This window comes from Paenibacillus sp. 79R4 (assembly GCF_013393165.1).
Taxonomy (GTDB): domain Bacteria; phylum Bacillota; class Bacilli; order Paenibacillales; family Paenibacillaceae; genus Fontibacillus.
The window spans coordinates 115,344-230,686 of record NZ_QJOT01000004.1 but is presented as its reverse complement, the minus strand read 5'-3'; the positions used below and the strand labels follow the sequence as shown (position 1 = coordinate 230,686).

Annotated in this window: 126 protein-coding genes, 1 pseudogene, 1 riboswitch and 1 other annotated feature (1 of these 129 only partly in view); of the genes and pseudogenes, 118 read left to right on the top strand and 9 right to left on the bottom strand. The window is 48.3% G+C overall.

What is annotated here, in order from left to right; translation table 11 throughout:
• The 7 genes from spoIIAB to DMN77_RS06985 all read left to right on the top strand — a co-directional run.
• Positions 1–59, top strand: partial view of an anti-sigma F factor gene (gene spoIIAB / locus DMN77_RS07015; RefSeq protein ID WP_068781791.1) — the end only. 394 nt of this gene lie to the left of the window's left edge; only the last 59 of its 453 coding nucleotides appear in the window; its start codon lies off the left edge, out of view; it ends in the stop codon at positions 57–59.
• A gap of 11 nt (positions 60–70) precedes the next feature.
• Positions 71–826: an RNA polymerase sporulation sigma factor SigF gene (sigF, locus tag DMN77_RS07010; RefSeq protein ID WP_068781790.1), complete on the top strand. Its 756-nt coding sequence runs from the start codon at positions 71–73 to the stop codon at positions 824–826.
• Between the two features lie 453 nt (positions 827–1,279).
• Positions 1,280–1,930: a stage V sporulation protein AA gene (locus tag DMN77_RS07005; RefSeq protein ID WP_068781789.1), complete on the top strand. Its 651-nt coding sequence runs from the start codon at positions 1,280–1,282 to the stop codon at positions 1,928–1,930.
• A gap of 26 nt (positions 1,931–1,956) precedes the next feature.
• The gene (locus tag DMN77_RS07000; protein ID WP_068781835.1) at positions 1,957–2,352 is read left to right on the top strand and encodes a stage V sporulation protein AB; all 396 of its coding nucleotides are present in this window, start codon (positions 1,957–1,959) and stop codon (positions 2,350–2,352) included.
• A gap of 886 nt (positions 2,353–3,238) precedes the next feature.
• Positions 3,239–4,873 (top strand): spore germination protein, encoded by a 1,635-nt coding sequence (locus DMN77_RS06995; protein WP_082790158.1) that lies wholly within the window; start codon positions 3,239–3,241, stop codon positions 4,871–4,873.
• Positions 4,874–4,986: 113 nt separating this feature from the next.
• On the top strand, positions 4,987–6,318 hold the full coding sequence (gene lysA, locus DMN77_RS06990) for a diaminopimelate decarboxylase (protein WP_068781787.1): 1,332 nt from the start codon (positions 4,987–4,989) through the stop codon (positions 6,316–6,318).
• Between the two features lie 186 nt (positions 6,319–6,504).
• Positions 6,505–6,939 (top strand): peptidylprolyl isomerase, encoded by a 435-nt coding sequence (locus DMN77_RS06985; protein WP_068781786.1) that lies wholly within the window; start codon positions 6,505–6,507, stop codon positions 6,937–6,939.
• Positions 6,940–7,004: 65 nt separating this feature from the next.
• Here the strand turns inward: DMN77_RS06985 and tlp are convergent, their stop codons facing one another.
• A complete protein-coding gene (gene tlp, locus DMN77_RS06980) occupies positions 7,005–7,226 on the bottom strand; it encodes a small acid-soluble spore protein Tlp (RefSeq protein ID WP_068781785.1) in 222 nt (73 codons plus the stop codon).
• A 185-nt stretch (positions 7,227–7,411) separates the two neighbouring features.
• Positions 7,412–7,605: riboswitch (FMN riboswitch) on the top strand.
• Positions 7,606–7,867: 262 nt separating this feature from the next.
• Here tlp and ribD point away from each other — a divergent pair.
• From ribD to DMN77_RS06895, 17 genes are all read left to right on the top strand, one after another.
• The gene (gene ribD, locus DMN77_RS06975; RefSeq protein ID WP_179014151.1) at positions 7,868–8,971 is read left to right on the top strand and encodes a bifunctional diaminohydroxyphosphoribosylaminopyrimidine deaminase/5-amino-6-(5-phosphoribosylamino)uracil reductase RibD; all 1,104 of its coding nucleotides are present in this window, start codon (positions 7,868–7,870) and stop codon (positions 8,969–8,971) included.
• 30 nt (positions 8,972–9,001) lie between these two features.
• Entirely contained in the window at positions 9,002–9,673 is a 672-nt protein-coding gene (ribE, locus tag DMN77_RS06970; RefSeq protein ID WP_179014149.1) for a riboflavin synthase, read from the top strand.
• A 99-nt stretch (positions 9,674–9,772) separates the two neighbouring features.
• Complete coding sequence (locus DMN77_RS06965) at positions 9,773–11,005, top strand: bifunctional 3,4-dihydroxy-2-butanone-4-phosphate synthase/GTP cyclohydrolase II (RefSeq protein ID WP_068781782.1); 1,233 nt, start codon at positions 9,773–9,775, stop codon at positions 11,003–11,005.
• Between the two features lie 58 nt (positions 11,006–11,063).
• Positions 11,064–11,531, top strand: a complete 468-nt coding sequence (gene ribH / locus DMN77_RS06960) for a 6,7-dimethyl-8-ribityllumazine synthase (RefSeq protein ID WP_068781781.1) — start codon at positions 11,064–11,066, stop codon at positions 11,529–11,531.
• Between the two features lie 79 nt (positions 11,532–11,610).
• A complete protein-coding gene (locus tag DMN77_RS06955) occupies positions 11,611–12,423 on the top strand; it encodes a segregation and condensation protein A (protein ID WP_068781780.1) in 813 nt (270 codons plus the stop codon).
• Entirely contained in the window at positions 12,392–13,024 is a 633-nt protein-coding gene (scpB, locus tag DMN77_RS06950; RefSeq protein WP_068781779.1) for an SMC-Scp complex subunit ScpB, read from the top strand. Before DMN77_RS06955 ends, scpB begins: the two co-directional genes overlap by 32 nt.
• Positions 13,025–13,168: 144 nt before the next feature.
• Positions 13,169–13,879: a DUF2953 domain-containing protein gene (locus DMN77_RS06945; protein WP_179014148.1), complete on the top strand. Its 711-nt coding sequence runs from the start codon at positions 13,169–13,171 to the stop codon at positions 13,877–13,879.
• A 114-nt stretch (positions 13,880–13,993) separates the two neighbouring features.
• Positions 13,994–14,443, top strand: a complete 450-nt coding sequence (ytfJ, locus tag DMN77_RS06940) for a GerW family sporulation protein (RefSeq protein WP_068781777.1) — start codon at positions 13,994–13,996, stop codon at positions 14,441–14,443.
• 274 nt (positions 14,444–14,717) lie between these two features.
• A complete protein-coding gene (locus DMN77_RS06935) occupies positions 14,718–15,881 on the top strand; it encodes a D-alanyl-D-alanine carboxypeptidase family protein (RefSeq protein WP_179014312.1) in 1,164 nt (387 codons plus the stop codon).
• 42 nt (positions 15,882–15,923) lie between these two features.
• Positions 15,924–16,550, top strand: coding sequence for a nucleoside recognition domain-containing protein (locus DMN77_RS06930; RefSeq protein WP_179014146.1), 627 nt, complete (start codon positions 15,924–15,926; stop codon positions 16,548–16,550).
• A 16-nt stretch (positions 16,551–16,566) separates the two neighbouring features.
• The gene (locus tag DMN77_RS06925; protein WP_068781775.1) at positions 16,567–17,100 is read left to right on the top strand and encodes a spore maturation protein; all 534 of its coding nucleotides are present in this window, start codon (positions 16,567–16,569) and stop codon (positions 17,098–17,100) included.
• A 154-nt stretch (positions 17,101–17,254) separates the two neighbouring features.
• Positions 17,255–18,091: a pseudouridine synthase gene (locus tag DMN77_RS06920; protein WP_082790153.1), complete on the top strand. Its 837-nt coding sequence runs from the start codon at positions 17,255–17,257 to the stop codon at positions 18,089–18,091.
• Positions 18,092–18,218: 127 nt separating this feature from the next.
• Complete coding sequence (locus DMN77_RS06915; protein WP_068781774.1) at positions 18,219–18,752, top strand: redoxin domain-containing protein; 534 nt, start codon at positions 18,219–18,221, stop codon at positions 18,750–18,752.
• 5 nt (positions 18,753–18,757) lie between these two features.
• The gene (resB, locus tag DMN77_RS06910; protein ID WP_179014145.1) at positions 18,758–20,428 is read left to right on the top strand and encodes a cytochrome c biogenesis protein ResB; all 1,671 of its coding nucleotides are present in this window, start codon (positions 18,758–18,760) and stop codon (positions 20,426–20,428) included.
• Between the two features lie 2 nt (positions 20,429–20,430).
• Positions 20,431–21,696: a c-type cytochrome biogenesis protein CcsB gene (ccsB, locus tag DMN77_RS06905; RefSeq protein WP_179014143.1), complete on the top strand. Its 1,266-nt coding sequence runs from the start codon at positions 20,431–20,433 to the stop codon at positions 21,694–21,696.
• A gap of 63 nt (positions 21,697–21,759) precedes the next feature.
• The gene (locus DMN77_RS06900) at positions 21,760–22,476 is read left to right on the top strand and encodes a response regulator transcription factor (RefSeq protein ID WP_068781771.1); all 717 of its coding nucleotides are present in this window, start codon (positions 21,760–21,762) and stop codon (positions 22,474–22,476) included.
• Entirely contained in the window at positions 22,477–23,916 is a 1,440-nt protein-coding gene (locus DMN77_RS06895) for a HAMP domain-containing sensor histidine kinase (protein WP_068781770.1), read from the top strand.
• 163 nt (positions 23,917–24,079) lie between these two features.
• Here the strand turns inward: DMN77_RS06895 and serA are convergent, their stop codons facing one another.
• Both serA and DMN77_RS06885 read right to left on the bottom strand, forming a co-directional pair.
• Entirely contained in the window at positions 24,080–25,669 is a 1,590-nt protein-coding gene (gene serA, locus DMN77_RS06890) for a phosphoglycerate dehydrogenase (protein ID WP_179014141.1), read from the bottom strand.
• A gap of 223 nt (positions 25,670–25,892) precedes the next feature.
• Positions 25,893–26,119 (bottom strand) — a binding site (T-box leader).
• A gap of 155 nt (positions 26,120–26,274) precedes the next feature.
• Positions 26,275–27,210: a hypothetical protein gene (locus DMN77_RS06885; protein WP_179014140.1), complete on the bottom strand. Its 936-nt coding sequence runs from the start codon at positions 27,208–27,210 to the stop codon at positions 26,275–26,277.
• Positions 27,211–27,305: 95 nt separating this feature from the next.
• Between DMN77_RS06885 and DMN77_RS06880 the strand changes: the two genes are divergently transcribed.
• The 44 genes and pseudogenes from DMN77_RS06880 (at position 27,306) to DMN77_RS06670 (ending at position 65,581) form a co-directional block, all read left to right on the top strand.
• Positions 27,306–27,899, top strand: coding sequence for a CPBP family intramembrane glutamic endopeptidase (locus DMN77_RS06880; protein WP_068781832.1), 594 nt, complete (start codon positions 27,306–27,308; stop codon positions 27,897–27,899).
• Positions 27,896–28,288 carry a hypothetical protein gene (locus DMN77_RS06875; RefSeq protein ID WP_068781767.1) on the top strand — a complete coding sequence of 131 codons (393 nt, stop codon included), beginning with the start codon at positions 27,896–27,898 and terminating at the stop codon, positions 28,286–28,288. The genes DMN77_RS06880 and DMN77_RS06875 overlap by 4 nt, the downstream gene beginning before the upstream one ends.
• Before the next feature lie 389 nt (positions 28,289–28,677).
• Positions 28,678–29,961, top strand: coding sequence for a serine--tRNA ligase (serS, locus tag DMN77_RS06870; RefSeq protein WP_179014138.1), 1,284 nt, complete (start codon positions 28,678–28,680; stop codon positions 29,959–29,961).
• 106 nt (positions 29,962–30,067) lie between these two features.
• The gene (locus tag DMN77_RS06865) at positions 30,068–30,421 is read left to right on the top strand and encodes a hypothetical protein (protein ID WP_068781764.1); all 354 of its coding nucleotides are present in this window, start codon (positions 30,068–30,070) and stop codon (positions 30,419–30,421) included.
• A gap of 217 nt (positions 30,422–30,638) precedes the next feature.
• Positions 30,639–31,259 (top strand): genetic competence negative regulator, encoded by a 621-nt coding sequence (locus tag DMN77_RS06860; protein ID WP_068781763.1) that lies wholly within the window; start codon positions 30,639–30,641, stop codon positions 31,257–31,259.
• Between the two features lie 58 nt (positions 31,260–31,317).
• On the top strand, positions 31,318–32,007 hold the full coding sequence (prsW, locus tag DMN77_RS06855) for a glutamic-type intramembrane protease PrsW (RefSeq protein WP_068781762.1): 690 nt from the start codon (positions 31,318–31,320) through the stop codon (positions 32,005–32,007).
• Positions 32,008–32,336: 329 nt separating this feature from the next.
• A complete protein-coding gene (ypeB, locus tag DMN77_RS06850) occupies positions 32,337–33,734 on the top strand; it encodes a germination protein YpeB (RefSeq protein WP_179014136.1) in 1,398 nt (465 codons plus the stop codon).
• A gap of 157 nt (positions 33,735–33,891) precedes the next feature.
• Positions 33,892–34,545 (top strand): flagellar brake protein, encoded by a 654-nt coding sequence (locus DMN77_RS06845; protein WP_179014135.1) that lies wholly within the window; start codon positions 33,892–33,894, stop codon positions 34,543–34,545.
• Positions 34,546–34,667: 122 nt separating this feature from the next.
• Positions 34,668–34,874 (top strand): hypothetical protein, encoded by a 207-nt coding sequence (locus DMN77_RS06840; protein ID WP_218652900.1) that lies wholly within the window; start codon positions 34,668–34,670, stop codon positions 34,872–34,874.
• Positions 34,875–34,991: 117 nt separating this feature from the next.
• Positions 34,992–35,699, top strand: a complete 708-nt coding sequence (gene cmk, locus DMN77_RS06835) for a (d)CMP kinase (protein ID WP_068781758.1) — start codon at positions 34,992–34,994, stop codon at positions 35,697–35,699.
• A complete protein-coding gene (locus tag DMN77_RS06830; protein WP_068781757.1) occupies positions 35,700–36,281 on the top strand; it encodes a lysophospholipid acyltransferase family protein in 582 nt (193 codons plus the stop codon). It begins immediately after the preceding gene.
• 132 nt (positions 36,282–36,413) lie between these two features.
• Positions 36,414–37,646, top strand: a complete 1,233-nt coding sequence (rpsA, locus tag DMN77_RS06825; RefSeq protein ID WP_179014134.1) for a 30S ribosomal protein S1 — start codon at positions 36,414–36,416, stop codon at positions 37,644–37,646.
• A gap of 175 nt (positions 37,647–37,821) precedes the next feature.
• Positions 37,822–39,144 (top strand): ribosome biogenesis GTPase Der, encoded by a 1,323-nt coding sequence (gene der, locus DMN77_RS06820; RefSeq protein ID WP_068781755.1) that lies wholly within the window; start codon positions 37,822–37,824, stop codon positions 39,142–39,144.
• A 14-nt stretch (positions 39,145–39,158) separates the two neighbouring features.
• Positions 39,159–39,770, top strand: a complete 612-nt coding sequence (gene plsY, locus DMN77_RS06815) for a glycerol-3-phosphate 1-O-acyltransferase PlsY (RefSeq protein ID WP_068781754.1) — start codon at positions 39,159–39,161, stop codon at positions 39,768–39,770.
• Entirely contained in the window at positions 39,763–40,803 is a 1,041-nt protein-coding gene (locus tag DMN77_RS06810; RefSeq protein ID WP_179014133.1) for an NAD(P)H-dependent glycerol-3-phosphate dehydrogenase, read from the top strand. The genes plsY and DMN77_RS06810 overlap by 8 nt, the downstream gene beginning before the upstream one ends.
• 142 nt (positions 40,804–40,945) lie before the next feature.
• Entirely contained in the window at positions 40,946–41,218 is a 273-nt protein-coding gene (locus DMN77_RS06805; RefSeq protein WP_068781752.1) for a stage VI sporulation protein F, read from the top strand.
• Between the two features lie 273 nt (positions 41,219–41,491).
• Positions 41,492–41,671 carry a DUF2768 family protein gene (locus DMN77_RS06800; RefSeq protein ID WP_068781831.1) on the top strand — a complete coding sequence of 60 codons (180 nt, stop codon included), beginning with the start codon at positions 41,492–41,494 and terminating at the stop codon, positions 41,669–41,671.
• A gap of 36 nt (positions 41,672–41,707) precedes the next feature.
• A complete protein-coding gene (locus DMN77_RS06795; RefSeq protein WP_256872271.1) occupies positions 41,708–42,346 on the top strand; it encodes a nucleotidyltransferase family protein in 639 nt (212 codons plus the stop codon).
• Positions 42,347–42,380: 34 nt separating this feature from the next.
• Positions 42,381–42,728 (top strand): 2Fe-2S iron-sulfur cluster-binding protein, encoded by a 348-nt coding sequence (locus DMN77_RS06790; RefSeq protein WP_068781751.1) that lies wholly within the window; start codon positions 42,381–42,383, stop codon positions 42,726–42,728.
• A gap of 17 nt (positions 42,729–42,745) precedes the next feature.
• The gene (locus DMN77_RS06785) at positions 42,746–43,516 is read left to right on the top strand and encodes a DUF3939 domain-containing protein (RefSeq protein ID WP_229521067.1); all 771 of its coding nucleotides are present in this window, start codon (positions 42,746–42,748) and stop codon (positions 43,514–43,516) included.
• A gap of 421 nt (positions 43,517–43,937) precedes the next feature.
• Positions 43,938–45,416 carry a stage IV sporulation protein A gene (gene spoIVA / locus DMN77_RS06780; RefSeq protein ID WP_068781828.1) on the top strand — a complete coding sequence of 493 codons (1,479 nt, stop codon included), beginning with the start codon at positions 43,938–43,940 and terminating at the stop codon, positions 45,414–45,416.
• 392 nt (positions 45,417–45,808) lie between these two features.
• On the top strand, positions 45,809–46,081 hold the full coding sequence (locus DMN77_RS06775; RefSeq protein WP_068781750.1) for an HU family DNA-binding protein: 273 nt from the start codon (positions 45,809–45,811) through the stop codon (positions 46,079–46,081).
• A 96-nt stretch (positions 46,082–46,177) separates the two neighbouring features.
• A complete protein-coding gene (gene mtrB, locus DMN77_RS06770) occupies positions 46,178–46,426 on the top strand; it encodes a trp RNA-binding attenuation protein MtrB (protein ID WP_068781749.1) in 249 nt (82 codons plus the stop codon).
• Positions 46,427–46,595: 169 nt separating this feature from the next.
• Complete coding sequence (locus DMN77_RS06765; RefSeq protein WP_179014131.1) at positions 46,596–47,123, top strand: hypothetical protein; 528 nt, start codon at positions 46,596–46,598, stop codon at positions 47,121–47,123.
• A 113-nt stretch (positions 47,124–47,236) separates the two neighbouring features.
• Positions 47,237–48,106, top strand: a complete 870-nt coding sequence (locus DMN77_RS06760) for a heptaprenyl diphosphate synthase component 1 (RefSeq protein ID WP_179014130.1) — start codon at positions 47,237–47,239, stop codon at positions 48,104–48,106.
• A 15-nt stretch (positions 48,107–48,121) separates the two neighbouring features.
• Positions 48,122–48,841 (top strand): demethylmenaquinone methyltransferase, encoded by a 720-nt coding sequence (locus tag DMN77_RS06755; protein WP_068781746.1) that lies wholly within the window; start codon positions 48,122–48,124, stop codon positions 48,839–48,841.
• Entirely contained in the window at positions 48,841–49,713 is an 873-nt protein-coding gene (locus DMN77_RS06750) for a UbiA-like polyprenyltransferase (protein ID WP_068781745.1), read from the top strand. The genes DMN77_RS06755 and DMN77_RS06750 overlap by 1 nt, the downstream gene beginning before the upstream one ends.
• A complete protein-coding gene (locus DMN77_RS06745) occupies positions 49,713–50,336 on the top strand; it encodes a UbiX family flavin prenyltransferase (RefSeq protein WP_068781744.1) in 624 nt (207 codons plus the stop codon). The genes DMN77_RS06750 and DMN77_RS06745 overlap by 1 nt, the downstream gene beginning before the upstream one ends.
• On the top strand, positions 50,317–51,183 hold the full coding sequence (locus DMN77_RS06740; RefSeq protein ID WP_179014128.1) for a menaquinone biosynthesis protein: 867 nt from the start codon (positions 50,317–50,319) through the stop codon (positions 51,181–51,183). The genes DMN77_RS06745 and DMN77_RS06740 overlap by 20 nt, the downstream gene beginning before the upstream one ends.
• Positions 51,180–52,154, top strand: coding sequence for a polyprenyl synthetase family protein (locus DMN77_RS06735; RefSeq protein WP_179014127.1), 975 nt, complete (start codon positions 51,180–51,182; stop codon positions 52,152–52,154). The genes DMN77_RS06740 and DMN77_RS06735 overlap by 4 nt, the downstream gene beginning before the upstream one ends.
• Before the next feature lie 104 nt (positions 52,155–52,258).
• Positions 52,259–52,702, top strand: a complete 444-nt coding sequence (gene ndk / locus DMN77_RS06730) for a nucleoside-diphosphate kinase (RefSeq protein ID WP_068781741.1) — start codon at positions 52,259–52,261, stop codon at positions 52,700–52,702.
• The gene (locus DMN77_RS06725; protein ID WP_179014125.1) at positions 52,693–53,523 is read left to right on the top strand and encodes a CheR family methyltransferase; all 831 of its coding nucleotides are present in this window, start codon (positions 52,693–52,695) and stop codon (positions 53,521–53,523) included. The genes ndk and DMN77_RS06725 overlap by 10 nt, the downstream gene beginning before the upstream one ends.
• A gap of 111 nt (positions 53,524–53,634) precedes the next feature.
• Complete coding sequence (locus DMN77_RS06720; RefSeq protein ID WP_179014124.1) at positions 53,635–53,811, top strand: hypothetical protein; 177 nt, start codon at positions 53,635–53,637, stop codon at positions 53,809–53,811.
• A gap of 243 nt (positions 53,812–54,054) precedes the next feature.
• Complete coding sequence (gene aroC, locus DMN77_RS06715) at positions 54,055–55,224, top strand: chorismate synthase (RefSeq protein ID WP_068781740.1); 1,170 nt, start codon at positions 54,055–54,057, stop codon at positions 55,222–55,224.
• Positions 55,224–56,327 (top strand): 3-dehydroquinate synthase, encoded by a 1,104-nt coding sequence (gene aroB, locus DMN77_RS06710; RefSeq protein ID WP_179014122.1) that lies wholly within the window; start codon positions 55,224–55,226, stop codon positions 56,325–56,327. Before aroC ends, aroB begins: the two co-directional genes overlap by 1 nt.
• A complete protein-coding gene (aroH, locus tag DMN77_RS06705) occupies positions 56,320–56,691 on the top strand; it encodes a chorismate mutase (RefSeq protein ID WP_068781738.1) in 372 nt (123 codons plus the stop codon). Before aroB ends, aroH begins: the two co-directional genes overlap by 8 nt.
• A 441-nt stretch (positions 56,692–57,132) precedes the next feature.
• Positions 57,133–58,707 (top strand): anthranilate synthase component I, encoded by a 1,575-nt coding sequence (gene trpE, locus DMN77_RS06700; RefSeq protein WP_068781737.1) that lies wholly within the window; start codon positions 57,133–57,135, stop codon positions 58,705–58,707.
• Between the two features lie 5 nt (positions 58,708–58,712).
• The gene (gene trpD / locus DMN77_RS06695) at positions 58,713–59,753 is read left to right on the top strand and encodes an anthranilate phosphoribosyltransferase (protein ID WP_068781736.1); all 1,041 of its coding nucleotides are present in this window, start codon (positions 58,713–58,715) and stop codon (positions 59,751–59,753) included.
• Positions 59,743–60,573: an indole-3-glycerol phosphate synthase TrpC gene (trpC, locus tag DMN77_RS06690; RefSeq protein ID WP_068781735.1), complete on the top strand. Its 831-nt coding sequence runs from the start codon at positions 59,743–59,745 to the stop codon at positions 60,571–60,573. Before trpD ends, trpC begins: the two co-directional genes overlap by 11 nt.
• Positions 60,574–60,575: 2 nt before the next feature.
• A pseudogene (locus DMN77_RS23790) lies at positions 60,576–61,214 on the top strand (phosphoribosylanthranilate isomerase); the annotation flags it as partial.
• A gap of 27 nt (positions 61,215–61,241) precedes the next feature.
• The gene (gene trpB, locus DMN77_RS23785) at positions 61,242–62,441 is read left to right on the top strand and encodes a tryptophan synthase subunit beta (RefSeq protein WP_256872291.1); all 1,200 of its coding nucleotides are present in this window, start codon (positions 61,242–61,244) and stop codon (positions 62,439–62,441) included.
• 11 nt (positions 62,442–62,452) lie between these two features.
• Positions 62,453–63,259 carry a tryptophan synthase subunit alpha gene (trpA, locus tag DMN77_RS06680; protein ID WP_068781825.1) on the top strand — a complete coding sequence of 269 codons (807 nt, stop codon included), beginning with the start codon at positions 62,453–62,455 and terminating at the stop codon, positions 63,257–63,259.
• A gap of 30 nt (positions 63,260–63,289) precedes the next feature.
• The gene (gene hisC, locus DMN77_RS06675; protein ID WP_179014119.1) at positions 63,290–64,387 is read left to right on the top strand and encodes a histidinol-phosphate transaminase; all 1,098 of its coding nucleotides are present in this window, start codon (positions 63,290–63,292) and stop codon (positions 64,385–64,387) included.
• Positions 64,388–64,486: 99 nt separating this feature from the next.
• A complete protein-coding gene (locus DMN77_RS06670; RefSeq protein ID WP_179014118.1) occupies positions 64,487–65,581 on the top strand; it encodes a prephenate dehydrogenase in 1,095 nt (364 codons plus the stop codon).
• Between the two features lie 284 nt (positions 65,582–65,865).
• Here DMN77_RS06670 and DMN77_RS06665 read toward each other — a convergent pair whose 3' ends face one another.
• The gene (locus DMN77_RS06665; protein ID WP_179014116.1) at positions 65,866–66,519 is read right to left on the bottom strand and encodes a class F sortase; all 654 of its coding nucleotides are present in this window, start codon (positions 66,517–66,519) and stop codon (positions 65,866–65,868) included.
• A 59-nt stretch (positions 66,520–66,578) separates the two neighbouring features.
• Entirely contained in the window at positions 66,579–66,824 is a 246-nt protein-coding gene (locus tag DMN77_RS06660) for a hypothetical protein (RefSeq protein WP_068781732.1), read from the bottom strand.
• 175 nt (positions 66,825–66,999) lie between these two features.
• Here DMN77_RS06660 and DMN77_RS06655 point away from each other — a divergent pair, with 175 nt between their 5' ends.
• Positions 67,000–67,509, top strand: coding sequence for a DUF3189 family protein (locus DMN77_RS06655; RefSeq protein WP_179014115.1), 510 nt, complete (start codon positions 67,000–67,002; stop codon positions 67,507–67,509).
• 182 nt (positions 67,510–67,691) lie between these two features.
• On the opposite strand, the gene DMN77_RS06650 is transcribed toward DMN77_RS06655, so the two are convergent.
• The gene (locus DMN77_RS06650) at positions 67,692–68,027 is read right to left on the bottom strand and encodes a hypothetical protein (protein WP_069188393.1); all 336 of its coding nucleotides are present in this window, start codon (positions 68,025–68,027) and stop codon (positions 67,692–67,694) included.
• A gap of 306 nt (positions 68,028–68,333) precedes the next feature.
• On the opposite strand from DMN77_RS06650, the gene DMN77_RS06645 reads away from it, so the two are divergent.
• The 15 genes from DMN77_RS06645 (at position 68,334) to DMN77_RS06575 (ending at position 79,490) form a co-directional block, all read left to right on the top strand.
• A complete protein-coding gene (locus tag DMN77_RS06645; protein WP_068781731.1) occupies positions 68,334–68,927 on the top strand; it encodes an RNA polymerase sigma factor in 594 nt (197 codons plus the stop codon).
• A complete protein-coding gene (locus tag DMN77_RS06640; protein WP_068781730.1) occupies positions 68,924–69,523 on the top strand; it encodes an anti-sigma factor in 600 nt (199 codons plus the stop codon). Before DMN77_RS06645 ends, DMN77_RS06640 begins: the two co-directional genes overlap by 4 nt.
• 107 nt (positions 69,524–69,630) lie before the next feature.
• Positions 69,631–70,215 carry a histidine phosphatase family protein gene (locus DMN77_RS06635; protein WP_068781729.1) on the top strand — a complete coding sequence of 195 codons (585 nt, stop codon included), beginning with the start codon at positions 69,631–69,633 and terminating at the stop codon, positions 70,213–70,215.
• A 118-nt stretch (positions 70,216–70,333) separates the two neighbouring features.
• Entirely contained in the window at positions 70,334–71,434 is a 1,101-nt protein-coding gene (locus DMN77_RS06630) for a hypothetical protein (RefSeq protein ID WP_179014113.1), read from the top strand.
• 82 nt (positions 71,435–71,516) lie between these two features.
• The gene (locus tag DMN77_RS06625) at positions 71,517–72,023 is read left to right on the top strand and encodes a gamma carbonic anhydrase family protein (RefSeq protein WP_068781727.1); all 507 of its coding nucleotides are present in this window, start codon (positions 71,517–71,519) and stop codon (positions 72,021–72,023) included.
• Between the two features lie 22 nt (positions 72,024–72,045).
• Positions 72,046–72,228, top strand: coding sequence for an IDEAL domain-containing protein (locus tag DMN77_RS06620; protein WP_068781726.1), 183 nt, complete (start codon positions 72,046–72,048; stop codon positions 72,226–72,228).
• A 160-nt stretch (positions 72,229–72,388) separates the two neighbouring features.
• Positions 72,389–72,994 carry a TetR/AcrR family transcriptional regulator gene (locus DMN77_RS06615; protein WP_179014112.1) on the top strand — a complete coding sequence of 202 codons (606 nt, stop codon included), beginning with the start codon at positions 72,389–72,391 and terminating at the stop codon, positions 72,992–72,994.
• Between the two features lie 7 nt (positions 72,995–73,001).
• Complete coding sequence (locus DMN77_RS06610; RefSeq protein WP_179014110.1) at positions 73,002–73,856, top strand: hypothetical protein; 855 nt, start codon at positions 73,002–73,004, stop codon at positions 73,854–73,856.
• Between the two features lie 8 nt (positions 73,857–73,864).
• Positions 73,865–74,389 (top strand): flavodoxin domain-containing protein, encoded by a 525-nt coding sequence (locus DMN77_RS06605; protein ID WP_179014108.1) that lies wholly within the window; start codon positions 73,865–73,867, stop codon positions 74,387–74,389.
• 162 nt (positions 74,390–74,551) lie between these two features.
• Positions 74,552–74,983: a DUF2487 family protein gene (locus DMN77_RS06600; protein WP_068781723.1), complete on the top strand. Its 432-nt coding sequence runs from the start codon at positions 74,552–74,554 to the stop codon at positions 74,981–74,983.
• 187 nt (positions 74,984–75,170) lie between these two features.
• A complete protein-coding gene (locus DMN77_RS06595) occupies positions 75,171–75,713 on the top strand; it encodes a Rieske (2Fe-2S) protein (RefSeq protein ID WP_179014107.1) in 543 nt (180 codons plus the stop codon).
• A 16-nt stretch (positions 75,714–75,729) separates the two neighbouring features.
• Complete coding sequence (gene qcrB / locus DMN77_RS06590) at positions 75,730–76,401, top strand: menaquinol-cytochrome c reductase cytochrome b subunit (protein WP_068781722.1); 672 nt, start codon at positions 75,730–75,732, stop codon at positions 76,399–76,401.
• Positions 76,402–76,442: 41 nt separating this feature from the next.
• Positions 76,443–77,324 (top strand): menaquinol-cytochrome c reductase cytochrome b/c subunit, encoded by an 882-nt coding sequence (locus tag DMN77_RS06585; RefSeq protein WP_068781721.1) that lies wholly within the window; start codon positions 76,443–76,445, stop codon positions 77,322–77,324.
• An 89-nt stretch (positions 77,325–77,413) separates the two neighbouring features.
• Positions 77,414–78,040, top strand: a complete 627-nt coding sequence (locus DMN77_RS06580) for a DUF1405 domain-containing protein (protein WP_179014105.1) — start codon at positions 77,414–77,416, stop codon at positions 78,038–78,040.
• A 562-nt stretch (positions 78,041–78,602) separates the two neighbouring features.
• Entirely contained in the window at positions 78,603–79,490 is an 888-nt protein-coding gene (locus DMN77_RS06575) for a sporulation protein YpjB (RefSeq protein ID WP_372775494.1), read from the top strand.
• Between the two features lie 46 nt (positions 79,491–79,536).
• Here DMN77_RS06575 and DMN77_RS06570 read toward each other — a convergent pair whose 3' ends face one another.
• The gene (locus DMN77_RS06570) at positions 79,537–80,394 is read right to left on the bottom strand and encodes a YitT family protein (protein ID WP_068781718.1); all 858 of its coding nucleotides are present in this window, start codon (positions 80,392–80,394) and stop codon (positions 79,537–79,539) included.
• A gap of 319 nt (positions 80,395–80,713) precedes the next feature.
• Between DMN77_RS06570 and DMN77_RS06565 the strand changes: the two genes are divergently transcribed.
• The 22 genes from DMN77_RS06565 to DMN77_RS06460 all read left to right on the top strand — a co-directional run bounded on the left by DMN77_RS06565 (position 80,714) and on the right by DMN77_RS06460 (position 102,689).
• Positions 80,714–81,046: a nucleotide pyrophosphohydrolase gene (locus tag DMN77_RS06565; protein WP_179014102.1), complete on the top strand. Its 333-nt coding sequence runs from the start codon at positions 80,714–80,716 to the stop codon at positions 81,044–81,046.
• A gap of 57 nt (positions 81,047–81,103) precedes the next feature.
• Positions 81,104–81,637, top strand: a complete 534-nt coding sequence (locus tag DMN77_RS06560; RefSeq protein WP_179014100.1) for a tetratricopeptide repeat protein — start codon at positions 81,104–81,106, stop codon at positions 81,635–81,637.
• Between the two features lie 22 nt (positions 81,638–81,659).
• Positions 81,660–82,466: a 4-hydroxy-tetrahydrodipicolinate reductase gene (dapB, locus tag DMN77_RS06555; RefSeq protein WP_179014098.1), complete on the top strand. Its 807-nt coding sequence runs from the start codon at positions 81,660–81,662 to the stop codon at positions 82,464–82,466.
• Between the two features lie 13 nt (positions 82,467–82,479).
• The gene (gene mgsA, locus DMN77_RS06550; protein ID WP_179014096.1) at positions 82,480–82,899 is read left to right on the top strand and encodes a methylglyoxal synthase; all 420 of its coding nucleotides are present in this window, start codon (positions 82,480–82,482) and stop codon (positions 82,897–82,899) included.
• Positions 82,899–83,612, top strand: a complete 714-nt coding sequence (bshB1, locus tag DMN77_RS06545) for a bacillithiol biosynthesis deacetylase BshB1 (protein WP_179014094.1) — start codon at positions 82,899–82,901, stop codon at positions 83,610–83,612. The genes mgsA and bshB1 overlap by 1 nt, the downstream gene beginning before the upstream one ends.
• Positions 83,613–83,657: 45 nt before the next feature.
• Complete coding sequence (bshA, locus tag DMN77_RS06540) at positions 83,658–84,815, top strand: N-acetyl-alpha-D-glucosaminyl L-malate synthase BshA (protein WP_179014092.1); 1,158 nt, start codon at positions 83,658–83,660, stop codon at positions 84,813–84,815.
• A 150-nt stretch (positions 84,816–84,965) separates the two neighbouring features.
• Positions 84,966–86,294 (top strand): CCA tRNA nucleotidyltransferase, encoded by a 1,329-nt coding sequence (locus tag DMN77_RS06535; RefSeq protein ID WP_179014090.1) that lies wholly within the window; start codon positions 84,966–84,968, stop codon positions 86,292–86,294.
• Between the two features lies 1 nt (position 86,295).
• On the top strand, positions 86,296–87,273 hold the full coding sequence (locus tag DMN77_RS06530) for a biotin--[acetyl-CoA-carboxylase] ligase (RefSeq protein ID WP_179014088.1): 978 nt from the start codon (positions 86,296–86,298) through the stop codon (positions 87,271–87,273).
• Between the two features lie 369 nt (positions 87,274–87,642).
• Positions 87,643–88,512 (top strand): 3-methyl-2-oxobutanoate hydroxymethyltransferase, encoded by an 870-nt coding sequence (gene panB, locus DMN77_RS06525; RefSeq protein ID WP_179014086.1) that lies wholly within the window; start codon positions 87,643–87,645, stop codon positions 88,510–88,512.
• Positions 88,509–89,423 (top strand): pantoate--beta-alanine ligase, encoded by a 915-nt coding sequence (panC, locus tag DMN77_RS06520; RefSeq protein ID WP_179014085.1) that lies wholly within the window; start codon positions 88,509–88,511, stop codon positions 89,421–89,423. The genes panB and panC overlap by 4 nt, the downstream gene beginning before the upstream one ends.
• Positions 89,416–89,799 (top strand): aspartate 1-decarboxylase, encoded by a 384-nt coding sequence (gene panD, locus DMN77_RS06515; protein WP_068781707.1) that lies wholly within the window; start codon positions 89,416–89,418, stop codon positions 89,797–89,799. The genes panC and panD overlap by 8 nt, the downstream gene beginning before the upstream one ends.
• A gap of 130 nt (positions 89,800–89,929) precedes the next feature.
• Positions 89,930–90,559, top strand: a complete 630-nt coding sequence (locus tag DMN77_RS06510) for a tetratricopeptide repeat protein (protein ID WP_068781706.1) — start codon at positions 89,930–89,932, stop codon at positions 90,557–90,559.
• A gap of 210 nt (positions 90,560–90,769) precedes the next feature.
• Complete coding sequence (dinG, locus tag DMN77_RS06505) at positions 90,770–93,634, top strand: ATP-dependent DNA helicase DinG (RefSeq protein ID WP_179014083.1); 2,865 nt, start codon at positions 90,770–90,772, stop codon at positions 93,632–93,634.
• Between the two features lie 33 nt (positions 93,635–93,667).
• Positions 93,668–94,318: a redox-sensing transcriptional repressor Rex gene (locus DMN77_RS06500; protein ID WP_068781704.1), complete on the top strand. Its 651-nt coding sequence runs from the start codon at positions 93,668–93,670 to the stop codon at positions 94,316–94,318.
• Positions 94,308–95,606: an amidohydrolase gene (locus DMN77_RS06495; protein WP_179014082.1), complete on the top strand. Its 1,299-nt coding sequence runs from the start codon at positions 94,308–94,310 to the stop codon at positions 95,604–95,606. The genes DMN77_RS06500 and DMN77_RS06495 overlap by 11 nt, the downstream gene beginning before the upstream one ends.
• 38 nt (positions 95,607–95,644) lie before the next feature.
• Complete coding sequence (locus DMN77_RS06490) at positions 95,645–96,130, top strand: cell wall elongation regulator TseB-like domain-containing protein (protein WP_179014080.1); 486 nt, start codon at positions 95,645–95,647, stop codon at positions 96,128–96,130.
• Positions 96,131–96,402: 272 nt separating this feature from the next.
• A complete protein-coding gene (locus tag DMN77_RS06485; RefSeq protein WP_179014078.1) occupies positions 96,403–96,936 on the top strand; it encodes a hypothetical protein in 534 nt (177 codons plus the stop codon).
• Entirely contained in the window at positions 96,929–98,431 is a 1,503-nt protein-coding gene (locus tag DMN77_RS06480; RefSeq protein ID WP_068781700.1) for an AAA family ATPase, read from the top strand. Before DMN77_RS06485 ends, DMN77_RS06480 begins: the two co-directional genes overlap by 8 nt.
• Positions 98,432–98,567: 136 nt before the next feature.
• Positions 98,568–99,440, top strand: a complete 873-nt coding sequence (locus DMN77_RS06475; RefSeq protein ID WP_068781699.1) for a 3-hydroxyacyl-CoA dehydrogenase family protein — start codon at positions 98,568–98,570, stop codon at positions 99,438–99,440.
• Positions 99,437–100,642, top strand: a complete 1,206-nt coding sequence (locus DMN77_RS06470; RefSeq protein ID WP_068781698.1) for an acetate/propionate family kinase — start codon at positions 99,437–99,439, stop codon at positions 100,640–100,642. The genes DMN77_RS06475 and DMN77_RS06470 overlap by 4 nt, the downstream gene beginning before the upstream one ends.
• 47 nt (positions 100,643–100,689) lie before the next feature.
• Entirely contained in the window at positions 100,690–101,985 is a 1,296-nt protein-coding gene (asnS, locus tag DMN77_RS06465; RefSeq protein WP_179014076.1) for an asparagine--tRNA ligase, read from the top strand.
• A gap of 14 nt (positions 101,986–101,999) precedes the next feature.
• The gene (locus DMN77_RS06460) at positions 102,000–102,689 is read left to right on the top strand and encodes a DnaD domain-containing protein (protein ID WP_082790148.1); all 690 of its coding nucleotides are present in this window, start codon (positions 102,000–102,002) and stop codon (positions 102,687–102,689) included.
• Between the two features lie 85 nt (positions 102,690–102,774).
• On the opposite strand, the gene DMN77_RS06455 is transcribed toward DMN77_RS06460, so the two are convergent.
• Complete coding sequence (locus DMN77_RS06455) at positions 102,775–103,608, bottom strand: lytic polysaccharide monooxygenase (protein ID WP_068781696.1); 834 nt, start codon at positions 103,606–103,608, stop codon at positions 102,775–102,777.
• A gap of 622 nt (positions 103,609–104,230) precedes the next feature.
• On the opposite strand from DMN77_RS06455, the gene DMN77_RS06450 reads away from it, so the two are divergent.
• The 12 genes from DMN77_RS06450 (at position 104,231) to DMN77_RS06395 (ending at position 114,228) form a co-directional block, all read left to right on the top strand.
• The gene (locus tag DMN77_RS06450) at positions 104,231–104,767 is read left to right on the top strand and encodes an RNA polymerase sigma factor (protein WP_229521066.1); all 537 of its coding nucleotides are present in this window, start codon (positions 104,231–104,233) and stop codon (positions 104,765–104,767) included.
• Entirely contained in the window at positions 104,767–105,222 is a 456-nt protein-coding gene (locus DMN77_RS06445; RefSeq protein WP_068781695.1) for a hypothetical protein, read from the top strand. Before DMN77_RS06450 ends, DMN77_RS06445 begins: the two co-directional genes overlap by 1 nt.
• Before the next feature lie 40 nt (positions 105,223–105,262).
• Complete coding sequence (locus DMN77_RS06440) at positions 105,263–106,372, top strand: DUF6677 family protein (RefSeq protein WP_068781694.1); 1,110 nt, start codon at positions 105,263–105,265, stop codon at positions 106,370–106,372.
• A 161-nt stretch (positions 106,373–106,533) separates the two neighbouring features.
• Positions 106,534–107,235 carry a response regulator transcription factor gene (locus tag DMN77_RS06435; RefSeq protein ID WP_179014074.1) on the top strand — a complete coding sequence of 234 codons (702 nt, stop codon included), beginning with the start codon at positions 106,534–106,536 and terminating at the stop codon, positions 107,233–107,235.
• Positions 107,232–108,212 (top strand): sensor histidine kinase, encoded by a 981-nt coding sequence (locus DMN77_RS06430; RefSeq protein ID WP_179014072.1) that lies wholly within the window; start codon positions 107,232–107,234, stop codon positions 108,210–108,212. The genes DMN77_RS06435 and DMN77_RS06430 overlap by 4 nt, the downstream gene beginning before the upstream one ends.
• Positions 108,213–108,335: 123 nt before the next feature.
• On the top strand, positions 108,336–109,109 hold the full coding sequence (locus DMN77_RS06425) for an ABC transporter ATP-binding protein (RefSeq protein ID WP_068781691.1): 774 nt from the start codon (positions 108,336–108,338) through the stop codon (positions 109,107–109,109).
• Between the two features lie 4 nt (positions 109,110–109,113).
• Positions 109,114–111,039 carry an ABC transporter permease gene (locus DMN77_RS06420; RefSeq protein ID WP_229521065.1) on the top strand — a complete coding sequence of 642 codons (1,926 nt, stop codon included), beginning with the start codon at positions 109,114–109,116 and terminating at the stop codon, positions 111,037–111,039.
• 69 nt (positions 111,040–111,108) lie between these two features.
• Positions 111,109–111,723, top strand: coding sequence for a DedA family protein (locus tag DMN77_RS06415; protein WP_179014071.1), 615 nt, complete (start codon positions 111,109–111,111; stop codon positions 111,721–111,723).
• A gap of 51 nt (positions 111,724–111,774) precedes the next feature.
• A complete protein-coding gene (locus DMN77_RS06410) occupies positions 111,775–112,641 on the top strand; it encodes an undecaprenyl-diphosphate phosphatase (protein WP_068781688.1) in 867 nt (288 codons plus the stop codon).
• A gap of 231 nt (positions 112,642–112,872) precedes the next feature.
• Positions 112,873–113,286: a YciI family protein gene (locus DMN77_RS06405; RefSeq protein ID WP_068781687.1), complete on the top strand. Its 414-nt coding sequence runs from the start codon at positions 112,873–112,875 to the stop codon at positions 113,284–113,286.
• Positions 113,287–113,443: 157 nt separating this feature from the next.
• Complete coding sequence (locus tag DMN77_RS06400) at positions 113,444–113,848, top strand: VOC family protein (protein WP_179014069.1); 405 nt, start codon at positions 113,444–113,446, stop codon at positions 113,846–113,848.
• Between the two features lie 41 nt (positions 113,849–113,889).
• The gene (locus DMN77_RS06395) at positions 113,890–114,228 is read left to right on the top strand and encodes a DUF1801 domain-containing protein (RefSeq protein WP_179014067.1); all 339 of its coding nucleotides are present in this window, start codon (positions 113,890–113,892) and stop codon (positions 114,226–114,228) included.
• Between the two features lie 42 nt (positions 114,229–114,270).
• On the opposite strand, the gene DMN77_RS06390 is transcribed toward DMN77_RS06395, so the two are convergent.
• Positions 114,271–115,323, bottom strand: a complete 1,053-nt coding sequence (locus DMN77_RS06390; protein ID WP_068781684.1) for a PocR ligand-binding domain-containing protein — start codon at positions 115,321–115,323, stop codon at positions 114,271–114,273.
• Between the last annotated feature and the right edge of the window lie 20 nt (positions 115,324–115,343).

Genomic DNA, 115,343 nt, shown 5'->3' with positions numbered 1-115,343 from the left:
GCGGCACTTCGATTCGGATGAAGAAGAGGATCGTATCAAAGAAAGCTTTATACAATTAGGGGTTGGAGATATGGATGCCGAAGTGAAGCAAGCCTCGAGAGAGTATTTGGACGATGCGGAAGTGAAAAGGCTGATCGCCTTGAGCCAGGCCGGAGATAATGTGGCCAGGGACAGGCTCGTAAGCTGCAACACAAGGCTGGTCTGGTCGGTCGTGCAGCGGTTTATGAATCGCGGCTACGAGCCGGAGGATTTGTTCCAAATCGGCTGCATCGGACTGTTAAAGTCGGTGGATAAATTCGATCTAAGCTATGACGTCAAATTCTCAACCTATGCGGTTCCGATGATTATCGGGGAAATTCAGCGCTTCCTGCGTGATGATGGAACGCTGAAGGTTAGCCGTTCGTTGAAGGAAATGGCGAATAAGGTACGCAAGAAGAAGGACGAGCTGTCCAAGGTGCTGAACCGGCTGCCGACGGTGAAGGAAGTGGCGGAGGAGCTCGGGGTAACGCCGGAGGATGTCGTATTCGCCCAGGAGGCCAATAAACCGCCAGCCTCTATCCATGAGACGGTGTTCGAGAATGATGGCGACCCGATTACACTGATGGATCAGATCGCCGATGAGTCCCAGGAACGCTGGTTCGACAAGCTGGCTCTGCATGAGGCGATCGACGGCTTGTCAGAGCGGGAGCGGCTGATTGTGTATTTGCGCTATTATCGCGATCAGACGCAATCCGAGGTTGCGGCCAGGCTTGGCATTTCCCAGGTTCAGGTGTCCAGGCTGGAGAAGAAAATTCTACAGAGCATTCGCGATCAGATTGCTCAATAGCTGTTCCAGTGGATGACGTTGGATCGCTGCTCTAAGATTTAGGTCTGTGATAAGCTCGATGCGATTGAAAGACAGGGGTTGTCTCAAGGGTTGAATTTTTGACCCTTAGACAACCCCTTTTGCATGCCCATAGATGCTGCTGATCCTCATGTGCTTTGGTGCAGTCCGGAGTAGTAGCCGGACATTTTGGACCGTTAGCGTCCAATTTTTAGTTCGTCCTGCTTGTAACGGTCAATTTTGTCCATTATAGAGGAAAGGAGCGCGGGAAACTGCTGATTTTTGCTTCTAAAGGTCAAAAGTGTCCGTTAGGGTACAAGATTGTGTTGTTCTTGTTCTAACGGACTTTTTTGACCGTCTTATTAGCGCCTTAAACCGCGAATGTCATAACTTTCGAGTAAATGTAAGTCTCCCTTGGCATACTATGGACATTACGAAAAAAAGGGGTGGCTATCATTGAATCCAATACCTCATCCCTGCATTTATGTTCGGCTGCGCAAGCAGGTCAGGCTTCCGGTTGGCTCACCCATTCATCTCCGCGACATCGCTCGCGTACTCGCCGAGCCTCATCAAGAAGAAGTCCTGCTAAATTTGGAGCTGGAACGTCCGGAGAAGAGCGATGGCAATCTGATCGTGATTGATACCCTGCAAGTGATTTCTGTGATCAAGCAGCGCTTTCCGACGGCTCAGGTGGAAGTAATCGGCGAGTCGCATGTGCTGATCGAAATGATCGTGAAGGAGAAGAAGCCTTCACTTCTGCTATTTGCGGCTGTCTGGCTCCTGCTGTTCTTTGGAGCCGCATTGACGATCATGAACTTCCATGCTGATGTAAGCATGCCGGAGGTTCAGGTGCGAATCGTGGAGATGATTACGGGTCACCGGGACGAGCACCCTTATCTTTTTCAAGGCGCGTACTCCCTTGGCATCGGCTTTGGGATGATCATCTTCTTCAATCATCTATTCAAGAAGAAATGGAATGAGGAGCCTACCCCGCTTGAGGTCGAGATGTTCCTGTACCAGGAAAATCTGAATCAATATGTGGTTGCTGAGGAATATAAACGGATGAGCGAACAAGAGGCTAAGCAGAAGGGGGAGAAGCCCCTTTGAGCGTTGCGGTGATATACGGTGGTCTTATGTTTCTCGGATTTGCTGGAGGAGTCGCCGTCGGTGCCGGGGTTATCGCTTTATTTATCGTGCTGGATATGATTCCACGTCTGGCTCAGATTACACGAACCTTCGATAAAGTTCACTGGTATGAAGGCGCGATGGTCAGCGGCTCCTTTCTCGGTACGATCGCTGATTTCTGGAATTGGAAAATAGCCGGACCTTGGGCGTTCAGCGGTGTTGTCGGCCTGTTTAATGGTATTTTTATCGGCATGCTGGCGGCCGCATTAACCGAGGTGCTGAACGTTCTGCCGATCATTGCCAAACGGCTTCATATGCAGCGGTACTTATTTGGCTTGCTGCTGGCGATGGTGTTTGGGAAGGTAGCTGGCTCGCTATTCGAATGGTTCATTTACAATCCGTAAGGAAATTCAAAAATCCGCTTTTGACCACGAGGTAGACCAGGGGAGCGGATTCGGCATCGAATCTTGAATTCAGCCGGGCCCTCCGGTGCTCACGTACCCAAACCGTACGTTCCGCTCCTCGGCCCCTAAGCTTCATCCAACCTTCTCGGTGTTGAAAACCGGATTTTTGAATCTTTACTGAAATGAGGAAATTCAAAAATCCGCTTTTGACCACGAGGTAGACCGGGGGAGCGGATTCGGCATCGAATCTTGAATTCAGCCGGGCCCTCCGGTGCTCACGTACCCAAACCGTACGTTCCGCTCCTCGGCCCCTAAGCTTCATCCAACCTTCTCGGTGTTGAAAACCGGATTTTTGAATCTTTACTGAAATGAGGAAATTCAAAAATCCGCTTTTGACCACGAGGTAGATCAGGGGAGCGGATTCGGCATCGAATCTTGAATTCAGCCGGGCCCTCCGGTGCTCACGTACCCAAACCGTACGTTCCGCTCCTCGACCCCTAAGCTTCATCCAACCTTCTCGGTGTTGAAAACCGGATTTTTGAATCTTTACTGAAATGAGGAAATTCAAAAATCCGCTTTTGACCACGAGGTAGACCGGGGGAGCGGATTCGGCATCGAATCTTGAATTCAGCCGGGCCCTCCGGTGCTCACGTACCCAAACCGTACGTTCCGTCCTCGGCCCCTAAGCTTCATCCAACCTTCTCGGTGTTGAAAACCGGATTTTTGAATCTTATTGAATTAAGGTGAGGAATTGTAACCGAAGGCCGCTTTAGCCCTGTTGCCCATTAATGAATTTCAAGAATATCGCAGCCATATTTTCGAAGGGAGCTATTATACGATGGACCAAGAAAATGATCATATCCGGGAACATGCTGATGGCGAGAATATGCCTGGCTTTATTCAAGAATCGGATCAGGAAAAACAGGCGGAGCAGGATACCGATAAGAAGACTCCTGCAGAGGAGCCTCATATAGGCATTTGGACCAAAAAAGAGGTTCAGCAAAAAAGGGACGCAGAAAAGTCTGACTCCCTCGAGGATTCCATCATATATTGGCAGCAGAGCGATAGAATCAGCAGAAGTCTAGCCACAACGAAACGAACGCTTGAAGAAGTGATCGGTCTTGGCAAGAGCTTTGATGTCGTCTTCCGCGAAATGAGCTTCGCTGGCAAGAAGACGGGCATGCTCTTCATTAATGGCTTCGCAGACAGCGAGATTATGCTGGAGATTATTAAACGGCTCACTTATTTAACGCCGGACAATTTGTCCGGGGGGGCAATGCGATCCTTTTTCGAAATGTATATCCCGCATATTCAGGTGGAGAAGGCTGAGGAATTAAGCGTTGTGATTGATAACATCCTGATCGGGATGAGCGCTTTCTTCATAGAGGGCGAACAAACGGCGATTATTATGGATACGCGTCAATATCCGGTGCGTAGTCCGGAAGAACCGTCGCTTGAACGGGTCGTTCGCGGAGCCAGGGATGGCTTTACGGAGACGATGCTGACAAATGTGTCTCTGGTGCGGCGGCGGCTTCGTGACCCTGGGTTGAAGTTCGAGGCCTTTCAGGTGGGCAGGCGGACAAAGACAGATGTAAGTCTGGCCTATATTGATGATATCGCCGATAAGCTGGAGATTGGAGCAGTCCGGAAGAAACTAACCAGCTTAGACATAGACGGAATTCCGCTGGCCGACAAACAGCTGGAAGAAGCTATTTTGCACAGAGGCTGGAGCCCGTACCCTCATGTCCGATATTCCGAGCGCCCGGATGTCGTCGCTTCCCATTTACTCGAAGGAAGGATTGTATTATTCGTTGATACTTCGCCCAGTGTCATTATTTTGCCTACGACCTTCTTTGATTTATGCCAACACGCCGAAGAGAACAGGCAAACTGCTTTCATGGGCACTTATCTAAGATGGGTCCGCTTTTTTGGTATTTTTGCGTCGCTATTTCTACTGCCATTATGGCTGTTGATTGTGATGCATCCGGAATTCAAGCCGGCTATACTAGACTTTGTCGGTCCGCATGATAAAGCGAAAATTCCTCTAATCGCCCAATTCCTGCTTGTAGAGTTTGGCGTGGATTTGATGCGCATGGCCGCAGTGCATACTCCAACGCCGCTGGCCTCCGCAATGGGCTTGATCGCGGCGATTATGATCGGTGATATTGCCGTTAAAACGGGCTTGTTCATCAACGAGGTCATTTTGTATATGGCGATCGCAGCGATCGGGATGTTCGCAACGCCAAGTTATGAATTGGGGCTGGCCAATCGGATGGTCCGGTTGTTCCTGCTCGTCGCGGTGGCTATATTTGGCGGGCCTGGCCTTGTTGTCGGAACAACGTTGTATATTCTGTTCCTAACTTTTCAACGTTCCTATAACTCGCCTTATTTGTGGCCATTTATCCCGTTTAATGCCAAAGCAATGGCTGCGATATTGTTCCGGGTTCCGGTTATGACATCCAAGCAAAGACCGTCTTTCAACAAGCCGCGTGACCGCACGCGGATGCCGCAGAACGAATAGATGGTGGGCGTGTCTACCAAATAACACAAATCATGTTCACAATAATCCATTTTTCAGTTCACCGTTTGTTTGCTATACTGGTGTAAAATTGAAAACAGTGGAGGATTGCATAGATGTATTTACACGGTACGAGCAAAATTAATACGAAAGGCCATCTGGAAATCGGCGGCTGTGATACAGTAGAGCTCAAAGAGACCTACGGCACACCGCTCTATATTGTAGATGAAGACCTTATACGGCAACGGAGCCGTGAATATATGGATGCCTTCCGGGCATCCGGTTTGTCCTTCCAGGTTGCATATGCAAGTAAAGCCTTTTGTGTTATGGCTATGTGCCGGCTGGTTGAAGAGGAAGGCCTGTCCCTGGACGTAGTATCAGAAGGCGAATTGTATACTGCACTGCAAGCAGGCTTTCCTGCGCAGAGAATTCACTTCCACGGCAACAACAAGACGCCATTTGAGCTGGGGATGGCTATTGACGCGGGCATCGGCTGCTTTGTAGTCGATAATTTGGTGGAGCTGCATATGCTGCAGGCCATTGCGTCTGAGAAGAACGCTGTGGTAAATATTTTGCTTCGCGTGACTCCTGGAGTCGAAGCGCATACGCATGAGTATATTTCAACCGGACAGATCGATTCCAAATTTGGTTTTGATATCGGAAACGGAGCTGCCTTCGAAGCAGTTAAGGCGGCGGGCTTGTGCAATCATCTGAATCTGCTCGGGGTGCATTCACATATCGGTTCGCAGATTTTTGAGGTTGAGGGGTTCCAGTTAGCGGTTGAGCGAGTTGCTGATTTTGCGGCTCATGTCAAGGAACAGCTTGGTGTTCTGTTTAAAGTAGTTAATCTTGGCGGGGGCTTTGGGATAAGATATACGGAAGAGGATAAGCCGCTGAAGGTTGCTGATTATGTCAAAGCAATTACGGACGCTGTTAAGCAGCACTTTAGCCTTAGCTATCCTGAGCTTCCGGAAATTTGGGTGGAGCCTGGTCGCAGTATTGTAGGCGATGCCGGTACTACGCTCTATACGGTTGGAACGAATAAAGACATTCCCGGCGTACGCAAATATGTAGCTGTCGATGGGGGCATGACCGACAATCCGCGTCCGGCTCTTTATGAGTCCAAATATGAGGCATTGCTGGCGAACCGTGCTTTCGATTCCAATGAAGAGACGGTATCGATTGCCGGTAAATGCTGTGAAACAGGCGATATGCTGATCTGGGATATTGAGCTGCCAACGGTAAACACCGGAGATCTATTAGCAGTGGCTTGTACGGGAGCTTACAATTATGCGATGGCAAGCAACTACAACCGGATTCCGCGTCCAGCTGTTGTATTTGTTAAGGATGGACACAGCGATATCGTAGTAAGGCGCGAGACGCTCGATGACATCGTTGCTTATGATACGATTCCTGAGCGGATTTCAAAGCAGCCCTCCTACAAATGAGAGTCTGAGGATTAAGAGCGGGCTTTTGTGTCAATAATGATTAGAACCGTGAGGAGAACGCATGAATGGCGCATTCTTCACGGTTTTTCATTTTGTATAATTGGCTTCCTCTTTGCTCTACCGGAGATTTCATAGTACACTGGAATAGGTTTTTGACTAACGATTAAATAAGAGGAAGTGACCGATATGAAAAAAGGGAAGATCGTATTGGAAAATGGCGGAGTGGTTGAAATTCAATTTCTGCCTGAAGAAGCACCAGGTACGGTAGCAAACTTTGAGAAGCTGGCTAATTCCGGTTTCTACAACGGACTTACGTTCCATCGCGTAATTCCGGGCTTTGTAGCCCAAGGGGGATGCCCGACCGGAAATGGTACAGGTGGCCCTGGCTACACCATCAAATGCGAGACAGCAACGAACGTAACAAAGCATGAACGCGGTGTTTTGTCCATGGCCCATGCGGGTAAAGATACTGGCGGCAGCCAATTCTTTATCGTATACGAACAACAACCACATCTTAACGGGGTACATACCGTATTTGGCAAAGTAACCTCCGGTATGGATCTTGTGGATCAAGTACGTCCTGGCGACAAGATGCAAGAAGTAACAGTTTGGGACGAATAGTACAAATGTATGCAATAAGAGCCTGCGAACTCGCAGGCTCTTTCTTGTAGTGCTATTTTCTAGAACTATTGCTGATCGGACTTTTCATCCTTGATTTCTTCGCGGAATCCTTCAATGCTTCTTAGACGTTTCTTGTTCTTGTCCTCGATTTGCTGCTTTTCCGTACCGGAGATTTCATCGGCATGCTCGCTCAGGTAGTCCTGACCTTCACGAAAATTTTGGATGGTATTACTTATATGTTTGCTTAATTTTTGCGCGTTGTCCGAACGATCGTCGGGCTTAGCCATGGAATTGCCTCCTTTAAGTCTTGATTGTAAAATCGACGCTGGACGTCAGTGATTATCATCTGCTCAGCAAGAGATTTTATTCACAGAATGCTTGCCTTATCTGCGGAGAGTTTGTTCGATCCTTGATTTTTTAGGGGGATAGTGATAACATTCGTTATGCAACAAAGTTTTGCACAATCGAATAATTTTTCCTTCGGGGTCGGGTGCAATTCCCAACCGACGGTGATGGCATGCGTTATTTGATGGGGCTTCTTAAGCCTGATGAGATGCATGCACGAGTCCGTGACCTGTATATCACTTGATTTCTAATCATGAGATATATGGCTGAGCCGGTGAGATTCCGGGACCGACAGTATAGTCTGGATGGGAGAAGGAAGACGCAGCAGAGCTTTTGGCTAACATTATGCGCTGGGACATACTTAAATATGTCGCATATTTGCAGCCGTTAAGTTCTTATTTTCACAAAGTTAATGTGCATAATGTACATAGCTTCTGTTACAGCATAGCCATGATGGCTTTGTCTGTTCAGCGATGTGATTTTTTTGCGTACTCACTCTCATAATAACCCTGATGGATTAGAATCCGTCGGGGTTTTATTTTTGGGTTCTACAACAGATTAGATAGTGAGGGAGGTGGGAAAAGTGCAGCTGCTGAACGATGAGTTTTATATGGGTCTTGCTCTGGATATGGCTGAGCGTGCTTTGGGCCAGACTGGAATTAATCCTGTGGTCGGCGCGGTTGTCGTCAAGAACGGGGCTGTCATAGGTATGGGTACACATTTGAAAAGAGGAACCGCCCATGCGGAGGTTCACGCTCTAAACATGGCGGGTGCTGAGGCCGAGGATAGTACGGTCTATGTCTCCTTGGAACCTTGCAGTCATTACGGAATGACGCCTCCATGCTCGCAGCGACTCATTCGGGAGAAGGTAAAGCGTGTCGTTGTAGCTTGTGAAGATCCAAATCCAAGTGTAGCAGGCAGAGGGATCGAGATGTTGCGCGAGAGTGGCATTGAGGTGGAAGTCGGAGTGCTGCGTGAGCGGGCGATTAAGCTCAATAGAAAATTCAACAAGTATATTACCACGAAGTTGCCCTATATCACTCTTAAGACAGCGAGTACTCTGGACGGCAAGATCGCCTCGAAGAGCGGAGACAGCAAATGGATCTCCAATGAGGCTGCCCGCGAAATCGTGCACACCTTGCGTCATCAGCATCAGTCGATTCTGGTGGGGGTCGGAACGGTCATCGCCGATGATCCACTGCTTACAACAAGGTTGTCGGTTCCGGGGTTATCTCCTGTTCGAATTATCGTGGATTCAGCCTTAAGGGTTCCCGGGAATAGCCAAGTCCTAACGGATGGCAAGGCACCGACCATTCTATTGACAACAAGCCATGCGGCTCAAGACAGAATAGATGCACTGCGCGAGCAAGGCATTGAAATCATCATATGTGGAGACGGGCCAGAGGTTGATCTGGAACTTGCCATGCGCCTGCTTGGCGAACGTGAGATGGCCTCGATTCTGGTCGAGGGTGGAGGAAGGATCAACGGGTCGATGCTGCAGCATCATTTGGTTGATGAATTGATGATATTTATGGCTCCCAAACTCATTGGCGGCCTTGAGTCTCCAGGGAGCTTTATCTTTGACGGCTATGAACGAATGCAAGATAGCATAGTGTTAAAGGATATGGAAGTGGAGCTCATTGGTGATAATATTTGTGTCAAAGGACAGCCGATGTATTCCGTATAACCTGATACAGGGCAACAAGGAGGCAAGATCATGTTCACTGGAATTGTTGAAGAGATCGGTACGATGAAATCGATCAGCCATAAAGGGGAAGCGATGGTTCTCGGTATTCTGGCCAGCCGCATTATGGACGATGTGAAGCTGGGGGATAGCATCTCAGTAAATGGTGTATGCCTGACCGCCACTTCCCTGGAAGCTTCCGGCTTTACGGTAGATGTCATGCCACAAACTTATCGACATACGAATCTGAGCCGTTTGAAGCCTGGCAGCAAGGTGAATCTGGAACGAGCTATGGCTGCTGGCGGACGATTCGGCGGACATATCGTACAAGGCCATGTGGACGGAACCGGCACGATTGCAAGCATGCGTCAAGATCAAAATGCGGTCTTCGTTGAAATTGAACCCTCGGAGCCAGCTCTTTTTAAATACATTATCCCGCAAGGCTCGATTACGATTGATGGCATCAGCCTGACGGTCGTCAGCGTTGAAGGAGGAAGGTTCAGGGTATCCATCATTCCACATACCTGGAGCGAGACAGTGCTAGCGTTAAAACGTGCGGGGGACACGGTCAATCTGGAGACGGATGTGCTAGGCAAGTATGTGGAGCATCTGCTGAAATTTAACCATGACCCATCAGGCCAATCGCAAAGCGGCAATCCTTCAAATGTAAATTTATCATTTCTAGTTGAGAATGGATTCGCCTGACATCATCAGGTCTTATAGGGAAATGAATGAACGCAAAGTTTGAAGTTACGGTTCCTTAGATTCATTTGAAATTTGCAGCAATAGCAGGAGGGGATTCATATGAAAGATATTCAATTGGATCGAATTGAAGATGCGATTTATGACTTAATGCGCGGCAAAGTCATTATCGTGGTTGATGATGAGGATCGGGAGAATGAGGGAGACTTTGTAGCGCTAGCTGAGAAAGCCACTCCGGAAGTGATCAATTTTATGATTACGGAGGGTCGCGGACTCGTCTGCCTGCCGATTACGCAAGAGCGAGCAGAGGAGCTGGAGCTGCAGCCGATGGTGGCGCAAAATACGGATAATCACGGGACAGCCTTTACGGTATCGATTGATCACCAGGCTACTTCAACTGGCATATCCGCTCATGAGCGTTCATTGACCGTTCAGAAGCTCATGGACCCGGCGGCCAAGCCAAGCGATTTCCGCCGCCCGGGACATATGTTCCCACTGATTGCCAAGAAGGGCGGTGTATTGCGCCGCGCCGGGCATACGGAGGCCGCTGTGGATCTGGCTCGGATGTGCGGGGCATACCCGGCAGGAGTGATCTGCGAAGTGGTTAAGGAAGATGGGACGATGGCGAGATTGCCGGACCTGGCTGAAATGGCCAGAACCTTCGACCTGAAGCTGATCAGTGTCAAGGATCTGATCCATTATCGCAATGAGAAAGAAAAGTTGGTCAATCGCGAGGTAGAAGTGAATATGCCAACTGATTTCGGTGATTTCAGGGTCGTTGCCTACACCAATGATGTTGACTCCAAGGAGCATGTGGCGCTTGTAAAAGGCGATATCGGTGGTGATGCACCCACACTGGTGCGCGTGCATTCCGAATGTCTCACCGGCGATGTCTTCCATTCGCATCGTTGCGACTGTGGCCCGCAATTTGCGGCAGCACTGAGTCAGATCGAGAAGGAAGGCAGAGGTGTACTGCTCTATATGCGTCAAGAAGGACGCGGTATTGGGCTGATCAATAAATTAAAAGCCTATAAGCTGCAAGAGCAAGGCTTCGATACGGTGGATGCCAATCTGAAGCTGGGGTTCCCGCCAGATCTGCGCGATTACGGGATTGGCGCGCAAATTTTGAAGGATTTGGGAATTCGCGAGATTCGTCTCATGACCAATAATCCGCGTAAAATCACGGGCCTTGAGGGTTATGGCCTGAAAGTGGTTGAGCGGGTGCCGATTCAAATGGAAGCCAATGAAGACAACACCAGGTACTTGCATACCAAGCAGTTAAGAATGGGGCATCTGCTGCAATTTGATGATATCGAGCAGGATGAGTCCTTATAATATTAACTTTACTGTCTAGAAACTAATACAACAAACAATTTGAGGGGAATGGATAAATATGGCACATGTATTCGAAGGACATTTAGTATCTGAGGGTTTAAAGTACGCGATCGTTGTTGGACGGTTTAATGAGTTTATCACGAGCAAGCTGCTGAGTGGAGCGTTAGACGCATTGAAGCGGCATGGTGTCAAGGAAGAGGAAATATATGTAGCCTGGGTTCCCGGGGCGTTCGAAATTCCTTTCGCGGCACAGAAATTAGCGGAAAGCGGCAAATACGATGCAGTCATTACGCTGGGAACCGTCATTCGCGGTTCAACAACACATTATGATTATGTCTGCAACGAAGTCGCTAAAGGCGTGGCAGCCATCGGCCTGAAGACAGGGGTACCAACCATCTTCGGAGTGGTAACAACCGAGAATATTGAGCAAGCGATTGAACGTGCTGGAACGAAGGCAGGCAACAAAGGCTGGGATTCGGCGATGGCGGCGATTGAAATGGCGAACTTGACGAAACAGCTAAAATAGTGCTTATTTAATGTAGTACCCTTTTTAGGGTACTGCATTTTCATTTTATTCGAGATGTTTATGTTACGTAGGCATTTTTATGGGTGGAGGAAGTTCATTGACGACGGTATTATATAAACTGGAAGCGTTCGAGGGGCCACTTGATCTCCTCTTGCATTTGATTGATAAAGCGGAGATCGATATTAATCAGGTCTCGATTAGCGAGATAACCGACCAGTATCTTGAATATTTACATAACATGCAGGAGCTGGAGCTGGAGGTTACCAGTGAATTTCTCGTCATGGCGGCCACACTACTATCGATTAAGAGCAAACAGTTGCTTCCCAAGCCGCCTGTTATCGAGCTGGATGAAGATTACGGCTATTATGAAGAGGAAGAGGACCCGCAAGAAGAACTGATTCGCCAACTGATTGAGTACCGGAAGTATAAAGGAATCGCCGAACAGCTGCATGAAATGGAGTGGGAGCGAAGCCTTATTTTTACGAAGGAACCTGAAGACTTAACTCCATTTTTGCCTGAAATTCAAGAGAATCCGGTGAAGGGGCTGCATACCCAGGATTTAATAGAAGCCTTTCAGAGGGCGATCCGTAAAGCGGTTAAACGCAACTCGGTAGCGCGAATCCATCGCGATGAGATCTCTGTGAAGGACAGGATCCAAGAAGTGGTCTCCGTGCTCGAAGGAAGCGGTAGAGGAGGCCGGTTGCTATTCTCCAAGCTGCTGCATGAGGAGATGTATCGTCATGAGATTGTCGTTACGTTTCTGGCTATCTTGGAATTGATGAAGATGAAGCAAGTGGTTTGTTATCAGAACAAACTGTTTGATGATATAGTTATTGAGTGGAGAGGTGAAGGTTCGGCCGATGAATTTTCAGGAATTGAAATCGATTATTGAAGGTTTGCTATTTCTTGCCGGGGAGGAAGGAATCAGCGTTGCACAGCTGGCGGAAGTAACCGAGCAGCGTAAGGAGATCATTAATGATGCTCTCTTGGATTTAAAGAGCTCTTTCGAACGGGCGGAACGGGGGCTGCAGGTCGTCCAAATTGCCGGCAATTATCAATTAGCGACTTTGCCTCAGCATGCGCCTTATTTTGAGAGACTGGCATATTCACCTTCCCGGTCCTCCTTATCCCAAGCGGCGCTTGAGACATTATCGATTATCGCTTACCGTCAGCCGATAACGCGGATTGAAGTAGAAGAGATTCGTGGTGTCAAATCGGAGCGGGCTATTCATACTTTGGTGAACAAAGATCTGATTGAAGAAGTAGGACGGGCTGAAGCGATTGGCCGACCGATTCTTTATGGGACAACCAAAGCATTTCTCGACTATTTTGGGCTTGCCAATCTGAAGGACCTGCCGGCTATGGAGGATATCCAGCCCTCAGATCAGCTTGAGGAGGAGACACAGCTCTTGTTCAGGAAGCTGGAAGAGCAGCAGCTGACCTTTGATGATGTGGCGCGTGACAAAGTGGAATTAACGAATAACGACGAATAGCCGTTCGAATAGCCTTTTTTTGTTTTTTGCAGTAATTGACCTTTACCGTAATAGGTAGAGGTTTTTTTACGTTGCGAATGTTTCTTATAGTGAACAGCCATACTATTAAGAGCTTATTATCTGAATAGCATGGAGGGCGTTCTCGTGTGGATTTGGCTCGGAAGCAGCCTGTTCCTGCTGTGTCTCATCATTGTGTTACTCCTATTATCGCATATCAAGCTTCAGTTCTTTGCCAAGAAGAGCAATAAGAATGACATGGTTACGATCGATGTTACATTGCTCTTTGGCCTGATCTCGCTTCACTATAAAATACCGGAGATTGAACTGAAGAATTTGCAGGAAGGATTAATTTTCCGGGGAGAAAACAGCAATAATTTGAACGAGGGACAGACGGCAAATCACGAGCAGGCAATTAATAAACATAAGATTGAGCAATGGGCGGATGATTTTAGAACAATGCTGGAAGCTATCCTTGGACTTCGCGGCTGGATGAAAGCCACATTGAAGCATATTAAGGTTACCCAATTGGATTGGTCCACTAATATTGCCCTATCCAATGCGGCGCATACTGCAACGTTAACCGGTTTCGCTTGGGCGCTCAAATCGACCCTTATCGGATTTTTATCTTATCGCATTTCACTGCAACAACGTCCCAAGCTATTCGTGGTACCTAAATTTGGATCTCCTCCTTTATTTGTCAGCCAATTAAAATGCAAAGCGCGTATTCGCCTAGGTTATGCCTTATATGCATCGTTTGTATTGATCTTTCGGGTATTGCGTGAGAATAAAGGGCTGCGCAAATGGCTTAAGATATTGTCCAAAGCCAAATCAGCAAAATCATCAGAGCGCGAATGAGACTTCAAGGACCTTGAGGACTTAAATCCCATACATACAACATGCGCGGTATGAGCAGACTACGAAAAGCGTAGGAAGTCCTTATTCAACCCAATTCTTAAGGAGGAAGTTACAATGGCTGAACATCCAATTCAAGGGCTAATGCAAACGGCGATGGAGAACATTAAAGAAATGGTTGATGTGAATACCATTGTCGGTGAACCTGTTCAAACACCTGACGGTAGTGTGATTCTTCCAATCAGCCGTGTTGGTTTTGGCTTTGCTGCCGGAGGCAGTGATTTCTGTGTTGAGAATGATCATAATTATGAAAAGAGCAGCTCCAGCGGTTCTGATGACCATGCTAAAAGACCTTTCGGCGGTGGTAGTGGGGGCGGTGTCTCCATCAATCCGATTGCTTTTCTTGTTGTAGGTACTCAGGGAGTACACATTGTTCCACTCGATAATCAGACTCATTTGGCTGAGAAGATGATCGATGCGCTGCCGAATGTAATTGACAGAATTCAATCGATGATTCCAAGTCGCAAAGAAGATGAGCCTAAAATCGAAGTTCATACAGAATTATAAAAAGGAAATCTAAAAAGTCCACTTTTGATAAGTGCAAGCCTGGCTTCACCCAAGGGGCAATAAACGATCCTTTCCGGAAGCTCCGGGAGGGTTCTTTTTTTGAAAAAAACCATCCTTTGAATCGCGGTTGCTCCTCCCTGAATGACTTCGATCTGGTTTTCTTATCAAAAGTGGTCTTTTTGACTACCCTAAGTTGGGACATACTATCTTGGTGAAATGCATATAATGATACAAGTTCGCCAAGCATTCAGCCGAAAGGAATACGACGATGAGAATGACATCCAAGATACGCTTTATATCCTTGTTGACGAGTTGCCTGCTGCTGCTATATCCATTAGCGGTACAAGCTGAAGAGCAAGAGAAGCCAAATAGACCGCAGAGCCCGGGGGATCATGCCCAAGCAGCAGCTCTGCTAGATGTTGCCTCTGGCAGGGTGCTCTATGAGCATCATGGAAATGAAGAGCTTCCGATTGCCAGTCTGACGAAAATCATGACGGCGATTGTGGCGATTGAACATGGGCGATTATCCGATAAGGTCAAGGTGGGTCGGGCTGCGTTCGGTAAAGAGGGTTCGTCGATTTATCTTCATTTGGGCGAAGAGATGACCTTGGAAAATATGCTGTTTGGACTAATGCTGCGCTCAGGGAATGATGCGGCTACAGCGATTGCCGAGCATGTCGGCGGTTCGGAGGAAGGGTTCGTTCGTCTGATGAACGAGAAGGCGGCGCTGCTAGGGCTTAACCACTCACAATTTCAAAATCCACATGGATTAGACGCCAAAAATCATTACTCTTCTGCAGTAGATCTGGCCAAGCTAACGGCCTACGCAATGCATAATCCTGATTTTAAAGAGATCGTTAAGACGCAGGTTAAACAGGCACCGAATCCAAATGATCCTTGGGATTATAAATGGATTAACAAAAATAAAATGCTGCGCTTCTACGAGGGAGCAGACGGTGTAAAAACAGGTTATACGAAAATAGCCAGACGTTGTCTGGTCAGTTCAGCAACCCGAAATGGCCAGCAGCTTGTAGTGGTAACGATTAATGATGGGGATGACTGGAATGATCATCGCAGACTGCTTGATTATGGCTTTGGGCATTTTCCGCTTGTAGAGATCATCAAGAGAGGACAAAGCTTGCACAGCGGTGTTGTTTCCGGTACAAGCTTTAAGTATGCTCTAACCTCAGAAGAATCGGGACAGATCGGGAAGAAGCTGGTCTTGCAGGAGGAGAACGAGCTTAGCTTCGGCAGGCGGGGAGAGCTGCACATTATGTTGGACCAGCAGCTAATCGGCAAGATTCCTGTCTACAAACGCGGCAGCCTTCCGCCGGTTCCGAAACGGTATCAGCAGGTTTATAGCTCTGGCAGCATGCGGCCGGATTGGTTTACCTCATTTCAGCATGCATTAAGATCTTTGTTATTTTCGGGGGATTAAGGGAAGAAATGGATGGGCTGAAAGTTAGGGGGACGAGGGGATATGGTAAATAAAATATGGCTGGGACTCATCGTCATCGGCTTCTTGTTCGCCGCGGTCAAGGGTGATATCAATACGGTAACCCAAGCAGCCTTTGACGGCGCTGCAACGGGGGTTACGGTTTGCTTCGGTCTGATCAGCGTACTTGTCTTCTGGCTAGGGATGATGCGGATGGCGGAGGATGCGGGGCTAATCAAGACGATCTCCAAATTGCTGGGGCCTGTAGTATCTTATTTGTTTCCCGATGTTCCTAAAAACCATCCGGCGATGGGCTTTATTCTCACCAATATGAGCGCAAATCTGCTCGGCCTAGGAAATGCCGCTACACCGATGGGAATCAAGGCGATGCAGCAGCTTCAGGAGTTGAATCCGGACAAGGATACGGCTTCTCCGGCGATGTGTACACTGCTTGCCCTCAATACGGCGAGTATTACCTTGATTCCTACGACCTTAATCGCGATCAGGCTTAATTTCAACTCGGCAAATCCGGCGGAGATCGTAGGCTCTACGCTTATCGCTACCGCGATCGCAACGATAGCGGCGATTGTAGCCGACCGATTCTACCGCAGGCGCTACTCCAAGAAAATACCGCCGCTAAGCCCCCCGAATACGATGACCTTGAAGAGGTAGAAAGGGGTGAGCTTCATTGCTGGAGTGGATTAATCTTCTGTCCGCCTGGGCTGTCCCGGTTATGATCGCATTCATTCCTTTATACGCTTATTTCAAAAAAGTACCTGTATACGAGTCCTTCGTGGACGGAGCGAAAGATGGCTTTAATACGGCGATTGGAATTATCCCCAATTTGGTTGGCATGATGGTGGCGATTAGCGTCTTTCGGGCTTCAGGGGCGCTGGAGTTTTTTGTCGGTCTGGTATCGCCTTTGTTTGAATATTTACGTATTCCTGCCGAGGTGCTGCCGTTAGGCCTGCTGCGTCCTTTAACAGGCACCGGCTCTCTAGCTTTCACAACAGATCTGATTAAAACCTATGGACCGGACTCCCTGATCGGACGAATTGCCTCAACCATTCAAGGGAGTACCGATACCACCTTGTACGTACTAACCGTTTACTTTGGGGCTGTCGGGATCCGCAACGGGCGTTATGCGCTCAAGGTTGGTTTGTTCTCCGATATTGTCGGATTTTTCGCTGCTGTGTTCATTTGTTTGCTCTTATTCGGCTAATACTTTTTAATAGAGAGTTTACATATAATCTAACCGCCTTGGGGGTGTTCCTGCTTGGGCGGTTATATTTTTGTAAAATGAACAGCTTTCTTGCGGCCTATTGTGAATTTCATCTCCTATAGGTATCATGTGTATTGAGGTGACTAATGAAAAAATGGAAAGATTACAGAAAATACTAGCCAATGCTGGCGTAGCTTCGCGCCGAAAGTGTGAGGAATTAATATTGAGCGGCAAAGTGATGGTCAACGATGAAGTCGTGACCACGCTTGGCACAAAAGCTGACCCGAATGTAGACGTCATTACCGTAAACGGTAAAACCATTGGTGCAGAGAAGAAAGTATATCTCGTATTCAATAAGCCAAAGGGCGTCATCACAAGTGCATCAGACCCGCAGGGAAGAAAAATAGTCACCGACTATCTGAAAGGTATTAAAGAGAGACTATATCCGGTTGGACGTCTCGATTACGATACTGAAGGCCTGCTTATTTTAACGAATGACGGGGATTTTGCCCATCTGCTGACTCATCCTAAGCATCATGTATCCAAGACCTATTTGGCCACGGTGAAGGGCGTGCCTCATGGCACCGAATTAGACAAGCTTAAGCAAGGGATTATGCTTGAAGATGGAATGACGGCCCCGGCAGAGGCCGAATATCATGATATCGACCCGGAAGGGAAGCAATCGACGATATCGATTACGATCCATGAAGGAAGAAATCGTCAGGTGCGCCGTATGTTCGATGCGATATCACATCCGGTCCTCAAGTTGAAGCGGATCTCCTTTGGTGATTTATTTCTCGGTAATTTGAAGAGAGGGCTCTATCGCCACTTAACGAAGGAAGAAGTAGAAGGTCTGTATAAGCTAGCTGAAGCAGCAGGCAAAACAAGCAAACCTTTGAAAAGAGAAAGCTCGGACAAGCCCGCTAAACCCGCTAAACCCGTCAAGCCCAACAAGAACAAAGGAAATTTCAAACCGCGAAAAAAAGAATAGCCCATTCAGACACATAATATTCATAATTCCCCTCGCGAAAAATATGGCAATTTTCGTTATAATGTTCATAGGATGTTCACGATTTGTTCATTGATTTATGAAAATTGTCATAGTGAGGAGAATTGATATGGGGAAGGCGAGACGTCCTGTTCAAATTATAGTATTGCTCTGCATTGTAGTGTTAGGAGCATATGCCATCAGTTCGGCGGTGTTCGGCCGGGGGAACGACAAGCCTGTGGTTGGCGGCAAACCTCCAGCGGTAAAGCTGCTTGGACTTGATGGCAAAGTACATACCCTGGACGAATATAAAGGCAAAGCGATCGTCATCAATTTCTGGGCTACCTGGTGTACCTACTGCGTAAATGAAATGCCTGCTCTGCAGCAGCAGTGGGAGAAGTGGCGCGACTCTGGAGTTGTTGTGCTTGGCATCAACACAGGGGAAGATCAGATGACGGTAACTAATTTTACACAGCAGCTTGGTACTGATTTTCCGATTCTATTTGACACAGATAACGAAGCTGTTCGCGATTATGGAGTCGTACCGATGCCAACAACCTTTTTTGTAGATAAAAAAGGGAAAATCGCTTCTATCCAACAAGGTGAGCTGAATCTGAAAACATTGAATGAGCAGATTAAGCGGCTTGTACAGACTGAGGGGTAGAGGTTATGGCATGGATAGAGAATACAAAATGCGAATGCGGTCATCAAAATCGGGTCGGCACGGTCCTGTGCGAATCCTGTGGGAAGCCGCTGGAGGACATCGGCGATTCCAAGGGACTGTTGGAAATGCGTTATGATGGTGTGGCCCGGCGTTCCCAACGCGTAAACCCTAATTTTATCGATCGGATCTGGAACTTTTTCTCATCGGTGAAAGTTGCGGTTTATTTAATTATCTTTACACTGGTAGGCGCCATGCTAGGCACTATTTTTGAGCAGGAGAGCAATTTCATTAATTTTGACCCGACCACCTTCTATAAGAACAAGTACGGGCAGATCGGTGAAATTTATTATAAGCTGGGTCTCTCCCACACTTATGAATCCTGGTGGTTCGTCCTGCTGCTGGTGATGATCGGCGCGTCCCTCGTCATCTGCAGCCTGGACCGCGTGTTGCCACTTTACAAAGCGCTTTCAAAGCAGCGTATTCCTAAGCATATGCAGTTCCTTACGCGCCAGAAGGTCGTGTATCAAGGGCCTGTAGCAGAGAAAGGCAGCGAATGGGTAGAGCGGGCTGTCAAGCCCCTCAGGAAGAAAGGCTATCGCGTGCATACAGAGAAGGCTGCGCTTCTTGCTGAGAAGCAGCGCTTTAGCCGCTGGGGCCCCTATATTATACATATCGGGCTAATCATATTCTTATTGGCCGTACTGTTCAGGGGCTTGCCAGGCTTGCATTATGATCAGCATTATTGGTTCCCTGAAGGGGAAGAGACGAAAATTCCCGGAACGGATCTTTATTTAAAGAACGAGAAGTTCACCGTGGAGTATTATTCCGAGGACGAAATGTCCGAAGAATTCCGCAAGACCGGTAAAGTGGTTCCGAAGCTGTTCGAGACGCAGGCGGTTCTATATGAATGTACTGCGAATTGCGATGATCCATCCAAGGAACCTCTGCTCAAAGAAGTGAAGCGTCATGCGATTCAAGTGAATGACCCTTTGACTTATAAAGGGCTGCGCGTATATCAATTTGATTTTGACTTAACTCCTAAGCTCCGTTCGGTTCAGCCTGTACTGGTGGATAAAGTGACCGGCGAGCAATACGGAAAGTTCAAGCTTGAGATGAACAACCCGCAACAGGAGTTCAAGCTTGGTCCTTACACCTTGGAATTGAAAAATAAGTTTTTGGATTTCTCCTTAAATGAACAAGGGCAGCCTATTTCAAAATCCAGGGACCCGAATGCTCCGGCATTTCTCTTTATAGTGAAGGGTCCGGATTTGCCTGAGGAAGGCAGTCAGTTCATCTATTTTCCGAAGCAGATCGATAAAGAGCGATTCCAGCAGGATGCGATTAATGAGAAGCTTGGCGGACTGCAGAACAAGCTGGAATTAGACGTACAGTCGATGGAGGACATTGACATCATCGCTTCGTCCAGCTATTTGAATATTCGGATTGACCGGGCCATGCCGTTTGTCTGGCTTGGACTTGGAATCGTTATGCTTGGTTTGATCATGAGCTTCTATTGGCAGCATCGGCGAGTCTGGCTCCGCATTGATGAAGGAATATTGACGCTTGGAGCGCACACCACGAAGAACTGGTTCGGCATGCGCCGTGAAGTATCTTCGTTTCTAAGCACGATGGGCATAGAAGCAGATGAGAAGTCATTGGAAAATGGGGGGGAATAGCTATGAATTTTTTGGAAATCAGCCGATATGGATTTATGATTGCTTTTTTTCTGTACTGTGCTTCTTTTATTTTTTATGTAGTTGCTGTTACGGGGAAGACGTGGAAGAATAGAGACCCGCAGCGTCATGAACGGAAGTGGGGGAGAATCTCCTTTGTAACCTCTTCCTTGGGCTTGCTGTCGCACCTGGTTTACTGTGCATTTCGCTGGGCCTACAGCGGGCATATTCCGGTCAGCAATATGTATGAGTTCATGACATTCCTGTCTATGATGGTGATGATAGCATTTACCGTGATCTTCCTGATCTATCGCAAAATATTGCTGGGCATGTTCGCATTGCCGATCGCAATCATTATTATGGCGTATGCCGCCGTGTTCCCGCAGGATGTACAACCGCTCATCCCTTCGTTACGCTCAATCTGGCTGTATATTCATGTGACGCTGGCAGCGACCAGCGAGGCCTTCTTCGCGGTTGGTTTTGTGGCCGCGCTGCTATACCTGCTTCGCACGATCGAATTCGATAGCAACGAGAAATCAGCACGCCGCCAAAAAAGATGGATTGAATTTACGCTATTTTCTATTATTATAGTAGTGGGCTTTATTGTGTCGGTTTTTGCCTTCCGGGCCGCTGGATATGAGGCTGTATTTACGCAAAATCAGACAGTGATTGACAGCCAAGTACAACAAGATAGTACAATAGAACAACAGGGAGTTTACCATATGCCGCCAATTGTGGCGCCTTATCAGAGTAAGGCCGAGTCTGTACCATCGTTCCTTGGAATGAATCGGGCTTGGTTTGAAGCGCCGTCATGGATGAGCGAAGCCAGCTCGGCCCGTAAATTGAATACGGTGATATGGGCTCTAATTGCCGGGATTGTGCTATATTTATTACTAAGGCTTATTCTGCGCCGTCCGTTAAGCAAGGTACTAGCGCCTGCCGTCAAAGGGATTGATCCGAATGATGCGGATGAGATCAGCTACCGGGCGATCGCTATCGGATTTCCCATCTTTACACTTGGGGCACTGGTATTTGCTATGATTTGGGCCCAGCAAGCATGGGGCCGTTTTTGGGGTTGGGATCCCAAAGAAGTATGGGCGCTCATTACATGGCTCTACTACAGCGCTTATTTGCATCTGCGCTTGTCTCGCGGCTTCCACGGACGCAAGGCATCTTGGATCGCCGTGATTGGTTTCCTTGTGGTAATGTTTACGCTCGTGGGTGTTAATCTCATTATTGCAGGTTTGCATTCTTACGCGGGCACAGACTAACAATATTATTAATCCTATAATTCGCTCTGGTGAATGGGTAAGATGATGAAGGGGTTGTTGTTGATGTCAGATCAAGAGAATCGCATTTTGGTGGTTGATGATGAGGAGCGTATTCGTCGATTGCTAAAAATGTATTTGGAAAAAGAAGGATACGAAATCGATGAAGCTGAGGATGGAGAAATCGCCCTGAAAAAAGCGACGTCCAACGATTATGGCTTAATTCTGCTTGATGTGATGCTGCCGGGAATCGATGGCATTGAAGTGTGCAATCGATTGAGACAAGTAAAAGCGACGCCGGTGCTGATGCTGACGGCTAAGGGTGAGGAGATGAACCGGGTTCAAGGCTTTGAGGTCGGTGCAGACGATTATGTCGTTAAGCCTTTTAGCCCGCGTGAAGTCATTTATCGTGTCAAGGCGATTATGCGCCGCGCTTCTGCGACTGCTTACTTGACCAAAGAAAGCGGGACCAGCAACAACATCGTGTTCCCTCATCTTATTATTGAACATGACGCTCACCGTGTTACAGCCAATGGGCAGGAAGTCAGCCTGACTCCTAAGGAATATGAATTGCTGCACTATTTGGCGGTATCGCCGGATAAAGTATTCTCACGAGAGGAATTGCTGAAGGATGTTTGGAATTATGAATTTTTCGGCGATCTTCGAACAGTAGATACGCATGTAAAACGCCTGCGCGAAAAATTGAATAAAGTATCTCCGGAATCAGCGGCCATGATCACTACAGTATGGGGTGTTGGTTACAAACTGGAGGTTGCTAAGTAAGTGAGCTTCTGGAGATCGCTGGTCGGCAAGCTGTGGATGACGATTATTGGCCTGGTTGCTTGCGTACTGCTGATATTGGGATTATTCCTGCTGCCGTATATCGATACGAACTTTACGAATTCAGCGGCAATTAAGAAGATGTTTGTGATTGTGTGTGTGATTGGGTTCTCACTTACCACCTTCTTTGCGTTGTTCTTGTTCACCAAGATTACGCAGCCGATGCAGCAGCTGATTCGCGCGGCAGACTCGATTCGCAAGGGGAAGTATGATACTCGGCTGTCGCTTCGCACAAGCGATGAGATCGGAACTTTATCGATTACCTTCAATCATATGGCTGAAGAGCTGGAGAATACTATCCGAAGCTTGAAGCATGAGAAGGAGCATTTGTCCAGCGTTCTTAGAAGTATGTATGATGCAGTTATTACACTGGACCGCAGTGGCGCAATAATATTGACGAATCCTCCGGGGGAGAAAGTGCTTGAGCTCTGGGGCGATCTTCCGGACTCGGTCTCCGAGATGGAGGAAATGACAGAGGATGATTATTGGAGCGGAATTCCGAAGCCGCTCATTCCTATGTTCCATCGTGTACTTGATCAGGAAGGCGACCAGAGCATGAATATTCATGTGAAGAAAGGCGTATGGTCGGTACATATGACCCCGCTCGCCTCAGATGGGGAGATTCGTGGTGCGGTAGCTGTCGTGCGGGATGTAACGGAGCAGGTCAAGCTGGAGAAAATGCGCAGCGACTTCGTCGCCAACGTCTCCCATGAGATTCGCACACCGCTCTCGATGATGCAAGGATATAGCGAAGCCCTGCTTGACGGCATGGCGGCAACGCCTGAGGAACAAGCTGAGCTTGTGCAAGTCATTCATGATGAATCCCTTCGCATGACCCGCCTCGTCCGCGATTTGCTTGATCTGGCCCGGATGGAGGCAGGTTATATTGATATGCCGATGGCACAAATGGACTTTCGTGAGCTGGCGGAGCGGATGCACCGCAAATTCCTGGTGCGGGCCAAGGAGCATGATATCACGCTTCAGCTGGAAGTTGATGATTCGCCGATGTATCTGGAAGAGGCCAATGAGGACCGGCTGGAACAGGTACTCACGAACTTGCTTGATAATGCCTTTAGGCATACGCCGGATGGGGGAGAGATCGGAATCAGCGCCCATATCCGCGAGAGCAAGCTCGGCAAGGAGCTGCATGCCTCGATTAAGGACAGCGGAGCAGGGATTCCTTCCGATGACCTTGCTTTCATCTTCGAGAGGTTCTACAAGGCGGATAAGGCCCGTGTTCGGGGAGAAACGGTAGGAACCGGACTGGGATTGTCTATTGTGAAGAACATCGTGGATTCGCATCAAGGTACGATCCAGGCGGAGAGCGAGCTGGGCAAAGGGACGATATTCCATATGATATTGCCTGTCGAAAGGCATCAATAATTTGAATGTAGGACCATCCTGTTTGCAGAAAGGATGGTTTTTTTGTTGAACGAACAAGAGAAATCTTGTTCAACGTGGAACATGTTCTTCGAATTCCGAATAAAAGAAAGCTGTCCCCCTAAACCGTGAATAACGACGGGGAGACAGCTCTTATTTGAATAATTTAGATAAATGCCATTTGCTGCGCCTTATTGATCTCCGGCAATTGAGTCAGCTTGCTAATGACCTCGGCAGGAGCGGCCTTGTCCACGGTAAGAACCATGATCGCGGCACCGCCTACGATCTTGCGTCCAACCTGCATCGAAGCGATATTGACTTCATTGCTGCCAAGCAGAGTTCCTACATGACCGACCATGCCTGGAATATCATTGTGGGATACGAAGATCAGATGGCCTTCTGGAGCGATATCCACCGGATACTTGTCGATTTGGACGATTCTTGCGCCATAGCCGTTCAGCAGTGTTCCAGCGATGGAATGTTCTGTGCCATCCGGCGCTTTCAGCGTTACGCTGATCAAATTCGTGAAGCCTTTCGTTGCCGAGGCTTGGGTGACTGCCACTTTCACATCGCGCACCTTGGCCAGATGGATCGAGTTAACGATGTTGACATCGTCCCCGAAGTGGCGGGACAGCACGCCTTTGATAATATAGCGGGTTAATGGCTGAGTATCCACCTCGGCCAGATCTCCGGCATAATCCACGTGAATTTCTTGCACAGCCTGTTGATTCAGCTGAGCGGCAAGCTTGCCAATCTTCTCGCCAAGCTCGAAATAAGGCGTAAGCTTATTCATTACACTTGGTGCAACCGGCGGCATGTTCACGGCATTCTTGAACGGCTCGTTGCGAAGGATGTGCAGCACTTGCTCCGATACGTCGATGGCTACATTCTCTTGGGCTTCGACGGTGGAAGCACCCAGATGCGGTGTAACGATGATCTTAGGGTTGTTCAGGAAAGGATGATCCGCTTCCGGCGGTTCCTTCTCAAATACGTCAAAGGCAGCTCCAGCTACAATACCTTGATCGATTGCTTCCACGAGGGCCATTTCATCAATAACTCCGCCGCGGGCACAGTTGATGATGCGCATGCCCTTCTTCATGATCTCGAATTGAGGGCGCGAGATCATATGCTTGGTCTCCGGAGTCAAAGGAGTATGGACCGTAATAAAGTCCGCATTACGGACGATATCCTCGACGCTGGACAGCTTGATTCCGAGCTTCTCTGCACGGTCTTCGGTCAGGAACGGATCATAACCGAGAATATCCATGCCGAATGCTTTGGCCCGCTTGGCAACTTCCGAACCAATCCGGCCCATACCGAGCACGCCAAGCTTCTTATTGCGAAGCTCTACGCCAAGGAATTTACGATCCCAGGTTCCGGAGATGGTCTTGGCATAAGCCTGCGGAATATGGCGGGCAAGGGCCATCATCATTGCGAAGGCATGCTCGCAGGTTGTAATCGTGTTGCCATCCGGCGCATTGATAACGATAATTCCGCGTTGCGTTGCCGCTTCGAGGTTGATGTTATCAACGCCCACGCCGGCGCGGCCGATCACCTTGAGGTTTTTACCGGCTTCCATAATTTTGTCGGTCACCTTGGTCTGGCTGCGAACAAGCAATGCGTCGTATTCAGGAATGATTTGAACCAGTTCATCTTCGCTAAGTCCTGTCTTTTTGTCTATTACGACGTCACTGGCTTCCACGAGCTGTTGAATCCCCAGATCACTGATCGGATCCGATACAAGAACTTTAAACATGATTTCTTTGCCTCCTAAATATGGTCTTTTTTTGTATATATAAGCTGAACTGGTAGTTCAACTTCTATAAATGTGTGCTCGTTCAATCGCCTTGCCGGATTGTCATTGCTCTATCACTTCAGCGATTTCCCGTTATACTGCGACAAAGACACAACGTGTTATGAAGCAGCTTAGCGTGTATCCAGGCAACAAAAAAACTCTCAATCCGCATACTACTACCGTAGTAAGGGACGAGAGTTGTTCGTGGTACCACCCTAATTCACTGCCTCTTCGCAGAAGCAGCCTCATTTGTCGTTAAGACAAAACTGATAACGGAGTTCTCCGACTGCGCCTACTTGAGCTTCAACGCAGTGACTCAGGATCGCTTAAGCTGTTATGTACACTACCGGTTCGCAGCACCACCGGCTCTCTGGGAGTTTCATAGCAGCCATGTTCCTTCATTGTTTTTCACGAGTATGATTTTTCATAATGTACCATGGTCTAAGAAAGGTGTCAATACTGTGAATGGTACAATAGCCCGGGGCCGGGGCGCTCTTGAATCTGCCCGTTTTTTTAGTTATGATTTTGTTAATGTCGAAAAAACTCTGTTTTTCTGTCTGAAACCTTCAGTCCTCGAAGAAAAAAGGCAGTTCAGGAAGCGACTCGGATTTATAAAAAGCAGGTTTCCATTTTAGAAATTCATTTTCTTGAATAGCTTCTGTTTCTGTGAGAATTTTCACAACGGACTGCACAGAATTAAGATTGAGCGATGATGCTTTTCCGCTAGTAATCATTTGATCAATCTTAGCCGTCATATCTTGAGGCAGATAGTTCACATACATTTTGTCCTTAAGCATAATATCAGCGACAGCTTTATTTTTTATGGCGAAGGAGTATGTCTTCCATTCCTTGATCGTAGCGTTTGTATTGAAGTTGAATGAGTCCGGAATGGATTTGTCGTATTTGGAACTCCATTTCAAGATGGATGCATAGAACTTATTTTGAGCCTGAAGCCCGAAATTTACTGCGCTCTCCAGAAATTCATCGTTCGCCTCCGAGCGATCGGACAGCTTGGCTAATGTAATAACGCTCGTCTGTTTGACTGATCGATCGATATTCTCATCAAAGAGCCGCAGACTCTTCAGAATGTCGGCCTGTGCTTCAAGCAAAAGCGGAGAGTTGCTGGACACCTGATACGAGGCAACTTCCTTGTACTGATCCTGGGCAGATTTGCGCAGCTGCTTCAGCGTCTGACTGGAGATCGCATCCCCGTCGCCATGAGCGCCTCGATGGTACCTGTCCATGGTTGAGACGTAGTTGTTCTTGAAATTCTGGTACGGCTGAAAGACGGTAAAATAAAAGGTGACCAAATCCTGCTGCTGATAGGAACCATCGGATTCAAGCACATAGTCATAATTAGCGATGCTGGCGTATTTCGCCTCCGTCTTGCTGACGCCGATCTGCAAGCCCAGAAAGAACGTCCCGAAGGCGGCGATCAAGGTGAAGAGAAAGCCCATTGTAAACAGCATCTCACCACGGGAGGAATTCGATTTGCGATTCATGAGTACCGCTCCTTAATTCATATTTTTCAGTCCATGAGCGAACAAATATGTATTCATCTCAATATCATTATAAAGGACAGGGTTTGACAAATTATATGAAAAAGTTCAAATTTGACAAAATCAAGATACAAAAGGTCGATCCCGGTCAACTGAATGAGCGAATCTTGCTGATCAATTTGTATCTTACTCAAGGACTTACTTTATTTATCGGTCTAATCATTTTGTTATTTCAGAAGCGAAACCCCCTAAATGTGTTAACATTTCCTGAACATCCTGAATTTGCATACTATAGTATCGGATTGGCCGGTATTATGTTTTGTGCAGATATGCTTATTTCCAGATTTGTCGGAGAGGATAGCATGGACGATGGGGGAATTAACAATATGCTCTTTCGAAGCCGTCCTATCTGGCATATTGTACTGATCTGCCTGGTAGTAGCGATCTGCGAGGAGTTGCTGTTCCGGGGAGCTGTCCAGCATGGACTTGGCATCTATTGGACGAGTATTCTGTTTGCAGTGATTCATGTCCGTTATTTGAAGCATTGGATTCCGACCGGGTGGGTATTTTTGAGCAGCTATGGACTGGGTTATATTTATGTTCTGACAGGGACGCTGTGGGCGCCTATTTTATGCCATTTCATTATCGACCTTGTATCCGGGCTAGTCATTAAATATCGGAGGGAAACATGAGTGAGCGTTTGAGCAGGGTTGAACGGTATCAACGCAGCCGTGAGACCAAACACACCAAGAGCAGACAGCGTCGCTCATCAGAAGCGAGAGCCAGTAGAACAGGACCGGATTTCTTGGCGGACTACCAGAAGGAAGAGCATGAGGACTTATCCCGGGAGGAGATTCCGTTTGTGAACGAAGCTCCGGATGAAGCATTCCAGGAACAAGACGAAGCTGATGGAACCAATATGAAGGACCTGCCGACACGCAAGCAAATGTTTCCGTCACAACGGCTGAAGCTGCAGAAGTGGTTCCTCAACTCGCTATTATATATCTTTATAGGATTGCTCGTCTTTTTGTTATGGTGGGGCATCAGCAAATCCCCCTGGGGTCAAAAATACGGTCTGTAGATGAAGCTCAAAAAGCCCGCTATCGATAAGGATGCCAATTAAAGTCATGCAAGCATGAGCGGCCGTGATCCAAAGGCCAATTTACTTGATGAACCTTTTTTTACAAGGCGTATTGGCTTGACTTTTTGAGCAAGCTGCATATATGATGTAGACCACAAGAACATAACCGGAAAAATGCCGATGAAGAGATTCCAACTCAGAGGCGTTCTCGTCAAGATAGAGATGTCTATCCTAAGTTTAACGGACCGCCCGTTATCGCGGAACCAAGTGATTGAAGCAGCATTGTTGCGCTTCAGTAAATTGGGTGGCACCGCGAGCAGAGCGCTCCTCGTCCCAAGGGATGAGGGCGCTCTTTGTATTTTTATCAAAGCCAAAAGGAGCGGTTAGAAATGCTGGATATTCACTGGATTCGAGACCACGCCGCCGAAGTGCAGGCGGCTGCGAACAAGAAAGGGATCGAGGTATCTGTAGAAGAATGCTTGCGGAAGAACGATCGGAGAAAGGAGCTGCTGCGGGAAGTTGAAGGGATGCGAAAGAAGAGAAATGAAGGTTCCGCTCAGGTGGCTGAGCTATTGCAAGCAGGAAAGGCTGATGAAGCCGAGCGAAGCAAAGGCGAGCTCAAGCAGCTTAACGAGCGGATTGCGAGCCTGTCGCAGAAGCTGGATCAAGTGAATAGTGAGCTTGAACGCCTTATGATGCTTATTCCGAATGTCCCTTCTCCCGATACGCCGGAAGGAAGTTCGGATGCGGACAATGTCGAGGTTCGAAGATGGGGAGCGCAGCCATCATGGTCGTTCGATCCGCTTGATCACGTCGATTTGGGCATCCGTCACGATATGATTGACATCCCGCGCGGGGTTAAGGTTGGTGGGAGCCGCAGCTATTATTTGAAGGGGATGGGACTGCTTCTCCATCGCGCCGTTCAGCAGCTCGCACTGGATTTGCTTCTGGAACATGACTTTATTCCGTTTGACGTTCCAATGATGGTTCGCGAAGAAAATATGATGAACACCGGCTTTTTTCCAACCGGCCAAGATCAGGCTTATGCTGTACAGGACGAATCGCTATGGATGGTGGGTACGTCCGAAGTGCCGCTTGTCTCCTATTATGGGGGAGAAATCGTGGATGTGGAGAAGCCAATTAAGCTAGCCGGTATTTCGAATTGTTTTCGCAGTGAGGTCGGGTCAGCGGGAAGGGATGTCCGCGGATTATACCGGGTTCATCAATTTGCCAAAGTGGAGATGGTTGTTATCTGTAAGCCTGATCCTGCCTTGTCGGAACAATTGCTGCAAGAGATTACCGCGCATTCGGAGCAGCTTCTGCAGGCCTTGGAGCTTCCCTATCGGGTGATGGCAGTATGCGCTGGCGATATGTCGCAGAAAACCTACAAGCAGTACGACCTTGAGACCTGGATGCCAAGCCGGAACAATTATGGCGAGACGCACTCGGCATCGGATCTGCATAGCTTCCAGGCGAGAAGGTCGAATATTCGCTGCCGGGATGAGCAAGGGAAGCTGCAATATTGCTATACGTTGAACAACACAGCGGTCGCTTCGCCGAGAATATTAATCCCGCTGCTGGAGAACCATCAGCGGAAGGATGGTTCGATTTATGTTCCGCCTGCCCTGCGCAAATATTTGGGCGGGCGCACTGAACTGCTACCGCAGAATTAAGGGAATCAGCCTGTTATACAATGCTTTCCTGTATTTATGTCGCATGAGTTTGTTTTAAAGGGCGAACAATAAGTGTGATTTTATCATAACTAAGGAGGTTGTTCAGGTGAGATCTTCCACATTCTTATGCGGAGTTATCCTCGGTGCCGCTGCTGGAGTCATGGCATCCAAACGTAAATTCAACTGGATGTCAATGATGAGCGAGGCAGGTTCAGCTTTGAGCCTGGCGGGTATGAAGACGGGGAAGGAATGCCATAACGGGCAGGCTAGATCGACGAGTAGCCGTGGGAGCACGCTGAGTGCCCAGGTGTTTCCCAGTCAGAGCTCATCGTCCACAGCGGATCATTCGAAGGAATACACTGTAAGCCAGATCAAAGATTTTATTAAGGGGAATCCGGAAGTGTTGCATGAAGTTGAGTCCATTCTTAAGGAAAGCAACACACAGATTCCAGGATTGTAATATCTGAATAGAGCCAACCAGTAGTTGAAACTTGCTTTATGGAATCATTTTTCGCAGAATACGATAATTCGGCGAGAAATGATTCTTTTTTTGCCTAACATTATTACGTGCATTTACGCAAAATAAATGATAACATACATACAAAGAACCATTTCCATCACATATTAAAGCACGTTTCATAATTTGTTATAACAACGGCATGAGAGGAGGATCCTGTATGAGGATAGAAAGACTTGGCCAGGATAAGATACGGATTTTCCTTACTTTTGATGATCTGAGCGAGCGTGGTATTCAGAAAGAGGATATGTGGCAAGAGATTCCCAAGGTTCACGACTTGTTTACTGAAATGATGGATCAGGCATACAAGGAAGTTGGATTCGATGCTACCGGTCCTTTAGCTGTTGAAGTGATCGCTTTGCCTGCACAAGGGATGGTCGTAATTGTTACACGCGGGAAATATGACCATCATCATCCTGGATTTGGGTCGTCTTATGAGGATGAATTGCCGGATGAAGTATATGAAATGGAAGTAACCTTAGAGAGCAGTGACACCATTCTGTATTCTTTCGATGATTTCGAAACATTGATCGAAGCGGCTCACGTTCTTAATCATATGCTTGAAAATGTCGGCAGACTGTATAAATATAATAACAAATGGATTCTGCAAGTAGATCCTGAGCCTCTTGAAGAGACCAAGATACAGGCCATTATCGCAGTTATGGCGGAATTCGGCGATGCTACACCGGTAACCTCAGCTGTGCTGGAGGAATACGGGAGCATAGTCATCGCAGAGAATGCTGTGGAAGTGATATGCAGCCATTTTAAATTACAAAATTAAGCAGACTTTTTAGGTCAGCTATTTTTGAGATAAGGGACGATACAAGGAGGTATCCCGTTTGCTAATTTTCTCAATCTTAACTGCAGCGGTCGCTCCAGGTATCGCCCTGCTTACTTATTTCTATCTCAGGGACAAGTACGATGCTGAACCGTTGCAGATGGTTCTTAAGGTGTTTCTGATCGGATTTCTGGTCATTTTGCCGGTCATGATATTTCAGCGCGGTCTGACGATTTGGCTGGGAGACGGCCCGATGGTGCAAGCTTTTGTTGTCTCCGCCGGCGTTGAAGAGGCGTTAAAATGGTTTGTTCTATTTTATCTTATATATCACCATACCGAGTTTGATGAGCCTTATGACGGTATTCTTTATGCAACGGCCATATCGCTTGGCTTCGCAACCGTCGAGAATGTAATCTATGCCTTTGCCAGCCACGCTACCATGGGAACGATGATGGTCCGAGCTTTGCTGCCGGTATCGGGACATGCCATGTTTGGCGTTATGATGGGATATTACTTGGGTCGCGCGAAATTCTCGACCGGGTGGAGCAACCGGAAGTATTTAATCTTCTCGCTTCTGCTGCCTTTATTCTGGCACGGGGTCTATGATTGGATACTAGATAACTTATCGCAATATTGGATATGGTATATCGTTCCGCTGATGGCTTTTTTCTGGTATGGAGGCTTGGGCAAAATCTATCGGGCGACAAAACGTTCTCCCTTCCGTCTTACTGAGGCGGGAGGTCAAGATTAATATGACTACAAATTGGGCATCCTAAATCCAGATATTGCGGGTAAATGATTCGTTAACTGGAAGGGGTGCCTTTTTGCTATGCGCATCAAAATTACTATAACCTGCAAAGCATGTGGTGAACGTTTTATTTTGCGGGGGAGGAAAGATAAGGATAAAGATCAGATCGAAACAGGCTTTAAGCAGTGTCTATGCGACAATCGCGATGATTTTTTGATCGAGGAAGCACTATAGTTCGGTGCGGATATCCTAATTTTCCAGACTGTATGAATAAAGCTTCTTTTTTCAACTCAAAATAAGCACAGCTTAGATGAAGAAAGGAGCTTTAGCCAATGTATAAACGTTTGAGTGCGATTTTATTTCCTATTGCCACTCTTTTATTAATCGGCGCATTGGTATGGGGTTATCAGGAGAATCAGGAGAAGAACTCGATCTTGATCAAAGCCGAGAACCAATATCAGCGCGCTTTCCATGACTTGTCGTATCACGTCGATCGGCTTCATAGTCAGCTTGGCAACACGCTGGCGGTTCATTCGGCATCGACCGGCTCCCAGCGCAAGGGTCTGGTTAATGTCTGGAGAATTACAAGCGAAGCGCAAAATGAGATCAACCAGCTTCCGCTTACGATGCTCCCTTTCAGCAAGACCGAGGAGTTCCTGTCACGGATCTCTAACTTCTCTTATCAGACAGCGGTTCGCGATTTGACCAAGCAGCCGTTAACGGATAATGAGGTTAAAAATTTGAAAGAGCTCTACAATAGCTCGGCACAAATCTCCAAGGATCTTCAAGACGTTCAGGACAAGGTTATCTCCAATCGTCTGCGTTGGATGGACGTAGAGACCGCGTTGGCGACGAATAAAGAAGCGAAGGATAATACGATTATCGATGGCTTCAAAACGGTGGATAAAAAAGTAGGGGAATACCCTGAGCTTGACTGGGGCCCGTCCGTATCCAGCATGTACACCAAACGGTCGGTGAAGAAGCTGGGCGGGACTCCGATTACAGCGGCGAATATCAAGCAAAAAGCAGCTCAATTTATCGGGCATCAAAACGGTGACATCAAAGTTGTCGAGAATGGACGCGGTACGGAGTGGGCTTCCTACACTGCCAAGTCCAATGGCAAGAAGGATGAGACTTATACGCTGGATTATACCCGTAACGGCGGACATCTGATATCCTATTCCTGCGAACGGACAATTGGACAGAGATCACTAGGCTATAAAGAAGCAAGAGCTGAATCGGAGAAGTTTCTAAAGGAGAAAGGGTACCCTGATATGACTCCGGTATCCTATGATCAATATGACAATATCGGCAGCTTAACCTTTGTTAGTAAACAAGGAGATGTCTTGATCTATCCGGAGAAAGTTACGGTGCGTGTAGGTCTGGACAACGGACAGGTTACCGGGCTTCAGGCCAGTGATTATGTCTATGAGCGTGAGGTCAACCAGAAGATTCCAAAGCCGAAACTGACGGTTGAACAGGCGAGGAAGTATTTGAATTCTGACTTTAAGGAGAAATACAACCGGCTTTCGCTCATTAAGAATGAACTGTCTGACAAAGTGCTGACCTATGAATTTGGCGGTTCAATCAACGGTACGGAATATCGTATTTATATTAATGCAGAGAACGGGACCGAAGAGAATATCGAAGAGGTAAGAAGCAATAAACCAACGAATCAGACGGAGAACTCCAAAACCCCACAAAAGCAAAAGAATAAGAAGCAGGCTTAACAACTGCAAAACCCAAACAAGAGCTGGATCGAGCGCCTTTTAAAAAGGAGCTGATCCGGCTCTTCTTGCTTTAAGGAATGTTTTGAAATTCTGTATCTCCTGTCTGGGGATAGCGTGATATAATTTAATGTGTAATGTTGACCTAGGAGGTGAAAGCTTGTACCCGAAAGTAAATGATCTTGTCTACATCCATGTCGCTTCTGTTGACAAGAAGGTGCAAGAGAAGGAGTATAAATCGCGCATTGCCGACGATGATGAAGATTCATTTTTGATTGAAGTACCGATCGAGAGCGGAACAGGGAGACTCAAGCGGCTTGTTATTGGGGACGAGCTTTCTGTATATTTTCTGTCTGAGGGCGGGATCAAGAATTTTTTTAATACATACGTAACCGGCTTTGCAGATGATAAGGTACAGATGATACGGATTCGCAAACCGGAGCCAGAGACGATTACCAAGATTCAACGGAGGGATTTCCTCCGGGTGGTGGCAGATCTGGAGATCGCGGTAAGAATGAAGGACAACGCCCGGTTTGTCACCTATACCGAGGATGTCGGCGGAGGCGGTGTCTCTTTTAAATGCGACAGTAAATACAAGCTTTCCCAAGGGGATCAGTTATATTGCTGGCTGCTGATTCCATACAAGAACGGTTCCATTGATCATGTCCCTTTTGAAGCCGAGATTGTACGCATTAAGAAGCTGGAGACCGATCGATTGATCGCCATGCTGAAGCTGGTCAGTATCTCCGATATGGAGCGTCAGAAGATTATTCGCTACTGCTTTGAACGGCAATTTGACTTCAAGAATCGTTGATCATGAAATGATTCCCCTGCCTCAAATTAGGAAATACCTAAAGAGAGTGTTCCAAAAAGTCGCTGCACCTTTCAATAGCAGACTTTCTTGAACTACTCTAATAAGGACAGGGGGCGATCAGGGTGAATGACCGGGACGCACGCGAATATACGGAGCTGTTCTTGCGGGTTTGCAGGCCGATTGAGCGGTGGCTGAGAAGAATTATCCTATTGCTGGTGATCAGTTTATGTCTGCTGCAAGCGGCACTTCGGATCCCTGAAATCAGACATTGGCTTTCATCCGCAGATAAGTTTGAGGGGGTTCCGATTCAACGGGAAAATAGGCGCTAATATTACTCTTTTCGCGCTATTCTCTTTTGCATCCCTTAGTTATGTGTGGTATAATTTTCACGTCGCAGGCAAAGCCTGCTTTTTTCTTGAGACCCGTTTTTGAGGAGGAATGCCCCATTGGCAAGTGCAGCGTCTAAAGCTAACGGCAGAATCAACATCGCGATTGACGGGCCAGCCGGGGCAGGTAAGAGTACTATTGCCCGTAAGGTAGCAGGCAAGTTGTCCTATGTTTATGTAGATACCGGTGCGATGTACCGGGCTGCCACCTGGTCTATGCTCCAGCAAGGCATATCTTCGGAAGATGTGGATCAAGTGTTGCAAGCGGTAAACCGTCTGGAAATCGAGCTGATTCCCGGAGAGAACGGACAGCAGGTGCTGGTTGATGGCAGAGATGTCACAGAAGAGATTCGTTCGATTGCCGTTAACGCCATAGTGTCCCGATATGCGCAAATCGAGGGGCTGCGGAGCAGGCTTGTCTCACTGCAGCAGCAAATGGCTTTGCGTAAAGGGGTCGTCATGGATGGCCGTGATATCGGAACTACGGTGCTCCCGGATGCGGAAGTCAAAATATTTATGACCGCAAGCATTGAGGAGAGAGCTCTTCGCAGATACAAGGAAATGAAGGAACAAAGCGACATCACTTTGGAGCAGCTTGAACTTGATATCGCAGAGCGTGATCGCCTTGACCGGGAACGGACGATATCTCCGCTTCGTCAGGCTGAGGATGCGATTCTACTGGATACGACAAATATGTCGATTGATGAGGTGGCTCAATTTATCGTATCCCGGGCGCAGAGCATACAAGGGAGAGAGGGAGAAGTATAGATGATTTATAGCTTTTGTCGCGCAGTGCTTCGAATAATCTATAAGGCACTGTTCCGTTTGGAAGCGAAGGGAATGGAGAATATTCCTCAAGAAGGGGGAGTGCTGCTATGTGCTAATCATATCAGTCTGCTCGATCCTCCAACGATCGGCATTTTGTTGGATCGCAAGGTTCATTTTATGGCCAAGAAGGAATTATTCGATATCGTCGGCCTGGGCTGGCTAATTAAAGAGCTAGGAGCTTTCCCTGTCAAACGCGGCAGCGTAAGCAAGGAATCGATCAAGACTTCCCTGACTTTGCTTCGTGATGGACATGTAATGGGCATTTTTCCTGAAGGCCACCGTGCCAAAGGGGAAGATATGGGAGTAGGCAAGAAAGGGGCCGCAACCTTTGCGCTTCGTAGTGATGCAGCCGTCGTTCCTGCAGCGATTATCGGCAATTATAAGCTTTTTCGTAAAACGATTGTAGTATACGGCGAGCCGATCGATATGGCCCAGTTCAAGGAAGCGCCAAAGACCGAAGCGGTTGATCTGGCCACAGATGCCATTATGTCCCGAATTGCAGAACTGAAACAATCGATATAACTGGAAAACCTATTTTATTGCAAATGCATGAAGATAGGGGATAATTGGTAAGCTATATCCGTGAATTGTTTTGAACTACGCTACTAGCGAGTTTAAATAAATGGTTTTTTTTGAATTGAGGAGGTTATTGACATGTCGGAAGAAACAAAGAATGGCTTGGAAGCCGTTGAGGCAAGCCAAGAAGAAATGGAGCAAATCGTATCCTTGAAAAAAGGGGACACCGTAACAGGAACGATCGTCAAAATCGAGGATAACCAAGCTTATGTCAGCATTGGATATAAATATGACGGCGTTATTCCTATTCGTGAATTGTCCTCCGTCCACCTGGACAACATTGCGGACGCCGTACAGGTTGGTCAAGAGGTTGAGACTAAGGTTGTCAGCATCGACGACGAGAAGGAGCGTCTGGTTCTCTCCAAACGTGCAATCGACAGCGAGAACGCTTGGGATGAATTGCAAGCTCGCTTGGACAGCCAAGAAACCTTCGAAGTTACTGTTGCCGACGTTGTTAAGGGCGGCCTCGTTGTTGACGTAGGTCTGCGCGGCTTCATTCCGGCTTCCATGGTTGAACGCCATTTTGTTGAAGATTTCAGCGATTACAAAGGCCGTACGCTTCGCGTAAAAGTGAAAGAAATCGACAAAGAGAACAACAAAGTAATCCTGTCCCAAAAGGATGTTCTCGATGAAGAATTCGAAGCTAACAAGCAAAAGGTAATGGCTGGCCTTGCTGAAGGTCAAGTAATCGAAGGTACAGTACAGCGTTTGACCCAATTCGGCGCATTTGTTGATGTGGGCGGCGTGGACGGACTTGTACACGTATCTGAAATCTCGTGGAGCCATGTTGACAAACCGGCTGACGTCCTCTCTGAAGGAGATAAAGTCAAGGTTAAAGTCCTCAAGGTTGACCCTGAGAAAGGTAAGATCAGCCTGAGCATCAAAGCTGCTTTGCCAGGACCTTGGGATTCGGCTAGTGAGCAATTCCATATTGGCGATATCGTGAGCGGTGAAGTAAAACGTCTTGTTAATTTCGGAGCGTTTGTTGAAATCGCTCCAGGCGTTGAAGGACTTGTTCATATTTCGCAAATTTCTCATAAACATATCGGCACGCCGTTTGAAGTGTTGAAGGAAGGCCAAACGGTTCAAGTTAAAATTTTGGACCTCAACGCATCTGAAAAACGTGCGAGCCTGAGCATTAAGGAAACGGAAGAAGCACCAGCTCCGGCGCCTAAGAGCGAGAAGCCTTCGAAAGGCAGCAGCGTAAGAAAAGAAGATCTGGGCGATAATCCTAATGTTTCCCTTAGCAACCAAGGACTTAGCATTACTCTGGGCGAACGTTTTGGAGACAAGCTGAGCAAATTGAAATAAGCGGATATTAGCTTTTGAGATCGGCGGACCCTCTTATGTGGGTTCGCTGTTTTTTTTGGCAACACTATAGTTAGCCAATTCAGTATTTTTTTGCTATGATTATTTAGGCGTATTTTTTACGGGATAATCAACAGGAAGTGAATATAGATTTTGAACGATTTTAGGAGGAATGCTTATGGCAAGACCCGTAGTGGCCATTGTCGGTAGGCCGAATGTAGGCAAATCTACAATCTTTAACCGTTTGATTGGCGATCGTCTGGCAATTGTTGAAGACAAGCCGGGAATTACACGGGATCGGATCTACGGCACGGCGGAATGGAATGGGGTACCGTTCAGCGTTATCGACACAGGGGGTATTGAGCTTAGCGATGAAGAACCGATTCTGAAGTTGATTCGGATGCAAGCTGAACTGGCGATTGAGGAAGCTGACGTAATCGTGTTCATGTGTGATGCTAAGACAGGAGTGACCGGTGCGGATGAAGAAGTAGCCACCATGCTCTATCGCAGCGGTAAGCCTGTCATTGTCGCTGTTAACAAGGTAGATAACATCGGGCGTCAGGATTTTATTTATGAATTTTACAATCTCGGCTTCGGCGAGCCTATTGGCGTATCCGGCAGCCACGGCACCGGAATCGGCGATCTGCTGGATGCGATCGTTGAGAATCTGCCAGAGCTGACGGATGATGAGTACGATGAAGATGTGATCCGGGTAGCCTTGATTGGACGTCCGAACGTGGGTAAATCCTCGCTTGTTAATGCGATATTGGGCGAGGAGCGCGTAATTGTCAGCGACATCGCCGGAACAACCCGCGATGCTGTCGATACTCCGTTTGAGAGGGACGGCCAGAAGTATGTATTGATTGATACGGCTGGTATGCGCAAGCGGGGCAAGGTGTACGAGACGACTGAGAAATATAGCGTAATGCGTGCGATGAAGGCGATCGAGCGCGCTGATGTCGTGCTAGTGCTCATCAATGGGGAAGAAGGAATTATTGAACAGGACAAGCATATTGCCGGCTACGCTTATGAAGCAGGCAAGGCTTCTGCATTTGTTGTGAACAAATGGGATGTCGTTGAGAAGGATGACAAGACGATGCACCAGTTTGAGCAGAAGATACGCGATCATTTCTTGTTCATGACCTATGCTCCCGTCGTATTTCTGTCAGCAAAGACGAAGCAAAGACTCCACAAGCTGCTTCCGGTTGTGCAGCATGTTGCTGATCAACATACGAAGCGGATTCAGACTCATCTGCTGAATGATGTCGTCTCGGATGCGGTGGCTATCAACCCGCCGCCAACGGATAAAGGCAGAAGACTGCGGATTAATTATGTGACTCAGGTAGCGGTTAAACCTCCGACGATCGTTGTGTTTGTTAATGATCCGGAGCTGATGCACTTCTCCTATGAACGTTATCTGGAGAATAAGATCCGCGCCGCTTTTGATTTTGAAGGTACGCCGATCCGTCTGTTCACGCGGCGTAAGTCTGATGAGGGTTAGGAGAGGACGACAAGTTGATTTTATCCGTCATTGCAGTTCTTGCTTCTTATTTGCTTGGTTCGGTCAGCTTTAGTGTGGTGATTGCCAAGGCGATCAAGGGAATCGATATTCGTCAGCATGGCAGCGGCAACGCCGGTGCTACTAATACGCTTCGGGTACTTGGAAAAGGGCCGGCGATTCTCGTGTTAACGCTTGATGTGCTGAAAGGGATCGCCGCAGTCTGGATAGGGCGCTGGCTAGGCGATGGTTCTGTATGGTTGCCTGCGCTATGCGGGATTGCGGTTATTATTGGTCATAATTGGCCGGTCTACTTCCGTTTCCGTGGAGGCAAGGGGATTGCTTCCACAATTGGAGTTATGGCATCCCTGTTCTTCTTTCCGGCATTATATGCTGGAATAATCGCGATTCTTTCGATCGTATTTACGAGATACGTGTCTCTAGGTTCATTATTATTCGTGTTGTTAACGCCTGTTTTTCTCGTTATATTTGAAGGCGTTGGTCCATATTTTTGGGTTAGTTTGCTCATTTGTCTCTTTGCGATCTGGAGACATCGGACAAATATCGTCAAGATTCTGCAGGGCAGAGAGAATAAGCTAGGTTCTAAGGGAGGGAGCAACGTTGGCTAGGAAGGTTGCTGTACTGGTAGCGGGAAGTTGGGGAACAGCGCTCGCAAGCGTGCTGGCGGATAAGGAGATGAATGTTGTCATCTGGACTCGCAATGAGTCGCAAAAGGACGAAATCAACCGTCTCCATACCAATGGACGTTTTCTGCCTGGGGTTACTTTACCTCCGAATTTGACCGCTACGACGGACATGCATGAGGCGATGGACGAGGCTGAGGCCGTAGTTATCGTCGCCCCTTCAGCTGCGATTCGTGAAGTTGCCCGGCAGATGCGTCCATATTGGACGGAAGGGATGTTGGTGGTGCATGCTACCAAGGGCTTTGAAACCGAATCACTCAAGCGTATCTCTACGGTAATTGCGGAGGAACTCGAATGCGAGGAAGGGCGGATCGTCGTTCTCTCCGGACCGAGCCATGCCGAGGAAGTTGTGAAGCGCTGCCCGACGACAGTGGTCGTAGCGGCTCTGGACGACTCAATGGCTATTCGTGCTCAGGATCTGTTCATGAATCCTTATTTCCGCGTTTATACGAATCGCGACATGGTCGGGGTCGAACTGGCGGGAGCGCTGAAGAACATTATCGCGCTTGGCGCGGGGATGTCCGACGGTCTGGGCTTTGGGGATAATGCCAAAGCAGCTTTGCTGACACGCGGACTCGCCGAGATTACTCGAATCGGTGCGGAGATGGGGGCCAATCCGCTTACTTTTGCCGGGCTGGCGGGAGTTGGCGACCTTGTCGTTACTGCGACAAGCCGTCATAGCCGTAACTGGCGTGCTGGTTATATGCTTGGCGAAGGCAAGAAGCTGGAGACGGTGTTAAGTTCTATGGGCATGGTTGTGGAAGGAATTCGCACCACGAAAGCGGCCCATACGCTTTCTGATATGTACAAGGTACAGATGCCGATTACCCAGCAGCTCTATCAGGTTCTGTTCGAGGGTCTCGATCCCAGGACAGCGGTGGAAGCTCTAATGGGGCGCGATAAGAAGACGGAGATGGAACTGATGTCCATCGAGACCTGGGAAACCTGGCATAAGTAGATAAGAGCATACCGTTTTCCGTCAACCAGGAAGCAGGCTGATGGCAGGGGATGGCCTACTTATTTTCTGAGCAGGAAGCCCACTCACCTTTTTCGTTCCGTTCTCATACTATGGGAAAGAGGACAACGGAGGAGGCGAACGAATGAACAATTTTTCCAAGGATGCTCTTAATGCCATCAACAAAAAAAGTGGTAAAAATATAACAGAAGGCACAGTCAAGAAGCTGGCCAGCAATGTGAAGCCGTCTACTATGCAAAATGAAGCCGAGCTGCGCAAGCTGATCAAACAGGTATCAGCGGCTGCCAAGGTGCCGGTTACGGAGAGTACTATAAATGAAATCGTCAGCGCAGTGAAGAAGAGCGGCATGAACGCGAGCAATATGCAAGCTCTGATGAAAATGATGATCAAGAAGTAAGTGGGCATTGATCTCCATTAATCATGGTGCTGCTATGTCGGGAATGGTCCTGCAGGAGATATAAATTCCTGTGGGGCTTTTTTGTTATTTTTATTTTATGCAATCGCGTAGCCTGTTTTCGGTCGAAATGCTATAATATTCATCATATCAATCAATGGAAATTTATAGCGCGTGTTCAAAAAGGTCGCTTTTCCTTGAATGGGCCTTGATCAGATTTTCTTACCGATGGTGGACTTTTTGAATAACCGATTATAGGAGTGTACAAATATGGTTCTGGATGCAATGACCAAAATGTGGCTGTCTATTGCCGCAATTCTCGTCATGGGCTTGTCCGTATTTCTGATTACGTTTGCAAGAACCAAGACGAAAGGGCTGCTTAAGGGGATACTTTCACTGGTTGCTTTCGTAATTATGTTGGCGGGCTTCCTGACGGGACTTATATCGATTACATAGATGGATTTCAGGCAGACTAAGAAAAGAGGGAATGACATGACGGATGGGATCAAGTCTGACATTAATAAGTATCCCGGGATGATCCCTGCATTAACAGAGCTGGCTGCAAGATTGCAGGAAGCGGAAGGCCTTTGGATGCTGGGGGGAAGCAGCAGCTTGCTGCTGCAAGGGGTGGCGATCCCCGCTGCACCGCGGGATATCGATGTATATGCGGATTTAAATGAGGCGAACCGGATTCACGAATTATTGCAGTCTATTGCGGTAGATGAGCCGCATTTCGATCGAACCGAGCGTTATGTCTCTGTATTAAGTCAATACTCTTTAGGCTCGATTTCGATAGAATTGGTCGGGGGATTCGAAGTAAGGTCGGAAGGCGGTGTCTATAGTACGGAGATCGCCGAGGTGCTGGCCTCATCCGCAGTGCAGACGAGGGTGCAGGGACAGTCGCTTAGCTTGATGCCTCTGGCTCATGAGTTCGTCTTTAACGTACTGAGGGGCCGTCCTGACCGTTATGTGAATATTGCCGCTGTGATGCGCAGGGAACCTCAGAAGCATATGCCGCTACTGGCCGTCCTTCTGAAGCGGAATCAATGGAATCGGGACCAGATCGCAAGGATGGCCGAGCTGTTGGATCAGCCGCTGCTATCATGGCCCTGGCAAGAATCCGACTATTAAGCCTAGCACATAAAGGATTGGAGGATAAGCGCTGATGGGACAGACACAGATAAGATTTAATCCTCCGCAAAAGGTAGTAAAAGTACGCCCAGGGACAAGCGTTCTCCGTGCTGCCCGGGAAGCCAGGGTGCATATCGCCACACGTTGTGGGGGGAAAGCGGCCTGCCTGATGTGCAAGGTCAAGGTGAATCCCGAACATGCCGCTGCGCTGCGGCCTCCTAATGATGCCGAGAGGCGCAAGCTTGGCTCGCTGCTTGACGAAGGATACCGTCTGGCATGCCAGGCAATCATCTGCGGCAGTGCTGAGGTTGAGCTGCCCGAGGACCCTCTGAAGGCGGCGATTAGAAAGCAATTGGAACAGCAAAGGCTGGATGAGATATAAACAAAGGGGGATGCTTGTTGAAACGCTTGAACCGTCATATCGTGAGCCGGCAATCCAGGATTTTTCCGGGTCTGGTTATGCTTGCCTGTCTGCTAATTCTATTATCGGGATGTATGTATCCAGGCGGGCAAGAACAGACCCCTACAAGATCTTACAGGGAGAGCGTCGAGCGTGTTCAACGGGCGCTTGATCAATTCCAGACCGACACGGGCATACTGCCGATCATTACCGCCGGCCCGGAAACGCCGAGATATGAGAAATACCGGATTGATATGATTCAGCTGCATGATAAGGGTTATTTGGAGGAGATGCCAAGCGCCGCATTTGAGCAAGGAGGCAGCGTTTATTTCCTGGTCTTAAATGAGGAAGTGGACCCTACAGTCAAGGTTATGGATCTATTAACCGTTCAGAAAGTAAATGATGTACAGCGAATGGTCGATAGCTACCGCAGCAAGCATGGCGGGGCTTCGCCTGTCCAGGATGGGCCGGAGGCTTACCCGGGTCTGAAACTGGTTGATTTGAAGCTGGCCGATGCACAAGACTATAAGGTGAGCAGTGTTTTCTCCGGTCAGGAGCAGCCGTTTCTTGTAGATGATGAGGGTATCGTCTATCTTGATTATGCCTTTGACATCATGCAGGTGATTGATAAATCCCAGCTGGATGCAAAGGAAGATCAGGAGAAGGATCTTAGAGAATATTTAACGGATCATTCCTATTACGTCCCTGTCAAGTCGCTGCCTTACAGCTGGTCGGAAGGAGCGCCTGCAGCTATGGCAACCGGGAAATAGCGTAACGATTAGTAGTATAAATAGGGCAAGTAATATAGGAATTAAAGAAGATTGCCGGATATTTTTTGGCAGTCTTCTTTTTTTATCCGTCATAACTAACCTCATATAATCATATGGATTCTATGTGGCGGAATCATGCCCGTAGGGCGTCTTTGCGACGCTTCAATTAAAAAAACGGTTTCTCTTGAAATTCCGTCATAAATCCGCGTCTGGTACATATGATGATACTAGTCCAAATGCATGTACGAGTTAACGCCGCTTTCGTTCAGTCTCACTCCACAGCGGTTCGCGGCGGCGGGCACGGGCAAGAGGAGCTGCCGCTCCTATTATAGCAGTAGGCGTTAAGGAATGAGAATGACGAAGCGGATGCTCTCAAAGCATTTTTCCTTCGGCAAAATTTGAGGAGGGGATATCATTGGTATTGGAGAAAGTAGACATTTATAAGGACATTGCCGAACGAACTGGAGGCGACATTTATCTCGGAGTTGTCGGAGCTGTCCGCACAGGGAAATCAACATTTATCAAGCGTTTTATGGAGACCGTCGTACTTCCGAACATCACCAACGAAGCGGATCGGGTCCGCGCAGTGGATGAGCTTCCGCAGAGTGCAGCCGGGAAGACGATTATGACGACAGAGCCTAAATTTGTGCCTAACAATGCGGTACAGATCAAGGTCTCTGAAGGTCTTGAGGTAAATGTAAGGTTAGTAGACTGTGTCGGTTATGCGGTAGAAGGCGCTAAGGGCTACGAGGATGAGAATGGTCCACGCATGATCTCAACGCCTTGGTTCGAAGAACCGATTCCGTTCCAGGAAGCAGCAGAGATTGGCACGCGCAAGGTCATTCAGGAGCATTCCACGCTAGGCGTTGTCGTTACGACGGACGGGACGATTGCTGATATTCCGCGTTATTCCTATGTGGACTCGGAGGAACGGGTAATAGCGGAATTGAAAGAAGTCGGTAAGCCGTTCGTATTGGTTATCAACTCGACAAAGCCGAGTAGCGAGGAAGCACAGCAGCTTCGCGGAGAGCTCGCCGCTAAATATGATATTCCAGTCATCACGCTCAGTGCAGCTACGATGACTGAGGAAGACGTAACAGGCGTTCTGCGAGAGGTACTGTATGAATTTCCGGTTCATGAAGTTAACGTCAATCTGCCGAGCTGGGTTATGGTGCTGAATGAAAACCACTGGCTGCGCAGCAATTACGAGAATTCTGTACGGGATACGGTCAAGGATATCCGCCGTCTGCGGGATGTGGATCGTGTCGTCAGTAATTTTATGGAATACGACTTCATCGACAAGGCTGGCCTCAGCGGTCTCAACATGGGGCAAGGTGTAGCGGAGATTGATCTCTATGCGCCGGATGACCTGTATGACCGCATCTTGATGGAGGTCGTTGGGGTTGAGATTCGCGGTAAGGATCATCTGCTTCAGCTGATGCAGGAATTTTCACACGCCAAGAGGGAGTATGACCGCTTCGCCGAGGCGCTGGAGATGGTCAAGACAACGGGCTACGGCATTGCCGCTCCTTCGCTGGCTGAGATGGCTCTCGACGAGCCGGAACTAATTCGTCAAGGTTCGAGATTCGGTGTACGCTTGAAAGCGACAGCTCCATCGATTCATATGATCCGGGTCGATGTCGAATCGGAATTTGCTCCGATTATCGGGACAGAGAAGCAAAGTGAAGAGCTCGTTCGCTATCTGATGCAGGACTTCGAGAACGATCCGATTAAGATTTGGGAATCCGATATTTTTGGTCGCTCCTTGCATTCGATCGTCAGAGAAGGAATTCAGGGCAAAATTGCCATGATGCCGGATAATGCCCGCTACAAGCTTCAAGAGACGCTCGGCCGCATTATCAACGAAGGCTCCGGCGGCCTGATCGCAATCATCTTGTAAATACATTCAAAGGCTTAGCTGCCAGCACCGGAAGGCCCGGGTGGGTTCAAGATTCGATGTCGGGATAACTTCCTGAATTGCTTCCTGATTCAAGGTGAACGCAGGTCCAAATGAATGAAATATCCGGTTTCCTCCTCTAAGTAACCGTGTGCTGCCGATGGGCTGCATGCGGTTACTTTTTACCTATTCATCGCTACTTGAAGTTAAAGAGCTTGAAAATATTGATTTCCTGTATTACTATAAATTTGTTCCGCGTCACTGAAAAGAGTGTAAAATTCAACTTTTATCAGGTATAAACAGGGGAATCACGCGGTTTAACGTATATTCTGCGGCAAAACGGAAACACAGAATATCAGAGTGAAGTATTTTATAGAGTAGGGAGGTGAATTGTAATGAATAAATCTGATTTGGTATCCAAAGTAGCTGAGAGCACAGAATTGTCCAAGAAGGATGCAACCAAAGCGGTTGATGCTGTATTCGAAGCTATTTCCGAAGCACTTCAAAGCGGAGACAAAGTTCAACTGGTTGGCTTTGGTAACTTTGAAGTTCGTGAGCGTTCCGCACGTAAAGGACGTAATCCGCAAACCGGAGAGGAAATCGAAATCCCTGCGAGCAAGATCCCCGCTTTCAAACCGGGTAAAGCGCTCAAAGACGGAATTAAATAAGATTTCTACATATCTTCTTTTGCGAAGGACCGTGGGCGTTAGTTCACGGCCTTTTCTTTTAGGAGATGTTCTGAAATAGAAAAGGAGCGGTTGATCATGGAGCAGCGTCATCAAGATGAGAATGAAACCTCAAATGGCGGGGATTACTTCGTCGTCAAGGCCAAGGACCAAGGCGTAACGGTCATCGGCTTAACGCGCGGCAAAGACACGCGGTTTCATCATACGGAGAAGCTGGATAAGGGTGAAGTGCTCATTGCGCAGTTTACTGATCATACCTCCGCCGTGAAGGTGAGAGGCAAAGCGGTCGTATATACGAAACATGGGATCATCGATACGGAAGAATGATTTTGGGATTGCAGGCATAGCCTGCTTTTTTCTTTTGTACAATGGAGATAGGGACAGAATAAATACGCGTTTAAAAGGGGGCTCCGATTGGTTTGTTAATCAACAGGGGACTTCTTAAACAACCTTATGAGACTGTATTTCCTTGATTACAGAAGAAGGAGGAAGGCCCATGAGACGGAAATGGCTGCTTCAACTGCTTATCGTATCGATCTTGAGCGTGGTCCTTCTGGCGGTTCTATCCAAACTGGACGGGCGGCTGCTGGAGAATGCAGCGGTCCATACGGTCTTTGCTGCTGGCCAGCCAGGAGAGCTGAACGATGACAATCTGGTAGATGGATTGATTGCGCTGCAGCTTCCTGTGCCCATATCCAAGGTGGATCTGAATGGCGGGATTTTGTCTGTGGATTTGAAGGTCACGGCTGATCAATTCGACAAGAGTCGGTTATATGCCGGGATGGCGGAGTTGAGCTCATTTGCGTTCGAGCGGACGACGAACGTTGATCAGCTGCTGCTGCGCCTGGTTGCCGAGGATCGCTGGCTGGGCACAAAATATTTGCTGCTGGCCGCGGATGTTCATAAGAATGAGTTGCCCCAGGGTGCGCTGGAAATGCTGCGAAATCACGGAGATCAGGAGTTGTCTGATGATTTGCTGCAATGGTTCCATATTACGAGGACGAATTTATGGCGGCAGTCGTAAATTGAGACAGGTCTTTCGTGCGCTGGGAATTAACATGTGATATAATATACAGGATTGTGGCATCGCTATTTTTAACGATTTGGATGCCAGTAATAGGTGCTCGGAGGCAGAGGATGAGACTTGATCGCATAACGGAACTGGCAAGAAAATATGTTGAATATGACATGATTTCAACTCACACGGAGCTTCCGGACTTCCCGGTACCCCGTGTTCGTTTGCTTTATACGTTTCTGACGGACAGGGAGGACGTGACGCAGAAATCGGCAGAGAACTGCGCGTTAGCGGCTTTTCTAGTACAGACAGGAATGGATACGCACGATCTGATCGATCTTGGCGACGGTGAGCAGCAGGAGAGCAAGATGCGCTCCAGGCAGCTCAAGGTGCTGGCCGGAGACTACTTCAGCAGTGTATTTTATGCCCTGTTAGCAGGAGCTGGAGAGATCGATATGGTATCGGCGATGAGCTCGGCGATATGCGAGGCGAACTCGCTCAAGGTCAAGCTCTATACGAAGCTGAAGCAGATGCTGCTGACGGCCGAGGATTATCTAAAAGAGAGCACTCAGGTGAAGATGTGCCTGTTCCTCGCTTTCTCCGGGCTGCTGGATAAATCCAAGCAGAATGTCTGGAGATTGATGCTTACTGAGTTAAGCCGCTGCGAAGTTGTGATGGATGAATTGAAGCACAGCTCCAGTATACCGGAAAAGCGACGCGGTTACGCTTACTTACATATTCTGGAGACCGGGACGTCGGAAGATAAAGAAATGCTGCGTCGTCATAGTGTCGGAGAACGGGAATGGGGCTCTATGCTCATTAAATACAATATGAAGGAGCAGCTGAGCGGACTGCTGCAGCAGTCTTTAGAACGCGCGCAGATGTTGCTTCAGGAGTGTAGAGGAGACAAGCTTCGCGCCGAGATCCACTCTGTGCTGGAGCCGTTCCAGAACGTACTATCGATACAGCGCCGAGCGGCGCAGGAAGGCTGAGGTGATCCCCAGAACATGAACAACGTTACTTCCAAACCGAAGGAACAATTCGTTCACTCTGTATTCGAGAGCATCGCTCCGAAATACGATATGATGAACGATCTTCTAAGCTTCCGCCGTCATAAGGCATGGCGTAAATTTACGATGAAGAAAATGAATATGCAGCCGGGAAATACAGCGATCGACCTCTGCTGCGGCACTTGCGACTGGACGATCAGTATGGCTGAGGCGAGCGGGGGGCAGATTACCGGGCTCGACTTCAGCGAGAACATGCTGGAATTCGGACGGAGGAAAGTGAGCGATCGCAATCTCAGTGACAAGATTTCTCTCGTACAGGGGAATGCGATGGCGCTGCCGTTCGAGGATAATAGCTTTGATTATGCAACGATCGGATTTGGGCTTAGAAATGTACCGGATCTGTATCAGGTGCTGCGCGAAATGCGCCGCGTCGTGAAACCAGGCGGCATGGTCGTATGTCTGGAATTGTCCAAGCCGACCTGGCAGCCGTTCAAAGGCATTTATTATTTCTATTTTCAGAAGATGCTTCCGCTACTAGGCAAGATGGTGGCGAAGAGATATGAACAATACAAGTGGCTGCCTGACTCGCTGGCCTCGTTCCCAGGTCGTGAGGAGCTTAAGGAAGCGTTCCGCGAGACGGGATTGGAACGAGTTGAGGCTTATCCTCTTACCGGCGGCATAGCTGCTTTACACATTGGAATCAAGGAGTCGCCATAATGCTAAAAAAGACGATCACATTTCTGCAGATGATCAAGTTTGAACATACGATTTTCGCCTTGCCCTTCGCTTTTATGGGGGCGTTACTCGGCTCGGTGGCTATCAATCATGTGTTGCCAACCTGGGCACAGATCGGTTGGGTGCTTATGGCCATGTTCGGAGCGCGCAGCGCAGCGATGGGGTTGAATCGTCTGATCGACCGGGTCAGCGATGCCAGGAACCCGCGCACCAAGGGGCGCGCCATACCGGCAGGGCTGCTGAAGATCGGCGAGGTTATTGCCTTTATCATTTTCTCTTTTGTATTATTGTTCTGGGCCGCAGCGGAGCTGGAGCCGCTATCTATGAAGCTGCTGCCGATCGCAGTCGTGATGCTGGTACTGTATTCTTATACGAAGCGCTTCACTTGGCTCTGCCATGTTGTGCTTGGGCTTACCGTTGCCTTAGCTCCTCTGGGCGGTTGGGCGGCCGTAACTGGCAAGGTCGATGCCTCCGCTATGGTCCTCTATCTGACAATATCCTTCTGGATCGCCGGATTTGATATTATTTACGCTTGCCAGGATGTTGAATTTGATGCGAAGGAAGGTCTGCACTCGATTCCGGTGAGATTCGGCGTTGCAGGCGCGCTCAAAATTGCTAAGGCATTCCATATTGCTACTGCGCTTGGTTTCGTATTGCTCTTATTCCTGGCCAATCTCGGCTGGTGGTATATTGCAGGTATGGTTATCGCTTATCTGATTCTATTCTATGAGCATCATATTGTGTCTCCTACGGATCTCAGCCGTCTGCAAACTGCATTTTTTAATATGAATGGAGTATTGAGTATCGTCGTCTTCACCTTTACGCTAATTGATTTGGTGGTGCAAAGCCATTGATGAGTCAGAACAGACGAAAAGCGATGGTTGTTGGCATCACGGGAGCAAGCGGGTCGATCTATGGGGTGAAGCTGATTCAAACCTTGCTTGGGGTTGGTTATAATGTGCATCTGGTTGTTTCCAATGCCGGCTGGCGGGTGATCAAGGAGGAGCTTGGCTGGGATGTATCCGATCGCAACCGTCTCATTGAAGAACATTTTAGCGGCTATGAGGGAGATTGTGTCTATCATCCGATTAATGATATCGGGGCGTCGATCGCCAGCGGGTCTTATCTGGTAGAGGGCATGATTGTGATGCCTTGCTCGATGGGCACCTTGTCTTCGATCGCTAATGGGACCTCGGATAACCTGATGGCGCGGGCGGCCGATGTTATGCTGAAAGAGGCTCGTCCGCTCGTGCTTGTTCCAAGGGAGACTCCGCTGCATGCCATTCATTTGGAGAATATGTTGAAGCTGGCCAGGCTGGGAGTAAGAATCATCCCTGCTATGCCGGCGTTTTATTTCGGTCCTACCAGCATCGATGATTTAGTGTCTTTTCTGGTAGGGAAGGTTCTGGATAATCTAAGAATCGAACATGCCTTGTTTAAGAGATGGGGGGATCACAATGAACAAGCGGGAAAATGACGACATCCTCATCGGCAAAATCAAATATACGAACTGCTGGCCGATGTTCCATCACTTTAAGCCTGATGCCCTTTCGCAGAAGGCAAGTCTCGTTACGGAAGTACCGTCTTTACTAAATCGTAGGATGCTTGAAGGGTCGCTGGACATCTCGCCGGTCTCCTCCTTTGCTTTTGGTTACGGTGCGGAACAGTTCGTTCTGCTGCCGGAGCTGTCGGTTAGCTCCAACGGCCCGGTAAATTCCATTTTGCTCTTCTCACGCAAGCCGCCGGAACAAATTCGGAACGGAGTGATCGCGTTAACGAACACTTCGGCGACCTCGGTAAACTTATTGAAGATCATTATGGAGAAAGCATATGGGGGAAGCCCAACCTATTGGGATAGCGAGCCTGATCTGGATCTTATGATGGCGAACAGCGACGCCGCTCTGCTGATTGGGGACAACGCGATTTCAGCCTCCTGGCACAATCGGGAGTTTATCGTTACGGATTTAGGGGAAGTCTGGAAACGATGGACAGGGTATGGAATGACGTTTGCCGTATGGGCGGTTCAGAAATCATTCGCCGAGAATCGGCCTGAATTGCTTGCCGAGGTGAGCCGTGCTTTCCATGACAGCAAGCGCAGAAGCTTAAGCGATCTGTCTTCGCTGGTTGAAGAGGCATGCAGGGAAATTGGGGGCACTCGCGATTACTGGCGTCATTATTTTAACAATTTGTGCTATGATTTTACTGAGCAGATGCAGAACGGGTTAGCCTTGTACTTCTCTTACGCCTATGAGATGGGGCTGCTGAAGCACAAGGTACATATCCATGTATGGAATGAGAATATGCTGACACGGGTGAAAGAATGAAGCTAATAGACATTTTCGGCGCGCTGAAAAAGGATATGGATTTTATTGAACGGCAGCTCTACAAAAGTATTGAAGGCGGGGATGAACTGCTGAGTGAGACGAGCCTTCATTTGCTGAAGGCGGGCGGTAAGCGGCTTCGTCCTGTATTTGTCTTGCTTGGCGGAAAGTTCGGACAATATGATCTCGAGAAGCTGCAGCATGTGGCTGTCCCGCTGGAATTGATCCATTCCGCCTCTCTCGTCCATGACGATGTTATCGACGATGCTGGAACACGTCGCGGCAAGCCTACCGTCAAGGCGAAATGGGACAACAGAATTGCAATGTATACCGGCGATTACATATACGCCAGGGCTTTGATGATGGCTACAGAGCTGAAAAATCCGGAGATTCACCGGACCCTTGCCAAAGCGATGGTACAAATGTCGATTGGCGAGATGGAGCAGATCCGTGATTTTTTTAATACGGAGCAATCGGTGCGTAATTACTTGCTAAGAATTCGCCGTAAGACGGCACTTCTTATCGCAATCAGCTGTCAGCTGGGTGCGCTCGCTGCCGAGGCTCCCAAAGAGATCCACTCGCTGCTGTACCAATATGGCTATAATGTCGGTATGGCTTTTCAAATTCGCGATGACCTGCTTGATCTATGCGGAACAGAGAAGATCATTGGCAAGCCACCGGGCAGTGATATGAGGCAGGGCAACATCACTTTGCCAGTCATCTATGCGCTGCAGGAAGAGAAGCTTCGGGAGCCTCTGCTTGCCGAGATCCGCGGAATTCATGCTGGCGATGGAAGCGGCAGCGTGTCCAAAGCGATCGATATGATCGTCTCAAGTCAGGGAATTACCCGTGCGGAGCAGTTGGCCGACCGCTTTATTGATAAAGCGATGAATGCTTTGGCGGGCTTGCCGGAAATGAAGCCAAGAGCGCATCTGAAGGAAATCGCTTTATTTATTAACAGGCGCACCTATTGAATACTACTTAACGGAACGCCATTTTTCTGTTAAAATACCAATGAAACCGCTATCTATAAATTTTTTCATGTAGAATGACAATGTAAAAATCGGGGGAGATTGCCTTGGAACGAACTTTTTTAATGGTAAAACCGGATGGTGTACAGCGCGGACTCATTGGTAGAATCGTTAGCAGATTTGAAGACAAGGGGTTCAAATTGGTTGCCGGTAAGCTGGTTCTAGTTACTGAAGAGCAAGCTAAACGTCATTATGCCGAGCATGAAGGCAAGAGCTTCTTTGGTGAATTGGTTGACTTTATTACGTCCGGTCCTGTGTTCGCTATGGTCTGGGAGGGCGATGATGTAATCGCTTTGTCAAGGCTCGTTATCGGTAAGACCAAGGTGACAGAGGCGCTTCCAGGTACGATTCGCGGTGATTTTGCGGCTCACACGCCATTTAATTTGATTCATGGCTCGGATAGCCCGGAGAGTGCTGAGCGGGAGATCGCTAACTTCTTCGAGTCGGAAGAATTACCGGGATATCAGAAGACGATTGACTCATGGATATAAATAAAATCGGATTTGGCGCGCTGCAGACAGAATCGTCAGATTATGATGCTGCCGATTATGCGGGATTCATTCAGAATGTAAAGCATAGTACAGGCATCGATTTGGCCCAGTACAAAGAAGCGCAAATGAAACGCCGTCTGACAACGCTGCGCAACAAAAACGGATACTCCAGCTTCACTTCCTTTTTCAAGGCGATGATGGATAACAAAACTCTGTTTTATGAGTTTCTGGATAAGATGACGATCAATGTATCTGAATTCTGGCGCAACCCGAACCGCTGGGAGGTGCTCCGCGATAAGGTGCTGCCCGTGCTCAGCAACGGGAGATCACGAATGAGAATATGGAGCGCTGCTTGTTCAACGGGGGAAGAGCCTTATACCTTGGCAATGATCCTTGCTGATCAAGGGCTGCTGCAAAGTACATATCTATTGGCCACGGATATTGATGAAGGGGCGTTATCCAAAGCGGCGCAGGGCCTATACCTGGAACGCTCGCTGAAGGATGTTCCGGCCGAGGTGAGCAAGCGGTACTTTACCCAGGACGGCATGATGTATCGGTTCGACGAAGGTCTGAAGAAGCAGGTCACCTTCAAGAAGCAAAATCTACTGGCCGATTCTTTTGAGGAAGGCTTTGATCTGATCGTATGCCGCAATGTAATGATCTACTTCACCGAAGAGGCGAAGCATGATCTGTACCATAAATTTGCCCGGGCGTTACGACCGGGAGGGGTCCTCTTCGTTGGCAGCACCGAGCAGATCTTCTCGCCGGGGCAATATGATCTGGAGACTTCAGAGACTTTCTTCTACCGCAAAAAAGCTTGATCCCACGCAGTATATTCCTGATGCTCTTGTCCGATAATGAGAAGTAACAGATGCAGTTCAAAAAGTCCGCTTTTGAACACGAACGATCAGGTATCTCGTGGAGGTCAGCTTATGGACAAGAGGAAGGTAATTAACGCATATCGCCGCGGGTTTCTTACCGCACAGGAATGTGCTCAGGTGCTCGGGATTGAGCGTCGGCAGCTCGAAGATCTGCTTACAGACAGTACAGAAGAGCTGTATCGGCATTCTTCTGCGACCGCAGGGCATAGACAGTCGGCAACGAAATAATACGAAAGCGCATCATCCTTCTGTGATTCAGGAGGGGGTGCGTTTTTGCTTTAGCTGTAAGAATTTATCTCCTATATAGTCACATTTCGATTGAGATGCTAGAATAGAATCTAACTTTGATCCGGTTGAGCCTTCGCGGCTTACGGTTTTCTTGTCAAAAGGAAAGATCATATACTATAATGAGCAGAGTAATTATCGGATTTTAGTTCTTTACAGTTTAACAGTTTAAAGGGGGAACGCAGCATGAGTTTGCGTTATTTAACGGCTGGGGAGACACATGGTCCTCAGTTGACTGCTATTATCGAGGGATTGCCCAGCAATCTGCATCTGGATTTTGAGGCGCTTAATAATGAGCTTGCCCGTCGTCAGAAGGGCTATGGCCGTGGCAGACGGATGCAAATCGAGAAAGATACCGCGGCTATTGTTGGTGGCGTTCGCCATGGATATACGACCGGAGCGCCTGTCGCTGTCGTAGTAGAGAATAATGATTGGACGCATTGGCGAAACATTATGAATATTAAGCCTGTTGAAGGCACTGACGAAGAGAAACGTCGTGTTCATCGTCCTCGTCCGGGTCACGCTGACTTGAATGGCGGGCTCAAATATGATCTGAAGGATCTGCGCAATGTGCTGGAACGCTCCAGTGCACGTGAGACCGCAGTACGTGTTGCTGTTGGGGCGATCGCCAAGCAATTCCTGGGCCGCTTTGGCATTAAAATCGGCGGTCAGGTGAAGAGGATCGGCGAGATCGAAGCTCCGCCCCATCATTTGTCTCTGGATGAGCTGATAGAGATCACTGAACAATCCTCTGTCCGGGTAGCGGATAAGGCTACAGAGAAGAAGATGGAGGAATACATCGATAAAATTAAGGCCGAAGGCGATTCGATCGGCGGGATCGTTGAATGTATCGTTGAAGGCGTGCCAGTTGGACTTGGCAGTCATGTGCAATATGACCGCAAGCTTGATGGGCGTATCGCTCAAGCGGTGATGTCGATTAATGCCTTCAAAGGCGTGGAGATCGGCATCGGCTTTGAAGCGGGCACAATACCTGGTTCCCAGGTGCATGATGAGATTCTGTACAGCGAGGAGCGCGGATACTATCGGGCAAGCAATCGCCTTGGCGGCTTCGAAGGCGGGATGACGAACGGCATGCCGATTGTTGTACGTGGGGTCATGAAGCCGATCCCGACGCTTTATAAGCCGCTGCAGAGCATTGATATTGATACGAAGGAGCCATTTACCGCTCAGGTGGAACGCTCGGATGCATGTGCTGTACCCGCGGCGAGCGTAGTGCTGGAGCATGTTGTAGCTTGGGAAGTGGCGAAGGCTTTCCTTGAGAAATTCGGCGGCGACTCCATCGAAGAGATTGAGCGCAACTACAAGGGCTACCTGGCTCAATTGGAGGCCTACTAATGAGAACGCTGGAAGTAGATTTGGGCGATCGATCTTACCCGATCTATATTGGCGGAGGTTTGCTGGAGCAAGCAGGCGCTTATTTTGAGCGTCATGGATTAACGAAGAAGAGCCCGGTGCTGATCGTTACAGATACGCATGTGGCGCCGCTGCATTTGCAGAAGGTTGAAGCCTCATTGCAGTCGAGCGGTTACCGGACCATTCATCACATTGTCGAGGCCGGAGAGCCTTCCAAATCACTAGCCGTATTTGAGGAAGTCATGACGACGGCGATTGAGAGCGGTCTGGATCGGAAATCTTCCGTTGTAGCTCTCGGAGGCGGTGTGGTTGGCGATTTGGCGGGATTCGTGGCTGCTTCTTACATGCGCGGGGTAAACTTTATACAGATGCCAACGACCATTCTGGCTCATGACAGCAGCGTTGGCGGGAAGGTAGCGGTCAATCACCGTCTGGCTAAAAACATGATCGGTGCCTTCTATCAGCCTGAGATGGTTCTCTATGATGTCAGTTCATTGCAGACCCTGCCGGATCGTGAGGTTCGCGCAGGCTTGTCCGAGATGGTGAAGCATGGCTTGATCTGGGATCAGCAGTTCGCCGACTGGTGCGGGGACAATGCGGGAAAATTGCTGTCATTGGACCCGGAAGCACTGGAATATGGTCTGATCCAGGGCTGTGAGATTAAAGCGAAGGTTGTAGCGGCTGACGAGCGGGAGCAGGGACTGCGCGCGATCCTCAATCTCGGCCATACGCTTGGTCATGCGATTGAGGCCACCGGAGGTTATGGCGAGTATTTGCACGGCGAGGCCATCTCCATAGGGATGGCTGCAGCGGCTCTGATTGCCGTTCATCGCGGCAGAGAGGCAGCGTTATATGAGAGGACTGTAGAGCTTCTGCGAGGATTCGGACTTCCCACAGCCATGCCAGAGCATTTGGAGGAAGAGCAGCTGATCTCGGCCATGATGCATGATAAGAAGTTTACAGAGAACAAAATTGTATTCGTACTCCCGGTTCAACTCGGAAAGGTAGAGATCGTCTCCGATGTAACGCTAGACGAGGTGCGCCGGGTTATCGCGGAATTGAAAGGGGAAAGACAGAATGTATAATCGCGGCATCCGCGGAGCAACGACGGTAGCTCATAACGAGGAACAGGAAATTTTGGACGCTACAGCAGAGCTATTGAAGAAGGTCGTCGCTGCCAACGAGATATTGCCTGAGGATATTTGCAGTGTCTGGATCACCGTTACGCCGGATCTTGATGCCGCATTTCCCGCCAAGGCAATTCGTGTGCTGCAGGGCTGGGATATGGTTCCGCTGATGTGTTCGACCGAAATTCCGGTCAAGAACGCGCTTCCGAGATGCATCCGACTGTTGATTCATGTAAATACGAATAAAACGCAGCGGGAAATGAAGCATATCTATATGAATGAGGCGAGAAGCCTTCGCCCCGATATCAGCACGCAAGCTTAGTGCCCGGATAATGATGTCTGGTTTAGGCAAAAAAAGAAAGTTGCCAACTTGTAAAGAATCATGTATATTAACTTTAAGATTTTGGTTAAGAATGTTTATTGAGCTAAGTAGAGTTGAGATGAGCAGAGCTGAGTTTAGCTGAGAGAGTAGTCTAGTTCAGATATTATGCCTGAAATCGTCAGGACATACAGTGGATGAATCTATAGGGGAACCTATACCACGGGACGGGTGTATTTATTGTTCCGTAGAAATTATGAGACTCCAGTTTATTTTGGAATCCGTTATTTCTGTGATTTTTCATTCCTTATGCCTGTTGGCATCGTACAGGACAGACATCACTTTATACTGTGAATCTAAGCAACCTCTACTTCGGTAGAGGTTTTTTTGTTTTCAGCTTGAACTACTCGTATTACAAAGATGAGAAGAAGGAAGTGATCGAGCATGACAACCCCACAGGTTGAGCAGGTAATTGCACTGGCCAAAGACTATAATTTGATTCCGATCGTACGCACATTGCTGGCGGATATGGAGTCGCCTATCCGTATTTTTCGGCGTATCGCCGAGCGGGAACGGGCATTTTTGCTGGAGAGTGTAGAGGGTGGTGTGAATTGGGCGCGCTATTCCTTCATCGGCAAAGATCCGTTTATGATGATTACCGCTAAGAAAGGCCAGCTAGTTGTAGAGCGCGGCGGCGTCAAGGAGCAGAAGCAATCGCAAAAGCCTGTGGAGGAGCTTCGCTCCATCCTGCGGGGTTTCCGAAGCCCGATGCTTCCGGAACTGCCTCCTTTCACCGGAGGAGCTATTGGTTTCTTTGGATATGATCTGCTCCAGTATTATGAGAAGCTGCCGGAGCACCAAATTGATGATCTTCAGATGAATGACCTGCAGTTCATGTTCTGCGACCAGATTATTGTCTTTGATCATGTGAAGCAGCGCATTCTGCTGATTGCCAATGTGCATGTCAAGGATGGAGCTCTCGAGGAGGATATACGCAGGGCTTACCAGGAGGCGGAGCTTAAGCTTGATGAAGCAGCCGCATTTCTGCAGGAGGAGGACCCGGCCGAGAAGTTCAACCGGCAGCCGATTCCCGCGCAAGTGGAGCTTGGGGACGTTCGGTCCAATCTAACGAAGGAACAGTTTATAGCGAACGTAGAGAAGGGCCGGGAGTATATCCGGGCCGGAGATATATTTCAAGTGGTATTATCGCAGCGGTTCCATATCGAGACAGAGGTTGATCCGCTGCATGTATATAGAGTACTGAGAACGCTGAATCCCTCGCCATATATGTATTATCTCAAAATGGACGACGAGATTATCGTCGGTACATCGCCTGAGGTGCTAGTGAAGGTGGAGGGAGAGCGGGTCGAGACCCGGCCAATAGCCGGTTCGAGACCACGAGGTGCGACGACTGCGGAGGATCTGGCGCTTGAGGCCGAGCTGCTGCAGGATGAGAAGGAACGGGCGGAACATCTGATGCTGGTTGATTTAGGACGTAATGATCTTGGCAGAGTATCGGAGTTCGGCAGTGTAAAATGCGAGTCCTATATGAATATTGAGCGCTACTCGCACATTATGCATATGGTCTCCAAGGTATCCGGCAAAATGCGAAACGACAAGGATTTCTTCGATGCCTTTCTGTCCTGTATGCCGGCGGGAACCGTATCAGGCGCGCCGAAGCTGAGAGCGATGGAGATCATCGCCGAGCTGGAGCAGCAGGCCAGAGGAACTTATGCCGGAGCGATCGGATATCTGGGGTTTTCAGGGAATATGGACTCTTGTATTACAATCCGGACGATTGTATTCAAGAACGGCAAGGCTTATGTGCAGGCCGGGGGCGGGATCGTATGGGACTCGGTGCCGGAGAATGAATATCAAGAGTCAGTGAATAAGGCGAAGGCGCTGTTAACGGCCATTCGGATGGCTGAGCAGATGTTCCCGGTGCAAGAGAAGGATGAAGCGGTGATTAATCAGGATTATTTATATGAATACACGCCTGCGGGGCTAAGAAGGGAGTAGAGAGGATGAACGGACAACAAATTGTGCAAAGCGGGTTGCAGCGGGTCATTGCCGGCCAGCATTTGGCAAGGCAAGAAGCGAAGGAAGTTATGGAAGTCATTATGAGCGGAGAATCAACTCCGGCACAAATTGGCGGCCTTCTGACGGCTTTGAGAATTAAGGGTGAGACGATCGAAGAAATCACTGGGTTTGCCGAGGCGATGCGCCTGCAGGGCAACCGGATGTATACGGAATCATCCCGGTTGTTGGATACTTGCGGCACTGGCGGCTCTGGCATTCACAAATTCAATATTTCAACGACCTCGGCTATCGTTGCCGCCTCGGTATCTGTTCGTGTAGCCAAGCACGGCAACCGCTCTGCTTCTGGCCGCGCCGGCAGCGCAGATGTATTAGAGGCGCTTGGCGTGAATATCCATCTGGATGCAGAGCAGGCGAAGCGCTGTCTCGACCAGATCGGAATCTGCTTCCTGTTCGCGCAGATTTATCATCCATCAATGAAGTATGCGGCAGGGCCGCGTAAAGAATTGGGAGTGCGGACGGTATTCAACATGCTTGGTCCGTTGACGAATCCGGCCGGTGCTGACCGACAGGTGCTGGGAATCTATGATGCCGACAAGACCGAGACGATTGCTAGCGTACTTCGTGAGTTAGGCTCCAAACGAGCTCTTGTTGTAACAAGCAGGGAAGGGCTCGACGAGATCAGCATCTCCTCACCAACCCTGATCTCGGAGCTGAAGGACGGAGAAGTGAACACCTATGAAATTCAGCCGCAAGATATCGGCTTGAAAGCTTATCCGCTTAGTGAAATGATGGGAGGAGACCCGGCTACGAACGCCGAGATTATCTCGCGGGTGCTTCAAGGCGAGAAAGGGGCTTACCGCGATGTGGTGCTGGCGAATGCCGGCGCATGCATTTATGTGTCTGGCCTGGCTGACAGCATCCGTGAGGGAGTCGTCATTGCCGCCGAGTCGATCGATTCCGGGAAAGCATATAGCAAGCTGCAACAGCTTATTCATACAACGGAGGACTTAAGTTATGTATCTTGATAAAATCGTCGAGACGAAGAGACAGGAAGTTCTGAAGCTGAAAGACCGATTAACACGAACGGAAGCAGAGCGGCAAATCGCTTTGCTTCCGTCAACACGGGGATTTCATCAGGCGCTCTCCGTGAGGAAGAAGCGGCAATTAGGGCTGATCGCCGAGGTGAAGAAGGCATCGCCATCCAAAGGGCTGATCCGTCCTGACTTCAATCCATTGGAGATCGCGCGCAGCTATGAGTCGGCAGCAGCGGATTGTATTTCGGTCTTGACCGATGAGGTCTATTTTCAGGGAAGCGGCTCTTATTTGCAGCAAATCCGCGACCATGTCAAGCTCCCGCTGCTGCGCAAGGATTTCATCATCGATGAAATGCAGATCTATGAGGCCAGGCTCCTCGGGGCAGATGCGATTCTGCTGATTGCTGCCATTCTGGATGACGAACAGCTTCACAGGTTTATGCAGACGGCTGCTGCACTGGATCTGGACGTTCTGCTTGAAGTCCATGATCGGAATGAAATGGAGCGAGCTCTATCGTTAGAAAATGCCCTGCTTATCGGAATCAATAATCGAAACCTTCATACGTTTGAGACGCGCCTTGAGGTAACGGCTGAATTATCCTCTATAGTACCCGCGGGAGTGACGCTGATCAGCGAGAGCGGAATTCGTACTTCTGAAGATGTGAAGTATTTGGCCCAGACTGGTGCGAAGGGGCTGCTCATCGGCGAGACGTTTATGAGACAGCCGCGCGTCGATCAAGCGGTGAATGAATTGATGGGTGTGCTGGAGCAAGATGGGGTTGGGGCTGTCTTGCGGAAGGAGCGTTCCTGAAAATGAATGAAACTACCGTAAAAATATGTGGACTTCAATCCGTTGAAGTGCTAAAATCGATGATACATTTACCCGTAGATTATATTGGATTTGTCTTTGCCAAGAGCAAGCGGCAAGTAAGTACAGCCCAGGCGGCCGAGCTGGCGTCGCAGCTGAAGGGATGGAAGACTTCAATACTCCCAAAGAGCGTTGGCGTCTTTGTAAATCCTGAGCTGGCGGAGTTATCCTATACGGTGAAGACAGCGGGGCTGGATGCGGTGCAATTGCATGGAAGTGAAAGTCCGGAGTTCTGCCGGGAGGTGCGGGAACGACTGGGCGTTCAGGTGATCAAGGCCTTCTCCGTGCAGGAGAACGGAACCCTGAGTGGGGAATTAGTGATTGAAGATTATGCAGGCGTCGTGGACGCTGTTCTGCTGGACACCTATGACCCGGTTTATGGCGGTGGTTCGGGGATATCCTTTGCCTGGGAGAAAGCTCTCCCTTATCAGGCTTGGGCCAAGGCGCAAGGTGTTCCCTGCTGGATGGCCGGCGGGTTGAATCCCGATAACGTAAATGAACTAGTAAGCAAGCTGCACCCGGGTGGTGTAGATGTATCGAGCGGTGTGGAGATCAATGGAAGCAAGGATATAGATAAAATAACAGCATTTGTGGAGAGGGTGAAGGGGAAGATGGCACAAGTTCCTGATGAGCACGGGCGGTTCGGTCCGTTTGGCGGCCGTTATGTCCCGGAGACATTAATGAACGCGTTAATTGAGCTGGAGGAGTCCTATAATCGATATAAGGATGACACCGGTTTTCAGGCGGAAATCGCCTATTTGCTGAAGCAGTATTCAGGTAGGGAGACCCCGCTGTATTATGCGGAGCGACTGACCGAAAGCCTGGGTGGTGCGAAGATCTACTTGAAGCGCGAGGATTTGAACCATACTGGAGCCCATAAAATCAATAACGCGATCGGCCAGGCGATTCTGGCAAAACGGATGGGCAAGAAAAAAGTCATTGCTGAGACAGGCGCAGGCCAGCACGGGGTGGCTACGGCTACGGTTGCAGCACTGCTCGGTCTGGAGTGCAAGGTATTCATGGGAGAAGAAGATACGAAGCGTCAACAGCTTAATGTGTTTCGCATGAAGCTGCTTGGCGCAGAGGTCGTGCCGGTGATGTCCGGAACACGCACTTTGAAGGACGCTTGTAATGAGGCGCTGCGCTACTGGGTCAGCCATGTCGAGGACACCTTCTATATTCTTGGTTCGGCGACCGGACCGCATCCTTATCCGATGATGGTCCGCAATTTCCAGCGAATTATCGGCGATGAGACGCGTCGCCAGATATTGGACGCGGAAGGAAGACTGCCGGATATGCTCGTCGCTGCGGTTGGTGGTGGCAGCAATGCGATCGGCATGTTCTATCCTTTTATTGAAGATACAGCTGTACAATTGGTTGGTGCCGAGGCAGCGGGAAGAGGCGTTGATACGGAATTTCATGCGGCAACGATGACGAAGGGAAGCAAAGGGGTATTCCAAGGCTCGCTTAGTTATTTGCTGCAGGATGAATACGGACAGGTTAAGCCGGCGCATTCCATCTCCGCGGGTCTCGACTATCCGGGTATCGGTCCGGAGCATTCCTATTTGAAGGATATAGAGCGGGCGCGGTACTACCCGATTACCGATCAGGAGGCGTTAGATGCACTTCAGCTGCTGAGCAGAACCGAAGGAATCATTCCGGCGCTGGAATCGGCACATGCTGTAGCTCAAGTCATGAAGATGGCGCCGGAGATGATTAGTGAAGAGATCATCGTAATCTGTCTGTCAGGGCGTGGAGATAAGGATGTGGAGTCGATTATGGCTTACACGGAAGGGGGCGCTGCGCTATGAAATCCACGGACATGAATCTGATGGATCAGACCTTTGCCCAGCTTCGCAAGGAAGGCAAGGCGGCACTGATTCCTTTCATAACGGTTGGTGATCCTGATGTGGAGACAACTTTGGATATATTAAGAGAGGTCCAGCTGGCCGGTGCAAACATCGTTGAACTGGGCGTCCCTTATTCCGATCCATTAGCTGATGGCCCTGTTATTCAGCGGGCATCAGAACGTGCGCTTGCCCATCAAGTGACGATCGAGACCTGTATCGAGGCAGCCCGCCGAGCCAGAGAGAGCGGTATTCAAATGCCGATCGTCTTATTTACTTATTTCAATCCGGTTCTGCAGACTGGGTTCGGGCGCTTCTTCCAGCTCGTGCAGGCAGCAGGTATTAGCGGACTTATTATCCCTGATTTACCGTATGAAGAATCCGAGGAAATTTTGCATCTGGCGGATGAAGCGAATGTTCATCTTGTGCCGCTAGTGGCTCCTACCTCAAATGAAAGAATTCAACGCATCGTATCCCGGGCTCGTGGGTTCATTTATTGCGTGTCCTCGCTTGGCGTTACGGGGGAAAGAGCTTCCTTTGCCCAGGGGGTGGATGATTTCATCAAGACTGTGAAGAAAGGCACTGATCTTCCTGTCGCCGTAGGCTTTGGTATTTCCAACCGAGAGCAGGCCCAGCATTTTGCCGGGTTCTGTGATGGGGTCGTCGTTGGGAGTGCCATTGTACGCAAGATCGAGGAAGCATTGCCATTATTACAGAACGAAGCGACGAAGGAGCAGGGCTTGTTGCAAATTCGTGACTTTGTGGCAAAATTAAGAGTGTAAATTTCATTTGGAACGAAGGAGGAGAAATACATGCTGCCAAAACCGCAAATCGTGAACCTCCCGGTCTATCAACCTGGTAAGCCGATTGAGGCAGTCAAGCGGGAGCTTGGCCTTACAGAAGTAATCAAGCTCGCATCCAATGAGAATCCATATGGCTGCTCTCCACGCGTTCGTGCAGCGATCGAAGCGGAGCTTGCTAATATCAGCATTTATCCTGATGGAAGTGCGGTAGAATTAACCGAAGAATTAGCGAGTCATCTCGGGGTCCATTCCAATCAAATTATTTTCGGCTGTGGATCGGATGAGATTATCGCCTTGATTACCAGAGCGTTCTTCCTTCCGGGAGACGAGACTATTATGGCGGATCAGACCTTCTCCGTCTATAAGAGCAATGCCGATATCGAGGGCGCAGTCAGTATCGAGGTTCCTCTGCAAGCAGGAACGCATGACCTGGAGGCGATGCTTCAGGCGGTTAATGATCGGACCAAGGTGATATGGATCTGCAATCCTAACAACCCGACCGGGACTATTGTGCCTGAGGCGGATTTGGTCGCTTTTCTGGATCGAGTTCCTGGCCAAGTGCTGGTCGTGCTGGACGAAGCCTATGCCGAGTACGTTACTGATCCGTCCTATGCAGATGGCATCCGTTTGCTGGATAAATATCCGAACCTGGTCGTGCTTCGCACGTTCTCCAAAATTTACGGTCTGGCATCCCTGCGTATCGGATATGGTGTAGGCCAGCCTGCGGTGATCAAACTGATTAATCAGGTGCGTGAGCCCTTCAACACCTCGCGAATCGGTCAGGCCGCAGCGAGAGCATCGATTGCAGACCGCCAGTTCGTAGCGGAATGCCGCGAGAAGAATGCCAAGGGCATTAAATACTTAAATGATGAGTTCGACCGTCTAAAGCTGTCTTATTTTCCGGCTCACGGTAATTTTATTATGGTTGATGTGGAGACTCCGTCCCAGGAGATGTTCCAGGAGTTGCTTAAGCTGGGAGTCATTGTCCGCAGCGGCTTCTCTAAATATCCGAATTCCATTCGGGTAACGGTTGGCTCAGAGAGCCAGAATCAGAAGTTTATCGCTGCTCTGGAGCAGGTGCTTCAGCAGCGTAAGGTACGAGTCTAGCGAGTGTATATAACTAGCCATAAATGACCTCAATGAGCTTTGACAAGTATCCTGTTTATGATGAAGTAAATAATCTTAGTAGAAGTTGAGTGAAAATTTATGACTACAAAAATTGCAATATTTGGTGTTGGATTGATCGGCGGGTCTCTGGCCCTATGTTTTCGCGGCAAGCCGGGGATTGAGGTGGTTGGCCACAGCCCCCGCTCCCGCTCGCTTGAGGTGATGCTGGATCGGGGTGTGGTGGATTCCGCGACCCTCTCGATGGAAGAAGCGGTGCGTGACGCCGACTTTATATTTCTATGTGTGCCAGTAGGCAATCTGGAAGAGTATCTGGAGAAGCTGTATGCGCTGCCGCTTAAGCAGGGGTGTATTATAACGGATGTAGGCAGCACGAAGGCTTCGATCGCTGCTGCGGCAGAGAAGCTGTCGCGGCCGGACGTGTATTTTATTGGCGGCCATCCAATGGCCGGCTCTGAGCGGTCCGGGGTGGAGGCGGCTTCGACGCTGCTGTTCGAGAATGCATACTATGTTCTAACGCCGGCAACAGGCGTTCCAGACGAGGCTTCCGCCAAATTGGAGGAACTTCTGCAATATACAAGGGCCCAGGTCGTACGCGTTAACCCTGTACAGCATGACGAGATCGTTGGTGCGATTAGTCATCTGCCGCATATTATTGCGGTAGCGCTCGTCAATCAGGTGTGTGATTACAATGCCTCCAACGGCTTGTACCGAACCCTTGCGGCCGGTGGTTTCCGCGACATTACGCGGATTGCTTCCAGCGATCCGATTATCTGGCGTGATATTCTGCTGAGCAATCGTGACGTGGTGTTATCGCTGCTTAAGGATTGGAATGAAGAGATCGGTGGTTTTATCTCCATGCTGGAGGACAGGAATGGGGAGGGGATCGTCGATTCCTTCGTCAAAGCAAACCGATTCCGCAGCGAGCTTCCTGAACGACGCAAAGGCATGATTTCCTCGCTCTTTGATTTGTATATCGATGTCCCAGACCATCCGGGGATTATCGGACAGATTACGACCGAGCTTGGGGATCAGAACATCAACTTGAGCAATATTCAGATTATCGAGAGCCGCGAGGATGTGCCTGGCCTGCTGCATTTGTCCTTCCGCCAGGAAAGCGCAATGGAACGAGCCAAAGAACATCTGCAATCGATGGGTTATGCTGTATACGTCTAATTACTATACTTATATGAACTTGACGGAAAGCGGGGTCTTTAGGACCCTGCTTTTTTCATTTTGATAATACATATAAGCTCGAACGATCTAAAATGAATAAAAAAAACGCCACTTCGTGTTGAAGTGGCGCATGCTCACTAACGAGCAACAGATATTGGATAGGAGTGGAGAGAAACCATACTGTGCTTTTATTATAATGTATCCGTTTTCATTCTGTCAACACATTTTTTTAGCGCTTTCATTGGAGATTAACTACAAATTTTCCCTTTTACAGAGAGGCGCCATCAGGGCTCATTCTGTAGTTTGGCAAACACGACAAGCCGCATCTCATGTTCTTTTTTCTTGCGGCTGTATTTCCCCGTGCAAGTAATCAGATTAAGCCTGTATTCATCCGTATCGCCAAAAATTCTTTCAAGCGGGGCTTCAGCTGTAATGAAGGTCTCGACGCTTTCAACTGCATAGATAAGTCGTTGCCCTGTCTTATTAGATACGATAATGGTATCGCCTGGACGCAGTTTCTTCAAATTAAAAAAGATCGCCGGACCGGTATAGCTGTCTACATGTCCGTCCATAATGACGTTCCCTTGGCCTCCGGCAAGAACGCCTGGCTGCAAAATGCCGACGACTTCAGTATCCTCTGGCACATCCATTCGCCCATCCTCCGCAACCCCCACCGGCATGATCTGAGCAAAGGCATTAATGCCTGGAATATACAGATGATGGGGCAGGAATGGCTCAACCGGAGCATTATGTACAGCATTTTCGGATGTTTTTGCTGGTGGATTAGGCTCTATAATTTCGTTGTTGGATTGCGATTGGGCTGAGGTCTGTGGAAGATCGGTTTGTTTCTCCGCAGTGTTCCTCGTCTCTGGGGCCGAACAGCTCGAGCAGGCTAAGGCTATAAGGCATGTAACGATTGTGAGCTTCCATTGCAGCATGTTCAGTATTTTCATCTTGATAAATATAGAAAGAGGGGAATCCCCCTCTCTCAGCTCCTCTATTCTGTTTGTTCGCTAGCGCCGCCAAAGCCAGAACGAGGCATTTCAGTGGCCTTAGTCTTGATGCTCTTAGCCTTAATGCTCTTCGTATGCATTTTGTGTTTGCCCGCTCTTTCCTTATGCATCGATTTGGTATGCATCTTATGCTCATGGGCCTTGGTATGATGAGCAGGAGCCGCACTAACAGCCGATGCGAAGGAAAGGAGAAGAGTTGCGGATAGCAGGACAGCAGATAGTTTTTTCATGGGCTTTTTCCTCCGAATAGATATTTTATTCCCCGGGAATTATCGTCCCCCAAAATGATTTATATATATATGGGAAAATACGGTGGCTGTTAACAGCCAGTCCAATGTTAAAGTATATCTTGATGACAAACGGGACACATTGATCTTTAATAATATCCACAAAGGGGAAATCAGCATGATCTACATTTACAACTGTTATGGGGGAACACATACCTCCGTCTTAGCTGCGGCTTATCATTTGAATCGGTTACCACGCGACCGTAAACCTTCCAAGGAGGAAATTCTGAATACGTACATGTTCGATAAGCTGCTTCCGCAGGAACATGGCAAATTGATTCATCATGGCAAGGACGATCAGGGAAATGATATTTTCAGTGTGGGGAGAGGCAATTCCAAAGCGGTAATTCCAGCGATCACCAGCTCATTTCAACTGTTGGCCGATAAAGAAGAACTGTCGGAGAAGGTTATATTGTCCAACACTTCACCGACAGTCCCTTTGATGATGACGATCGGGGGCTTCTGTTCAAGACAACTCAGGCTCACGAGTCTTGGCCGGGTCCTTCTGGTGCTGGGTGCCCAGCAAACCTATAAAAATATAATACAAGTGGTTGAGGATACGACTCGTGCAGGCAATACCTCTTCTCCAAAAGTAAAGGTGTTGAACAATGAAGGAATAAAGCTCTAGGAAATGTAATACAAACAGCTTTATAGCGGAGTGGGTCCGGTAGTGTAATCGGCGATTTCCGTCGATCCGAAGAACAGCAAGCCAATAACGATGATTAAAATAAGAAGCTCAGCAAATCTTTCGCCATCAAACTCTCCCAACTCTGAGGCCCCCTTTACGTCATACTGTCTAACCGTGCACATTTAATCTGTCATTTTCTTCATCGCGGCAAATACGTCATTTAATGTAAGATCACCATTGCTCTGAAAAAATGAGACCAGCGTATCTATGTTCGATCCGTTGCCGGAGCTGAGTGTTTTGTATTGGCCAATCAAGCTGATGACGACAGACGCTTCCCTGAACAATTCGACGGAGTCGACCTTTAATTTACCGGTTAACAGCAGGGCGGCAACAGCGGCTTCAATGCTCCCGGGCTTTTGCTGTTTCGATTTGGAAGATTTGCTGTTCGAATTATTGTTTGAATTTCCATTTTTAGAGCTGCTATTTCTGGCTTTATTGCTTTTGCCGGGAGAAGACATAGGATTACCTTCTTCCGTTTGTGAAATTAGAAAACGCACTATAAGAGTAATTTATGCCGCGATGAGGGTTAGTGTTATCCTATTCGACTACATGGCGTTGTCTTAGCCCGGACATATTTTTATCCGCCCCTCTTCTATGGTATAATATTGAAGGATTGCAATATGAATTGATAATGACGCCATCATATGGATGTTTTTTTAATAATTACATAAGCAAACCGCAACTTTTTTAATCCTGTTCGGTAATAATGTATAAGAATCGAACGGGGAATAAGCGCATGGATGGGCGAGGAGGTTCGCACTTAAATGACGGATTCCCAAATGATTCGTGAGATAAAAGAAGGCAATACCGAGTTATACTCGGAGTTGATGCGAAGGTATCAACGCAAAATTTTGGCATTTGTATATCACATGCTGAAGAGCGCTCAATTGGAATTGATGGCAGAGGATATTTGTTCTGAGACTTTTTATAAAGCATTTCGAAGTTTGCACTCTTTCCGTGAAGTAGATGCTTCCTTCTCTACCTGGCTTTATACGATTGCAAGAAACACCGTTTTGAGTGAATTACGTAAGCAGCGAAGCGGCAATGTGCCGTTAGAGGAGAGTGGATACATACCTGTTGCTCCGCATGAGCTTGTGCCTGAACAGGCGATTTTGCGCAATGAACGTGTTGGCCTGGTTCGCGAAGCAATTAACAATCTTCCGGAAAAGCAGCGATCGGCTCTGATATTACGCGAGTACGACCAACTGGACTATCAGGAAATCGCCTGCATTCTAGGTCAAAGCGTAAGTGCTGTGAAATCCTTGTTGTTCCGAGCACGCAGCAGTGTAAAAAGTCAGCTTGAACCCTATTTCTATGAGCCGAGCTACGAGCATTATGAAGGGATGAAAAGCAGATGAATTGTAGAGAGGCGGAGCAGTTATTTCCACTACTTCCGGATCTTCCGAAGGATGATCCTCTTAGACAAATGTTGGAGTGGCATGTTATAGGCTGTGAAACCTGTGCGGTTGAATATCGTTTCTGGCAGGAAAGTCTGGAAGCGGTCCATGATCTGCCGTTTGAGATTACTGAAGAACAAGCCGAGTCCGTGAACCGCAAGGTAATGGATAGAATCTACTCGGAATCTCCCTGGCTTGCTCCGGATGTTCGAGACCCCGGATTTCATAAACGGATCAGCAGGCGTGTCTCATTATGGGCAGCATGCTTCCTCGTGGTCTTCCTATGCAGCACATTACTGTTCGTGATGGGCGGGAAATTCGAAAAGGACTCGGAATATGAATCTTTGACCGGTGTGCTGCCGACTGCGGTGGCTACAACCGACAGTGAGAAGACAAGCAATGTCTCCTTCAGCTTGCCGAACGAAGTCCGCGGCATTGTCGATCCGTTCGTAGTGCAAATGGGCCCGACTTATCCGCAATATTGGATGTACTTGTCGATGGGGGGCATGGTTCTTGCCATCGTGTCCTGGAAGGGCATCCGCCGCTCCAAGAGATAGCGTGAGATTGGATAGGCGCTTCTTCCCCGGAAGAAGTGTTTATCTTTTTTTATATAGGAGTACTTCGAATTAGAGGATACTAGAGATAATTTTTGGGGAGGTTGATTATGCTAGTTGGCTTGATACGTCATGGATTGACAGATTGGAATAAGATCGGGAGAATTCAGGGACAGAGCGATATTCCCCTTAATGAAGAAGGACGTGGTCAGGCGAAGAAGTTAGCGGAGCGTCTGCTTGCGGACCAGAAGTATAAATGGGATTTTGTCATTACCAGTGGCTTGTCTCGGGCTCAGGAGACGGGGGAGATTATTGCCAAAACGCTGAATATTCCGTTATATGATCCGGATTCGAGATTGGTTGAGAAGGCCTTTGGTCAAGTAGAAGGACTAACAGCCGAAGAGCGTGAGACGCTTTGGGGAGTAGATTGGAAGCAGCGGGATCTTGGTCAGGAGAGCGATGAAGCTATTCAGGAGAGAGCTTTGTCATTTTTGAAGGAAATTGGTGAGAAGTATAGCGATAATAATGTGCTTGTAGTCTCTCACGGTGGATTGCTAGCCCAGTTGTTTACAGTTCTATATCAGAATAAGTGTACGGAGCGCATCGGCAATCTCTCCTTAACTATACTGGAGAAGAATGATCACAATTGGGATATGCGCCTCTATAATTGCACACGCCATCTGGAAGATAAGTAAGTTTTGGAATGACCTGTAACCTATGAGACCGGCCCAAATGGGCTGGTTTTTTTTGGTATGAAGGAATAATTACCGTCAAATTTCCCATAATGGTATTAAAACGGCGAGGCGGTAACCTATGAATCTGGCGGATATGCTAACTTATGCTGATATTACGCAGCTCAGCAGAATAGCGAACCATTATCGGTGTGATTGCAACGGAAACTCCAAGCTTGAACTGATTCAGTCCATCCTGCAGACGGTAGGGCGGCGAGACTTCGTCGAGCATCATGTGGACGGAATGAGCATGGAGGATTTACGCTTCTTGAACGCTCTTCTGTTCGATGGCCGCAAACAATTCAGTCTTGAGGATCTGCTGGCTTGCGTCAAGCAGTCGCGAGCAGTCAAAGCTGAGCGTGATCAGGAGCAGGAGCGGGAGAATCCGCGCGAAGTTATATCTCGGTTTAGACAGCGCGCCTGGCTCTTCCAGGGAGCGACTCCGGCAACACGTTACCTGTTCGAGGTGCCCGACGACTTGCGTTGCAGGTTTCGCGAGGTGCTTGAGAGGCGTATTAAGTCAGAGGTTATTCTGGCAGAGCAAGAGCCAGTCCTCTATCGGGAAGAGCCCGATCTCATGGCAACTGACCTGCTGTTGTTCCTTGAATATGTCATGAATCATAGTGTTGCTCTTAATGCAGAAGGTGTGATGTATCGGCGCAGCCAAATGCAAATCATGGAGATGCTTCATGTAAGCGAACCGCTTGTGGGCAAAGGCTGGAGATTTGGTTATGGCCGTCGATTCAAGGATTATCCGAGCCGTTTTTCGCTGCTCTACGACTATGCCTATCATGTCCGTCTGATCAAGGAAGAAGGGGACAGCCTCAGGCTCACCTCGACCGGCCTAGCCTATCTTAAGGAAGAACATCGTGAAGCGATGTTGCAGTTTGTTGCCTTCTGGCTAAGGCTGTACAAAATACCGATCCCGAACCTGCTCTCGATGATCTATTGGATCGAACGATCTTCTGCAGACTGGGTCAGTGTGAAGTCATTGTACCAGAACCTGGGGTCTCTAATCGCTCCTTTCTTCTATGACACTCCTGAATCGATATTCGAAGAGCGGATTTTGCGCATGATGCTTCATCTGGGCATGATCCGTATTGGAGAGAGCGAAGATGGAGAACGGTATGTTCAAACCACTGGATTTGGCAAGATGGCAACTAAGCAGCTGCATAAGGACTAGCAAGATAATACTTAAGTCGTTGACAATAATGTACCTAATTGCTACAATCACTCCCAACTAAACGGCGGGAGAGTGATTCGTAGTGCTGATTGAATACCTGGGAAGAAGGCCAAATCTGGATTCATCGGTATTTGTGGCCGAGGGAGCGAAGGTCGTCGGTGATGTAACGTTAGGCAAGGATTCAACAATATGGTACAACGCGGTGCTTCGCGGAGATCTGGCGCCAATTATGATCGGTGATCGCTGTAATATTCAGGATGGTGTGATTGGGCATGTGAATACCGATCAGCCGCTTATTGTTCGGAGCGAGGTATCTGTAGGCCATGGTGCGATTATTCATGGCGCAACGATAGGCCAAGGTACATTAATTGGGATGGGGGCAATCGTCTTAAACGGTGCTGACATCGGTGAATATGCTTTAGTAGGAGCAGGATCTTTAGTAACAGAGAATACCAAAATTCCACCCTATACTCTTTCTCTAGGCACTCCTGCAAGAGTCGTACGTGAATTAACAGAAGATGATTTGCTTAGGATGAAACGGACGATGGAAAGTTATGTAGTGAAAGGCAAAGAATATAGGATCTCATGACAATGTATTGGAGGTGCATCCTATGGATCAAATGAAGGTTACTTATGAAGCGATGCTCAGTTTAGCGGCAGAGATGGTCTGGGATGAAGCGCTGCGCAAGCGCCGGTCGGAGCAAATATATAGCGAAATTGATTCTGCCCTGGCCAAAGGCGATGAGGTGGCCTTCCGACTTCTTACGGATGAACTGAAGACATTGAAACATTAAAAGAAATGCCACCGGCATTTCTTTTTTTGAGAAAAAAGTAATTCGATAACAATAGGTGGTTCGTAGGTTTGTTGCTTTGTTTGTAAAACTATTTGACGAGTAAACGATAGTTCACTATAATATTTAGTAAACTATCGTTTACTTGGAGGCGTCCACATATATGGATACAAAAGAAAAGATATTACAAGTTTCGTTAAAGCTATTTGCTCGTGACGGTTACGAGGGTGTATCTGTAAGAAATATTGCTGAAGAACTCGGAATTACAAAAGGTGCATTATATAAGCATTATGAAAATAAGCATGATATTTTTGATAGTATCATTCAACGTATGGAAAAAATGGATGCCCAGAAAGCAAAAGAATTTGATGTTCCAGTTGGTACTTTTGAAGATGCAGAATACGATTATCGTAATGTGGCATTCGGAGATATCAAAGCATTTAGCATTAAAATGTTTAAATACTGGACTGAAGATGAGTTCGCCTCAAACTTTCGCAAAATGCTGACATTAGAGCAATACCGTAATCCTAAAATGGCAAGTTTGCTAAATCAATACCTAACTGGTGGAGTTATCGGTTATGCCAAAGATTTAATAGGTGAATCTGTATTAAATACAAAAAATAGTGATAAGGATCCTGAAATTCTTGCACTGGAGTATTTTGCACCAATTTACATGATGATGGGAATATCGGACAGTATGGAAAATAAAGGGGCTGCCAAAGAAATGGTGGAAAAGCACATAGATTATTTTATGGGAAATTTAAGGTGAGAATAGTATGAAAACCTATAACAAAAAAGTCGACTATCTATCCATCGCAATAGCAATATTGGCAGCAATAATTTCTGCAATCAGCCTGTTTTATAATCACCCTATAAATATTGGTGAGCAAGTAGAAACTGTCGGGGGGCAGATTGTTAAGCTGTATGGACGTGGCATTTATCACAACGATTCGCTATCCATGGCAGTTCAAGCAAAAGGTCAGGATTTGGTTACTCTTTTCCTAGGTGTGCCGTTTCTTGTTTATTCTTTGTATTTAAGCAGAAAGAATAGTTTGCTAGGCAGATTCTATCTAACAGGAACTTTGGCATATTTTCTATATACTTATGTGATTTACAGTTTTGCTGGTTCTTATAACCCATTTTTCATCTTGTACGTTGTTATAACGGGTTTATCATTTTTTGCTTTTATCGCTTGTATGACTTCTTTTGAGCTACCAAAAATGAAAGATAAATTTAGCGAAAAATCACCAATTAAGTATCTAGGTATTTCAAATGTAGTATTTGCTTGTTTAATTGCATTTAATTGGCTCTCTCGTCTTACTCCGAAGAGCCTAAGCATTTACTTAGAACACTATACGACTTTGCCGATCCAAGCGATGGATTTAGGAATTGTCTTGCCAGTAATCGTATTCAGTGCGGTAATGCTTATGAAGAAACAGCCATGGGGCTATCTTCTTATGCCCATCATGACTATGAAGATTTTGACCTTGCTAATAGCACTTGATGCAATGATTTTATTTATGTGTCTGAATGGTGTTGAGGTGTCTATCGTAGAAATGGTTATATTTCCGTTATATACGTTAGTGGTAGGATTTAATTTTTATTTGATTCAAAAGAATCTGAAGAAATGAGGTAACGTATGAGTAAAATAGCTGTGATCTACAAATCTACTTATGGGGCAACTAAGAAATATGCTGAGTGGATTTCTGAAGAATTAGGTGCAGACTTGATTGAGAGGGATTCCGCTAAAGCTAATATGCTAATAGATTATGACATCATCATGTACAGTGGTGGAATATATGCCAGCAGTATCAGTGGGTCTGATTTGGTATCTAAGAATGCATGTAAGCACCTAATTGTATTTACTGTTGGTCTGACGAATCCAGAAACGATGGACTACACGGATATTATGCATAGAGCCTTTCCTAATCAAAATATTCAGCCACAAAAGGTATTTCACTTGCGAGGTGCAATTGACTATGGCAAGCTAGGCTTTCTGCACCGCAACTTAATGAAAATGCTAAATAAGGCAGTAGAAAAGAAAGCTGAGTCAGAAATGAATGAAGTTGAAAAGGTGATTAGGGATACCTATGGTAAACAGGTGGATTATATAAATAGAGAATCGATAAGACCAATAATTGCCTATATTCAGGGAATTGCGTAAAAGAAAATTAATAATGTGAATACTCAACTAATGGGTAGCCTCCTATCCGATTGGATAAGGAGGAGGGAATGCTCGTCCGATCTTGATGATTAGGAAAATCCACCTTTTAAATGTGACATCTCTGTGACTATAATAGGAGTGATACTAGGGGAGGAATAGAGCATGAAATTTAGTGAAATTGAGTTATCAGCCTGGGAGGAATTGCGTCCTTACCTCGATACCTGCTTAATTCCGGTTACCGCTCTTTCAGGAACGGAGCAGCCATACGAAGTGACCGGCAAATTGGAACGGCTGCGGGATATTATGGATTGCATCGAGATTCCGTTCAAAGGCAGGGTCGTTACATATCCAGCTTTTCAATATGGGGATGCACAGATTACGGAGCTTATCAACAATGTATGTCGCAATACCAAATTATCGGGATTTAAATATGCCATTGTGATATCGGCCGATGCGGCGTGGACGTCAGAAGCTTTGGCTGATGCGGATCTGATCGTGACGTCACAGGCTTTTCCAGACTATAAGACGCCCGAGGGAGCAGAGCAAATCAGACTAGCTGTTCAAGCGATTTGGCAAAATTCAGGACTGAATTAATTGTGACAAATTATCGACACTTTAATGACAAACCTACTGTTTATCCTTGGAAAATATGTGTCAAATTCTTGACGCTCTCAAAACGCTAATATATTATTAAACTGACTTACATATTCATGTGATTATTGTCATTGAAAAGGGAAGATCGTTAAAGATCAATTGGCGAAAAAAGGGGGTTGAAGACATTATGAGCAATCAGCATGACGAGCATGAATCGTCACATAAACCGCCCATCCGTAAGGAAATGTCCAGGCGGCAGTTTCTTACATACACATTGGGAGGCGCTACCGCATTTATGGTGGGCGGAGTGACGCTTCCGATGGTTCGTTTTGCCGTAGATCCGATTTTGCATAAAAAGGGCGAGGGCGCTTTCATTAAAGTGGTCGAAGCCAGCAAAATAACGAATGAGCCGCAGGAGTTCAATTTTGAACTTCCACAGCAGGATGGTTGGTATTCCAGCATTGCCTCGCTCACGGCATGGATTCGTAAAGACGAGAGCGGCAAAATTTATGCGCTTTCACCGATTTGTAAGCATCTGGGATGTACGGTCGGATGGAACAGTGACAAAAGCTTTCCTGACGAATATCACTGTCCTTGTCATGGGGCGCATTATACGAAGGATGGCAAACAGCTTGCTGTTGCGCCGAAACCGCTGGATGAGTACAAGGTTATGTTGAAGGATGATTGGGTTTATCTCGGCGACATTGTCGCCAATACAAGAGTGAAGTAAGGAGGCGTAGATTCGGATGTTTAAGAATGTATATAACTGGATTGACGAACGTCTCGATATCACGCCGATTTGGAGAGATGTTGCTGACCACGAGGTACCAGAGCATGTTAACCCGGCGCATCATTTCTCTGCCTTTGTGTATTGCTTCGGCGGACTGACGTTTTTTATTACTGTAATCCAGATTTTATCAGGGATGTTCCTGACAATGTATTATGTACCAGATATTAAAAACGCTTATGCCAGCGTTGAATATTTGCAGACCCAGGTTGCCTTTGGACAAATCGTTCGCGGGATGCACCACTGGGGAGCAAGCCTTGTTATCGTGATGATGTTCCTGCATACGCTGCGGGTATTCTTCACCGGCTCTTACAAAGCGCCACGGGAAATGAACTGGGTTGTCGGGATGCTGATCTTCTTCGTAATGATCGGCCTCGGTTTGACTGGTTATTTGCTGCCATGGGATAACAAGTCTTATTTCGCAACCAAGGTTACGCTGGAAATCGCCAATTCAGTTCCGGTGCTGGGGCCGGTCATTAAGGAATTGCTGCAGGGCGGAACCATTGTCGGCGCCGAGACGCTGACCCGCTTCTTCGCGATCCATGTCTTCTTCCTTCCGGCTGTACTGCTGCTACTATTGGTAGGGCATTTTATCATGATCCGCAGACAAGGGATCTCCGGACCTCTATAAAATTGTGAGTAATAATAAAGTGAAGGAAGGGAGGCATTTACATGGCTCACGGAGATAAATCGAAAGAAAAAGTCGTATATGTCGGTGATTCACGTGTTCGTCAAGGCGACGGCTTCGTTACACCTCCCGATTACACGGCTTATCCCGGGAAATCTGAAGCGTTCATTCCGAACTTTCTGCTTAAGGAATGGATGGTTGGCGTTGTGGTACTCGTAGGGTTCCTCGTGTTGACGATTTCCGAACCGGCGCCGCTCGGTTTTCCGGCTAACCCTAGTGCTCAGGTCATTCCGATGCCAGACTGGTACTTTCTGTTCCTGTATCAGTACTTGAAATATCCATATGCTTCTGGAGATTTTGTCGTTCTTGGAACGCTGGGGATTCCAGGCGTTGCCTTTGGTTCTCTTCTATTGGCACCATTTCTCGACCGTGGCAAGGAGCGCAGATTCTATAAGCGCCCGATTGCTTCATCTTTGATGCTTCTATCGATCGCATCGCTGGTCTATTTGACTAACTTCGCCTGGACTCATTATCAGAACGAGCTGAAGGCTACTGGGCTTCAGCCAGAGCATATTCAGCGTGAAGAGCAGGCGCGCGAGAATCGGGAGAAGGGATTGCCAACAACGAACGTTACCCAAGACAAGGAAATTGCCATCGTTGATAAGGATGATCCAGCAATGGAATCCTTTAAGAAGGCTACTTGTATCAGCTGTCACGGGGCTGACTTGAAGGGTGGCGGCGGCCCGTCGCTCCGCGGTATTGGCGACAAGCATAATAAAGAAGAAATTCTGACGATTATTAAAGAAGGCTATAACGGCAGAATGCAACCTATGTATGATACTGCGAAAGGAAATGGCCTTAGCGATGATGATATCGATCATTTGGCGGAATGGCTTGCGAAGCAGAAGGCCGAGGCAGTAGAATAGTAATAACTTGATGAACCTGATCGTAAATACGATCAGGTTTTTACATATCTATCGGGCCAGTCCCGCTTAAATGAGGAGGAGATTCACGCTTGAGGCTGTCGACTTTATGGAGCAAATCCTTGCTCGGGAATAAATACATATTATGGTGTCTTTTTATGGTGAATCTGCTTGGTACGATTTACGGCTACATTTGGTATGATCATCAGCTGCGGGAGACTTGGGCGACTCAGCCGCATTGGCTGATTGTATTTGTTCCGGACAGCCCTACGGCTAGTTTGTTTTTCACCGCCGCTTTATTATTTCTGTTGTTCCCCGAGAAATTGGGGAAGTTCTATTTTATCCGAACCATTATTGAAGGGTTGGCCGTCGTAACAAGCATCAAATACGGAATCTGGGCGGTCACGATTATATTTGCAGGAGCTGCTCAGGGGAATACGCTGGTATGGCAGGATTGGATGCTGGTGGCATCCCATCTGGCTATGGCGGTTGAAGCTTTGCTGTATGCTCGTCTGTTTAAATTTGGCACCTTAATGCTGATCGGTGCGTGGAGCTGGACGATACTGAACGATATTATTGATTATAGCTTCGGAGTTTACCCTTGGTTGCCGGAAGTTCTGTGGAATGATGTGAACGCGGTGATGATCTTCACCTTCGCGCTAACTTGCGCCAGCGCACTAGCCGGCTGGATCGCCCTTCGGGCAGCCAAAAGGTGGTAGCGGGCTTCGCGAACTATTTGAACTATCTCATCTAAATAAAGGTTCAAAAAGTCGGGTTTTCAGCACCGAGAAGGTTGGATGAAGCTGGGGTCAGAGGAGCGGAGCGTACGAAGTTGTACGTGAGCACCGGAAGGCCCGGCTGAATTCAAGATTCGATGTCGAAATACTTCTCAATCCACTTCGTGTTAGATATAGAATTTATAAGTGGTCAGCGGAGCTGATGAAATTCTATATCGCAAGAAAACCTACCTCTGAATCGCGGTCGCTCACCCTTGAATGACCTCGATCGGTTTTCTTATCAAAAGCAGACTTTTTGAACTACCTCATCTAAATAAAGGTTCAAAAAGTCGGGTTTTCAGCACCGAGAAGGTTGGATGAAGCTGGGGTCAGAGGAGCGGAGCGTACGAAGTCGTACATGAGCACCGGAAGGCCCGGCTGAATTCAAGATTCGATGTCGAAATACTTCTCAATCCACTTCGTGATCAAAAGCAGACTTTTTGAACTACCTCCAGGTTCTAAGCTTGGACAGCCTGCCATAACATGATGGTAGGGAGGGATGTCCGTGAAATGGAAAGGATCTTGTCTATTAGTCGCCTTATCGATGATCCTGCTGCTTCTGCAAGGATCCCAGGCTTATGCTGACGGGCTACCAGTCGCACAGGCCGCGGATATCAAAATAACGGAGCAAGAAAGGGCTGACAAGCTGCGGCAGTTGGAAACGGCTACAGAATCGCTGTACCAGGACATGCAGCAGGGAAATACGCAAAAAGCGAATCAGGATATGGAACAGGTCATCGATGCGTTGGAGCGCCTATCTTTCAAGGGATTGACTTCAGTAGAAGGAATTCATGCGTTGGCTGAGAGCATAATGGATGTTAAAGAGACATTAGCCAAGGCCGTAGATGGGCAAGAGGAGTGGATTAGCTCATCGGCGCGGCTTAGGCTTGCCGTGAACAGCCTTACACATCCGAAGCAGGCCTTATGGCATCAGTATTACAAAGTACTTGGCGAGGATCTGCAGCGTATGAATCAGGCTCGTACTGCCGGGAGCGGAGCTGCACTAAGAGAAGCTTATCTTAGCTTGAAATCGCATTATGAATTAATTCGTCCAGCAGCAGTGATCCGTAAGGACATTACGGAGATCAGCCGTTTTGATTCTTGGTTGTATTATACGGATAGCTTGACGAAAGAGAAGGAAGCGGATATGTCCGCGCTGGCTAGTGCTTTACAGCAAGGAGAAGGGTTTATTAAGGAATTGTTCGGCAAAAAAGGAGATGAACCGGCCTTTCTCCCGATTGGCGGATACGGAAATCCGTGGAACTGGAGCTTGCTGATCGGCGGCTGGATTTTGCTGGCCTTATTCTACACGGCTTACAGGAAATATCGAGCGAACCAAACCGTGATCTCGGTTCCTGGCAAGAATGAGAAGAATGATCGTTTTCGCTTCTGATTAATGAAAGAAGAGGTGCCCCTATTGTGCCGGGGCACCTCTTTTATTATTCTTCGCGGAAGCCCTCTCCGTGAACATCGCGCACATCGTTAATGATAATAAAAGCCCGCGGATCTACCGATTTGGCGATGCTTTGAAGCCGTCTGATCTCCTGCCGCGATACGACGCAGTAAGCCATCGGCTTATCCTGCTTCGAATAGGCTCCTTTGGCGGGGATCAGAGTGACGCCGCGCTCCATCTCATTGGTGATAATATCTGCAATCGCTTCAGCATGATCGCTGATGATCATAAATGCTTTGGCGGAATAGGCGCCCTCCTGAATGAAATCGATCACCCTGGAGGCGATGAATACAGCAACGAGCGTGTATAGAATATTTTCCTTACGTACATAAAAGAGAGATAAGCCAATGATGACAACGTCTATGCTGAGGATGACCTGCCCCATGCTGAGGCCAAATTTGCGACCCAGAATCCGGGCGATAATATCAGAGCCGCCGGTTGTGCCGCCGAAGCGGAAGACGATGCCAAGGCCAGAGCCGAGCGTAACGCCGGCATACATCGTGGCCAGAATATAATCAGTCTGGAGCATTTCGATCCAGCCCTGACTAAGAATATGTTCAAATACCCATAAGAAGAAAGACAGGGAGCAAATTCCGATACCGGTCAGTATCATCTGCCGGCCGCCGAGTACTTTCCAGCCGAGCAGGAATAAGGGGATATTGATGACCAGGTTCGAGATGGATGGAGAGATGGCGAAGGCATACTTCAACAGGATCGTAATACCGGTAACGCCGCCCTCCATGAGTTGATTCGGAATGATAAAATACAGAAGGCCAAAGGCATAGATGGCTGTTCCAATAATAATCGGAACAATGGATCGCGCATAATTTGTGATATTTTTCATAATACTCGTTTCTTCCTTTACTGGTGAGTAGTATAATCAACTTACGCATTCTTTCATAGCGGTAGTCCCAAAAGTCTGCTTTTTGGAAGAAAACCTTCGATGCCACGGATAGCGATTGCGATCCAGAGATTTTCTTATGATATAGAATTCATCAGCTCTGCTGATACCGAATAAATTCTATATCTAAGCAGGAAGTGAATTGAAAATTAGCGGGACTTTTTGAACACGCACTCATAGTATATCTCCAAAAAGAATTTGTTTTCAATTTCCTGTTACGATAACATAATAATTAATTTAGATAACAGGGTGGGATGATAGGATGGATGAGAAATCTCTAGCTGAAATGCAGCGTGAAGTGGACAAGTATATATCACAGTTCAAGGAAGGGTATTTCAGTCCGCTGGCTTTAATTGCACGGATGAGCGAGGAACTCGGCGAACTGGCCCGTGAAGTCAATCATACATATGGAGAGAAGCCTAAGAAGCTGGATGAACCGGAGGGTTCGATTGAGCTGGAGTTGGGAGATATTCTCTTTATTACGATTTGCTTCGCCAATTCGCTTGGAATTGATCTTACGGAGGCCCATGATAAAGTAATGCGTAAATTCTCGACTCGCGATGCGGATCGTTGGACGAAAAAGGACACCGAATAAGTAGCGCCTTCATATGCTGTAATAGTGAATCAGCCCATCTGGCAAGGGGGACAGCAAATGAAGGCAAAACAGTGCTTAAACGAAGCTTACCGCAGCATTTATGAGAATGATTTTGAGCAGGCGCTTTATTGGTTCGAACAGGCATTGAGCGTTGAACCGGATAATGCCGATATTCATTATCGCCATTCCATCACTAGCGCCCGCAGTAACTGCCTCGATAAGGCTCTGGCACATGCCCGCCTCGCAGCGACACTTGCGCCCGATCATGCAGAATATATGCTTCATTTCGACCGCCTGAGAGCCAAAGAGCTGCTGGGGATTGCAAGAAGGCATCTGGAGGGAAAGACAGAGGATAAGATGAATCGCTCTGAAAGGGCCGTTCGCTTGCTTGAACGAGCCGGGGAGCTGGACCCTGTATCCGTTGATGTGCAGGCATGGTTAGCGATCGCTTACGGAGAGATGGGGAGATATGATACAGCCCTGTCCGCTCTGCGCGAGGCTTACGCCTTGCCTCAGGATGAAGTGGTTACGAGGCAGTTGACTGAATTGGAACGACAATTGGAGAACAAATTGAATCAGTCATCATCTTAGTTCAAGTGAAGGGGGATTAAAAATGGGGGAACAAATTAGAGTAGCTGTTGTCGGTGCAACTGGCAAAATGGGTAAAGAAGTCGTTAAGATGGTGCTTGAGGATCCAGAGCTTCAATTAGTAGCTGCCGTAAGTCCGTCAGAAGAAGGATTGGACGCAGGAACATTTGTTGGCAAGCCGCAGTGTGGAGTGGCAATTACCTCTGATCTGGAGCTTGCTCTGTTGGAGAGCAAGCCGCAGGTTATGGTAGATTTTACGACACCGCAATCCGCTTATGCCAATACGGAATTGGCAATCAGACTTGGCGTGTCTCCGGTGACCGGTACGACCGGTTTTACACCGGAGCAGATCGAGCATCTGGACAAGCTATGCCATGATAAAGGGCTAGGCGGGCTCATCGCTCCCAATTTTTCCGTCGGCGCTATTCTGCTGATGAAATTTGCGGCCGAAGCGGCTAAATATTTTCCAAATGTGGAGATTATCGAATATCACGGGGATCAAAAGCTCGATGCGCCTTCCGGCACAGCAATCAAGACGGCCGAATTGATCTCGATGAACCGAAAAGAACATAGACAGGGCAATCCGAATGAAGAGGAGACCATTGAAGGGGCGCGCGGCGGCTATTATAATGGCTTCCGCATTCATAGCATTCGACTTCCGGGCATTTTTGCGCAAGAAGAGGTCGTATTCGGGGATTTTGGCCAAACTTTGAAAATTCGCCATGATTCTTATGATCGCGCAGGATACATGCCTGGTGTTAATATAGCAGTGAAGAAGGTTTTGAACTGTAAAGGGATGATTTACGGTTTTGAACATTTTATGGAAGAGTAGGAGATGACACAGGATGCTTAACATCGCATTTATAGCTCATGACAGAAAGAAAGAAGACATCGTCAATTTTGCAGTAGCTTACGAGCATGTATTTCAAGGTAAAAATCTGTATTCAACAGGGACAACGGGACAACGAATTATGGAAGCTACCAATCTGAATATTCACCGTTTCTTGTCGGGCCCACTCGGCGGCGATCAACAGATCGGGGCGCTGATTGCCCAGAATGAAATGGATCTTGTCATTTTCTTGCGCGATCCATTGATGGCCCAGCCGCATGAACCTGATATTACAGCGCTGCTTCGCCTTTGTGATGTGCATGGTATTCCGGTTGCTACGAATATGGCTTCGGCAGAAATTCTGGTTCGTGCCTTGGATCGCGGTGATTTTGCTTGGCGTGAATTGGTTGAACTCCTCAAACCGGAGTTAAAATAATGAGTGAACCGCTTGATATATTAATTTTTGGCGCTCATGCAGATGATGCAGAGATAGGAATGGCCGGTACCATTGCCAAGCAAGTGGCTGCCGGATACAAAGTTGGCCTCTGCGATTTGACGGAAGCGGAGCTATCCTCGAACGGTAATGTCGTCCTTCGCAAGCAGGAGGCTGCTGCGGCTGCCCAGCTACTCGGGGTCACGGTGCGCCTGAATCTCGGACTGCCCGATCGTGGCTTGAACGGCTCTGCGGAACAGATTGCGGCGATAACGTCGGTAATCCGCGAATCTCGGCCGTCCATCATTTTTGCGCCCTATTGGGAAGATCGCCATCCGGATCATATCGCTTGCAGCAAGCTTGTGGAGGATGCGGCATTTAATAGCAAACTGCGGCGTTATATGCCGGACAAGCCTGCGGTAGCTGTACCGGAGCTCTACTTCTATTTCATTAACGATTGGAGAGCTCCCGATTTGCTCGTAGATGTGACGGATAATTATACATTGAAAGTGCAAGCCCTGGGTTGCTACCGTTCACAGTTCGGTACGGAGCCGCGGGAGGAAGAGATCGCGCTTACGCCGCTGAATCAAGGTTATGTTGAGCGGGTGAAGGCCCGGGATTCATTGCTTGGCCAGCGTAAGCTTATTCCTTATGCTGAGGGGTTTGCGGTCAAGACTCCGTATATTGTTAATCTATTTGGAACTCGGAGTTCATAAATTATACAGGAACACACCGACTAAATTATAAGGAGGCCCCCGCCAATGAACCAGCATCTAAAAATTGGTATTACATGTTATCCTTCACTGGGAGGTTCGGGGGTTGTTGCGACCGAACTCGGTAAACTTTTGGCAGAGAAGGGACATGAAGTTCATTTCATTTGTCACGGAGTACCTTTCAGACTGGGAAGTTTCCATAAGAACATTATTTATCATGAGATCGAAGTCAGCGACTATTATGTGTTCCGCTACCCGCCTTACGATCTGTCCCTGGCTACGAAGATGGCCCAGGTTGCCAAGACGGAGAATCTTGATATATTGCATGTACACTATGCAATGCCGCATGCCGTGTGCGCCTTTCTGGCCAAACAGATGGTTGGGGAGCAATTGAAGGTAGTTACGACGCTGCATGGAACGGATATCACTGTGCTCGCTCAAGATGAATCGCTTAAGGATCTGATCCGACTTGCTATTAATGAGAGCGATGCAGTTACTTCCGTATCGCGGGATTTAATCAAGGAGACCCGCGAGGTTCTTGATATCACAAGAGATATCGATTTGGCGTACAATTTCGTAGATGAACGCGTGTATTATCCTAGACCTTGTCTGGAGTGCCGCGATGACTTTGCCGCTCCTGAAGAGAAAGTGCTCATGCATATTTCCAACTTCCGTCCCGTCAAGCGGGTCAGCGATGTAATCGATATCTTCGAGAAGGTCACCAGAAAGATCCCTGCCAAGCTGCTGCTTGTCGGCGAAGGTCCTGACTTGCCGAAGATTCAATGCAAGATCAAGGAGATGGGCCTTAGTGACAAGGTGCACTTTCTTGGCAAACAGGATGATATCGCTCAGGTTATCTCGATGGCTGATGTTTTGCTGCTGCCATCGGAGAAGGAGAGCTTTGGGCTCGTCGCCTTGGAGGCGATGGCCTGCGGTGTGCCTACAGTCGGATCGGTAGCCGGGGGGATCCCTGAACTTGTTACGCATGGAGAAAGCGGATTCCTCGCCCCTATTGGCGACACGGAGCAAATGGCCGAATATTGTGTCTCGCTGCTCTCCGATGCCAAGCTGGCGGAGCAGATGAAGCAGGCTTGCCTGGATCGCGCGAAAAATGATTTCAGCAGCGACCGCATTACCGCTATTTATGAAGCTATTTATTATCGTGTGCTGAATCGCGAAGTGCCTGGCCTTACATCGGTGAGCTGATCATCTCTGCGGCTTGTCCATTGGATGATGCCGGGTAATGCTTTGAATCGCGGTTTTCATTTTTGAATTGACTCCGATCGGTTTTCTTATCGAAAGCGGACTTTTTGAACAACCTCTCATCGATTAATTAGCATGGAGGCTTATAATAGAATGGAATCATGGAAACAGGTAGACCCCCTGATGTATCGTCAGGGGGAAGCGGTGTTACAAACACTGGTCGCGCATAATTTTGAAGCCTATTTTGTTGGAGGATGCGTACGTGACGAAATAATGGGCCGCGAGGTTCATGATATGGATATCGCTACTTCGGCTAGACCGGAGCAGGTTATCGAACTCTTTGACCGTACGGTGCCAACGGGGATCCAGCATGGAACTGTGATGGTGCTCATGGGCGATTATTCATTTGAAGTAACAACCTTCCGCAAAGAATCGGAATATGAGGATCATCGTCGGCCTTCTCGGGTCGAATTTGTCGATGCGATCATAGAAGATTTGCAAAGACGCGATTTCACGATGAATGCAATGGCGTCTGGCCTGGATGGGCGACTGATTGATCCATTTGGCGGACGGGAGGATGTCGCGGCTGGCTTGATTCGCTGTGTGGGTCAGGCAGGGGAGCGATTCGAAGAGGACGCTTTACGAATGATGAGGGCGATTCGCTTTGCCTCTGTATTTGGTTTCAGGCCAGTAAAGAGCTTATGGAGAGCCCTTATAGCCGGAAGAGGCAGGTTGTCCTTCGTCGCCATGGAACGAATTCGGGCGGAATTCGAGCGGGTTATAGAAGGGCCGCGTCCATTGCGCGGACTGGCTCTGATTCAGCGAAGCGGTGTGATTAATGAAGTGAAATATCCGGTCTCTGCTCGCGGGCCATTTCGGGAGAGCTATATAAGAGCAATGGAGCATCCGTTGGTGTCCGGTCAGGTGAAGCGACTGTATTTGCTGTTAAGAGGACTTAATATCCATGCGGAAAAAGCAGAAGGGTTGATGCGGCAGTGGACGTTTTCTAACCGGATCGTGGAGCGGACGACCAAACTGATCAGCTTCGATGAACAATGGCTGGATCGTCGGTTTGCTCTATCTCCGGCGGATCAGCAAGATATAAAGGAATTAAGACGCGCCTGGATTATGTTGGAGCTTGCATATGGCAGCGAGACGGTGGTTAACTGGCTGGAATGTCATCAGGCGCTGCTGCAAGAGGTTGCCCAAGCCAGCTATCCTGTTCCTGAATGGAAGCGTCCTGCTGAGCTAGACATCTTGAACCGGCTGCTAGATCAAGCCAGAGAGTGGCATGAAGGCATGACCGTATACGAGCTGCGTGATCTGGCGATAGCTGGAAGTGATGTGATACAGTGTACTGGTAACAAGGGAGGACCCTGGCTTGGACAGTTAATGAAGCAAATGCTGGAGTCCGTAGCTATGGGCGAAATGGTCAACGACCGTGAAGTCTTGCTGAAGCATGTGAAAGACGTGGTGAATTGAGATGGAATCTAATCGCTTATTGCAAATGCTGCTGGATCACCCGGGACAATATATATCAGGCGAAGAGCTAAGCCGGCGCCTGTCGATCAGCAGAACAGCGGTCTGGAAGCAGATAAATAAGCTGCGACAGGACGGCTATGAATTTGAGGCGGTCTCGCGCAAGGGATATCGGCTGGTTCATTCACCAGAACGAATCCAAAAAGAAGATGTACTGTCGAGATTGCAGACTGTAACATTTGGACGCCAAATTCATGTTATGGATGTCGTTAAGACGACGCAGGATGAAGTCAGGGCCTTGGCCGAGCAGGGTGTAGCCGAAGGAACGCTGGTGATTGCTGAAGAGCAGACCGTAGGGCGGGGAAGGCAAGGGCGGAAGTGGTACTCTCCGTCCGGCAAGGGGATTTGGATGAGTTTATTGCTGAAGCCTCGTCAGCCGATCTCCTTTGCAGCTCAGCTTACGCTATTGACAGCTGTGGCTGTATGCCGCGCCTTGCGCAAGATCAGCGGGGTTGACGTTGGCATCAAGTGGCCCAATGATCTGCTTATTGAAGGCCGGAAGCTGTGCGGGATTCTGGTTGAATCGATTAGCGAGGACGAGCTGCTCAAATATTGTATCGTCGGAATTGGCATCGATGTTAATCTGCAGTTGGAGGATATACCGGAAGAGCTTCGCTCCGTTGCGACTTCGCTTCGAATCGAGAGCGACAGCAAGCAAGACCGTGCTCTTCTGATCGCGGAAATACTGTATGAACTGGAGCAGTTATACCATTTGTATAATGAGGAAGGCTTTGCTCCGATCGGTCATTTATGGGAAGCCTTATCCGTAACGATCGGTCGTCAGGTGCAGATCCGAACACCGCAGGGAGAGAGCAGCGGGGTTGCTACAGGTTTGGACTCGTCAGGCGCTTTGCTAATCACCGATCAGCATGGGCAGGAGCGAACGATCTATTCCGGGGAAATTCAGTTGGGCAGGATATAGAGGTTGAACTAACCTCTTTATTGATAAAAAATAATTTGTTATACTGTTCGCAGGAGGCGGTATCGAGTTTATCGAACTGCACTCTTTTCGAGCGGTATAGCATGGCGATTTAGCAGATTTAAGTATTCATCAACGAATAGCTTGTTACACAAGCTATGGGCATGTAGCATTAGTGCGTGTTAGCTCTACAAATGAATATAACGTCAGTATGCGTTGGATTCTGCTCTGAGCCGAAGAGGACCGAGACAGAAGGGACGATCGAAAGTGACTCTTCTTTGGATTCGGACCTTTTTAGTGCGTAACTAAAAGGTTTTTTTGTTGTGTTCGAGATACCGCATCGAAAACGACAAACCAGGAGGAGATAGGATTATGGCTGGAAAACAAATGTTGAACATTGTGAAAATGAAACGGATGAAGCAGGAGGGCGACCCGATCTCTATGATCACGGCTTATGACTATCCTTCAGCGGTGCTCGCTGAAGAAGCCGGGGTTGATATTATTTTGGTCGGGGATTCGCTTGGCAATGTTGTGCTGGGTTATGACACGACGATTCCCGTTACACTGGATGATATGGTATACCATTCCCGTTCAGTGGCGAGGGGAGCCAGGAATACGTTCATCGTGACCGACATGCCGTTTATGACATATCACGGAAGCATCGATGAGACGATGCGCGGGGTAAGCCGGCTTATGCAGGAGGGCCATGCCCAAGCCGTCAAGATGGAGGGCGGGGCGGAGATCACCGATACGGTGGAGCGAATCGTTCAGGCTGGTGTTCCGGTGCTGGGCCATATCGGACTTACGCCGCAATCTGTCAATCAAATCGGTGGATACCGGATTCAAGGCAAGGATGAAGCTGATGCGAAGCGTCTGCTTGAAGATGCCAGAGCATTGGAGCAAGCAGGTGCATTTGGCATCGTGCTGGAGCTTGTGACGGAAGAGGTCGCAGCTTATATCTCGTCCGAGTTGTCTATTCCTACTATTGGAATTGGTGCTGGCCGCGGATGTGACGGTCAGGTGCTTGTCTATCACGATGTACTAAAATATACTTCGAACTACCGCAACAAACGGTTTGTTAAAACCTTCGGAGATATCGGAGAGCAAATCCGCACGGGCATCTCCGCTTATGTGCAAGAGGTTAAGATGCGGCAGTTCCCTGCAGAGGAGCATGTATTTGCCGCTGAAGAGGGAGTATTGGATAATCTGTATGGTAAAGGAAAGGCGGAAACTCATTCATGAAAGTCTTCACAGCGATATCTGAGCTAAAGGAATTTCTGAAATTCGGGCGAAATACCGCCGATAGGGATGGCAAGGAACTACAAATTGGACTGGTCCCCACGATGGGGTATTTGCACGAAGGCCACGCCAGCCTGTTGAGGAGAGCAAGAGCGGAGAACGATTTGGTTGTACTGAGCATTTTCGTTAATCCGATTCAATTTGGCCCAAATGAGGATCTGGATCGTTATCCGCGGGATGCAGAGCGCGATCTGGCCTTGGCTGAACACGAGCGCGTCGATGCCGTATTTATGCCAGGTGTGGAAGAAATGTATCCACAGCCAACGAAGACGAAGGTCGCTGTTGCGGAGCTGACCTCGAGCTTATGCGGAGCAACCCGCCCTGGTCATTTTGATGGGGTAACGACGGTGGTTAGCAAGCTGTTTCATATCGTTGTGCCAAACCGTGCTTATTTCGGTCAGAAGGACGCCCAGCAGGTCGCTGTTGTCGCACAAATGGTCAAGGACCTCAATTTCGAGGTTGAGATCGTTCCCTGTCCAATCGTTCGTGAGCACGATGGTTTGGCATTAAGCTCTCGGAATGTATACCTAAGTGTTGAGGAACGCGAGGCAGCACTAATTCTGTCCATCAGTTTGAAGCAGTTGGAGGAAGAGGTATACAGTGATCAAGCGATAACCGTGCTGGAAGCACGCCAGCAGCTTTTGCAGAAGATTGACAGTGAACCTTTGGCAGAGATCGATTATGTAGAGATCGCCGCCTTTCCAGGCTTAACTGCGCTTCAGGAGACGAACTCCCTCCACAGTGAACTGAAGGCGCACGGCGCGATTCTAGTCGCTGTAGCCGTTAAATTCGGCACGACAAGACTGATTGATAATGTATTGCTAACGGGAAAGGGGGAGGCTATCCGTGTATAGAACGATGATGAAGTCCAAAATTCACCGTGCAACGGTTACCGAAGCAAATCTGAATTACATTGGGAGTATTACCATTGATGAAGATTTGATGGAAACCGCCGACCTGCTGGAGAACGAGAAGGTGCAAATCGTCAACAATAACAATGGGGCCAGGCTGGAGACTTATGTCATTCCAGGGCCGAGAGGCAGCGGAGTCATTTGCCTTAATGGAGCGGCAGCCAGATTAGTTCAGCCAGGGGATACCGTAATTATTATTTCTTACGCCCAAATGTCGGATGAAGAAATCAAGAGCTACAAGCCGACGGTCGTATTTGTCGGAGAAGATAATAAACCCGTGGAGACGGCATCCAAAGAGCTGCATTCAACCGTTCGTTAATCCGGCGGCGCTTAGCCTGATTCCTGAGTATGGGTATGCAATTAATGCCTGCGGGAATGAAAAGTCCCCCCGAAACAAAAAATGAACTTAAGGCTCGCACTGATTTCATTTTTTAAGGGGTGGGATGCGGATGATGTTTCAACATATGTTTGCGGAAATGAACGAAATGTTGGATGAGATCTCAAAATTTTATCCGATGGCCGAAGGAACACAGAAGCAGGAACTCACGCATAAATGGAATCTCCTCAAGCACATGAGTGACGAAATTATTGAAGAATGGCTGAATTTTGAAGAGAAGATGGGAGCGGTCAGGCAAAGCTGGAGTGAAACTGAGCCTGCAGGCTTTGTTCTTCCTGAAATGAAGTGCGATGCTTATGAGAAAGGGGAAGGCTATTATAAGCTCCTGATGTTCTCAAATGCACTCGAACAATTCCAGAACGTGGTGCATGATTATCCGGATGGTCTGGTTGGCCGAACTTATTTAGCGATGTGTCATCTGCATTTGCAGCAATTATCCGAAGCTTCTTCACATTTTATTGCCGTGCTGGAGAAGACGACCAGCAATCGGCTTCGTTCCATTATTTATAATGCGCTAGGCTGTATCGAGGCTCAGCGGGGGAAGCGCGCAAAGGCGAAGGAATACTTCGCTCTCGCTCATCGGAGCGATCCGACGCTTCCTGAACCGTTGATGAACCTGCAGGCCTGCGACAGCAGTACAGGGAAGCTGAAATTTGGAGATGAACTGTCTCCCTTAATGTAACGTACAGAATGAATCGAGCCGAGCTTATCAGCGTTTTATTGTCAGCGATGCACTCGACATATGCCGAGGCATCGCTTTGTTTTTGAACCTTAAACGGACCTCGTTCAAAGTTTTCTTGTCTTTTGTTTAAAATGTCAGTTAATTTTCAAAATGGCTATATTCTGTTATGCTGTTTATGAGACTGGATGGAAGGGACTTTGGAACGAGAAAATGAAATACGCGGTACTTGATTTTGAAACTACAGGCAATCAGTCCTCGGATGAGATTATTCAGGCAGGGCTGGCCATTATAGACCATGATTTGACAATTTCACAAGTTTATCGCTCTTATGTAAATCCGGGAATCCCGATACCTCCATTTATTACAGGCTTGACCGGAATTACGGAAGAAGATGTCAAAGATGCGCCCGGGTTGGACGAGGTTATGATGGAGATGGTTCCATTACTCGATGATGCAGTTCTGGTTGGACATAATGTAGCTTTTGACTTCAATTATTTACAGAGCGCTCTCGATAAGACGGGATATTTGCCTTTTTCCGGACGCATTCTCGATACGATGGACTTTCTGAAAATATTCTTTCCTTCGCTATCCACCTATCAGCTAGGTATGGTGTCGCAGGAATTCAATGTGCAGCATGATCGGCCTCATCAGGCAGATAGCGATGCGCTTGCAACGGCTCTGATCTTTCTCAAATGTCTGGATGAGATCGAGCAGCTGCCTCTGCTGACGCTGCAGCGGCTGTCTGATCTGTTCGACAACGAGGACAGCGATCTGGCCTGGTTCTTTGATGCGATGCTTCAGGAGAAGCAGCAGAAGGAGCTTGGCGTTAATCCGGACGGGTTCACGTATTATCGGCAGTTTGCCCTCCAGGTTGATGACTGGATGGATATTGAGCCGGCTCGGGATCATATGCTGGTGAATCCGCTCAAAGATGTGTCCTATGAACAGTTCATGGAGCAGGTTCGGGAACAACTGCAGCTGAAATTGCCTGAATATGAAGAGCGAGAAGCCCAGACCATGATGCTGGATCAGGTGATGCAGGCCTTTGCCGAGGACAAGCATCTCTTGATTGAAGCTGGTACAGGTACCGGGAAGTCGCTCGGATACCTCCTGCCTGCCATTTACCATAGTGTGAAGCAGGATGAGAAGGTCATGATCAGCACTCATACCATTAACTTGCAGGAGCAGCTCCGGGAGCGGGATCTTCCGTTGTTAACGGAGGTCGTGCCATTTCCGTTCAAGGCCGCTATCTTCAAGGGAAGGCAGCATTATTTGTGTTTGCGCAAATTTGAACATAAAATAAATAGAAGAGATTTCACAACCCCAAAAGAAGAGGTGATGACGGCCGCACAAATGATCGTGTGGCTCGCTCAGACGGAAACCGGGGATGATGAGGAGCTGAATCTGGGAAATCGCGGGGGCGATTTCTGGGAAACCGTGGCCAGTGAGTCCGATTCATGTCTTGGACGTTCCTGCCCTTGGTTCCGCAAATGCTTCTATCACCGTGCCAAGCATGAAGCGGGGGTAGCCGATGTCGTCATAACGAATCACTCCAAGTTGTTCACCGATATTCAAGCCGGACATCAACTTCTGCCGGGCTACGATCGTCTGGTCATCGATGAAGCCCATCATCTTGAGGATGTGGCCGGCAAGCATCTCGGCTTGCAGCTTAAATATTTTACAGTTATCCATACTTTGACCCGGTTGTTCAAAGACAGCAAGACGGGGCAGCTTCCATCCTTGCACTTCATGCTTCAGCAAACCGGGGCAGAAGCGGCGATGAAATGGATGACGGTCATAGACGAGATGTATCCGTCATTGATCGAGGTGAAGGAGAATTGGGACAAACTGAGCGAATTGTTGTTCGCTTTAATACCAGAGCGTTCCGATGCCGCCCCTGGAGATCCGGGGCAGTTCGTAACCCGACTTTTACCCGATAAGAAGCCCAAAGCCTGGGATGCTCTGACTACATTAGAGAACTCGATCTACATTACCTTGGGGGATATTCTCCGCAAAGGGGAGCGGATGGTAGCCGAAATTCGCGAGGAACAGGATGATTACGGTGCAGAAAGCCTGATTACGGATATCAGCGGACTGCTCAAGGATTTGACTAATGAACGTGAGACGCTTCGTTTCTTTATGAAGCTGGAGGATGAGAATACGGTATACTGGCTTGAAGCTAATGGGAACTACCGCAATCGTTCATTGCAGATCTTTGCCGTACCGATTGATGTCAGCGCTCAATTAAAGGCCTATTTCTTCGACAAGAAGAAGAGTGTAGTGATGACATCGGCGACTTTGACCGTTGATAAATCGTTTCAATATGTGATTGAACAGCTCGGTCTTCAGGAAGCAGCTAATACAGACCGCTTGATGACCGCGATGCTGCCTTCTCCCTTCAATTATCGGGAGCAAGCCTTGGTGCTTATACCGCGGGACTTCCCGAGCGTTAAGGGCAGTGTAGGCGATAATTATTTTATTCAGACGCTGGTGCGTTCTTTAGCCGATACCGCCATTGCTACCAAGGGGCGGATGCTTGTTCTTTTCACATCTTATCGGATGCTGCGACAAGTCTATGACCCGTTAAAAGAGCTGCTGTCTGATGAAGGCATCATTGTTATTGGACAGGGGATGGATAGTGGCAGCAGAACGAAGCTGACCCGTCGTTTTCAAGGGCAGCAAGCTTCGGTACTGCTCGGGACGAGCAGCTTCTGGGAAGGCGTAGACATTCCTGGGGAAGCGTTAACGAGCCTGGCGATTGTTCGCCTGCCGTTCCAGCCGCCGAATCATCCGCTGGTTGAGGCTAAGAGCGAGCGGCTTCAGAGAGAGAAGAAGAACCCATTCATGAAGCTGTCGGTGCCTCAGGCGGTCATTCGCTTCAAGCAAGGCTTCGGGCGTCTGGTCCGTTCTTCCGCGGATCGAGGAATTGTCGTTGTATATGATACACGCATCTTGGAATCTTATTATGGCAAATACTTTTTGTATTCTTTACCGGGACCGAAGATGGAACATATGACATTATCGCAGATGGTCCCACGGATCTCGGAGTGGTTAAACGATGACGAAGAGTCGTAATTTCTTCGAAATGCGCCTGTAGGGGGAAAATATATGAAATCAGAAAAAATTTCAGATGCGGTTGTACGCAGATTGCCTGTATACTTGCGGTTTCTTAATGAATTAAGCCATCGCGAGGTCTTGACGGTTTCTTCCCAGGAGCTCGGACAGAAGCTGGATCTAAATCCAGCTCAAATCCGCAAAGATCTCGCTTATTTCGGCGATTTTGGTCGGAAGGGGATCGGGTATGACGTCTCATACTTGATCGAGAAAATACGGCAAATTCTGAATTTGGACCAGCAGATTAATGTGGCTCTCGTCGGAGCCGGTAATCTGGGGCAAGCCTTGTCCAATTACAATACCTATGTGAAGGACAATATGCGGATTATCGCAGTTTTTGACGCCAACCCGGACAAGATCGGCAAGAAGATCAAAGATATTACGATTCAGCCGATCGAGGAGTTGGAGCAGACGGTTAGAGACAAGCATATTCAGATCGGGATTATTACGGTGCCTGATGTGGAAGCGCAGCGCGTTGCTGACCAGCTTGTTGCCGCAGGTATAGGGGCGATCCTCAACTTTGCGCCTACAATTATTAAGGTTCCTTCTGACGTGCGTATCCATGCGGCAGATTTCACAACAGACCTTATTAGTCTTGCTTATTATTTGCAGAGCGGAAAGGAATTACCGGAAGATGAGTCGTAAATGGTTGATTAAGAATGGCACATTTGCAGTGCTGGACGAGAAAAATCCGATCGTCCACGGGTATATGCTGATCGAAGGAGATACGATCTCTTATATCGGCGAAGAGCGCCCGGAAGGCGTAGAAGGTGCGGAGACTTTTGATGGCAAAGGCCTGCTTTTCATGCCGGGCCTCGTCAATTCACACGGGCATACGGCGATGTCATTGCTGCGTGGTTATGGAGACGATATGGTTCTTCAAGAATGGCTAGAGCAGAAGATGTGGCCGATGGAGGCAAAATTCACTCCTGAGAATGTCTATTGGGGTGCTTCTTTATCCGTCCTGGAAATGGTCAAAGGTGGAACCACGACCTTCTTGGATATGTATGATCATATGGATCAAGTCGGAAAGGTCGTGGAGGAATCGGGTATCCGCGGTGTTCTAACGCGCGGTGTTATCGGCCTCTGCCCACCTGAACTACAGGATCAGAAGCTGGCCGAAGCGATTCGCATCGCTCGCGATTGGCATGGCAAGGCCGAAGGGCGGATTACAACAATGATGTCGCCGCATGCGCCGTACACATGCCCGCCGGATTATATTGAGAAGTTTGTACAGGCAGCGCATGATCTTGATTTGCCGTTACACACGCATATGTCCGAGACACAAGCGGAGGTCCAGCAAAATGTGGATCAGTACGGTGTACGTCCTGTTCAACATCTGCTTAACCTGGGCTTTTTCTCTCGTCCATCTTTGGTCGCTCATGCGGTACACCTGACCGGCGAGGAGATTGAGATCCTTGCCGCTCATAAGGTGGCTATCTCCCACAACCCGGGCAGCAACCTTAAGCTGGCTAGCGGGGTAGCACGGGTGCCGGAGCTGCTGAAAGCAGGCGTTACGGTGTCGCTGGGGACAGATGGCCCTGCGAGCAACAACAATCTCGACATGTTCGAGGAGATCAGACTGGCTGCTCTGATTCATAAAGGAGTATCCGGCGATCCAACAGCAGTACCTGCCCTTGAAGCTCTACGCATGGGAACAGAGTATGGGGCAAAATCGCTCTACCTGGACAATACCGGCAAGTTGGCAGCCGGAATGAAGGCCGATATGATCGCCGTAAATACCGACCAGGCTCACCTCTTGCCGCGGACTGATTATATCTCTCATATCGTCTATTCAGCAGGTCCCAAGGATGTAGAGCATGTATGGGTCGATGGCAAGCAGATTGTCCGTCATGGCCAATGTCTGACGCTGGATGAGGAGCGCATTCATTATGAGGCGCAAACGGCCTTTGAAGGACTTCTCGGCCGGTAAGGCAGGAACTCGAACTCTAACTGGGAAGGAAGAGAAGGTTGAAGAATAGAACCAAATGGATTCTGCTCTCCATTGTGATCCTGCTGATCATCTTCTTTGGCCTTTACCGCTTTTATTTATATATTCAAGAGGATATATGGCAGGGAGAGAATGCGGCGGTTGCACAGGCCAGACAAGAGACCGGGGTTGTTGAATCGGACAAGGTATGGAAGTCGGTCTGGGATGAGGTGTGCTGGGTCGTTCAAGGTAAAAATGCGGATGGCGTTGAGGTCATGGTCTGGTTGCCCGAAGGGAAAGCGGCCGTAGAGAAGCCCTTGTCCGAAGGGGTATCCGAGCCGCAGATTCGCAAGATTATTCAAGATCAGCTGCCTGGAATCAATATTGTCAGACTGACTCCGGGTATATATAACAATCAATATGTATGGCAATTGTTCTATAAAGATCACTCACATTACTATTACCGTTTCTATAGCTTCAGCAATGGGGAGTCTCTATCAGAAATGTTCACATTGCCAAATCGTTAGAAGTAAGACAGATAGCAAGTCCTGTTCCAAAAGAAAAGCGAAATCGCAGCATGAATATGCGATGATACGCTTTGTTTCTCTTTTGAACAGGGCTTGTTTTTTTTATAAAAGAGGAGAGTAGCCAGGGATATGGAAACATTTAATATCTTAGATTTAAAAGAGTGTTCACACTTCGCTTTCTTCTCTTGTATAAGATGTGATATACTAAATTCAGTTGTTTTGATAGATTAAAATATATACTATTTATATATCATATTGAAGGGGGACATCTCGTGAAACTGCGAATTGGAACGATCGCAGCTAGTGTTGCGGTTTCCGCACTGCTATTGTTTGGCGGCTGGTATTCTTATCAGCATTGGGTGGTAGAGAGCCCGTTCGAGAAGACCGTGAAGCAATTTGACGGCGTGAACAACGTCGAATCCAATATAAACCGGCAGCAAGTAGCCTTGAAGCTGGACCTTAAGCCCGGCACTGACCTGGGCGAGCTGGTCAAGTATATTCAAGAGGATGGCAAGAAATGGGTAGGGCAGCGTAAGTTGTCATTTGAGATTAAAGATCAATCGAATCGTGATCTGAACAGAGCATGGAACAAGGTTTTGTTCCCGATTGCCCAAGCGATGGAGAACAAGCAATATACCGATATTCATGCAGCGCTTGATCAACTTCAGCAGCAAAATAAATCGATTACAGCGAAGGCTGAGATGGATGATAAGAATGTGTATATTACGCTTACTGACGGCAAAGCCAGCAAATTTATAATCCTGCCTCGCGTTCCGGAGCGAATGGGGGCATGGCCAAATGCGTAAGAGAATAACGGAAATTATCATTGGTGTGGTTCCCGTACTGCTTATCTTTCTAGCGTTTATCGGCGTTAATATATTGCCTGTAGTGTTCATCGGCCTGATCGTTGGCGGTTTGTTCGTTCTGGCTAAAATGCGCGGTGGGATTGCTGTAGGCGCGGCACAAGATCGCAGACGCAGAAAGGATGGACCGGCAAAGCTGACGTTCGCAGAGATCGGTGGCCAGGAGAGCGCCAAGCAAGAATTGATCGAGGCGCTTGATTTTATGGTTCGTTATGAGGAAATAACGAAATTTGGCATTCGGCCCATCAAAGGTATCCTGCTTACAGGGCCGCCAGGAACCGGGAAGACGCTGCTGGCCAAAGCCGCTGCTCAATACACGAATTCCGTATTTGTGGCTGCTTCCGGCAGTGAATTTGTTGAAATGTATGTCGGGGTTGGGGCAAGCCGAATCCGCGATTTATTTAAGGATGCGCGCACCCGTGCCGCGAAGGAAAATAAAGAAAGCGCCGTGATCTTTATCGATGAGATTGATGTGATCGGCGGTAAGCGCGAGGGTGGACAGCAGCGTGAATACGATCAGACATTGAACCAACTGCTGACGGAGATGGATGGGATCTATACTTCGGATACACCTCGTATTCTGTTAATGGCGGCTACCAACCGCAAAGAGATGCTCGACAGTGCCCTGGTGCGCCCGGGCCGCTTTGATCGTCATATTCAAGTCGATCTGCCTGACAAAAGAGGACGGGTGCATATTCTTCAGCTCCATGCCCAGAATAAGCCGCTGGCCGACCATGTCGATCTGGAGAAGGTGGCTGAGGAGACATTTGGCTTCTCGGGCGCGCAGTTGGAGAGCGTGATGAACGAAGCGGCGATCTATGCGATGCGTGATTCCGAGGACCTGATCACACAACTGCACCTGTCGTTAGCGATCGATAAGGTCATGCTTGGGGAGAAGACGGATCGCGAGTCAACCGTGGAGGAAAAGCGGCGGGTTGCTGTGCACGAGCTTGGGCATGCCGTTGCTGCCGAGGTTGTCTCGCCAGGCAGCGTCAATCAAGTCGTGTTAAGTCCGCGAGGCCGGGCGCTTGGCTATGTTCGGCATAATCCGCAAGACGAGAAATATTTATATACCAAAGATTATCTTGAAGGACAGATTATCGTCGCTCTGGCGGGAGCGGCGGCGGAGGAAATCTATTACGGAGGACGAAGCACGGGTTCAAGCAATGACTTTGAGCAGGCCTTGAACATTGTTCAGACGATGATGACCTCCGGCCTTACCTCTTTGGGAATTATGAATATGGATATGGTGACGAAGGAAGTGCTCATGAGAGAGAATTCCAGAATACTGGATGAGCTTGCTGCCAAATCCAAGCAAATTCTAACCGACCACTCGGCGATATTCGACAATGCCTTGGAAATCCTTTTAAAGGAAGAACGGCTGTCTGGAGAACAATTCCGATGTCAATTTAGTGAAATCAGTTATTTACCGGCATAAAACTTGATGCCGGTTATTTTTTTTTACTTTTTCTTCGTGCTAAGATATTATTATATGTTGGGTATAAAAAGATGTATTATTCGACATCTGGGGTACAATATTACGTAAGATCATGAAAGGATGGAGCGGAAGAACCATGAATTTCAAAAAGATAGGTGTCATAGGCGGCGGCACAATGGGGCAAGGGATTGCCGAGATGCTTGCAGCCAAAGGACTGGACGTACTGCTCGTTGAAGAAACGAACGACAAGCTGAACCATGCTTACGGCATGATTGAGACGAGCCTTGATAAGCAGCTCGAAAAATGGGCTATCACCAAGGCGGAGAAGAAACTGATCTTATCCAAAATTCATAAAGTAACTCATTTTGCCGAACTCGGTACCTGCGATATGGTCATCGAGACCATTTCGGAGGATTTGGATGCCAAGAAAAAGGTATTCAAGCAATTGGATCAGGTATGCCCGAGCAATATTATTCTGGCCAGCAATACTTCCACACTCAGCTTGACTGAAATTGCCGGCTCCACGAAATATCCGGAACGCGTGATTGGTATGCATTTCATCTATCCGGTAGCTAAGATAAATCTGGTTGAAATTATTCGCGGATTAAAAACTTCGGAATCCACCTTCGAAGAGACAAAACGCTTCGTGGAAGAAGTTGTTGATAAGCACGGAATTATGGTCTATGAATCCCCTGGCTTCGTGACTTCCCGAATCATCTGCTTGATGATTAATGAAGCGCTGCATGTGCTAGGAGAAGGCGTAGCTACGGCTGAGGATATTGATGATGCAATGCGCATCGGTTATCAATTCCAATACGGTCCGCTGGAAATGGCCGACCGCTTTGGTCTCGATTCGGTCCTGGCTGCTCTTGAGCGCATGTTCCGTGAATTCGGCGAACTTAAATATCGCCCTTCCTTCGTGTTGAAGAAAATGGTTCGCGCCGGATCTCTCGGTGTGAAAACTGGTGAAGGATTTTTCAAATACGATAAGGATGGTGACCGGGTGTGAAATTGCTCGTAATTAATGCAGGTAGTTCATCTTTGAAATATCAATTGTATGATATGACCGATGAATCGGTATTAGCTAAAGGCCTGGTTGAACGGATTGGCATGGATTCTTCAATTCTGAATCATAAGCCAACAGGCAAAGAGGAAGTTACTGAAGTTAGTGAAATCCTCGAGCATACAACGGCGATCCGTAAGGTGCTTGATAAATTGACTGATAAAGAGCATGGTGTTCTGAACTCCGTAGAAGAAATTCAAGCCGTAGGCCATCGCGTCGTTCATGGCGGGGAAGCGTTCAAAGGCTCTGCGCTTGTTACAGGCGATGTGAAATCGGAAATCCGCCGTCTGTTCGATTTGGCTCCTCTTCATAATCCCCCAGCTATTCTAGGGATTAACGCAGCGGAGAAAAATATGCCTGGGGTTCCTCAGGTTGTTGCCTTTGATACAGCTTTCCATCAAACGATGGACGAGAAGGTATATCTATACCCGATCCCGAAAGTATTATATAAGAAGCATCGGGTTCGTCGTTATGGAGCCCACGGTACATCTCATGACTATGTAAGCAAGATAGCGGCAGAGTACTTGAACCGTCCGCTCGAAGATCTGAAGATTATCACTTGTCATATCGGCAACGGCGCGAGCCTAACAGCTGTCAAAGACGGCAAGTCTATGGACACTTCTATGGGCTTGACGCCGCTTGAAGGCCTTATGATGGGAACTCGCAGCGGTGACCTCGATCCAGCTGTCGTAACGTTTGTTATGAACAAAGAAGAGCTGTCGCTAAGCGAAGTTAACTCCATGTTGAACAAGCACAGCGGCTTGTTGGCGATTTCCGGCAGCAGCAGTGATATGCGCGATATTACGGATGGCATGGCGGAGGGCGAGCCAAATTCAACATTGGCATTTGAAATGTATGAATACCGTCTGCGCAAGTATATCGGGTCTTATGCCGCAGCGATGAACGGCGTTGATGTAATTGTATTTACAGCAGGTGTAGGGGAAAACTCTGTAGTCGTCAGAGAGAAGGTATGTGAGAACCTGACTTACCTCGGTGTTGAGATTGATCCGGAATTGAACAAGGTACGCTCCGGCGATCCGCGCCGTATTTCTACGCCAAATTCAAAGGTGGAAGTATTGGTTATCCCGACCAACGAGGAATTGATGATCGCGCGTGACACATACCGCATTGTTCAGGAGAATCACTAGTTTACTTAAAAGTAAGTGTTCAACCTATTAAGAGGAGAGATAAGGGCATGGCGAACAAAAGCGTGATTCGTCAAGTTGGCGAACATGTTGGCGAGACTGTCGTCATTGGCAGCTGGCTCAATAACAAGCGTTCCAGCGGCAAAATTCAATTCTTGCAGCTTCGCGACGGTACCGGATATATCCAGGGCGTTGTCGTGAAGAGTGAAGTGGGCGAAGAGGTATGGGAGAAGGCCAAGAGCTTGACCCAGGAATCCTCCATGTATGTGACCGGAGTGATTCGTGAAGAGCCCCGCAGCCAATCCGGCTACGAAATGACAGTAACGGATATTGAGATTATTCATTTGACCGAGAACTATCCCATTACGCCGAAGGAGCACGGGGTAGACTTCCTGATGGATCATCGCCACCTATGGCTGCGCAGTCCTAAGCAGCGTGCGGTTATGGTTGTCCGGGCAGAGATCATCCGCGCGGTCCAGGAGTTCTTCAATACGAACGGATTTACAAAAATGGATCCGCCAATCCTGACTCCGACCTCGGCGGAAGGGACAACGAATCTGTTCCATACAAAATATTTTGATGAGGATGCCTATTTGACTCAAAGCGGCCAGCTCTATATGGAAGCTGCAGCAATGGCTTTGGGTAAGGTATATTCCTTTGGGCCGACATTCCGGGCAGAGAAGTCGAAGACTCGCCGTCATTTGATTGAATTCTGGATGATTGAACCGGAGATGGCATTCACGGATCACGAGGAAAGTCTTGTCGTCCAGGAGAACTTCGTTACTCATATTGTGCAATCGGTATTGAAGAACTGTCGTCCTGAACTGGAGACGCTGGATCGCGACATCTCCAAGCTGGAGAATATCAAGGCGCCGTTCCCTCGCATTTCGTATGATGAAGCGATCGAATACTTGCATACCCAAAACTTCGATATCCCATGGGGCGAGGATTTCGGGGCGCCCCACGAGACCGCCATTGCGGAACGTTACGACAAACCGGTGTTCATTACGAATTATCCGGCCGTCATCAAGGCATTTTACATGAAGCCTGACCCTAACCGTCCTGAAGTTGTATTGTGCGCGGATATGATCGCGCCAGAAGGCTACGGCGAGATTATCGGGGGATCGCAACGGATTGATGATCCTGAATTGATGGAAGAGCGCTTCAAGGAGCATAACTTGTCGGCAGAGACCTATCAATGGTATCTGGATTTGCGTAAATATGGTTCTGTACCACATTCCGGCTTCGGTCTGGGTCTGGAACGTACGGTTTCCTGGATTTGCGGACTCGAGCATGTCCGTGAGACGATTCCGTTCCCGCGGATGCTGTACCGCTTATATCCATAAGCAAGGTGGTTAAGATGGAGATGAACGATAGCTGGAAAGTATGGTCCAAAGGGATCTCCTTCGGACTTGAGGCGGCGATGGTGAATATTCCTCATGTTCTGTTCGTCCATTACCGGCAGCTGCATTTAGATGAAATGGAAGTCATGCTGCTTGTTCAGCTGCTTTCATTCAAGCAGGTGGAGCATAATGATTTTCCTTCTATCGATCAACTGGAGCTGCGGATGGGCACAGCGCCCGGCGGGCTCTCCCCTGTCATCAGACGGCTGATGAAGGAAGGCTGGCTTAGTATCGATGACTTCATGGATGAGGTTACCGGGATTCAATCGGAGCGTTACAATCTATCGGGGATGTATGAAAAGCTGGGGAAATGCCTGGCTGAGCAGCGTGCCGCCGGCCGGCAGGCCGAAGCGCAAGCCTCGGCACCTGCGCCGAAGGAGGAAGAGCAGCGTAACTTATTCGTTATTTTCGAGAAGGAATTTGCTCGTCCGCTATCGCCGATGGAATGTGAGACGATCTCCGGCTGGGTAGACCAGGACAGTTATCCGGAGGACTTGATCCTGCTGGCTCTGAAAGAAGCGGTATTTGCCGGCAAGGTTCATTTCCGCTACATCGACCGGATTCTCCTGGAATGGAGCCGTAATCGCGTCAAGACGGTAGAGGATGCGAAGGCCCATATTCAGAAATTCCGTACCGGGTCCCGCTAAGATGGACAGGAATAGGAAGCAATAATGAAATGCATAAGAAGAGCCAGGTCTCCGCTAAGGAGCCTGGCTCTTTGTTATATAGCTGTCACTGATTAGGCGCGGGACCAATCAATCTCCATGGTCCCCATTGTCCAGTCGTACCTGGCTCCTGGTTCTGCGTCCACCAGAGTGCTTCCCACAACTGTCCGTTGTGCAGGACAATCTCACCTTCTGTGTATACTCTGACATTATTCCAGACGAGATATTCACCGAAGCGGTCAGGATCGCCAGGGAAGCCTGGAGCCGGAGTTGTAGGCGCAGACGGATTCTTGGATAAATTCACGTCCATCACTTGATAGAAGGCATTTGGCGTATCGGCGATATCCCATACAGCGACGATAACATAATATCCTTCACGGTCATTAGGAACGAAGCAATCATTATAGACGTCATCCGGCGGGATTGCGCCATCATCAACATATCTGCAGAACAACTCCAGATCGGAGCGCTTGAGCGGCGAATTCGGGTCCCAGCCTTTCTTGGTAATATAGTAGTCCCAGGTGTTCGTGCTATGGTTAGCGACGATCTTCCAGTGGAAGGTATGTTCACCGCCGGTCATATTCACTTTGCTCCAGCGAGTTGATGTTTGTGCATCAAGCTCCAGGAACTTCCCGGCACTGGCTATATTGCCATCAGGCACGCCAAACTCAGGGAAATCACCACGGCCTTCTACGCTAAAGGGTTCGTAGACGATGGCACCACAGTTGGTATTTTGTCCCGTAGAACACAGATGTGCGCGGCTATCTACAACATAGCCATGTGCAGAAGCGCTATTTGCGAAGATCAGAGAGCATGCAAAGATGAGAAATAAGGTACCTGCTGTAACGTAGAGCATCTTCAGTCTTGAGAAATGAGTACCAGCAAAAGCTTGAACCGTCATATTAATCTCCTCCTTCGTTTAAATAAAATAAATCCCTCTTTATTCTAGTTAATACAAAGTTAGCGCTTACATATGACTGAATTCTAGGATCATGTAGATCTCAGAAGTGCATTCGCAGCAGTGAACCGCTCTCCTCCTTTCCGTACTGGCAATTATGATCAACTCCGAAGCCAACAAGGCTCTATCCCCAATTCAACCGATAATGGGAGTCGAGCTTCTTCAGGAGATGATGTCGGTAGTCTGTAGAAGAATCTACTAAAGCTATGAAAATAAACGCTATATCCATATGTCGTATATTAAAATTTTTAATAGTTAAATTTGTTATATATTATTCTAAAATACTGGAAATGTCAATTACTTTACAAAAAAAGATACATTTTTCTTTATATGTTATTTGGTAGCGCGTTTATGGTGACATAATTCTACAAATAATTCTTTTCTATGAAATTCTATTCAGAATGCTAACTAAGTTGCTATATATCCGTTACATAGTACAGGGAACAAATCGCAGAAAAAATATAGTCGACGACAACGAAAAAATTTGTAAATGATGCAGGGGTTGCCCAGGTAGCCATCGTCTATTATAGGGAAGGAGGGGAGAAAGATTGGTGAAAAGGATGAAGTGCGCTTTATTCAGAAGCTCAGACAAGGGGACCGGGAAGCGTTCCGCGAGCTTGTGCAGACTTACCGGAACCATGTCTATCGAATAGCTTACTCTGTACTGCACGATGAGCAGGAAGCCGAGGACGCTGCGCAGGAAACCTTTCTGCAAATCTATAACTCTCTCTCCGAATACCGTGAGCAAGGCTTCAAGACCTGGTTGACCCGAATAGCTCTACATAAAGCAATTGATCTGAAGCGCAAGCGAGAGCGCCGCAGGGAACAGCAAGGGGACGTAATCGAGTTGGCTTCGCAAATGCCGATCCAATCGGAGCATATCCTGCAAGGACTGCTCGCCGAGGAGCAGAGGGATGAGCTGAGACAGAAAATCAAGCAGCTTCCGGACGGGCATCAGACGATCATTACGGCTTTTTACTTGAATGGCAAAAGCTATGGGCAGATCGCCGCTGAGCTGGATATCACCGAGAAAACGGTGGAATCCAAGCTGTATCGCGCGAGAAGATGGATGAGAGAGCATTGGAAGGAGGAGGAATGGTAGTGAGACCACTGGATCAAGCTTCCATGCAGATCTGGAAGGCGTATATTCAAGGAAAATTAACTTGGGAAGAAGAAAAGCGGCTGGAGAATATGCTGCTTGAAGATGAGGAAGCTGCACTCCTCTATTCTGAGGCTCTATCATCGTTAGAGAGTGAACTGCCGGAGATGAGAGAGGATGGGCCTTGGCTGGAGGGACTGATGGCCTCATTGCCGGATTCTTCGGATAAAGCTGCAAACCCTGACAAGGAGCAAGGCTCAATCGGCAGATGGTTCAACCAGGCTTGGCTGCAATACGTGATCGCTGCGTCGATTACTATGCTGCTGATGACCGGCGGTTTCTTCGATCATTTATTCTCGAGGGCTAATGAGGCAATCCACCGACCTAATCAGGAGATATCAGTTAGCGATAGGCTCATGAAGGCGACTACCGGTTGGTTCGATAAATGGAATAAGTAAATGAGATAACATGACTAATACTTGATACAGAAAGGAAGGAATGACATTGGTACATTATCGCAATCGTTTGCTTGCGCTTATCTTAAACCTGATTCCCGGCCTGGGGCATCTTTATTGGGGGAAGAAGGTAAGAGGCGTGCTCTACCCGGTATTTTTCTTCGGGGGAATTTTGTTCGGAATTCTATTAGCTATAGCTTCGAGAGAGGAAGTGTTTCTTGCTGTAACGGCTATTGCAGCGTTTATTCTCTGGTGCATCTCCATGCTCGATCTTATCATCGTGCTGCTGCGGGAGCCGGCTGCCGTTCAGCAGCCTGTTATTGCAGATCCGCTTGATCCGTTGGGAATTATCCCTCCACCGATGAGTCAAAAAGATAAGGACACGGAGCGTTTCTTCATTATTCTGCTCTCGTTCGTGCCTGGCCTCGGCCATTTCCAGCTGGGACTGATGCAGAGGGGGCTGTCCTTCCTGATCTCGTTCTTCGGGCTGTTTACGATGCTGCTGTTCGTGACAGGCATTACTCATGAGTCGGTGTTTCTTCTGTTTCTTGGGCTGCTGCCTATCATCTGGCTCTATTCAATGTTCGATGCAGTTGGGCTCGTTCACCGCAAGCAGGCGGGGGAGCTTATCCAGGACCGCAATTTGTTTGATGAATGGGAATCCGGCCGGATCGACGGCAGACGCAGCAAAATTCTGGCTACCTTGCTATCGGCATTTCCAGGCGCGGGTCAAATGTATCTCGGCCTTCAGAAGCGCGGTTTGCAATTAATGGTGCTGTTCCTCGGCAGCTTCTATGTGATCGATGTGCTGCGTTTGAAAGTGTTTCTATTCGTGATTCCGATCATCTGGTTCTTCAGTTTGTTTGATGGGCTGCAGCATATTAGTCGTTATGGTGTTCTGCCGCTAGAGGACCGGCCCTTGATCGATAGCAAAGGAAGTTACCAGCACTGGCTTGGCATCATCCTGATTCTGTTAGGCGTCTATTATGTCTCTATGGATCTCTTGGTTCCCATGATCGAGAGATATTTCCCGGGACTGCGCATCACATACTTCGTATACGAATATTTGCGTCCTGTCCTGATTGCCTTCCTGCTAATCGGCGGGGGCTTGAAGCTTTTGTCTGCGGGCACGCGGAATAAATCGGTACTCTGAGGCGATAAGCCGAGGGGACATAACTATGCTAACTTTAACCAGAACATAAACGTCTATAATTAGAGGCTTCGCTCCCAAAGAGCTGTTGCCTCTCTATTTTTATATGTATGTCTATTTTTGTTACAATTCAGAGGTAAGAGTCGGACAAAAGGAGATTGCTTATGTTCAAAATATTCATTGTAGAAGACGATCCAGGCATTGCTGGCAGGCTAAGGGAGTACTTGCATCGCTTCGATTACGATACATATGCGGCGGCCGATTTCGATACGATCAAGCAGCAATTCGAGCGGTATGAGCCGCATTTGGTGCTGCTGGATATCAATCTGCCCAAATTTGACGGCTATTACTGGTGCAGACAGATTCGCAGTCAATCGACATGCCCCATCATCTTCATCTCAGCTCGCGAGGGCAAGATGGATCAGGTGATGGCGCTTGAAAACGGAGGCGATGACTATATTACAAAGCCGTTCGACTATGACATCGTGATTGCGAAGGTAATGAGCCAGCTGCGTCGGGCTTATGGATCATATGCTTCTAGCGCCGGGGACAGGACGGTATCCGTGGCTGGACTGTCACTGGATAAAGAGCGGTTATTTCTGTCCATTGGTGAGTCCAAGGTGGAGCTGAGCCTAACCGAGATGAAGATTCTTGATGAGCTCATGGGGCGGATGGAGCGGATCGTCAGCCGGGATCGGCTGCTGGAGAAAATTTGGGATGACCAGAAGTTTGTGGATGACAATACCCTTAATGTGTATGTCACCCGCGTACGCAAGAAGCTGCAGATGTTAGGTATAGAGGATGCGCTGCAAACGGTGCGTGGGCAAGGATATCGACTGGTGCCCCATTGGGAGGGCGAAGCGTGAGATTGTTTCTGAAGGAGCAGCGTCCGCTTATATTCATCTATTTATTGCAGCTATCTGTCATATCACTTGTTTATTGGCTTGATGGATACCGCAATATAGCTGTGATCCTGTACGCCGCGCTGCTGAGCGGCGCTGTATTGCTGCTCTACTTGACTTACCGCTACATCACCCAGCGCACCTTATACCGAAGTCTGGAGCAGCGGACAGGCCCAGCGTTGGATCTATTTAAGGAGATTCACCCCGGCACGCCGTTATCGGAAGCGGTATATCAGTTGTTGAAGTCGCAATACCGCAGCTACTTGGCCAGCCTGAACGTTCAGGAGGAGAAAATCCACCATCAGGTGCAATTCATGAATCAATGGGTACATCAGATGAAAACACCGCTTTCTGTGATGCATTTAATGCTTCAGGACGAGGATGACCCTCGCTTTCATGCGTTTGGAGATGAGCTGGACCGCCTGCAGAAGGGACTTGATCTGGTGCTTTATACGGCAAGACTTGATGCGTTCGAGCATGATTTTGTCGTGGAGCAGTTGTCGCTGAGCGGCTTGATCAAGACGGTTGTATCTGCGCAGAAAAGGCTTTTTATCCGCGGCAGGGTGTATCCGGACATCGCGGTACCTGACTTATTGTATGTACATTCGGATGAGAAGTGGTTGACCTTTACTATCACGCAGCTAATGACAAATGCTGTGAAATATACAGTCAAGGCTGGAGGAAAAGTTTATTTCCGCGGCTTTCTTCAAGAAGGTCACACCGTCTTGGAAGTGACAGATGAAGGAGTCGGAATTCAAGAGAGCGATCTGCCGCGTGTCTTTGATGCTTATTTTACCGGGGAGAACGGACGCAGCTTCCAGGAGTCTACCGGAATGGGCTTGTATCTGGCGAAGCAAATCTGTGGGAAGCTGGGGCACCGGCTGGAGCTTGAATCGAAGCCGGATCAGGGGACGACGGTACGGATTATTTTTGAAGCGTAATTGTATCTCAGGGGGAGACGCCTCTAACCTTACAAACAAGTAAGGTAGTGTAAGATTAATCAATGGCAGCGATGATCTGCCCCTTAGTATACTCAAATCAGCGAAGGAAAAGGGGCGCAGTTCATGCCGGTTCTAGAAGTTAACGGGTTGTCCAAAATTTACGAAGGCAAAAAAATATCAACGAGAGCGCTGGATCATGTGTCCTTCAAAATCGAAGCGGGACAATTCGTTGGGATTATGGGGCCCTCCGGCAGCGGCAAGACGACGCTGTTGAATGTGATCGCTACGATTGATGAGCCGACAAGTGGAACGCTGACTCTGAACGGACAGGACCCGCAAAAGCTGAACAAGGATGAGACAGCTCTGTTCCGCCGACGTCAGCTCGGGTTCATATTTCAGCGCTTCAATCTTCTTGATACTTTGACGGTGGAAGAGAACATTGTGCTGCCGCTGACCTTGGAGGGACTGCCCATCCATGAGATGAAGAGCAGAGCCCAGTCGCTCGCCGCCAGGCTAGGAATCGAAGCGATTATGAAGCAGTATGCAGGTGAAATATCAGGTGGACAGATGCAGCGGACAGCCATCGCCCGCGCTCTGATTCACAAGCCTTCGTTGTTGCTCGCGGATGAGCCGACGGGCAATCTGGATTCCAGATCCTCGCGTGAAGTGATGGAAGCGTTCGAGCTTATTAACCGTGAGGATAAGACGACGATTCTGATGGTCACACATGACGCTATAGCCGCCAGTTATTGTCATCGCGTCCTGTTCATCAAGGATGGAAGAATTTACAACGAGCTTTATCGGGGGGATAACAGACAGGTTTTCTTTCAAAAGATTATTGACATGATGTCGCTGCTGGGAGGGGAATCTCATCACTTTCCGACAGTTCGCCTATAGCAATGTGCTGCGCAATAAGCGGATTTATGCCGCCTATTTCTTAAGCAGCTCCTTCTCGGTTCTGATCTTCTTTGTCTGCGCATTGTTCTTGTTCCATCCCGATCTTGCGAAGCAGCCGCTGTATACTCCGGCCAAGGTCGTGCTTGCGGAAGCGGTGTCGATTATGTATGTATTCTGCTTCCTGTTTGTGTTATATTCGGTCGGTTCTTTTCTCCGCTCACGAAGACATCAGTTTGGAACATTACTGCTATTGGGCATGACGGATAAGCAGCTCCGTAAGATGCTGTTCTATGAAAATATGCTGATCGGTGCGGGTGCGATTGTCGTTGGGATGATCGGCGGTTTGCTCACCGCCAAGCTATTCCTCATGGCAGGCTCCAATCTGTTAGGGATTGTCTCGCTTCCGTTCCACGTCTCGCTATATAGTCTATTGCTTACAATCGGGGCCTTTGCCTTGCTGTTTCTCGTCATTTCTCTATGTACGATGATGCTGCTTGGCTCTACCCGTCTCATCGATCTCTTCCAGTCGGATCGTCACCGGGGAGCACCGCCGCAAGCTTCCAAGCTTTTGTCGCTATTCGCTGCTCTATTGCTGATGGCAAGCTACTATCTGGCAGCTTCGGCTACGGCATCCACCGTATTAATTCGTATGGTGCCGGTTACGTGTATGACGATCGTGGGGACCTATTTCTTGTACACTCAGCTTAGCTTGTCATTGCTCGAATGGGCCAAGAGAACGATTGAATTTTATTGGAAAAAGACGAACCTGGTCACGATCTCGAATCTGTCTTATCGCTTGAAGGATAATTCGAGAATGTTCTTTCTCGTTACGATTGTCTCCACAGTTACCTTCTGTGCGATCGGCGTGTTTGCTTCGATCAACCGGCTGTCGGATGAATTCGAGGCGGATTATCCGGCGGATATCGCCTATGTAGCCAAGCCAGGAAGCAGGCTTGCCTCCGAGCATCTGGAGCAAATCCGCTCCGAGCTTCAAGCCAGGCAAGTGCCGTATCAGATGGGCGGTATGGACTTGATCTATGTCAAGGTGAAGAAATCCACGCTTGATTCCGGGCCGCGCACCATGGCCTTGGTCGGCTTCGCGGATTATGAAGCAGCGGTCAAGGCGGCCGGTCTTAAGGTAAATGAGCATCCGCCCGGAGCGCAGGAAGCGCTGATCCTGCTTAGCTCGCAGCGGGAGAGGCTGTTGCTGGAGGAGCGTAAGCCAGCGGAATATACGCTGGAGGAACGGGGAATCCGCTTGCGAGAGACGGGGATTACCGAGCATGTTGCCGTGCCGGAATATTTAACTCCCGAGCTTGGGAATAGTCGCGAGGGAACCTTCTCCGGTCTGGTTGTGAATGATTCGCTGCTGCAAAACCTCAAGCAGAGGGAACGAACGGAGCGATTTACAGGCTTTTATGCCGATCAGCAGGAGCAGACCGTAGGAATGGCTATGGAGCTGACCAAGCATGGCAAAATGGATTATGAAGCGGGTAAGCCCTATGCATTGACGGTAAGCGGAACCCTGTTCGAGGTGCAGAGGAGCTCGTATGGTGCGCTGTTGTTCTTCGCACTCCTCGTCGGGACCGTATTTTACATTGCCGCAGGCAGCGTATTGTACTTTCGTCTATACAGCGATTTGGATTACGACCGCAGGCAGTATGCTGCCCTGACGAAGCTTGGTTTAACCCACCAGGAGATGGAGAAGGTCGTGTCACAGCAGCTGGCCTTATTGTTTTTCGTTCCGATCGGGGTGGCGATGATCCACAGCCTGTTTGCATTTATTGCTCTGCAGAGTTATTTATATATGTCCATTGCCTGGGAAGCCGGGCTGATTCTGAGCAGCTTCTGTCTGGTACAGGTAGTCTATTTCCTGTTCATCCGGGCCCGTTATTTGCGCAATTTACAGAAAGCGATCAGAATTTACTAATTGAAATGAAGCCGGGGCAGAGAGAAGGGCCCGCTTCAAATTTAAAACATAGTTTTCTCGGAGGTATACATGGAAAATTGGATAACGAGCATTATGGAACAGTTCGGATACTTCGGCATCTTATTTCTGATCGCTCTTGAAAATGTGTTTCCGCCGATCCCTTCGGAAGTTATTTTAACGTTTGGCGGATTTATGACTACTTCTACAAGCATGACGGTAACAGGCGTAGTTATCGCCTCCACGTTAGGTTCGGTGCTGGGCGCCGTGATTTTGTATGGAATTGGCTATCTGCTTAATGTAGATAAGCTTGAAAGGATAATCGAAAAATACGGACGTTATCTAAGAGTAAAAAAGGAGGATATACGCAAGGCCGATTCCTGGTTCGATAAATACGGTTACTGGACCGTATTGTTCTGCAGGATGGTGCCGTTGATCCGCAGCCTGATCTCTATTCCGGCCGGGATGAACAAGATGAAATTCAGCTTGTTTCTGCTCTTTACGACCATCGGGACATTGGCCTGGAACGTAATTCTTGTCTGTCTAGGTGCAGCTGTCGGCGGCTCCTGGGAGAGTATCGTCGGGTTTATGGATGTCTATTCCCATATCGCCTATACAGTGATCGCTGTCGGTGTACTCGCCTTTGCCGTGCTGTTCTGGCGTAAGCGAAAAAAAGTGCAGTCCTAGAGCAACCTGCCACTCCATCAATCTATATAGCTTAGGAGCAAAAGAAAGCCAATGGATATCATTTCTCTTATCAAAGCATTTATTCTCGGCATTGTAGAGGGGCTGACGGAATTTGCCCCGGTCTCGTCTACAGGGCATATGATTATCGTCGACGATATGTGGCTGAAGACCGATCTGATCTTCACCTCCAAGTATGTCGCTAATACGTTCAAGGTAGTAATTCAACTCGGGTCCATTCTGGCCGTGCTCGTCGTGTTTAAAGATCGCTTCATCGATATGCTTGGGCTGTCACGGTTCAAAGCCGGGGGCCGGGGAGAGCGGAGGAGTGAGAGCATGCCCGGGCGGTACCAGGGCAGACGCTTGAAGCTGAGTCATGTCATCGTCGGTTTGATCCCGGCAGGGCTGCTTGGCGTGCTGCTGGAGAATTATATTGATGAATATCTGTTCTCTACCGGCACAGTATTGATCGGTCTGGTCGTTGGAGCAATTCTGATGATCGCGGCCGATCGCTTCCGCCCGAAACGTCCGGTGATCGAGACGGTGGATCAGATTACATACAAGCAGGCTCTCTCTATAGGTTTGTTCCAATGTCTCTCCATCTGGCCGGGCTTCTCGCGCTCCGGATCGACCATATCCGGCGGCGTGCTGCTTGGACTTAGCTATCGGGCGGCGGCGGACTTTACATTCATTATGGCGGTGCCGATCATGGCCGGTGCCAGTGCGCTCTCCTTAATTAAGAATTGGCAGTACTTTACCCCTGACGCTCTGCCCTTCTTCATCGTTGGATTTATCGCGGCCTTCCTGTTCGCCTTGCTGTCGATCCGTTTCTTCCTGAAGCTGATTAACCGGGTGAAGCTGGTTCCGTTTGCGGTGTATCGAATCGTACTGGCAGTCGTCATCTGGTTAGTATATTTCTAGCATAGTTCCAGGGAAGATTTCTGATGAAAAGATGATCTCTATCCCGTTCTTTGAACCCTCTGTCGGAAAATCCGGCAGGGGGTTCGTGCATTAGAAATAAACCTTTATATTAGGCAAGAGCCCTGAATTTAAAATAAAAATGCAGGTATTTATTTTCCGGGCAAAGAAATAGATAGAGTGGAACATGCGTCTAAGGATTTGAATGACATGTATACGGGAAGGAGGCTAATCATGCGATTTATGATGATTGTCAAGGCTACATCCGATTCCGAGGCGGGTGTGAAGCCCAGTCCAGAGCTTCTGGAAGCGATGCTCAGGTATAACGAGGAATTGGCAAAGGCTGGCGTTCTAGTGGCCGCAGACGGCCTGCAGCCAAGCTCGGGCGGAATCCGCATTTCCTATCCGGAGCCCGGAAGGAAGCCCCAAATAATAGACGGGCCGTTCACCGAATCCAAGGAGATTATTGCTGGCTACACCCTGATCGAGGTGAATTCACGGGAAGAGGCGATTAAATGGGCGCTGCGGATGCCGGACCCGCATGGTCAAGGGCAAGGAGAGATTGAGCTGCGGCAAATATTTGACCCGGAAGAGTTATCGTCGGACGCGGACACCCAAGCCAAGATCAGAGGGCACTTCGGAGGATGAACGTTGTTTAGAATGGAACAAGAAATTTTTTTTGGAAAATAGGATTGACTGTTGTCGATTTTGCGATTTCCCGTTCGTTGTTAAGATAGAAACGGCATCCAAGCGGTTGAAGCATGCCGGTTTCCATCTAATTTACGGGGAAAGGCAGGTCGTTGAAATGAATGCAAAATTAGTTCCTTATCTGATGTCGGAGGATGCAAGATCTCAGGCGGAGTTTTACAAAAAAGTGCTAAGCGGCGAGATTCTGGCCATCAAAACATATGGTGAGGTGCCGGGGACTCCCCAAGGGATCAAAGATAAAGTGATGCATATGGTTTTATCTTTGGCAGGCGGAAATACGTTATTCATGAGCGATATTTTTGAACCTGTGGAGGGCAGCCGCAACATAAGTCTGTCATTGACTTTCGAGCTTGAGGCGGAAGCAAGGCAGGCCTTTGCAGAGCTGGGGGAAGGCGGAGAAATCCGTTATCCGTTCGAGCTTCAGCCATGGGGAGCCTGTTATGGTGAAATCCTGGACCGGTTCGGTGTGACGTGGCAGTTTGCTACAACCATCCGAGCATAAAATTCGAAGAACGCTATTTTGTACCCAAAGGAGAAGAAGATATGAATCAAGAGGTCACGGATTTTATCAATGGAATTAAGGAGACTTGGCAAAGGGAAGCGGCGGTCAGCTTGCGTGAGTTGGTGTATCAGGTTATCCCGGATGCCCAGGAGCGTCTCCAATATAAGAAACCTCATTTCTTGAAGAATGGAAAATATGCCGCTGTAATTTCCACATCCAAGGATGCGGTCAGCTTTACGATTTTTAATCCGGCGGGGATTGAATTTCCCGAAGGAATATTCGATGGCCCGCCGGAACGAAAAACATTGAAGCTGCGCCAGGGGCAGACTTATGACCCGGAGCAGCTGGCGAATCTTGTGGCCGCGGCTACGAGTATATAAACCTCCGCATAAATAACCCTTCGATCATTTTATGACGGAGGGTTATTTTGCGGACAATTCCTTGTACATGCTGCGATACGCGGCAGGGGTGAGGCTCTCGAACTTCTTGAATGTCTTAATGAAATAGCCCGCATCGCAGAAGCCCAGGTCATCGCTCACTTGATTGACCGACAAATCGGTTGATTCAAGCAGCTGTCTGGCCCATTCAATCTTCAATCTGGCGATGAAAACCGAGAAATTCTCTCCAGTCTCCTTGGTGAAGATCCGGCTGAAGTAGCTGGGACTGAGATGACAGAGCTTGGCCATCTCCTTTAAGCCGAAGCTTTCCTGCTTATGCGCATAAATATAATCGAAGGCAGGCTGGAGTACGGCATTGGACGAGATGAATCGGTCGGCTCCGTTTTTTAGCTTCGTGTTGATTAACGCCCCCGACAACTCCTGCTGGATCGATTGAATTTTACGATAGGTACGGTCGGCTGGGTCCAGCACCTGGCTAGAGGCGGGAGCGGAAGCGTCCAAATTTGAGGTCAGCATTCCTTTGTACAAATCGACGGTGGTATGCTTCTGAATCGCTTCTTCCACGATATAAGTGCTTAATTGCAGCAGCAGGTCCACGCATTTCGTTACTTCATCATAGGATAAGACCGGCAAAGCCTTGTAATGCTCCTCCAGCGCTTGAAACTTGCGATGCGTCTCCGCATTGGGAGGTCGCGATACGACCTGTTCCAGCAGAGGCATATCCGGTTCGCGCAGCTTAAGCTGGCCGGCCATAATGGCACCAAGATATTGATTGTTGATAATGATTGGTATGGCGATATCGATAATATTGAAATGGCATAAATAGATGTAAGGTTTATTCTGCCGCACGGCTTCAAGCCCGCCGCGTGCATCGCATTTTTGACAATACTGCGAGAGGTGGGAGTCCTGACGTACCCCTTGGCAGAAGGGTTGACAGTAGCTGTGTCGGGTCACGGGAATCCCCTTATAATCGACCGTTAAAATGGCCATTTTCGTTACAAGCGAAAGAGCATCCTGCAGCTTCTCCCATTTCTCCAGATCTATGATTTCCTCTAAGTCAAATCGGGACTTGGACATGATCGTAGTCTCCTATCGAA

Coding starts and splice junctions, on each gene's coding strand:
- sigF (WP_068781790.1), top strand. CDS start 71: ATGGATGCCGAAGTGAAGCAAGCCTCGAGAGAGTATTTGGACGATGCG.
- DMN77_RS07000 (WP_068781835.1), top strand. CDS start 1,957: ATGTTTCTCGGATTTGCTGGAGGAGTCGCCGTCGGTGCCGGGGTTATC.
- DMN77_RS06995 (WP_082790158.1), top strand. CDS start 3,239: ATGCCTGGCTTTATTCAAGAATCGGATCAGGAAAAACAGGCGGAGCAG.
- lysA (WP_068781787.1), top strand. CDS start 4,987: ATGTATTTACACGGTACGAGCAAAATTAATACGAAAGGCCATCTGGAA.
- DMN77_RS06985 (WP_068781786.1), top strand. CDS start 6,505: ATGAAAAAAGGGAAGATCGTATTGGAAAATGGCGGAGTGGTTGAAATT.
- tlp (WP_068781785.1), bottom strand. CDS start 7,226: ATGGCTAAGCCCGACGATCGTTCGGACAACGCGCAAAAATTAAGCAAA.
- ribE (WP_179014149.1), top strand. CDS start 9,002: ATGTTCACTGGAATTGTTGAAGAGATCGGTACGATGAAATCGATCAGC.
- DMN77_RS06965 (WP_068781782.1), top strand. CDS start 9,773: ATGAAAGATATTCAATTGGATCGAATTGAAGATGCGATTTATGACTTA.
- ribH (WP_068781781.1), top strand. CDS start 11,064: ATGGCACATGTATTCGAAGGACATTTAGTATCTGAGGGTTTAAAGTAC.
- DMN77_RS06955 (WP_068781780.1), top strand. CDS start 11,611: ATGGGTGGAGGAAGTTCATTGACGACGGTATTATATAAACTGGAAGCG.
- scpB (WP_068781779.1), top strand. CDS start 12,392: ATGAATTTTCAGGAATTGAAATCGATTATTGAAGGTTTGCTATTTCTT.
- ytfJ (WP_068781777.1), top strand. CDS start 13,994: ATGGCTGAACATCCAATTCAAGGGCTAATGCAAACGGCGATGGAGAAC.
- DMN77_RS06935 (WP_179014312.1), top strand. CDS start 14,718: ATGACATCCAAGATACGCTTTATATCCTTGTTGACGAGTTGCCTGCTG.
- DMN77_RS06930 (WP_179014146.1), top strand. CDS start 15,924: ATGGTAAATAAAATATGGCTGGGACTCATCGTCATCGGCTTCTTGTTC.
- DMN77_RS06920 (WP_082790153.1), top strand. CDS start 17,255: ATGGAAAGATTACAGAAAATACTAGCCAATGCTGGCGTAGCTTCGCGC.
- DMN77_RS06915 (WP_068781774.1), top strand. CDS start 18,219: ATGGGGAAGGCGAGACGTCCTGTTCAAATTATAGTATTGCTCTGCATT.
- resB (WP_179014145.1), top strand. CDS start 18,758: ATGGCATGGATAGAGAATACAAAATGCGAATGCGGTCATCAAAATCGG.
- ccsB (WP_179014143.1), top strand. CDS start 20,431: ATGAATTTTTTGGAAATCAGCCGATATGGATTTATGATTGCTTTTTTT.
- DMN77_RS06900 (WP_068781771.1), top strand. CDS start 21,760: ATGTCAGATCAAGAGAATCGCATTTTGGTGGTTGATGATGAGGAGCGT.
- serA (WP_179014141.1), bottom strand. CDS start 25,669: ATGTTTAAAGTTCTTGTATCGGATCCGATCAGTGATCTGGGGATTCAA.
- DMN77_RS06885 (WP_179014140.1), bottom strand. CDS start 27,210: ATGAATCGCAAATCGAATTCCTCCCGTGGTGAGATGCTGTTTACAATG.
- DMN77_RS06880 (WP_068781832.1), top strand. CDS start 27,306: ATGAAAAAGTTCAAATTTGACAAAATCAAGATACAAAAGGTCGATCCC.
- DMN77_RS06875 (WP_068781767.1), top strand. CDS start 27,896: ATGAGTGAGCGTTTGAGCAGGGTTGAACGGTATCAACGCAGCCGTGAG.
- serS (WP_179014138.1), top strand. CDS start 28,678: ATGCTGGATATTCACTGGATTCGAGACCACGCCGCCGAAGTGCAGGCG.
- DMN77_RS06860 (WP_068781763.1), top strand. CDS start 30,639: ATGAGGATAGAAAGACTTGGCCAGGATAAGATACGGATTTTCCTTACT.
- ypeB (WP_179014136.1), top strand. CDS start 32,337: ATGTATAAACGTTTGAGTGCGATTTTATTTCCTATTGCCACTCTTTTA.
- DMN77_RS06830 (WP_068781757.1), top strand. CDS start 35,700: ATGATTTATAGCTTTTGTCGCGCAGTGCTTCGAATAATCTATAAGGCA.
- rpsA (WP_179014134.1), top strand. CDS start 36,414: ATGTCGGAAGAAACAAAGAATGGCTTGGAAGCCGTTGAGGCAAGCCAA.
- der (WP_068781755.1), top strand. CDS start 37,822: ATGGCAAGACCCGTAGTGGCCATTGTCGGTAGGCCGAATGTAGGCAAA.
- DMN77_RS06805 (WP_068781752.1), top strand. CDS start 40,946: ATGAACAATTTTTCCAAGGATGCTCTTAATGCCATCAACAAAAAAAGT.
- DMN77_RS06795 (WP_256872271.1), top strand. CDS start 41,708: ATGACGGATGGGATCAAGTCTGACATTAATAAGTATCCCGGGATGATC.
- DMN77_RS06790 (WP_068781751.1), top strand. CDS start 42,381: ATGGGACAGACACAGATAAGATTTAATCCTCCGCAAAAGGTAGTAAAA.
- DMN77_RS06775 (WP_068781750.1), top strand. CDS start 45,809: ATGAATAAATCTGATTTGGTATCCAAAGTAGCTGAGAGCACAGAATTG.
- mtrB (WP_068781749.1), top strand. CDS start 46,178: ATGGAGCAGCGTCATCAAGATGAGAATGAAACCTCAAATGGCGGGGAT.
- DMN77_RS06765 (WP_179014131.1), top strand. CDS start 46,596: ATGAGACGGAAATGGCTGCTTCAACTGCTTATCGTATCGATCTTGAGC.
- DMN77_RS06760 (WP_179014130.1), top strand. CDS start 47,237: ATGAGACTTGATCGCATAACGGAACTGGCAAGAAAATATGTTGAATAT.
- DMN77_RS06755 (WP_068781746.1), top strand. CDS start 48,122: ATGAACAACGTTACTTCCAAACCGAAGGAACAATTCGTTCACTCTGTA.
- DMN77_RS06750 (WP_068781745.1), top strand. CDS start 48,841: ATGCTAAAAAAGACGATCACATTTCTGCAGATGATCAAGTTTGAACAT.
- DMN77_RS06745 (WP_068781744.1), top strand. CDS start 49,713: ATGAGTCAGAACAGACGAAAAGCGATGGTTGTTGGCATCACGGGAGCA.
- DMN77_RS06740 (WP_179014128.1), top strand. CDS start 50,317: ATGAACAAGCGGGAAAATGACGACATCCTCATCGGCAAAATCAAATAT.
- DMN77_RS06735 (WP_179014127.1), top strand. CDS start 51,180: ATGAAGCTAATAGACATTTTCGGCGCGCTGAAAAAGGATATGGATTTT.
- DMN77_RS06725 (WP_179014125.1), top strand. CDS start 52,693: ATGGATATAAATAAAATCGGATTTGGCGCGCTGCAGACAGAATCGTCA.
- DMN77_RS06720 (WP_179014124.1), top strand. CDS start 53,635: ATGGACAAGAGGAAGGTAATTAACGCATATCGCCGCGGGTTTCTTACC.
- aroC (WP_068781740.1), top strand. CDS start 54,055: ATGAGTTTGCGTTATTTAACGGCTGGGGAGACACATGGTCCTCAGTTG.
- aroB (WP_179014122.1), top strand. CDS start 55,224: ATGAGAACGCTGGAAGTAGATTTGGGCGATCGATCTTACCCGATCTAT.
- aroH (WP_068781738.1), top strand. CDS start 56,320: ATGTATAATCGCGGCATCCGCGGAGCAACGACGGTAGCTCATAACGAG.
- trpE (WP_068781737.1), top strand. CDS start 57,133: ATGACAACCCCACAGGTTGAGCAGGTAATTGCACTGGCCAAAGACTAT.
- trpD (WP_068781736.1), top strand. CDS start 58,713: ATGAACGGACAACAAATTGTGCAAAGCGGGTTGCAGCGGGTCATTGCC.
- trpC (WP_068781735.1), top strand. CDS start 59,743: ATGTATCTTGATAAAATCGTCGAGACGAAGAGACAGGAAGTTCTGAAG.
- trpB (WP_256872291.1), top strand. CDS start 61,242: ATGGCACAAGTTCCTGATGAGCACGGGCGGTTCGGTCCGTTTGGCGGC.
- trpA (WP_068781825.1), top strand. CDS start 62,453: ATGAATCTGATGGATCAGACCTTTGCCCAGCTTCGCAAGGAAGGCAAG.
- hisC (WP_179014119.1), top strand. CDS start 63,290: ATGCTGCCAAAACCGCAAATCGTGAACCTCCCGGTCTATCAACCTGGT.
- DMN77_RS06670 (WP_179014118.1), top strand. CDS start 64,487: ATGACTACAAAAATTGCAATATTTGGTGTTGGATTGATCGGCGGGTCT.
- DMN77_RS06665 (WP_179014116.1), bottom strand. CDS start 66,519: ATGCTGCAATGGAAGCTCACAATCGTTACATGCCTTATAGCCTTAGCC.
- DMN77_RS06660 (WP_068781732.1), bottom strand. CDS start 66,824: ATGAAAAAACTATCTGCTGTCCTGCTATCCGCAACTCTTCTCCTTTCC.
- DMN77_RS06655 (WP_179014115.1), top strand. CDS start 67,000: ATGATCTACATTTACAACTGTTATGGGGGAACACATACCTCCGTCTTA.
- DMN77_RS06650 (WP_069188393.1), bottom strand. CDS start 68,027: ATGTCTTCTCCCGGCAAAAGCAATAAAGCCAGAAATAGCAGCTCTAAA.
- DMN77_RS06645 (WP_068781731.1), top strand. CDS start 68,334: ATGACGGATTCCCAAATGATTCGTGAGATAAAAGAAGGCAATACCGAG.
- DMN77_RS06640 (WP_068781730.1), top strand. CDS start 68,924: ATGAATTGTAGAGAGGCGGAGCAGTTATTTCCACTACTTCCGGATCTT.
- DMN77_RS06635 (WP_068781729.1), top strand. CDS start 69,631: ATGCTAGTTGGCTTGATACGTCATGGATTGACAGATTGGAATAAGATC.
- DMN77_RS06630 (WP_179014113.1), top strand. CDS start 70,334: ATGAATCTGGCGGATATGCTAACTTATGCTGATATTACGCAGCTCAGC.
- DMN77_RS06620 (WP_068781726.1), top strand. CDS start 72,046: ATGGATCAAATGAAGGTTACTTATGAAGCGATGCTCAGTTTAGCGGCA.
- DMN77_RS06615 (WP_179014112.1), top strand. CDS start 72,389: ATGGATACAAAAGAAAAGATATTACAAGTTTCGTTAAAGCTATTTGCT.
- DMN77_RS06610 (WP_179014110.1), top strand. CDS start 73,002: ATGAAAACCTATAACAAAAAAGTCGACTATCTATCCATCGCAATAGCA.
- DMN77_RS06605 (WP_179014108.1), top strand. CDS start 73,865: ATGAGTAAAATAGCTGTGATCTACAAATCTACTTATGGGGCAACTAAG.
- DMN77_RS06600 (WP_068781723.1), top strand. CDS start 74,552: ATGAAATTTAGTGAAATTGAGTTATCAGCCTGGGAGGAATTGCGTCCT.
- DMN77_RS06595 (WP_179014107.1), top strand. CDS start 75,171: ATGAGCAATCAGCATGACGAGCATGAATCGTCACATAAACCGCCCATC.
- qcrB (WP_068781722.1), top strand. CDS start 75,730: ATGTTTAAGAATGTATATAACTGGATTGACGAACGTCTCGATATCACG.
- DMN77_RS06585 (WP_068781721.1), top strand. CDS start 76,443: ATGGCTCACGGAGATAAATCGAAAGAAAAAGTCGTATATGTCGGTGAT.
- DMN77_RS06570 (WP_068781718.1), bottom strand. CDS start 80,394: ATGAAAAATATCACAAATTATGCGCGATCCATTGTTCCGATTATTATT.
- DMN77_RS06565 (WP_179014102.1), top strand. CDS start 80,714: ATGGATGAGAAATCTCTAGCTGAAATGCAGCGTGAAGTGGACAAGTAT.
- DMN77_RS06560 (WP_179014100.1), top strand. CDS start 81,104: ATGAAGGCAAAACAGTGCTTAAACGAAGCTTACCGCAGCATTTATGAG.
- dapB (WP_179014098.1), top strand. CDS start 81,660: ATGGGGGAACAAATTAGAGTAGCTGTTGTCGGTGCAACTGGCAAAATG.
- mgsA (WP_179014096.1), top strand. CDS start 82,480: ATGCTTAACATCGCATTTATAGCTCATGACAGAAAGAAAGAAGACATC.
- bshB1 (WP_179014094.1), top strand. CDS start 82,899: ATGAGTGAACCGCTTGATATATTAATTTTTGGCGCTCATGCAGATGAT.
- bshA (WP_179014092.1), top strand. CDS start 83,658: ATGAACCAGCATCTAAAAATTGGTATTACATGTTATCCTTCACTGGGA.
- DMN77_RS06535 (WP_179014090.1), top strand. CDS start 84,966: ATGGAATCATGGAAACAGGTAGACCCCCTGATGTATCGTCAGGGGGAA.
- DMN77_RS06530 (WP_179014088.1), top strand. CDS start 86,296: ATGGAATCTAATCGCTTATTGCAAATGCTGCTGGATCACCCGGGACAA.
- panB (WP_179014086.1), top strand. CDS start 87,643: ATGGCTGGAAAACAAATGTTGAACATTGTGAAAATGAAACGGATGAAG.
- panC (WP_179014085.1), top strand. CDS start 88,509: ATGAAAGTCTTCACAGCGATATCTGAGCTAAAGGAATTTCTGAAATTC.
- DMN77_RS06510 (WP_068781706.1), top strand. CDS start 89,930: ATGATGTTTCAACATATGTTTGCGGAAATGAACGAAATGTTGGATGAG.
- dinG (WP_179014083.1), top strand. CDS start 90,770: ATGAAATACGCGGTACTTGATTTTGAAACTACAGGCAATCAGTCCTCG.
- DMN77_RS06500 (WP_068781704.1), top strand. CDS start 93,668: ATGAAATCAGAAAAAATTTCAGATGCGGTTGTACGCAGATTGCCTGTA.
- DMN77_RS06495 (WP_179014082.1), top strand. CDS start 94,308: ATGAGTCGTAAATGGTTGATTAAGAATGGCACATTTGCAGTGCTGGAC.
- DMN77_RS06480 (WP_068781700.1), top strand. CDS start 96,929: ATGCGTAAGAGAATAACGGAAATTATCATTGGTGTGGTTCCCGTACTG.
- DMN77_RS06475 (WP_068781699.1), top strand. CDS start 98,568: ATGAATTTCAAAAAGATAGGTGTCATAGGCGGCGGCACAATGGGGCAA.
- asnS (WP_179014076.1), top strand. CDS start 100,690: ATGGCGAACAAAAGCGTGATTCGTCAAGTTGGCGAACATGTTGGCGAG.
- DMN77_RS06460 (WP_082790148.1), top strand. CDS start 102,000: ATGGAGATGAACGATAGCTGGAAAGTATGGTCCAAAGGGATCTCCTTC.
- DMN77_RS06455 (WP_068781696.1), bottom strand. CDS start 103,608: ATGACGGTTCAAGCTTTTGCTGGTACTCATTTCTCAAGACTGAAGATG.
- DMN77_RS06440 (WP_068781694.1), top strand. CDS start 105,263: ATGACATTGGTACATTATCGCAATCGTTTGCTTGCGCTTATCTTAAAC.
- DMN77_RS06435 (WP_179014074.1), top strand. CDS start 106,534: ATGTTCAAAATATTCATTGTAGAAGACGATCCAGGCATTGCTGGCAGG.
- DMN77_RS06425 (WP_068781691.1), top strand. CDS start 108,336: ATGCCGGTTCTAGAAGTTAACGGGTTGTCCAAAATTTACGAAGGCAAA.
- DMN77_RS06415 (WP_179014071.1), top strand. CDS start 111,109: ATGGAAAATTGGATAACGAGCATTATGGAACAGTTCGGATACTTCGGC.
- DMN77_RS06410 (WP_068781688.1), top strand. CDS start 111,775: ATGGATATCATTTCTCTTATCAAAGCATTTATTCTCGGCATTGTAGAG.
- DMN77_RS06405 (WP_068781687.1), top strand. CDS start 112,873: ATGCGATTTATGATGATTGTCAAGGCTACATCCGATTCCGAGGCGGGT.
- DMN77_RS06400 (WP_179014069.1), top strand. CDS start 113,444: ATGAATGCAAAATTAGTTCCTTATCTGATGTCGGAGGATGCAAGATCT.
- DMN77_RS06395 (WP_179014067.1), top strand. CDS start 113,890: ATGAATCAAGAGGTCACGGATTTTATCAATGGAATTAAGGAGACTTGG.
- DMN77_RS06390 (WP_068781684.1), bottom strand. CDS start 115,323: ATGTCCAAGTCCCGATTTGACTTAGAGGAAATCATAGATCTGGAGAAA.